The 112,843-nt window shown below is 66.5% G+C and carries 106 protein-coding genes and 1 tRNA gene (2 of these 107 running past the window's edge); 55 read left to right on the top strand and 52 right to left on the bottom strand.

The features are described from left to right. The 4 genes in view from ACT2B0_RS10685 to hemP are tightly spaced (at most 27 nt apart) and all read right to left on the bottom strand, a layout consistent with a single transcriptional unit that may run on beyond the window. On the bottom strand, positions 1–921 hold the 5' portion of the coding sequence (locus ACT2B0_RS10685) for a FecCD family ABC transporter permease (RefSeq protein WP_473464508.1). Its footprint begins 183 nt before the window's first position; the window shows 921 of its 1,104 coding nt (coding positions 1–921); the start codon lies at positions 919–921; its stop codon lies off the left edge, out of view. Between the two features lie 10 nt (positions 922–931). Continuing rightward, positions 932–1,855: a heme/hemin ABC transporter substrate-binding protein gene (locus ACT2B0_RS10690; protein ID WP_473464510.1), complete on the bottom strand. Its 924-nt coding sequence runs from the start codon at positions 1,853–1,855 to the stop codon at positions 932–934. A gap of 10 nt (positions 1,856–1,865) precedes the next feature. Further along, on the bottom strand, positions 1,866–2,927 hold the full coding sequence (locus tag ACT2B0_RS10695) for a hemin-degrading factor (protein ID WP_473465912.1): 1,062 nt from the start codon (positions 2,925–2,927) through the stop codon (positions 1,866–1,868). Positions 2,928–2,954: 27 nt separating this feature from the next. Beyond that, complete coding sequence (hemP, locus tag ACT2B0_RS10700) at positions 2,955–3,167, bottom strand: hemin uptake protein HemP (protein WP_473464513.1); 213 nt, start codon at positions 3,165–3,167, stop codon at positions 2,955–2,957. 208 nt (positions 3,168–3,375) lie between these two features. On the opposite strand from hemP, the gene ACT2B0_RS10705 reads away from it, so the two are divergent. From ACT2B0_RS10705 to ACT2B0_RS10745, 9 genes are read left to right on the top strand one after another with little or no spacing between them, the layout of a single operon-like run. Next, a complete protein-coding gene (locus tag ACT2B0_RS10705; protein ID WP_473464515.1) occupies positions 3,376–5,532 on the top strand; it encodes a TonB-dependent receptor domain-containing protein in 2,157 nt (718 codons plus the stop codon). A 2-nt stretch (positions 5,533–5,534) separates the two neighbouring features. Then, positions 5,535–5,984, top strand: coding sequence for a hypothetical protein (locus tag ACT2B0_RS10710; protein WP_473464518.1), 450 nt, complete (start codon positions 5,535–5,537; stop codon positions 5,982–5,984). Between the two features lie 4 nt (positions 5,985–5,988). Beyond that, complete coding sequence (locus ACT2B0_RS10715; protein WP_473464520.1) at positions 5,989–6,702, top strand: MotA/TolQ/ExbB proton channel family protein; 714 nt, start codon at positions 5,989–5,991, stop codon at positions 6,700–6,702. Beyond that, positions 6,692–7,075, top strand: a complete 384-nt coding sequence (locus tag ACT2B0_RS10720) for a biopolymer transporter ExbD (RefSeq protein ID WP_473464523.1) — start codon at positions 6,692–6,694, stop codon at positions 7,073–7,075. The genes ACT2B0_RS10715 and ACT2B0_RS10720 overlap by 11 nt, the downstream gene beginning before the upstream one ends. Positions 7,076–7,080: 5 nt before the next feature. Beyond that, the gene (locus tag ACT2B0_RS10725) at positions 7,081–7,488 is read left to right on the top strand and encodes an ExbD/TolR family protein (protein ID WP_473464525.1); all 408 of its coding nucleotides are present in this window, start codon (positions 7,081–7,083) and stop codon (positions 7,486–7,488) included. Next, the gene (locus tag ACT2B0_RS10730) at positions 7,485–8,627 is read left to right on the top strand and encodes an energy transducer TonB family protein (RefSeq protein WP_473464527.1); all 1,143 of its coding nucleotides are present in this window, start codon (positions 7,485–7,487) and stop codon (positions 8,625–8,627) included. The genes ACT2B0_RS10725 and ACT2B0_RS10730 overlap by 4 nt, the downstream gene beginning before the upstream one ends. A gap of 23 nt (positions 8,628–8,650) precedes the next feature. Beyond that, positions 8,651–8,920, top strand: coding sequence for a hypothetical protein (locus ACT2B0_RS10735; RefSeq protein ID WP_473464529.1), 270 nt, complete (start codon positions 8,651–8,653; stop codon positions 8,918–8,920). Positions 8,921–8,932: 12 nt separating this feature from the next. Beyond that, positions 8,933–9,247 (top strand): heme-degrading protein HmuQ, encoded by a 315-nt coding sequence (hmuQ, locus tag ACT2B0_RS10740; RefSeq protein ID WP_473464531.1) that lies wholly within the window; start codon positions 8,933–8,935, stop codon positions 9,245–9,247. Positions 9,248–9,250: 3 nt separating this feature from the next. Then, on the top strand, positions 9,251–9,625 hold the full coding sequence (locus ACT2B0_RS10745; protein ID WP_473465914.1) for a VOC family protein: 375 nt from the start codon (positions 9,251–9,253) through the stop codon (positions 9,623–9,625). Between the two features lie 126 nt (positions 9,626–9,751). On the opposite strand, the gene putA is transcribed toward ACT2B0_RS10745, so the two are convergent. After that, positions 9,752–13,363: a bifunctional proline dehydrogenase/L-glutamate gamma-semialdehyde dehydrogenase PutA gene (gene putA, locus ACT2B0_RS10750; RefSeq protein WP_473464533.1), complete on the bottom strand. Its 3,612-nt coding sequence runs from the start codon at positions 13,361–13,363 to the stop codon at positions 9,752–9,754. Between the two features lie 177 nt (positions 13,364–13,540). Here putA and ACT2B0_RS10755 point away from each other — a divergent pair, with 177 nt between their 5' ends. Then, positions 13,541–13,990, top strand: coding sequence for an Lrp/AsnC ligand binding domain-containing protein (locus ACT2B0_RS10755; protein WP_473464536.1), 450 nt, complete (start codon positions 13,541–13,543; stop codon positions 13,988–13,990). A 22-nt stretch (positions 13,991–14,012) separates the two neighbouring features. Here ACT2B0_RS10755 and ACT2B0_RS10760 read toward each other — a convergent pair whose 3' ends face one another. Together ACT2B0_RS10760 and ACT2B0_RS10765 are read right to left on the bottom strand one after the other, a co-directional pair. Beyond that, complete coding sequence (locus tag ACT2B0_RS10760) at positions 14,013–15,218, bottom strand: cytochrome-c peroxidase (protein WP_473464538.1); 1,206 nt, start codon at positions 15,216–15,218, stop codon at positions 14,013–14,015. Between the two features lie 10 nt (positions 15,219–15,228). Further along, positions 15,229–15,609, bottom strand: coding sequence for a FixH family protein (locus ACT2B0_RS10765; protein ID WP_481658479.1), 381 nt, complete (start codon positions 15,607–15,609; stop codon positions 15,229–15,231). A 207-nt stretch (positions 15,610–15,816) separates the two neighbouring features. Here ACT2B0_RS10765 and ACT2B0_RS10770 point away from each other — a divergent pair, with 207 nt between their 5' ends. Continuing rightward, complete coding sequence (locus ACT2B0_RS10770) at positions 15,817–16,746, top strand: sugar kinase (protein ID WP_473464543.1); 930 nt, start codon at positions 15,817–15,819, stop codon at positions 16,744–16,746. Here the strand turns inward: ACT2B0_RS10770 and ACT2B0_RS10775 are convergent. The 6 genes from ACT2B0_RS10775 to ACT2B0_RS10800 all read right to left on the bottom strand — a co-directional run bounded on the left by ACT2B0_RS10775 (position 16,739) and on the right by ACT2B0_RS10800 (position 22,974). Further along, complete coding sequence (locus ACT2B0_RS10775; protein WP_473464546.1) at positions 16,739–17,755, bottom strand: aldose epimerase family protein; 1,017 nt, start codon at positions 17,753–17,755, stop codon at positions 16,739–16,741. The genes ACT2B0_RS10770 and ACT2B0_RS10775 overlap by 8 nt on opposite strands. A gap of 68 nt (positions 17,756–17,823) precedes the next feature. After that, positions 17,824–19,281, bottom strand: a complete 1,458-nt coding sequence (locus ACT2B0_RS10780) for an NAD-dependent succinate-semialdehyde dehydrogenase (RefSeq protein WP_473464548.1) — start codon at positions 19,279–19,281, stop codon at positions 17,824–17,826. Between the two features lie 19 nt (positions 19,282–19,300). After that, the gene (locus ACT2B0_RS10785; protein ID WP_473464549.1) at positions 19,301–20,308 is read right to left on the bottom strand and encodes an Ldh family oxidoreductase; all 1,008 of its coding nucleotides are present in this window, start codon (positions 20,306–20,308) and stop codon (positions 19,301–19,303) included. Then, entirely contained in the window at positions 20,308–21,237 is a 930-nt protein-coding gene (locus ACT2B0_RS10790) for an NAD(P)-dependent oxidoreductase (protein ID WP_481658480.1), read from the bottom strand. The genes ACT2B0_RS10785 and ACT2B0_RS10790 overlap by 1 nt, the downstream gene beginning before the upstream one ends. Before the next feature lie 208 nt (positions 21,238–21,445). After that, on the bottom strand, positions 21,446–22,627 hold the full coding sequence (locus ACT2B0_RS10795; RefSeq protein WP_473464551.1) for a UxaA family hydrolase: 1,182 nt from the start codon (positions 22,625–22,627) through the stop codon (positions 21,446–21,448). Positions 22,628–22,686: 59 nt separating this feature from the next. Further along, the gene (locus ACT2B0_RS10800; protein ID WP_473464554.1) at positions 22,687–22,974 is read right to left on the bottom strand and encodes a UxaA family hydrolase; all 288 of its coding nucleotides are present in this window, start codon (positions 22,972–22,974) and stop codon (positions 22,687–22,689) included. A 119-nt stretch (positions 22,975–23,093) separates the two neighbouring features. On the opposite strand from ACT2B0_RS10800, the gene ACT2B0_RS10805 reads away from it, so the two are divergent. Then, positions 23,094–23,828, top strand: coding sequence for a GntR family transcriptional regulator (locus tag ACT2B0_RS10805; protein ID WP_473464556.1), 735 nt, complete (start codon positions 23,094–23,096; stop codon positions 23,826–23,828). A 12-nt stretch (positions 23,829–23,840) separates the two neighbouring features. On the opposite strand, the gene ACT2B0_RS10810 is transcribed toward ACT2B0_RS10805, so the two are convergent. From ACT2B0_RS10810 to ACT2B0_RS10820, 3 genes are read right to left on the bottom strand one after another with little or no spacing between them, the layout of a single operon-like run. After that, the gene (locus tag ACT2B0_RS10810) at positions 23,841–24,791 is read right to left on the bottom strand and encodes an AEC family transporter (RefSeq protein ID WP_473464559.1); all 951 of its coding nucleotides are present in this window, start codon (positions 24,789–24,791) and stop codon (positions 23,841–23,843) included. A 58-nt stretch (positions 24,792–24,849) separates the two neighbouring features. Further along, the gene (locus ACT2B0_RS10815) at positions 24,850–25,995 is read right to left on the bottom strand and encodes a Gfo/Idh/MocA family protein (protein ID WP_473464562.1); all 1,146 of its coding nucleotides are present in this window, start codon (positions 25,993–25,995) and stop codon (positions 24,850–24,852) included. Further along, complete coding sequence (locus ACT2B0_RS10820) at positions 25,943–27,358, bottom strand: L-fucose/L-arabinose isomerase family protein (protein ID WP_473464564.1); 1,416 nt, start codon at positions 27,356–27,358, stop codon at positions 25,943–25,945. The genes ACT2B0_RS10815 and ACT2B0_RS10820 overlap by 53 nt, the downstream gene beginning before the upstream one ends. Before the next feature lie 45 nt (positions 27,359–27,403). Between ACT2B0_RS10820 and ACT2B0_RS10825 the strand changes: the two genes are divergently transcribed. Beyond that, positions 27,404–27,958, top strand: coding sequence for a histidine phosphatase family protein (locus ACT2B0_RS10825; protein ID WP_473464567.1), 555 nt, complete (start codon positions 27,404–27,406; stop codon positions 27,956–27,958). Positions 27,959–27,972: 14 nt separating this feature from the next. On the opposite strand, the gene ACT2B0_RS10830 is transcribed toward ACT2B0_RS10825, so the two are convergent. After that, positions 27,973–29,019 carry a tagatose 1,6-diphosphate aldolase gene (locus tag ACT2B0_RS10830; protein ID WP_473464570.1) on the bottom strand — a complete coding sequence of 349 codons (1,047 nt, stop codon included), beginning with the start codon at positions 29,017–29,019 and terminating at the stop codon, positions 27,973–27,975. Beyond that, on the bottom strand, positions 29,016–29,912 hold the full coding sequence (locus ACT2B0_RS10835; RefSeq protein ID WP_473464573.1) for a PfkB family carbohydrate kinase: 897 nt from the start codon (positions 29,910–29,912) through the stop codon (positions 29,016–29,018). Before ACT2B0_RS10835 ends, ACT2B0_RS10830 begins: the two co-directional genes overlap by 4 nt. Before the next feature lie 275 nt (positions 29,913–30,187). Between ACT2B0_RS10835 and ACT2B0_RS10840 the strand changes: the two genes are divergently transcribed. From ACT2B0_RS10840 to ACT2B0_RS10860, 5 genes are read left to right on the top strand one after another with little or no spacing between them, the layout of a single operon-like run. Then, positions 30,188–30,466, top strand: a complete 279-nt coding sequence (locus ACT2B0_RS10840) for an acyl carrier protein (RefSeq protein ID WP_343040466.1) — start codon at positions 30,188–30,190, stop codon at positions 30,464–30,466. 36 nt (positions 30,467–30,502) lie between these two features. Further along, positions 30,503–31,684 (top strand): beta-ketoacyl-ACP synthase, encoded by a 1,182-nt coding sequence (locus tag ACT2B0_RS10845; protein ID WP_473464577.1) that lies wholly within the window; start codon positions 30,503–30,505, stop codon positions 31,682–31,684. A gap of 34 nt (positions 31,685–31,718) precedes the next feature. Then, complete coding sequence (locus ACT2B0_RS10850) at positions 31,719–32,987, top strand: beta-ketoacyl-ACP synthase (RefSeq protein ID WP_473464579.1); 1,269 nt, start codon at positions 31,719–31,721, stop codon at positions 32,985–32,987. A 31-nt stretch (positions 32,988–33,018) separates the two neighbouring features. Continuing rightward, positions 33,019–34,047: a zinc-binding dehydrogenase gene (locus ACT2B0_RS10855; RefSeq protein WP_473464581.1), complete on the top strand. Its 1,029-nt coding sequence runs from the start codon at positions 33,019–33,021 to the stop codon at positions 34,045–34,047. Positions 34,048–34,085: 38 nt separating this feature from the next. Next, the gene (locus ACT2B0_RS10860) at positions 34,086–35,054 is read left to right on the top strand and encodes a lipid A biosynthesis lauroyl acyltransferase (protein ID WP_473464584.1); all 969 of its coding nucleotides are present in this window, start codon (positions 34,086–34,088) and stop codon (positions 35,052–35,054) included. A gap of 149 nt (positions 35,055–35,203) precedes the next feature. Here ACT2B0_RS10860 and ACT2B0_RS10865 read toward each other — a convergent pair whose 3' ends face one another. Both ACT2B0_RS10865 and ACT2B0_RS10870 read right to left on the bottom strand, forming a co-directional pair. Next, the gene (locus ACT2B0_RS10865; RefSeq protein WP_473464585.1) at positions 35,204–36,043 is read right to left on the bottom strand and encodes a universal stress protein; all 840 of its coding nucleotides are present in this window, start codon (positions 36,041–36,043) and stop codon (positions 35,204–35,206) included. Positions 36,044–36,143: 100 nt separating this feature from the next. Next, a complete protein-coding gene (locus tag ACT2B0_RS10870) occupies positions 36,144–36,893 on the bottom strand; it encodes a competence/damage-inducible protein A (RefSeq protein WP_473464588.1) in 750 nt (249 codons plus the stop codon). 188 nt (positions 36,894–37,081) lie between these two features. Between ACT2B0_RS10870 and wrbA the strand changes: the two genes are divergently transcribed. The 3 genes from wrbA to ACT2B0_RS10885 all read left to right on the top strand — a co-directional run bounded on the left by wrbA (position 37,082) and on the right by ACT2B0_RS10885 (position 39,248). Continuing rightward, positions 37,082–37,681, top strand: a complete 600-nt coding sequence (wrbA, locus tag ACT2B0_RS10875) for an NAD(P)H:quinone oxidoreductase (protein ID WP_156712292.1) — start codon at positions 37,082–37,084, stop codon at positions 37,679–37,681. Between the two features lie 117 nt (positions 37,682–37,798). Next, positions 37,799–38,164, top strand: a complete 366-nt coding sequence (locus tag ACT2B0_RS10880) for a TraR/DksA family transcriptional regulator (protein WP_473464590.1) — start codon at positions 37,799–37,801, stop codon at positions 38,162–38,164. A 121-nt stretch (positions 38,165–38,285) separates the two neighbouring features. Further along, positions 38,286–39,248: an alpha/beta fold hydrolase gene (locus ACT2B0_RS10885; RefSeq protein ID WP_473464592.1), complete on the top strand. Its 963-nt coding sequence runs from the start codon at positions 38,286–38,288 to the stop codon at positions 39,246–39,248. An 88-nt stretch (positions 39,249–39,336) separates the two neighbouring features. On the opposite strand, the gene ACT2B0_RS10890 is transcribed toward ACT2B0_RS10885, so the two are convergent. Further along, positions 39,337–39,412, bottom strand: a tRNA-Thr gene (locus tag ACT2B0_RS10890). Positions 39,413–39,566: 154 nt separating this feature from the next. Between ACT2B0_RS10890 and ACT2B0_RS10895 the strand changes: the two genes are divergently transcribed. Together ACT2B0_RS10895 and ACT2B0_RS10900 are read left to right on the top strand one after the other, a co-directional pair. Then, a complete protein-coding gene (locus tag ACT2B0_RS10895) occupies positions 39,567–40,340 on the top strand; it encodes an NAD kinase (protein WP_473464595.1) in 774 nt (257 codons plus the stop codon). A gap of 205 nt (positions 40,341–40,545) precedes the next feature. Further along, positions 40,546–42,060 (top strand): DEAD/DEAH box helicase, encoded by a 1,515-nt coding sequence (locus ACT2B0_RS10900; RefSeq protein WP_473465917.1) that lies wholly within the window; start codon positions 40,546–40,548, stop codon positions 42,058–42,060. 295 nt (positions 42,061–42,355) lie between these two features. On the opposite strand, the gene sufA is transcribed toward ACT2B0_RS10900, so the two are convergent. The 7 genes from sufA to ACT2B0_RS10935 all read right to left on the bottom strand — a co-directional run bounded on the left by sufA (position 42,356) and on the right by ACT2B0_RS10935 (position 49,517). Further along, the gene (gene sufA / locus ACT2B0_RS10905) at positions 42,356–42,742 is read right to left on the bottom strand and encodes a Fe-S cluster assembly scaffold SufA (RefSeq protein ID WP_348117631.1); all 387 of its coding nucleotides are present in this window, start codon (positions 42,740–42,742) and stop codon (positions 42,356–42,358) included. 93 nt (positions 42,743–42,835) lie between these two features. Further along, the gene (locus tag ACT2B0_RS10910) at positions 42,836–43,222 is read right to left on the bottom strand and encodes an SUF system Fe-S cluster assembly protein (protein ID WP_348117628.1); all 387 of its coding nucleotides are present in this window, start codon (positions 43,220–43,222) and stop codon (positions 42,836–42,838) included. Further along, the gene (locus tag ACT2B0_RS10915) at positions 43,219–44,460 is read right to left on the bottom strand and encodes a cysteine desulfurase (RefSeq protein WP_481658391.1); all 1,242 of its coding nucleotides are present in this window, start codon (positions 44,458–44,460) and stop codon (positions 43,219–43,221) included. Before ACT2B0_RS10915 ends, ACT2B0_RS10910 begins: the two co-directional genes overlap by 4 nt. Before the next feature lie 101 nt (positions 44,461–44,561). Then, the gene (gene sufD / locus ACT2B0_RS10920) at positions 44,562–45,827 is read right to left on the bottom strand and encodes a Fe-S cluster assembly protein SufD (protein ID WP_473464601.1); all 1,266 of its coding nucleotides are present in this window, start codon (positions 45,825–45,827) and stop codon (positions 44,562–44,564) included. Positions 45,828–45,836: 9 nt separating this feature from the next. Beyond that, a complete protein-coding gene (gene sufC / locus ACT2B0_RS10925) occupies positions 45,837–46,592 on the bottom strand; it encodes a Fe-S cluster assembly ATPase SufC (protein WP_348117622.1) in 756 nt (251 codons plus the stop codon). Positions 46,593–46,664: 72 nt separating this feature from the next. After that, entirely contained in the window at positions 46,665–48,179 is a 1,515-nt protein-coding gene (gene sufB, locus ACT2B0_RS10930; RefSeq protein ID WP_348117619.1) for a Fe-S cluster assembly protein SufB, read from the bottom strand. 174 nt (positions 48,180–48,353) lie between these two features. Then, positions 48,354–49,517, bottom strand: a complete 1,164-nt coding sequence (locus ACT2B0_RS10935) for a cysteine desulfurase family protein (protein ID WP_473464604.1) — start codon at positions 49,515–49,517, stop codon at positions 48,354–48,356. A gap of 215 nt (positions 49,518–49,732) precedes the next feature. Between ACT2B0_RS10935 and ACT2B0_RS10940 the strand changes: the two genes are divergently transcribed. After that, positions 49,733–50,407, top strand: a complete 675-nt coding sequence (locus tag ACT2B0_RS10940) for an alpha/beta hydrolase (protein WP_106571696.1) — start codon at positions 49,733–49,735, stop codon at positions 50,405–50,407. A 113-nt stretch (positions 50,408–50,520) separates the two neighbouring features. On the opposite strand, the gene ACT2B0_RS10945 is transcribed toward ACT2B0_RS10940, so the two are convergent. Continuing rightward, complete coding sequence (locus ACT2B0_RS10945; RefSeq protein ID WP_473464607.1) at positions 50,521–51,648, bottom strand: anhydro-N-acetylmuramic acid kinase; 1,128 nt, start codon at positions 51,646–51,648, stop codon at positions 50,521–50,523. A 127-nt stretch (positions 51,649–51,775) separates the two neighbouring features. On the opposite strand from ACT2B0_RS10945, the gene tyrS reads away from it, so the two are divergent. After that, a complete protein-coding gene (tyrS, locus tag ACT2B0_RS10950) occupies positions 51,776–53,026 on the top strand; it encodes a tyrosine--tRNA ligase (RefSeq protein ID WP_473464610.1) in 1,251 nt (416 codons plus the stop codon). A gap of 27 nt (positions 53,027–53,053) precedes the next feature. Here the strand turns inward: tyrS and ACT2B0_RS10955 are convergent, their stop codons facing one another. After that, on the bottom strand, positions 53,054–56,326 hold the full coding sequence (locus ACT2B0_RS10955; RefSeq protein ID WP_473464613.1) for a YhdP family protein: 3,273 nt from the start codon (positions 56,324–56,326) through the stop codon (positions 53,054–53,056). Positions 56,327–56,540: 214 nt separating this feature from the next. On the opposite strand from ACT2B0_RS10955, the gene ACT2B0_RS10960 reads away from it, so the two are divergent. The 3 genes from ACT2B0_RS10960 (at position 56,541) to ACT2B0_RS10970 (ending at position 59,256) form a co-directional block, all read left to right on the top strand. Continuing rightward, a complete protein-coding gene (locus tag ACT2B0_RS10960) occupies positions 56,541–57,008 on the top strand; it encodes a peroxiredoxin (protein WP_473464616.1) in 468 nt (155 codons plus the stop codon). Next, on the top strand, positions 57,005–57,859 hold the full coding sequence (locus tag ACT2B0_RS10965; protein ID WP_473464618.1) for a ferritin-like domain-containing protein: 855 nt from the start codon (positions 57,005–57,007) through the stop codon (positions 57,857–57,859). The genes ACT2B0_RS10960 and ACT2B0_RS10965 overlap by 4 nt, the downstream gene beginning before the upstream one ends. A 131-nt stretch (positions 57,860–57,990) precedes the next feature. Continuing rightward, positions 57,991–59,256 (top strand): M23 family metallopeptidase, encoded by a 1,266-nt coding sequence (locus ACT2B0_RS10970; RefSeq protein ID WP_473464621.1) that lies wholly within the window; start codon positions 57,991–57,993, stop codon positions 59,254–59,256. A 20-nt stretch (positions 59,257–59,276) separates the two neighbouring features. Here ACT2B0_RS10970 and ACT2B0_RS10975 read toward each other — a convergent pair whose 3' ends face one another. From ACT2B0_RS10975 to ACT2B0_RS10990, 4 genes are all read right to left on the bottom strand, one after another. Next, positions 59,277–60,203, bottom strand: coding sequence for a dimethyl sulfoxide reductase anchor subunit family protein (locus ACT2B0_RS10975; RefSeq protein ID WP_473464623.1), 927 nt, complete (start codon positions 60,201–60,203; stop codon positions 59,277–59,279). Continuing rightward, positions 60,204–60,974, bottom strand: coding sequence for a 4Fe-4S dicluster domain-containing protein (locus ACT2B0_RS10980; RefSeq protein ID WP_473464626.1), 771 nt, complete (start codon positions 60,972–60,974; stop codon positions 60,204–60,206). Beyond that, entirely contained in the window at positions 60,971–63,811 is a 2,841-nt protein-coding gene (locus ACT2B0_RS10985; RefSeq protein ID WP_473464628.1) for a molybdopterin oxidoreductase family protein, read from the bottom strand. The genes ACT2B0_RS10980 and ACT2B0_RS10985 overlap by 4 nt, the downstream gene beginning before the upstream one ends. Before the next feature lie 171 nt (positions 63,812–63,982). Beyond that, positions 63,983–64,414, bottom strand: coding sequence for a L,D-transpeptidase (locus tag ACT2B0_RS10990; RefSeq protein WP_473464631.1), 432 nt, complete (start codon positions 64,412–64,414; stop codon positions 63,983–63,985). Between the two features lie 257 nt (positions 64,415–64,671). Between ACT2B0_RS10990 and ACT2B0_RS10995 the strand changes: the two genes are divergently transcribed. From ACT2B0_RS10995 to mmsB, 5 genes are all read left to right on the top strand, one after another. After that, entirely contained in the window at positions 64,672–65,103 is a 432-nt protein-coding gene (locus ACT2B0_RS10995; protein ID WP_348117592.1) for a L,D-transpeptidase, read from the top strand. Positions 65,104–65,235: 132 nt separating this feature from the next. Next, on the top strand, positions 65,236–65,664 hold the full coding sequence (locus ACT2B0_RS11000; protein ID WP_348117590.1) for a VOC family protein: 429 nt from the start codon (positions 65,236–65,238) through the stop codon (positions 65,662–65,664). Positions 65,665–65,668: 4 nt separating this feature from the next. Beyond that, a complete protein-coding gene (locus ACT2B0_RS11005; RefSeq protein WP_473464634.1) occupies positions 65,669–66,085 on the top strand; it encodes a cupin domain-containing protein in 417 nt (138 codons plus the stop codon). Positions 66,086–66,264: 179 nt separating this feature from the next. Then, entirely contained in the window at positions 66,265–67,440 is a 1,176-nt protein-coding gene (locus ACT2B0_RS11010; RefSeq protein WP_473464637.1) for an isobutyryl-CoA dehydrogenase, read from the top strand. Positions 67,441–67,571: 131 nt separating this feature from the next. After that, the gene (mmsB, locus tag ACT2B0_RS11015; protein ID WP_473464639.1) at positions 67,572–68,456 is read left to right on the top strand and encodes a 3-hydroxyisobutyrate dehydrogenase; all 885 of its coding nucleotides are present in this window, start codon (positions 67,572–67,574) and stop codon (positions 68,454–68,456) included. Positions 68,457–68,795: 339 nt separating this feature from the next. Here mmsB and ACT2B0_RS11020 read toward each other — a convergent pair whose 3' ends face one another. Next, positions 68,796–69,209, bottom strand: a complete 414-nt coding sequence (locus ACT2B0_RS11020) for a carboxymuconolactone decarboxylase family protein (protein WP_473464642.1) — start codon at positions 69,207–69,209, stop codon at positions 68,796–68,798. Between the two features lie 96 nt (positions 69,210–69,305). Beyond that, complete coding sequence (locus ACT2B0_RS11025) at positions 69,306–70,685, bottom strand: aspartate aminotransferase family protein (RefSeq protein ID WP_473464644.1); 1,380 nt, start codon at positions 70,683–70,685, stop codon at positions 69,306–69,308. Between the two features lie 380 nt (positions 70,686–71,065). Between ACT2B0_RS11025 and ACT2B0_RS11030 the strand changes: the two genes are divergently transcribed. The 4 genes from ACT2B0_RS11030 (at position 71,066) to ACT2B0_RS11045 (ending at position 77,699) form a co-directional block, all read left to right on the top strand. Further along, positions 71,066–72,646, top strand: a complete 1,581-nt coding sequence (locus ACT2B0_RS11030) for a trimethylamine methyltransferase family protein (protein WP_473464646.1) — start codon at positions 71,066–71,068, stop codon at positions 72,644–72,646. Positions 72,647–72,787: 141 nt separating this feature from the next. After that, the gene (locus ACT2B0_RS11035) at positions 72,788–75,364 is read left to right on the top strand and encodes a GcvT family protein (protein ID WP_473464650.1); all 2,577 of its coding nucleotides are present in this window, start codon (positions 72,788–72,790) and stop codon (positions 75,362–75,364) included. Positions 75,365–75,427: 63 nt separating this feature from the next. Next, complete coding sequence (locus ACT2B0_RS11040; RefSeq protein WP_348117568.1) at positions 75,428–76,186, top strand: NYN domain-containing protein; 759 nt, start codon at positions 75,428–75,430, stop codon at positions 76,184–76,186. A gap of 133 nt (positions 76,187–76,319) precedes the next feature. Beyond that, positions 76,320–77,699 (top strand): M24 family metallopeptidase, encoded by a 1,380-nt coding sequence (locus ACT2B0_RS11045; RefSeq protein WP_473464653.1) that lies wholly within the window; start codon positions 76,320–76,322, stop codon positions 77,697–77,699. Here ACT2B0_RS11045 and ACT2B0_RS11050 read toward each other — a convergent pair. Both ACT2B0_RS11050 and ACT2B0_RS11055 read right to left on the bottom strand, forming a co-directional pair. After that, on the bottom strand, positions 77,669–78,502 hold the full coding sequence (locus ACT2B0_RS11050; protein WP_473464655.1) for a phosphate/phosphite/phosphonate ABC transporter substrate-binding protein: 834 nt from the start codon (positions 78,500–78,502) through the stop codon (positions 77,669–77,671). The genes ACT2B0_RS11045 and ACT2B0_RS11050 overlap by 31 nt on opposite strands. Positions 78,503–78,551: 49 nt before the next feature. After that, on the bottom strand, positions 78,552–79,562 hold the full coding sequence (locus ACT2B0_RS11055; RefSeq protein ID WP_473464658.1) for a fatty acid desaturase: 1,011 nt from the start codon (positions 79,560–79,562) through the stop codon (positions 78,552–78,554). A 186-nt stretch (positions 79,563–79,748) separates the two neighbouring features. Here ACT2B0_RS11055 and ACT2B0_RS11060 point away from each other — a divergent pair, with 186 nt between their 5' ends. Then, complete coding sequence (locus ACT2B0_RS11060) at positions 79,749–80,609, top strand: helix-turn-helix domain-containing protein (RefSeq protein ID WP_473464660.1); 861 nt, start codon at positions 79,749–79,751, stop codon at positions 80,607–80,609. 49 nt (positions 80,610–80,658) lie between these two features. After that, positions 80,659–81,678: a betaine--homocysteine S-methyltransferase gene (bmt, locus tag ACT2B0_RS11065; protein ID WP_473464661.1), complete on the top strand. Its 1,020-nt coding sequence runs from the start codon at positions 80,659–80,661 to the stop codon at positions 81,676–81,678. 148 nt (positions 81,679–81,826) lie between these two features. Here the strand turns inward: bmt and ACT2B0_RS11070 are convergent, their stop codons facing one another. The 4 genes from ACT2B0_RS11070 to ACT2B0_RS11085 all read right to left on the bottom strand — a co-directional run bounded on the left by ACT2B0_RS11070 (position 81,827) and on the right by ACT2B0_RS11085 (position 86,148). After that, positions 81,827–83,662 carry a vWA domain-containing protein gene (locus ACT2B0_RS11070; RefSeq protein WP_481658392.1) on the bottom strand — a complete coding sequence of 612 codons (1,836 nt, stop codon included), beginning with the start codon at positions 83,660–83,662 and terminating at the stop codon, positions 81,827–81,829. Between the two features lie 185 nt (positions 83,663–83,847). Continuing rightward, on the bottom strand, positions 83,848–84,411 hold the full coding sequence (locus ACT2B0_RS11075; RefSeq protein ID WP_473464666.1) for an RNA polymerase sigma factor: 564 nt from the start codon (positions 84,409–84,411) through the stop codon (positions 83,848–83,850). A gap of 447 nt (positions 84,412–84,858) precedes the next feature. Further along, entirely contained in the window at positions 84,859–85,287 is a 429-nt protein-coding gene (locus ACT2B0_RS11080; protein ID WP_473464669.1) for a hypothetical protein, read from the bottom strand. Positions 85,288–85,530: 243 nt separating this feature from the next. Beyond that, the gene (locus ACT2B0_RS11085) at positions 85,531–86,148 is read right to left on the bottom strand and encodes a TetR/AcrR family transcriptional regulator (RefSeq protein ID WP_473464671.1); all 618 of its coding nucleotides are present in this window, start codon (positions 86,146–86,148) and stop codon (positions 85,531–85,533) included. A gap of 100 nt (positions 86,149–86,248) precedes the next feature. On the opposite strand from ACT2B0_RS11085, the gene ACT2B0_RS11090 reads away from it, so the two are divergent. Both ACT2B0_RS11090 and ACT2B0_RS11095 read left to right on the top strand, forming a co-directional pair. Next, entirely contained in the window at positions 86,249–86,635 is a 387-nt protein-coding gene (locus ACT2B0_RS11090) for a hypothetical protein (protein ID WP_473464673.1), read from the top strand. Beyond that, the gene (locus ACT2B0_RS11095; RefSeq protein WP_473464676.1) at positions 86,632–87,165 is read left to right on the top strand and encodes an anthrone oxygenase family protein; all 534 of its coding nucleotides are present in this window, start codon (positions 86,632–86,634) and stop codon (positions 87,163–87,165) included. The genes ACT2B0_RS11090 and ACT2B0_RS11095 overlap by 4 nt, the downstream gene beginning before the upstream one ends. Positions 87,166–87,184: 19 nt before the next feature. On the opposite strand, the gene ACT2B0_RS11100 is transcribed toward ACT2B0_RS11095, so the two are convergent. After that, positions 87,185–87,733: a sugar O-acetyltransferase gene (locus ACT2B0_RS11100; RefSeq protein ID WP_348117549.1), complete on the bottom strand. Its 549-nt coding sequence runs from the start codon at positions 87,731–87,733 to the stop codon at positions 87,185–87,187. Positions 87,734–87,920: 187 nt separating this feature from the next. Between ACT2B0_RS11100 and ACT2B0_RS11105 the strand changes: the two genes are divergently transcribed. Beyond that, positions 87,921–89,696 carry an adenylate/guanylate cyclase domain-containing protein gene (locus tag ACT2B0_RS11105; protein ID WP_473464679.1) on the top strand — a complete coding sequence of 592 codons (1,776 nt, stop codon included), beginning with the start codon at positions 87,921–87,923 and terminating at the stop codon, positions 89,694–89,696. Between the two features lie 12 nt (positions 89,697–89,708). Here ACT2B0_RS11105 and ACT2B0_RS11110 read toward each other — a convergent pair whose 3' ends face one another. From ACT2B0_RS11110 to ACT2B0_RS11120, 3 genes are all read right to left on the bottom strand, one after another. Then, positions 89,709–91,121, bottom strand: a complete 1,413-nt coding sequence (locus ACT2B0_RS11110) for an APC family permease (RefSeq protein ID WP_473464682.1) — start codon at positions 91,119–91,121, stop codon at positions 89,709–89,711. A gap of 57 nt (positions 91,122–91,178) precedes the next feature. Next, a complete protein-coding gene (locus ACT2B0_RS11115) occupies positions 91,179–91,877 on the bottom strand; it encodes a hypothetical protein (protein WP_473464684.1) in 699 nt (232 codons plus the stop codon). A 151-nt stretch (positions 91,878–92,028) separates the two neighbouring features. Continuing rightward, positions 92,029–93,603, bottom strand: coding sequence for a trimethylamine methyltransferase family protein (locus tag ACT2B0_RS11120; protein ID WP_473464687.1), 1,575 nt, complete (start codon positions 93,601–93,603; stop codon positions 92,029–92,031). A 272-nt stretch (positions 93,604–93,875) separates the two neighbouring features. Between ACT2B0_RS11120 and ACT2B0_RS11125 the strand changes: the two genes are divergently transcribed. Next, positions 93,876–94,574, top strand: coding sequence for a corrinoid protein (locus ACT2B0_RS11125; protein WP_473464689.1), 699 nt, complete (start codon positions 93,876–93,878; stop codon positions 94,572–94,574). Positions 94,575–94,758: 184 nt separating this feature from the next. Then, the gene (locus ACT2B0_RS11130) at positions 94,759–95,409 is read left to right on the top strand and encodes a DUF1638 domain-containing protein (RefSeq protein WP_473464691.1); all 651 of its coding nucleotides are present in this window, start codon (positions 94,759–94,761) and stop codon (positions 95,407–95,409) included. 63 nt (positions 95,410–95,472) lie between these two features. On the opposite strand, the gene ACT2B0_RS11135 is transcribed toward ACT2B0_RS11130, so the two are convergent. After that, positions 95,473–96,084, bottom strand: coding sequence for a class I SAM-dependent DNA methyltransferase (locus ACT2B0_RS11135; RefSeq protein WP_473464693.1), 612 nt, complete (start codon positions 96,082–96,084; stop codon positions 95,473–95,475). Between the two features lie 514 nt (positions 96,085–96,598). On the opposite strand from ACT2B0_RS11135, the gene ACT2B0_RS11140 reads away from it, so the two are divergent. The 7 genes from ACT2B0_RS11140 (at position 96,599) to ACT2B0_RS11170 (ending at position 103,732) form a co-directional block, all read left to right on the top strand. Next, positions 96,599–97,264: an exopolysaccharide biosynthesis protein gene (locus ACT2B0_RS11140; protein ID WP_473464695.1), complete on the top strand. Its 666-nt coding sequence runs from the start codon at positions 96,599–96,601 to the stop codon at positions 97,262–97,264. Positions 97,265–97,450: 186 nt separating this feature from the next. Continuing rightward, on the top strand, positions 97,451–97,753 hold the full coding sequence (locus tag ACT2B0_RS11145) for a virulence factor (protein ID WP_348117527.1): 303 nt from the start codon (positions 97,451–97,453) through the stop codon (positions 97,751–97,753). Continuing rightward, complete coding sequence (locus ACT2B0_RS11150) at positions 97,746–98,333, top strand: methylenetetrahydrofolate reductase C-terminal domain-containing protein (protein ID WP_473464698.1); 588 nt, start codon at positions 97,746–97,748, stop codon at positions 98,331–98,333. The genes ACT2B0_RS11145 and ACT2B0_RS11150 overlap by 8 nt, the downstream gene beginning before the upstream one ends. Next, positions 98,330–99,433, top strand: coding sequence for a methylenetetrahydrofolate reductase (locus tag ACT2B0_RS11155; protein ID WP_473464700.1), 1,104 nt, complete (start codon positions 98,330–98,332; stop codon positions 99,431–99,433). The genes ACT2B0_RS11150 and ACT2B0_RS11155 overlap by 4 nt, the downstream gene beginning before the upstream one ends. Before the next feature lie 61 nt (positions 99,434–99,494). Beyond that, a complete protein-coding gene (locus ACT2B0_RS11160) occupies positions 99,495–100,466 on the top strand; it encodes a methyltetrahydrofolate cobalamin methyltransferase (RefSeq protein ID WP_473464703.1) in 972 nt (323 codons plus the stop codon). Between the two features lie 169 nt (positions 100,467–100,635). Continuing rightward, positions 100,636–102,705 (top strand): ASKHA domain-containing protein, encoded by a 2,070-nt coding sequence (locus ACT2B0_RS11165; protein WP_473464705.1) that lies wholly within the window; start codon positions 100,636–100,638, stop codon positions 102,703–102,705. A gap of 82 nt (positions 102,706–102,787) precedes the next feature. Next, positions 102,788–103,732 carry an alpha/beta hydrolase gene (locus ACT2B0_RS11170; RefSeq protein WP_473464708.1) on the top strand — a complete coding sequence of 315 codons (945 nt, stop codon included), beginning with the start codon at positions 102,788–102,790 and terminating at the stop codon, positions 103,730–103,732. On the opposite strand, the gene ACT2B0_RS11175 is transcribed toward ACT2B0_RS11170, so the two are convergent. Then, positions 103,710–104,609, bottom strand: a complete 900-nt coding sequence (locus tag ACT2B0_RS11175) for a LysR substrate-binding domain-containing protein (protein ID WP_473464710.1) — start codon at positions 104,607–104,609, stop codon at positions 103,710–103,712. The two genes, ACT2B0_RS11170 and ACT2B0_RS11175, sit on opposite strands and share 23 nt — an antisense overlap. 119 nt (positions 104,610–104,728) lie before the next feature. On the opposite strand from ACT2B0_RS11175, the gene ACT2B0_RS11180 reads away from it, so the two are divergent. The 4 genes from ACT2B0_RS11180 (at position 104,729) to ACT2B0_RS11195 (ending at position 106,952) form a co-directional block, all read left to right on the top strand. Then, positions 104,729–104,908, top strand: coding sequence for a hypothetical protein (locus ACT2B0_RS11180; RefSeq protein WP_473464712.1), 180 nt, complete (start codon positions 104,729–104,731; stop codon positions 104,906–104,908). Between the two features lie 40 nt (positions 104,909–104,948). Further along, positions 104,949–105,137: a hypothetical protein gene (locus tag ACT2B0_RS11185; protein ID WP_473464715.1), complete on the top strand. Its 189-nt coding sequence runs from the start codon at positions 104,949–104,951 to the stop codon at positions 105,135–105,137. Positions 105,138–105,569: 432 nt separating this feature from the next. Beyond that, a complete protein-coding gene (locus ACT2B0_RS11190; protein ID WP_348117507.1) occupies positions 105,570–105,710 on the top strand; it encodes a hypothetical protein in 141 nt (46 codons plus the stop codon). 231 nt (positions 105,711–105,941) lie between these two features. Further along, positions 105,942–106,952: a GlxA family transcriptional regulator gene (locus tag ACT2B0_RS11195; RefSeq protein ID WP_473465919.1), complete on the top strand. Its 1,011-nt coding sequence runs from the start codon at positions 105,942–105,944 to the stop codon at positions 106,950–106,952. 97 nt (positions 106,953–107,049) lie between these two features. Here ACT2B0_RS11195 and ACT2B0_RS11200 read toward each other — a convergent pair whose 3' ends face one another. From ACT2B0_RS11200 to ACT2B0_RS11215, 4 genes are all read right to left on the bottom strand, one after another. After that, positions 107,050–107,871, bottom strand: a complete 822-nt coding sequence (locus ACT2B0_RS11200) for a DUF1194 domain-containing protein (protein WP_473465922.1) — start codon at positions 107,869–107,871, stop codon at positions 107,050–107,052. Between the two features lie 86 nt (positions 107,872–107,957). Continuing rightward, the gene (locus ACT2B0_RS11205; protein WP_473464718.1) at positions 107,958–108,779 is read right to left on the bottom strand and encodes a DUF1194 domain-containing protein; all 822 of its coding nucleotides are present in this window, start codon (positions 108,777–108,779) and stop codon (positions 107,958–107,960) included. Between the two features lie 129 nt (positions 108,780–108,908). Next, entirely contained in the window at positions 108,909–111,470 is a 2,562-nt protein-coding gene (locus ACT2B0_RS11210; protein ID WP_473464720.1) for a GcvT family protein, read from the bottom strand. A 376-nt stretch (positions 111,471–111,846) separates the two neighbouring features. Continuing rightward, positions 111,847–112,843: the 3' portion of a hypothetical protein gene (locus ACT2B0_RS11215; RefSeq protein WP_473464723.1), read on the bottom strand. 200 nt of this gene lie beyond the right edge of the window; the window shows 997 of its 1,197 coding nt (coding positions 201–1,197); its start codon lies off the right edge, out of view — the gene reads right to left on this strand; its stop codon occupies positions 111,847–111,849.

The raw sequence follows: 112,843 nt of genomic DNA on the forward strand, positions 1-112,843 counted from the left end.
CGGTCCGATCAGGAGCCTGAGCAGATGCGGCACCACGATGCCGACGAAGCCGATCCCGCCGGAAACGGCAACCGACGCGCCCACCGCCGCAGCCACACCGACAATCGAAACGTTCTTCAGCCGTTGCACAGGCACGCCGAGATGGTGCGCGGTCGCCTCGCCGAGCGCCAACGCGTTGAGCCCGCGCGCGACAAAGGGCGTGGCCGCCAGCGCCAGCACGATCACCGGGCCGGCGGCGGCGATCTTGGCCCAGGTCGCCCCGGCCAGCGATCCCAGGGTCCAGAAGGTGAGGTCGCGCAACTGCCGGTCGTCGGCCATGAAGATCAGCACGTCGGTAAACGCCATCGCCAGGGCGCCGAGCGCGATGCCGGCCAACAGCATGGTCGCGACCGAAGTCCGGCCGCTGCGCGTCGAGATGCGGTAGAGCGACAACGTCACCACCAGCCCGCCGGCGAAAGCGGCCGCCGGCAGCGCGTAGAGGCCGAACACCGCGACCAGCGGCGCCAGCGTCGAGCCGCCCAAAACGATGACAGATACCGCTCCCAGGCTCGCACCGGCGGACACGCCCACCAGGCCCGGATCGGCCAGCGGGTTGCGGAACAGCCCTTGCATCACCGCGCCCGAGACGGCGAGCGCGGCCCCGATCAGAAGCCCCAGGATCGTGCGCGGCAGGCGAATGTCGTAAACGATCACCTGGTCGCGCAACGACATCGCGGCCTCGTCGCCGCGCGCACGGGCGGCGAGATCGGCAACCACACTCCAGATCGAGGCATCCGAGGCGCCATAACCCAGGCTGGCGACCACGGTCGCGGCCAGGAGAACGCTCAGCACGCCAAGCGCAAGCCGCGCACGGGACGACCGGTCGCCCGCGCCGTCTTGTTCGTGCACGCCTACGGGCATCGCAGCGGTCGACTGAGACATCGCCACGCCGTCAGTTGGAGACACGATCGCCGTAAAGGCGGAGCGCCAGATCGCGCGCGGCCGCAGCGGTACGCGGTCCGAAGCCGAGCAGATAAAGCCCGTCCATGCGCACAAGCTGCCGGTTCGTCCCCGCCGGCGTCTGGGCGATCGCCGGATGCGCGAACAGCTCCTGTTGCGAAATCTCGAGATCGTCGCCGCGCGCCATCATCAGGACGACATCGGGTTGCGCCTCGATCACCGCCTCGTCGGTCAGTTGCTTATAACCCTCGAAGCCCGAGACCGCGTTTTCGGCGCCGGCGAGCGCGACGATGCCGCTTGCGGCCGTGTCGGCGCCGGCGGCGAGGATCTTGCCGCCCTGCAGGCTGAGCACGAACAGAACCCGCCTGCGCGGCGCGATGTCGGCGGTCAATTGCCGCGCGGCTTCCAGTTCGCCGCCCACCTTGTCGGCCAAGGCCGCGGCCTTGTCCTCGACGCCGAGCGCCGCGCCGATGCTGCGGATCTTGGCCAAAATCCCCTCACCGTCGAACCGCTCGGGCACCATCACCATCGGCACGCGCGCCTTTTCGAGCACGTCGATCGTCTCGGGCGGGCCGCTGCCCTCGAGGGCCAGGATCGCGTCGGGATCGACCGACAGCACCCCTTCTGGCGACAGGCGCCGCATATAACCGACATCGGGAAGGCTGGTGGCCGCCGGCGGATATTGCCCGGTCGAATCGCGCGCCACCAGCCGGCCCTGCTCGCCGAGCTCGTAGATGATTTCCGTGACCGAACCGCCGATCGACACCAGCCGTTCGGCCCCGGCCAGCGCGGCGGTTTCGGAAGCCTGCGCCTGCCCGCCGGGCGGCGGCGCGACCAGCGGGGCCAGGGTCAGCGCGGCGGTCAAAAGGCAGGCCCCGGCACGCAACAGGCTGCGGCGCGAAATTCGGATTGTCATGAGCTTCTCCTCACGCGGCGGTGGACTGGGCATGGACGAGAAGCCCAGCGACCAGCGAGCGCCATTCGCCGCGCTCCTCGGTCCCTTCCTCGCGCTGGCCGAAAAACTGGATGATCAGGCTTCCCGCGGCGTCATAGGCCTCGATCGAGGTGACGTGACCGTCCCTGGTCGGCTTTTTCACCGCCCACACATCGCAGATGCGGTCGGTGCGCAAATGCAGATGAAAGCCCGGATCCATGACGTTGAGCCACGGTCCCATCGGCTTCAGCGTCCGGATCGGCCCGGAATGGATCTGGATGCAGCCGCGGCTGCCGACGAAACACATGATCGGCAGCGCGCTGCGCGCCGCCTCGTGCATCATTGCCGCGACGGCCTCATTGCCGAGCCGATAGGCGAAGTCCCGGCCGACCAGTTCGACCGCGCGCCGGCGGGTCAGCTTCATGTCGCGCAGAATGCCGACGAATTGATGCACGTCGCGCATGTCCGCCCAGCGCGTGCGCAGCGCATCCGTGTCGACCGGAGCGGCAGCCGGCTCGGTCGCACCGGCGGCGGGCTGCGGCTCGACCGCGACCGTGTCGCTCTGATCGGCGGACAAGAGGGTCGCGACCAGCGCCTCATAGGCGTTGACGTCGGAGACCGGACGCAGATGGATCTTGTGCACGGCGTCGCCGTGAGCGTCGAAAAACTGCAGGCTGCGCCGCACCGCGGATCCGTCGCGCTTTTCGACCGCGAAACCGTGCACGAAATGGCGCGGAAACAGCCGCAGATCGATCTCCTTCCCCAAAAACATCGCCGCATGCTTGCCGGGCACCGGTTTGTCGTAGAGGCCGATCTTTTCGTGGACCGCGCTTTGATTACGCGTCAGCGCCATCACCTCGCCGAGCGCGCCGAGCCCGGCCAGGAGCCTGTCGAGATCGGTGGCGATGCGCCGCACGCCCTGGCCGCAATGGGCCGCCACCAGTTCGGCTTCGGTAATCGCCAACTGATCGGCCAGGTCGCGCTCGCGCAGCTTGGGATTGTCGATCCGCGCCCGGCGGATATCCGCCGGCGCCGTCTTCGTGCTGTCGTTTATGGTCGTGCTGAGGTTCATGGCCCGCCCCTATTTGTTGAGAATGAGTTTGCCCTGGCGGGTGATCTTCAACCGGTAGAGCGCGTCGCCGTGCTCGATGACGATCTCCTGGGCCCCGCCAAACAGCGCGTCGCTGGTGACGATGCGCGGGTGCGGGTTTTGCCCGGGTGCAGCGGAGCTTGTTCGGGGGGCGGCGCGGGGCCCGCATGCGGGCGATCTTATGTCTGCGCGATCGGTGTTCACGGCACAAAGCCTCCATTCGCGCCGGGCTTGCCGAAGAGCTGGCTGGGCGTCGTGAAACGTCGATTGATTTCTTGACACCATTAGTCAGGTTAATTACGAAGCGCAATACCGGAGTTTGAAATTCAAGTTTAAAACCCGGCAAGAACAATCACATGCGAGCAAGCCCCGGCCAGCCAGCATCTCAGCCTTTGGAATCAGGAGTTGGGTGATGGGGCTCGTGTCTCGTAACGTAGTTTGCCTTTTGGGGAGTGCCGCCATCGTCGCGATCGCGACGGCCGGCGCCACGCACGCGCAGGACGGCGCGCGAACCAACGACACCGACAAGAAAGGCCGCGTGACGCTGCTGCAGCGTCTCGTCCTCGGCGCCGGCGTCGAAAAAGTCGCCATCGACACGCCGCAATCCGTCAGTGTCGTCGAACAGGAAGACATCGACCAGGAGCAGGCGGCGACCGTCGGCGATGTCCTGAAGCGCATCCCCGGCGTCAACACGTCCGGCTCCGATCGCGCGTTCGGCCAGACCTTCAACATTCGCGGGATCGGCGCGCCCGAATCGGCCGGCGAGGAGGGCCGCATCATCGTCACTGTCGATGGCGCGACCAAATTCTACGAACAGTATCGCATGGGCGGATTCTTCTCGGATCCCGAACTTTACAAGAAGGTCGAGGTGCTGCGCGGACCTGCCTCCTCGACGCTTTACGGCTCGGGAGCGCTTGGCGGCGTCATCAATTTCGTTACCAAGGACGCCTCCGACTTCATCGCCGACGGCGATACCGGCGCGCTGCGCCTGAAGGGCGGTATCAATTCCAACCGCAATGGCTGGCTCGGCTCGGCGGTGTTTGCCCAGCGCATGAGCCCCGATGCCGAATTCCTGCTGTCGGGCAATTTCCGCCGCGCCGATCCCTATGTCACCGGAAACGGCACCGAAATCCGCAGCTCCGACTTTTCCGCCTGGTCGGGTCTTGCCAAGGGCACGTTTAATGTCGGCGAGGAAGGCCGGCTCAGGCTCTCCTACCAGCAGTGGGATTCCGATGCCGACGATCAGGATTATGCCCAGGTCGGCACCGAATCGCTGTTCGGCACGGTCGACCGCCACGTCGTCGACCGCACCGGCGTCGTGTCCTACGAAAACCCGTTCAGCGACAATGACTGGCTCGATGTGAAGGTTTCGGCCTCCTATTCCGACACCAGGGTCGACCAGACCGACGCAACCGGCAACCCGAGATTCGGGCTGACCTGCGCGACCAGCCTCTTGTTCTGCGACACCGAATACGGCTACCGCACCTGGCAGTTCAATGTGCAAAATACCAGCGCGTGGCGCGGCGAGAACTGGGAAAACTTTTTGACCTATGGCTGGCAGACCGCCTACCAGGTCCGCACCGCCGAGCCGATGACGCTGGCCGGCACGCCGGGCGGCATCAACTTCCATCCCGAGGGCACCGATCTGAAGACGGGCGTGTTCGTGCAGAACGAATTCGTCTGGGACGAGCGGCTGACGATCATTCCCGGCCTGCGTCTGGACTGGCACCGTCTGTCGCCGGGTACGAGCACCGGGCTGACCGCCTCCGACACCGACACCGCCGTCTCGCCCAAGATCGCCGCCCATTACCGCTTCAACGACCATGTCGCCCTGTTCGGCTCGATCGCCCATACCGAACGTTTCGCCACGCTCGACGAGGTGTTTTCCACCGGCGGCTCGCGCAATTCCTTCCTGCCCAGCTTGGACCTGAACAAGGAAGCCTCGAACAATTACGAGATCGGCTTTGCCCTGTCGGGCTACGACATCTTCCAGCAGGGCGATGGCGTGCAGTTGAAGACGACCGGCTTCTACAACGACATCTCCGATCTGATCAGCCTCAACCCGGCGCTGCGGCCGGGGCCGAACGCCCTGCCCGGCTACGTCAATATCGACAAGGCGCGCATCTACGGCTTCGAGGTCGAGCTCGCCTACGAATCGGACTTCGTGTTCGCCAATGCCGGCTATTCGCATGTCGTCGGCAAAGACCGCACGACCGGCGCCTATCTGACCACGGTCGCCCCGCACGAGCTGGCCTTCACGCTCGGCGGCAAGCTGCCGCAGCACGATCTCAGGTTCGGCTGGAAGGCGCGCGTGGTCGCGGCGCCGCAGGACCCCGCCCTGCGCGCCTCGCAGGCGACCTGGACCGGCACCTCGACACGCTTTGCCGACAGCTTCGACGTGCACGACGTCTTCGTGAGCTGGACGCCCCAGGACGGCCGGTTCGCCGGCTGGGAAGCCCAGTTCGGTGTCGACAATCTTTTCGACACCGAGTTTAAGGAGTTCCTGCACAACGACGCAGCCAAGGGCCGCACGTTCAAGCTTTCCCTCAGCAAGCAGTTCGGATGGTAACGATGAAAGAATGGGTGACGACCGCAAGCCGTATTCTGACCGCGATCCTTGCGCTGTCGCCCGTCGCGGGCGGCCCGGCCCTCGCTCAAACGAGCGAGCCGGGCCCCTCGCTGGCGCTCGAGCTCAACGCGATCGAGCCCGGCGACGGCGGCTGCCGTTTCACCTTCGTGATCGCCAACCGGCTCGGTGCGCCCCTCGACAAGGCGGCGTTCGAGATCGTGCTGTTCGACAAGGCCGGGCTGGTCGACCGGCTGGTGACGCTCGATTTCAAGGCCCTGCCGCAAGGCAAGACCAAGGTCAGGCAGTTCGACCTGCCAGGCGTCGACTGCGAAGGCATCGGCCGCGTGCTCGTTAACGACGCCACCCAGTGTGACGGCGCCGGGCTCGACGCGACCGCCTGCCTTCGGACCCTCGAACCGGCGACCAGAACCGCGGTCGAATTCGGAGTGTGATGCGATGAGACCCGACATTTTCAATGACGTGCGCGCCTTTCTCGAGCTCGGCGGCCCGGTTGTCGCCATCCTGCTCGTCCTGTCGGTGTTTGCGCTGGCGCTGATCCTGATCAAGCTTGCCCAGTTCTGGCGCGAGCGGGTCGGTTCCGGCGCAAAGGCCGACCGCGCCCTGCATCTGTGGGTTCACGGCAGCGTCGGCGACGCCCGCCAGATGGCCGAGGCGGATCCCTCGCCGGTTGGCGGCGCCCTGGCGACCGCGATGCGGCTTTCGGCCAACCGCGCCGCCTCCAAGGCGGTGATCGAGGACGAGATCGGCCGCGTGGCGGTGACGCGGCTGCACGCGTTGCAGCGTGGATTGCGCGCGCTCGACGCCATCGCCCAGATCGCGCCGCTGCTCGGCCTGTTCGGCACGGTGCTGGGCATGATCGAGGCGTTCCGGCAGTTGCAGGGCGCCGGCAGCGCCGTCGACCCGTCCCTCCTGGCCGGCGGCATCTGGGTCGCGCTCTTGACCACGGCCGCCGGGCTTGCCGTGGCGATGCCGGTCTCGCTGGTGCTGACCTGGTTCGAGACCCGGATCGAAAACGAGCGCGTGGCGATCGAGACCGTCACCACCGCCTTCCTGTCGCAGCAGGCGCTCGGCGCGACCGGCGCGCGACTAGACCACGACACGCCCGAAGCCGCCCAGCCGGCCGCAATGGGACAAAGCCATGCGCATTGAGATCGCCCGCCGTTCCCGGCGTCCGGTCTCCGTGACGTCGCTGATCGACGTCATCTTCCTGCTGCTGCTGTTTTTCATGCTGACCTCCACCTTCGCCAAATTCTCCGAGGTCGAGATCACCGGCGGCCGCGCCGGCGAGGCTGTCGCCGGCAAGCCCCCCGATATCATCGTTCGGCTGTCGGAGACGGACTGGCGCGTGAACGGGCGGCCTCTCACCGAAGCCGACGCGCTTGTGGAAATCGGCCGCCTGGAGCAGGCCGGCGCCGAAACCGCCGTGATTCTGGTACGTGGCGATATGACCTCCCAGGCCATGGTCGGCGCCATCGAGGCGATCCGCCGCGGCACCGGCCTGTCGCTTTCCGTCGCGCGGTAGACGCCATGAAGCTGCCACGCCCACGCCCCCGTCCAAGGCACGAATCGACGATCACCCTGATCAACATCGTCTTTTTGATGCTGATCTTCTTCCTGATCGCCGGCACGCTGACCCCGCCGATGGAGCGGGACGTCGCGCTGATCACCACGTCGCAGTCGGACCGCGCCGAACCGCCGCGCGCGCTGTTCGTGACCGGCGACGGCGCGCTGCTGGCCGCCGGCGCGCCCGTCACCGCAGCCGGCTATGTCGAGCGGTTGCGCGCCGCTTCCGACGCGGACGGAGCCATGCCCCTCGTCAAGGTCGCGGCCGACCGCGCCCTGCCGGCACGGGAGCTGATCGACATCGTCGCGGCGCTGCGCGACGCCGGCGCGGGCCGGATCGTCCTCGTCACCGAGCGGGGGGAGACGCCGTGAGACCCGCCCTAAAATGGTCGATCGCCGTCCTTGCCTCCGGCCTGGTGCATGCCGGCGCTGCCGCCTATCTGCTCGCCGAACGGCCCGAGGCGGTCGACATCGCCGGCTCGGCGGCGATGGAGGTCGCGCTTTTGGGTTCGTTCGAGGACGTCTTCGCCGCCGGCGAGCCGGCGCCCGACAGCGAAATCGTCGAGCCCGTCGACACGCCGGCCGAAACGGCGGCCGCCAGGGAGGCGCCGGCTGGCGAAACCGTCGAACCGGACGAAGCCGTCCAGCCCCGCCCGATACCCGAAACGGAAAGCCGCGAAATCGCCGCCCGGGCGGCCGACGCAGCCGAGACGACCAAAGCCGAGCCTCGGGTGGCCGATGTCACGGAAGCCGTGGCACCGCAGGCGCCGCAACCGGCGCAGGTGCTGGTGCCGGCCGACGCGGTCGCACCGGTCGAGCGGCCCGCCGAGGCAGAGCCCGTCGAAGCGACCGCGACCGCGCCCGAGCCGGCGGCGGAGACCGAGCCGGTCGAGACCGCGCGCGCCCAGATTACCCCGGTTGAGACGGCCGAGGCGCTGGCGCCGGTCGAGGAGATCGTCATTCCAGACGACGTGCCCCTGCCGACCGCGCGCCCGCAACCGCCAAAAATCCGGCAGGCCATGGTGCGGCCGGAAAAGCCGCGCGCCAGGGAGGCCCCGCGCAAAAAGTCCGAAACCCCGCCCAAACAGCGCCGGAAAACCCAGGCCGCCGGCCAGGGCGGCCGGGCCGAGCAGAGCACGCGGCGCGGCGAGGCCACCGGCAACGAGCGCGGCCGCGCGGCCGCGCAGGGCACCGGCAGCCGCAAGCAGGGCGCGGCCGGCAACGCCGCCGTCTCCAACTATCCCGGCAAGGTGGCGCGCAAGCTGCGCCGGGCGCTGCGCGGCGTGTCGCGCGCTGCCCGGCGCGACGCGCGGCGCGACGTCCATGTCCATTTCGTCGTCACCCGCAACGGCGGTCTCGGCTCGGTGCGCATCACCCAGAGCTCCGGCTCGGCCACGCTCGACAAGGCCGCCCTCGCCTCGGTGCGGCGCGCGGCCCCGTTCCCGCCAATACCGGACGCCGCCGGCCGCTCGAGCTGGAAATTTTCCGTCCCGCTCGGCCTGGCACGCTGACGCCCAACCGCGAAAGGACCGTCATGACCGGCATGCTCGCCTTCGACCGCCTCGCGGCCCAGCGCAATGGCGACGGGCTGGACCCGCGCCTGCGCGCCTTGCTTGAGGACCAGTTCGAACGCCGGCGGGCCGGCATCGTCGATCTCAACAAAACGCGCTCCGTCGATCTTTGCCAGGCCGGTCCGAACCCGTCCCGCAACCGGCCGGCCCGGCTGCCGCCCGGCGTGGTATCCTTTCCCGAACCGGACACCGGCCGCTGCGAGCGCACGCCAACACCCCTCTCCAAAGCCTGAAAGGACAGCGCCATGTATATCGCCATGAACCGTTTCAAGGTCAAAACCGGATCCGAAGCCGATTTCGAACAAGTCTGGAAAGGGCGCGAGTCCAGCCTGTCGGAGATGGACGGCTTCAAATCCTTCCACCTTCTGCGCGGACCGCGCAATGAGGACGAAGGCTATACGCTGTTTGCCTCCCACACGGTCTGGGCCAGCCACGACGACTTCCTCGCCTGGACCAGATCGCAGCAGTTCCGCGACGCGCACAAGAACGCCGGTTCCAACACGCCGCTTTATCTCGGCCATCCCCGGTTCGAGGGGTTTTCGGTGGTCGAGGGCGCATAGATGATGCCGGACCATCCCGACCGGCTCGAGGCGCTTCCGGTCCTGCCTTCGCTCGACCTCGACGAGACGCAGCGTTTCTATGGCGACGAACTCGGCTTCACCGCGACCCTCTACCGGGAACACGACTATCTCATCCTGCGCCGCGACGAAATCGAGCTGCATTTCTGGCTGACCGACGACCGCAGCCTGTGTGAGCGAAGCTCGGTCTATATTCGCGGCGGCGGCATCGGGCGCTGGCATGCCGACTTTCGCCGCCGCGGCGTCAAGAACCTGTCGGACCTCACCGTGCGGGCGTGGAACATGGAAGAGTTCTACATCCACGATCCGCACGGCAATCTGCTGCGTTTCGGCCGCGTTGCCCAGGCTGCGGCCGACTGAAGCGTTTCCAGGCGAAGTGGATACCGGTTCGCCGTTCAAAAACGCTTCAAAAACAATAATTTGGAGCCGATCTGCGATTCCGTGAAAAGCAGACCGGCTCAAAAGCGGACCCGGCCCGATCCGGGCTCACACGGCGGCGAGCAGGCTCGCATTGCCGCCGGCCGCCGTGGTGTCGACGCACACCGCCCGCTCGTGCGCATAGGCCGTCGGATCGATCACCTCCACCAGCACCGGCACGATCGGCCCGGTGCGCTGCGCAAGCTCTGTCCTGACAGCCCGCAGCGCCTCGTCCGCGGCCGCGAAGGCGACCAGGTCGACGGCGATCTCGGAAAGCACCGCCGGCGCCACCACGCCGTCGAGCGCGTTGACCGGCAGCCCTTTTGACAGAAGCGGCTGCAAGGCCTGCGTGGCCCCCGGCGCGACCGCCACGACCGCGTTGCCGGCGGCCAGCGCCTGCACGGTCTGGGCCAGGAGCATGTCGGGCTCCGGCCCCAGGCACAGCACCCGCCCGCGCGGCGGCAGCATCAAGGTGTTCGCCTCGCCGGTCGGCCCCGGCAGGTCGTAGGGTCCGAGATCGAGGCTGGCGGCGGCCGCCACCGCTTCGGCGCCCTTGCCGCGCAGGTGCTTTCTCAGGATGGCGATGCGGTCGCCGCGTCCGGCCCAGCCGTGCTTCACCGGATCGACGAAATGCTCCGCGATCATGGTGGCGTTGACCGGCTCGCCCGCCGCCGGCGCCGGGCGGTCTGCGCCGGACTTGCGGAAACGGCGCAGATAATGCGGCCCGCCCGCCTTCGGCCCGGTGCCCGACAGTCCCTCGCCGCCGAACGGCTGCGCGCCGACGACGGCGCCGATCTGGTTGCGGTTGACGTAGAGATTGCCGGCATGCACGCCGTCGACGAAACGCTGCACGCGCTCCTCGATGCGCGTGTGCAGGCCGAAGGTCAGCCCGTAGCCCTTCAGGTTGACCGCCGCGATCACCCGGTCGATCTCGTCGGCTCCAAAAGTCGCCACGTGCAGCACGGGTCCGAAAATCTCGCGCTCCAGTTCGCCGATCCCCGACACGCGCACGATGTGCGGGGCCACGAACTGGCCCCAGGCCGGCACCGGCAGCTTGAGCGCGACCTTGCCCTTGGCCTCCATCTCGGCGCAATAGGCGTTGATCGTCGTCTGCGCCTCGTCGTCGATCACCGGACCGACATCGCAGGCGATGTCGCGCGGATCGCCGACCACCAGCGCCTCCGCCGCCCCGCGCAGCATCTCCATCATCTTCTTTTCGACGTCCTTTTGCACGTAAAGTACGCGCAGCGCCGAGCAGCGCTGGCCGGCGCTCTGGAACGACGAGGCGAGAATGTCGCGCACAGCCTGTTCGGGCAGAGCGGTCGAGTCCACCACCATGGCGTTGAGCCCGCCGGTTTCGGCGATCAGCATCGCGTCCGGCGGCGCCGTCTCGGCGAGCTGGCGCTCAATCAGCCGTGCGACCTCGGTCGAGCCGGTAAAACAGACCCCCGCGATCTCGGGCCGCGCCACCAGCGGCGCGCCCACCGACGGACCGTCCCCCGGCAAAAGCTGCAGGATTGCGGCGGGAATGCCGGCCTCGTGCAGGAGCGCCACCGCCCTGGCGGCGATCAGCGGCGTCTGCTCGGCCGGCTTGGCGATCACCGCATTGCCGGTGACGAGCGCGGCCGCGATCTGGCCGGTGAAGATGGCGAGCGGAAAATTCCACGGCGAGATGCAGGCAATCACCCCGCGCGCCTGGCTGTTGGCCTCCGCCTTCGCCGCCTCAGCGGCGTAGTAGCGCAAGAAATCGACCGCCTCGCGAAGTTCCGCCACGCCGTCGGCCAGCGTCTTGCCGGCCTCGCGGGTGCACAGCGCGAAAAACTCGGCCGCATTGTCCTCGTAGAGATCGGCGGCTTTGGCAAGCATGGCCGCGCGCGTTGCGACCGGTAGCATGGCCCAGTCCGGCTGCGCGACGGCCGCGACCCGGACCGCGTCCTTGACGATATCCGCCGTCGCCTCCTCCACCGTGCCGACCGTGTCGTCGGGCCGGGCCGGATTGACGATCGCCCGTTTCGCGCCCGCGCCGGCGGCCGGCGTGATCGGTTTTGCCGTCCAGGTAAAGCCGGCATCGAACGGCTTCCGCGCCGCCTCGATTTCGGCGAAGGTGACGGGGTCGGTCAGATCCCATCCCCTGGCGTTGCGCCGTCCGCCGCCATAAATCCCGGCCGGCATCGGGATTGCCGGATTGTGGGCGCGGCCCTGGCCGGCGATCACGGCGAACGGATCGCGCGCGATCTCCTCCGCGCTCACCTCCTCGTCAACGATCTGGTGCACGAACGAGGAATTGGCCCCGTTTTCGAGCAACCGGCGCACGAGATAGGCCAGAAGGTCGGAATGCGCGCCGACCGGCGCATAGATGCGGCAGCGCGTGCCTTCGCGCTTGCGCACCGCCTCGTGCAGCGCCTCGCCCATGCCGTGCAGGCGCTGGAACTCAAAGCTGCTTCTGTCGTCGGCGATCGCCAGGATCGCGGCCACGGTGTGGGCGTTGTGGGTGGCGAATTGCGGATAGATGCGGTCGGTCATGGCGAGCAGCTTGCGCACGCAGGCGATGTAGGACACGTCGGTGTTGACCTTGCGGGTGAACACCGGATAGCCGGCAAGCCCAAGCACCTGGGCGCGCTTGATCTCGGTATCCCAATAGGCGCCCTTGACGAGCCGCACCATGATCCTGCGGTCGAGCTTTTCGGCGAGCGCGTGCAGCCAGTCGATGGTGAAGGCCGCGCGCGGCCCGTAGGCCTGCACGACCACGCCGAACCCGTCCCAGCCGGCGAGCTCCGGGTCGGCCAGCACCTGTTCGATCACGTCGAGCGACAGGTCGAGCCGGTCGGCCTCCTCGGCATCGATATTGAGCCCCATGCGGGCATCGCGCGCGGCATAGGCAAGCGCGCTGAGACGCTCGACCATCACCGGCAGCATGCGTTCGCGCTGCGCGAATTCGTAACGCGGATGCAGTGCCGAGAGCTTGACCGAAATGCCGGGATTGCGGCGAATGTCGTCGCCCGAAGCATGCGCGGCCAGAGCCGCGATCGCATCGGCATAGGCGCGATGATAGCGCTTGGCATCGGTCTCCGTACGCGCCGCCTCGCCGAGCATGTCGTAGGAATAGAGATAGGCTTTCTGCGTATAGGCGCGGCCGCGCTTGACCGCCTCGGCGATGGTGCGGCCGAGCACGAACTGCTCGCCCATCTCGCGCATCGCCGCCGACACAGCGGTGCGGATCACCGGTTCGCCGAGCCGGCGCACCATGCCGCGCAGGGTGCGTTCGATGCCGCCCTCGCCTTCCTCCAGAACCCGTCCGGTCAGCATCAGCGCCCAGGTCGAGGCGTTGACGAAGATCGAGCTCGATTCGCCCGAATGCGCCGACCAGTCGTGCGGCGCGATCTTGTCGCGGATCAGATCGTCGACGGTCTCGGCGTCTGGCACCCTGAGCAGCGCCTCCGCCAGGCACATCAGCGCCACGCCCTCCTTGGTCGAAAGCCCGTATTCGGACAAGAACACTTCCATCATCTGCGGATCGGACGAACCGCGCACGGCCCGCACCAGATCGGCCGCCCGCGCCGAGATCGCCATACGCTCGTCGTCCGACAATCCGGCCAGTGCGACCAGGCGTTCGAGCGCGGCATCCTCGTCGGGCAGATAATTGGCGCGGATCAGCGCCCGATGCTTGGAAAGTGCGGACATCGTCATGGACCTCCTCTCGTCACAATAGGCTTGCCTGCCGTAGAGCGGTCAAGCCGGGCCGTCGGTAACGGTGATACCATTTCGCCAGCCATGACAACGCCCAAAACACTGGCATTTTCGACGCAAACGACCTAAAGATAAGAAGCATCTCAGATCAATAGATTTACCAAATAAGCAATGACAGATCGTTTGGACCGTATAGACCGCAACATCGTCGCGGCGCTGGCGCGCCAGGGCCGGCTGTCCATGGCCGAACTCGCCGCCAAGGTCGGCCTGTCCAAGACGCCGGTGCAGGCGCGGGTCCGGCGGCTGGAGGCCGACGGCTATATTCGCGGCTACGCGGCGATCGTCGATCGCGAACGCATGGGCGAAGGCCATATCGCCTTCGTCCAGGTCAAGCTCTCCGACACCCGTTCGGCCGCGCTCGACGCCTTCAACCGCGCCGTGCTCGGCGTGGCCGAGATCGAGCAGTGCCACATGATCGCGGCGAGCTTCGACTATCTGTTGAAGGTGCGCACCAGGGACATCGCCGCCTATCGCCGCGTGCTGGGCGAAAAGATCTCCGCCCTGCCCCATGTGGCGCAGACCTCGACCTATGTGGCGATGGAAACCGTCAAGGACCGCTGAGGGGTTCTTCGCAACCGAAGGCCTAGTTCAGCGTCTTCAGAAACGCCACCAGCGCCGCCTTGCCGCGCTCGGTCAGCCGCACCGGCCGCAGCTCGCTTGCGCCGGCCGGCGATGTCGGCGCGTTCGCATAGTGCTCGACCACCGCCTCCAGCGTTGCGATCTGCCCGGCATGCATATAGGGCGCGCGCTGCGCCACGCCGCGCAGCGACGGCGTCTTGAACGCCCGTTCCAGCTCGGGACCGTCGCGCAGCATGAAACGCAGCTCCGCGCAGTCGCCTTCGGCTGCGTCGCTGAAATCGCCCTGGCAGTTGAATGGGTCGGCCAGAAGCCGCGCAATCGCGCCGGCCCGCTCGCGGCCTGCCGGCGCCTGCGGATCGTCGGCAACACCGGTATTGTGGAAATGGTCGTCGGTGAAGCGCGGTCCGTTGTGGCATTCCAGGCAGTTGGCGCTGCCGACGAACAGCCTCAGCCCTTCCCGTTCGAGATCGCTGAAGGCGGCATCGCCTTCGGGCGGCTCGCCGCGCGCGAGCGCGGCCGCATAACGGTCGAAGCGCGTCTTGACCGGCGGGATCGTGCGTTCGAAGGCCGCGATCGCCTTGCCGACATTGGCGAAAGCGCCGTTGACGGCCCGTCGCGCCGTCTCGTCCAGCCCAGCCCAGGCCGCCCGCTCGGAACCAGTGCCGAACGGGCCGGCCGCCGTCGGCAGAACCGCAGGCGCCGGCAGCGGCCCGAACACCGCCTCGTAGCCGGCGCGATGATGGCGCGCGACCAGCCGGACGACACCGCTGCGCGTCAGCCCGTGCTCGAGCGGGTTTTCCAGCGGCTCGAGCGCCTGGCTCCACAGCGAATCCTTGCGCCCGTCCCAGAAGAAGAACAGGTTCCACGCCGCGCCGGCGAGCGGCATGGTGCGGCGCGGGCCGGTGCCGAGCGCCTGGGCGCGCGGCAGGTCGTCCTGAAATTGGCGTTGCGGATCGTGGCAGGTGGCGCAGGCGACGGCGCCGTTGGCGCTCAGCCGCGTGTCGAAAAACAGCGCCTTCCCGAGGGCGGCCGCGCCCGGATCGTCGGCCAATTTGTTGGAAACGGATGCCGGCGTCGCGCCGAGGGCGGCCAGCGACAGCGAGGCGACGGCCTGGCGCTCGGCCAGGCTCAGCCCGTCCTCGCCGCAGCCGCCAAGCAGCGCCGGCGCGGCGGCGACAAGGACGCAGGCGAGAGTATTCAGGCTGGCCATGGTCTCGCGGTCACAGTCTGATGTTGAAACGGACCGTATCCTCGCCGGGTCCGGCCCGCACGGTGAAGTCCAGCACCCACCAGCCGCCCATGTTGAACCGCACCCCCTCGATCCGGTAGCGCCCCTCGCCGAGATAGGTCGTCATCTCAGGGCTGGTCGGCAGGCCGTGGCCGTGATCGGGCATGCCGCCGCCGACCTCGATCTGCGCATCTTCGACCGGCGTTCCGTCCGGCACGGTCAGCGTCAACACCCAGCCATGCAGCTCGCCGGTCTCGACGGGTTCCGCCTCGGGCGCGATCGCGACGACGTAAAGGCCGTTCACGGTCGGTTTGGAACGCGCCAGATCGAGCGTCTCCGAGCCCGTCCCGCCGGGATCGTAGAAATAGATCACGCCGAGGGCCAGAACGGCTGCGGCAACCAGGGCGACAAGGAATTCTGCTCATGCCTCCTTTTCGAACCAAATCGCCCCGAAGACAACCGCTTCGCGACCTCGGGACGGCAGAACGCACCACAGCACTCTCGCAACGACCCAATCCGACAATCGACAGCAGAGCATCGACCCGTGTAGGAGCAAGGTCCAGAATCGGAGAAAGACGGAATGCGGGCAGGACATATCGCGGCGGTCGGAGAATGCATGCTGGAACTCGCCGGCGCCGAGGACGGATTGTGGCGCATGGGCCATGCCGGCGACACGTTCAACACGCTGTGGGCGCTCCGCGCGCTGACCGACACCGCGCAGGCATGTGACTATGTGTCGGCCTTCGGCGACGATCCGTTCTCGGCCGCGCAGATCGGCTTCATGCAGGAAAGCGGCATCGGCGTCGCGGCAAGTCCGATGATCGCCGGTGCCCGCCCCGGCCTTTACGCCATCACGCTCGACGGCGCGGAACGCTCCTTTACCTACTGGCGCTCCGAGGCCGCCGCCCGCCGGCTCGCTGACGACGCAGGCCCGTTGGCGAAAAGCCTTCAAAACCGAGCGCTTATCTATTTTTCCGGAATCACTTTGGCAATTCTCGACGCGCCCGCCCGGCGGCGACTGTTCGACGCGCTCGCCACAGCGCGCGCCGCCGGCGCGACGGTCGCCTTCGATCCCAATTACCGGCCGCGCCTGTGGCCGTCGGCCGCCGCCGCCAAGGCCGCGATTGGCGAGGCGCTGGCGCTCACCGACATCGCCCTGCCGACCTTTCCCGACGAAAACGCGCTGTTCGCCGACCCAAAGCCGGCCGCGACCGCCGACCGGCTGGCCAAGGCCGGCATCGGCGAAATCGTCGTCAAGGACGGCGCCGATCCCGCGCTGGTTGTCTGCAACGGCCGCGCCGAACCGATTGCCGCCGTCGCGGTGGAAAACCCGGTCGACACCACCGGCGCCGGCGATTCCTTCAATGGCGGCTATCTGGCCGCGCGCCTTTCCGGCCATCCGCCGCACGCGGCGGCGCGGCGCGCCCACCAGGTCGCGGCGGCCGTGGTCCAGGTCCATGGCGCGCTGGCGCCGTTTTCGATCCTGCGGGCGGCGTTCGAGCCTATCTGAAACGGTATTCCGTCACCTGGCGGTAGCGGTCGCCGGGCCACAGCACGGCCTGCGGGAAATAGGGCCGGTTCGGCGCGTCCGGCCAGACCTGCGGTTCGAGGCAGAAACCGGCATGCGCGAGGTAGCGGCGCCCGCCGAGCCCTTCGGCCTGCGGCGCGAGCTTGTGGCCGGCGTAAAACTGGATGCCGGGCTCGGTGGTCCACACCTCCATCTCCACCCCCGAATGCGCGCTCTGCACCCAGGCCGCCTGGCGCAGGGGGCCGCGCGCGGCCGCCAGGCAGAAATTGTGGTCGTAGGCGAGTTGAGCGTTGTGTTCGTCGGCATGGCGGATCGGCCGCGGCAGCAGAAAATCAAACGCCGTGCCTTCCACCGGCGCCACCACCCCGGTCGGGATCATCTCCGCGTCGACCGGCAGATAGGCTAAGGCCGCGATCATCGCCCGGTGGTCCAGAATGTCGCCGCTGCCGCCATCGTCGAGGTTGAAATAGGAGTGGTGGGCGAGATTGCACAGCGTCGGCGCGCCGGCGGTGGCGCTCAGTTCCACCGACAGCGTGCCGGGAAGCTTCAGCCGGTAGGTGCACGACAATTCGAGATCGCCCGGAAACCCCATCGTGCCGGCGGCGTCCTTGAGCGACAGCGCGACGAAATCCGCGCCGTGGGCCTCCAACCGCCAGACCCGCTTGCCGGTCCCCGCCGAGCCGCCATGCAGCGTGTGCTTGCCCAGAAAATTGCGGTCGGCCTCGAAGCGCTGGCCCTCGATGGTGAAATGGCCGTCGCGGATGCGGTTGGCGTAACGACCGGCTATCGCCCCGAAATAGGGCGAATGCGCCGGATAATCGGCAAAACGCTCAAAACCCAGCACCAGCGGCGCGTCATGGCCCGACAAACGCAGATCCTGGACGACGGCGCCCCAGGTCAGGATGTTGGCCCGCAGCCCGCCGCCGGCAATGGCGAGGCGGTGCACCGCCTCGCCCGCCTCGGTCGTGCCGAACAATTCGGGGCCTGCCATGTCCCGCTCCGTCGATGGCTACAATCGGTGGATCGCCGGCCCTGCGCGGGGCCGGCGGCTGCGTCGCATCAGAGGCCGAGGCCGCCGATGCAGACATATTTGGTGTCGAGATAATCGTCGATGCCCTGATGGCCGCCCTCGCGCCCGAGGCCGGACTCCTTGACCCCGCCGAACGGCACCTCGACCGTGGTGATCAGGCCCTCATTGACGCCGACCATGCCGTATTTCAGCGCCTCGCTGACCCGGAAGGCGCGGCCGAGATCGCCGGAATAGAAATAGCAGGCCAGGCCGAATTCGGTGTCGTTGGCCATGGCGACCGCCTCGTCCTCGGTCTCGAAGCGGAACACCGGCGCGACCGGACCGAAAATCTCCTCCTTCATCACCCGCATGGCCGCGGTGGCGCCGGAGATCACCGTCGGCTCGAAGAACGAGCCGCCGAGGTCGTGGCGCTTGCCGCCGGTGACGACCGTGCCGCCCTTCGCGGTCGCGTCGGCGATCAGCTCCTCGACCTTCTCGACCGCCTTGGCGTCGATCAGCGGCCCCTGCTGGGTGCCGTCGTCGAGCCCCGCGCCGACCTTCAGCTTGCGCGAGGCGGCGGCGAGCTTTTCAACGAAGGCGTCGTAGACGCCGGCCTGGACGAAAAACCGGTTGGTGCACACGCAGGTCTGACCGGAATTGCGGTATTTGGCCACCATCGCGCCTTCGACGGCGCGGTCGATGTCAGCATCGTCGAAAACCACGAACGGCGCATTGCCGCCGAGTTCCATCGACACCTTCTTCACCGTCGAGGCCGATTTCTCGATCAGCATCTTGCCGATCTCGGTCGAGCCGGTGAAGGTGATCTTGCGCACCAGCGGATTGGAGCACAATTCGTCGCCGATCTCGCTCGCCGAACCGGTGACGATGTTGACCACCCCCTTCGGGAAACCGGCTTCCTCGCACAACGCGCCCCAGGCAAGCCCCGAATAGGGCGTCTGCGAGGCGGGCTTGACCACCGCCGTGCAGCCGGCGGCAAGCGCCGGGCCGATCTTGCGCGCCAGCATCGAGGAGGGAAAATTCCACGGCGTGATCGCCGCGATCACGCCCACCGGCTCCTTGGTGACCAGCAGGCGGCGGTCGGCCCACGGGCTCGGCACCACGTCGCCATAGGTGCGCCGGCCTTCCTCCGCGAACCACAGAACATAGGCGGCCGAAATCGCGATCTCGCCCTTGGCCTCGATAAGCGATTTGCCCTGCTCCATCGTCAAGAGCTCGGCCAGCGGGTCCTGGTTTTTCAGAATGAGATCGTGCAGCCGGCGCAGCAATTTGGACCGTTCGTTGGCCGACGTCTTCCTCCACGACTGGAAGGCCTTTTCGGCCGCCTCGATGGCGCGCCTGGTCTCCGCCTTGCCAGATTTCGGTACCGTGCCGATCGTTTGCCCGTTGGCCGGGTTGGTCACGTCCAGCGTCGCGCCGGAATCGGCATCGACCCACTCGCCGCCGATCAGGTTGGCCTGACGCATGTAATGGCTGGTCTTCTGCAACATAAATCGCCTCCGTGCCGCGCTACCCGGCGGCAATGGTTTCTATCTCGTGAACAAGCGCCGAATCGAGCGGAATGCCGTCGCGCTGCAAACGGTGTCGGATTTCGTGCCGTCTTTGCCCCGGCACGCGCGCTCCATCCGTTTCGCCGACAATTTGCGACATTTCGGCAAACCGGGCAACCGCACCGACGGCGCCGAAGGCGGCTGGATCGATTGCAATCACAAGCTGACCGGTCCCGGGCGGCGCGCCCTCGGCATCGAAGAACGAGGTTTGCTCGTAGGCATAGTTGGCGCCGGTCAGCCCGGCCGCCAGCAGCTCGACCATCAACGCCAGCGCGGTGCCCTTGGCATCGCCAAGCGGCACCATCGTGCCGGCAAGCGCGGCCTTGGCGTCGGTGGTCGGGTTGCCGGCGCTGTCGAGCGCCCAGCCCTCGGCAATCGGTTCGCCCTTCTGCCGGGCGGCCATGATCTTGCCGCGCGCGACTTTCGACAGCGACACGTCGATCACCACCGGCGCGCCGCCCTCGACCGGACAGGCAAAGGCGACCGGATCGGTGCCGTAAAGCGGCCGCCGGCCGCCCCAGGGCGCCATCGCCGCCGGCGCGTTGGCAAAAAGCAGCGCCACCAACCCCTTCTCGGCCAGCGCCTCCACCGTCAGCCCGGCCACCCCGGCATGGTGCGAACGCCTGATGCCGGCCAGCGCCACGCCCTGGGCCGGCGCGATCTGGGCGAGCCGGGCGACGGCGAGTTCGAGCGCGGGATAGGCAAAACCGTGCGCGGCGTCGATCTGGACGGCGCCCGGCCGGGTCAGGGTCGCGCTCGCGGTGGCGAAGCCGTCGACCTTGCCGGCCCGCGCCTGGGCGGCATAGGCCGGCACCCGGCGCAGGCCGTGACCGCCCTGCCCGGCCAGTTCGGCGCCGACCAGGGCGCGCGCCACCGCCTCGGCATTGTTGGCCGCCGTGCGCGAAGCCGTCAGCGCCGCCACACACAGGCGATGCGCTTCCTCGGCCGACAAAAGACGTTCACCCATCACCGCGCCTCCAGATGCGCCAGCACCGCGTCGGCGATCACCGCCGAGACGCGGATATTCGATTCCACCGTCACCCCGGCAATATGCGGCGTCAGGATCAGATTGGGCAGGCCGACGAATTTCTTCCCGGCCTCGGCCGTCAGCGGCTCGACCTCGAACACGTCGAGCGCGGCCCCGCCGATCCTTCCCGCACGCAACGCGGCGGCAAGGGCGGCTTCGTCGATCACCCCGCCGCGCGCCGCGTTGACGAGGATCGCATCGTCCTTCATGCGCGCGAGCTCGGCCGCGCCGATCATGTGCCTGGTCGTCGCCGTCAAAGGCACGTGCAGGCTCACGACATCGGCCGTCGCGAGCAGCGCGTCGAGCATCATCGGCCGCGTGGTTCCCCAGGCCGGATCGCCCGCGTCGAGCAGCGGGTCGTGCGCAACGACCGCCATGCCGAGCGCGCGCGCGCGCGCCGCGACCTCGCGCGCGATCGCGCCGTAGCCGATCAACCCGATCGTCCTGCCCGACAATTCGCGGCCGATCAGCGTCTGGCGCGGCCAGGCGCCGGCGGCTACGTCACCGCTTGCCGCATAGGCGCCGCGCAACAGCGTCATCGCCGTCGTGATCACATATTCGGCCACCGACAAATCGTTGGCGCCGGTCGCCGGAACCACGGCGATGGCGCGCGCCGCGCAGGCGGCCAGGTCGATATTGTCGAGGCCGACGCCGAGACGGCCGACCATCTCCAGACGCGGCGCAGCCGCCAGCAGCGCGCCGCGCACCTGGGTGCGATTGCGCACCACGAGCACGCGCGCTTCGGCAAGGGCGGCGGCCAGGGCGTCCGGCCGGTCGACGAGCGTGGCGTCGTAGAGCGTGTCGTGACGCCGACGCATGCGTTCGACGGCAGCCTCATCCATGAATTCGGCGATCACGATCTCTGGCATGGGCAATGCGGTTTCCCGTTTGAGAGCCGCCCGGCATCACGCGGGCGGCCGATAATATCAAGTCGCCGCCGCCGGCCCATAACCGGCACAAGCGGCGACGAAAGGAGGAGCCGCGACGAGATCGTCGCGAAATTGCGGGCGATGGAAGCGACAATGCACCGCCTATGCCGGCGAGCGGACCGGACACCCGATCTCGCTACCGGGGCGCTCAGGCGCTCCGGTAGAGCTTGGTCATGACGAATTCGCGATGGCCGAGCGCCTCGGCGGCGGTGCTGCGGCCGCTCGCCGTGCGCATGATCATGTCGATCAGCGCGTCGCCGGCATCGTCGATCGTCATCTCCCGGCGCAGGATGCCGGACACGTCGAGGTCGACATGCTCGCCCATGGTACGCACCGTGCGCGGATTGGCGGTGATCTTGATCACCGGTACGATCGGGTTGCCGATCACGTTGCCCTGGCCGGTCGGAAACGTGTGCACGACATAACCGCCGGCCGCCATCAGCGTCACGCATTCGGCCGCCGCCGACGAACTGTCCATGAAATAGAGCCCCTTGCCCGCGTTGGGCGCCTCGACCGGCTCCAATATGTCGATGAATTTCGACGTGCGGCCGATCTTTTCCAGATTGCCGAGCGCCTTTTCCTCGATCGTCGTCAGCCCGCCCTCGATATTGCCCTTGGTGGGCTGGCTCTCCGACAGATCGTCGGTCTGATGCGCGAAGATGACGTCGTCCTGATAGGCCTTCCACATCGCATACCAGCGCTCGCCGACCTCCGGGCTGACCGCGCGCTGCTTGCAGATATGCTCGGCGCCCGTGATCTCGGAGGTCTCGCCGAAACAGCCGTAAATGCCTTCCGGCAGCAGCTTGTCGTACATGTTGCCGACCGTCGGGCACGACCCGAGCCCGGTTGTCGTGTCGCTCTCGCCGCATTTGGTGGACACCCACAGCTCGCCAACCGCGCAGTCCTCGCGCTGCAGCTCGGTGGCGTAATGGACGAATTCCTTCGCCTTGCGCGAGGCGTCCATGATCGTCTTCAGGTCGCCGTTCTGCTCGATCGAGAACCCGGCCACCGGCTTGCCGGTTTCAGCGATTCCGTCGACGATCTTCTGTGTCCAGCCCGGCTCGATGCCGATCACGATGCAGGCCGCCACGTTGGGATTGGCGCCGGTGCCGATCATGGTGCGGAAATGCAGGTCGAGGTCGGCGCCGAACTGCAGCCTGCCATAGGCGTGCGGCAGCGCCAGCGTGCCCTTGATATTGTTGGCCACCGCCTCGCAGGCGGCATTGGAGATGTCGTCCACCGGCAGGATGACGACGTGGTTCCTGACGCCCACCCGGCCATTGTCGCGCCGGTAGCCCTTGAATGTCAGATTGGAATAGTTCGCGGCCATCTTCGCTTTTCCCGTGCCAATTTCGTGCGATGCGGAAAACCCGTTCCCGCGTCCGGCGCCTACCAGCGCTTGGTCTTCAGATTGTGGACGTGCACGTGTTCGCCGCGCGCCACATCGGCCACGAAGCGCCCGATATCCTCGCCATATTTGATCGCGGTGTCGCCGTCGGCGATGTCGCGAAGCGCCACTTTGTGGCCGATCGGGACGTCGTTTCCGGCTTCGATCTCGAAACTGGAATCGTCCTCGGTGACGACGGCCAGCATGCGGGTTCCCGCCGTCAGCCCCTCGACCACGACAACACCGACATTGTCCTTCCGATCATGCACGAGCAGGTGTGGAATGGTCATGAAATCCCGTCAGCTCCCATTTGGAATGCTCAAGTCTTATATAAGACATAAGATATAAAATTCTGGCAATGTCAATTCCGACCGGCTAGAAAATCAGGGTCCGATACGGGGATTCGGTCATGAACGAGAACGCGCCAGCCACCACATTCGCCTACAAGCCGCTCTACATGCAGGTGAAGGATCAGCTCGTCCGGCGCCTGATCGACGGCGAGTGGCAGCCGGGCCAGTTAATCCCCTCAGAGATGGAGCTGGCGCGCCAGGTCGGGGTCAGCCAGGGCACGATCCGCAAGGCGCTCGACGCGATGACGGCGGAGAACCTTTTGATCCGGCGCCAGGGTCGCGGCACCTTCGTCGCCAGCCCTGAGGAAAGCCGCATCCTGTTCCAGTTCTTCCGGATGGTGCCGGACGACGGCGAGACCTCGTTTCCGCAATCGCGCATCCTCAAGCGCGAACGGGCCCGCGCGACCCGCCGCGACGCCCAGGCGCTGGACCTGCAGGCCGGCGAGGCCGTGTGGCTGACCGAGCGGCTGCGCTCGATCCGCGACAGGCCGCTGCTGGTGGAAACGATCCGCCTGCCCGCGGCCCGGTTTGCGGGCTTTGGCGACGTCGCCGACCTGCCCAACAACGTTTACGGGCTTTATTCGCAGCGTTGGGGTGTCACCATCGCAAGGGCCAGCGAGCGGTTGAAAGCGGTCGCGGCGTCAGAGGCGGACGCGGCCTACCTCGGCTGCAAAACCCACACGCCGCTGCTGGAGATCACGCGCGTGGCCTATGATCTGGAAAACAAACCGGTCGAACTGCGCGTCTCACGCTGCCTGACCGACATGGCCCATTACGCCGCCGAACTGCGCTGAGCCTCCCCCGCCTCAGCCGAACACGGCCTGCAGCACCAACAGCCACAGCGAAATGGTGACCACCGCGCAGCTCGTGGCGATCATCATCGCATTTGTCGAGATCGCCTGGCCGGTGCCGAACTGGACGGCGATCAGATAGGCATTGACGCCGGTCGGCAGCGACGCGGTGATGACGGCGACCTGGGCTGCCAGCGGCGGCAGGCCAAACGCCAGCGCCAGGACCAGGGTCAGCGCCGGCATCAAGATCAGCTTGAGCCCGGCAAGGGCGACGCCGGCGCGCAGATTGCCGGCAATGCCGTAGCGACGCAGGCCGAGACCGATCGAAAACAGCGCCAGCGGCCCGGCAATGCCGGCCAGCGCGTCGACGAAGCGCAAACCGAGGCCGGGCAGTTGCAAACCGGTAAAGCGGAAGGCGAGCCCTGCCAGAATGCCCGCGATGATCGGATTGCGCAAAAGCTTGCCGAAAAAATCGGAAACCATGGCGGACAGGCGCGGCGCGCCGTCGCGGCTGCCGTCGAGAATCGCGAAAACGACGATCGAGGCGGCCATCATCACCACCAGATGCACCGACACGATCAGCGCCAGGATTTCGAATCCGGCCTGACCGAACACGCCGAGCACCAGCGGAATGCCGAGCAGAACCGTGTTGGAGAATGAGGCCGATACGCCGCCGACCACCCCGGCGCGCGCATCGCGACCGAAGACCCGCGTGGTGACGAACTGGCCGAGCGCCCAGGCGATCGCCACCGAAGTGAAATAGGTAATCCACAAGGACCAGGGCGCCGCGCCGTGGAAATCGGCGCTTTGCATGGTCTTGAACAACAACAGCGGCACCGCGACCGCGACCGCGAATTCGGCCAGCGCATCGCCGGCTTCCGCCTTCAGATAGCCGGTCACGCCGGCGAGGTAGCCGAGCGCGATCAGACCGAAAATGAACAACACAGCTTCGACTTCGGCGGACATGCCTGCCTGATAGGCAAGTCGGCGGCCGCCGGCAAGGCAGGCCGCCGGTCGGCCGGCTTCAAAGCGCGATCGCCGAGCCCGTCCTGGCGCTTTCCTCCGCCGCCTGGCCGATCATCACCGCGCGCATGCCGTCCTCGAGCGTGACTTCGGGCGTTCCGCCGTGGCGCACCATGTCGAGAAATTTCCGGTGCTGGAAAAAGGTCGAGCCGTGATGGTCGCCCGCCGCCAGGATGACGGGATCGACATGGATTTCCTCGCGCACGGGCTGTTTGGTGGCGCGCGGCGAAACGACCAGCTCCGACATCCGCTCGCGCCCGTCGGGCGAAAACCGGGCCGGCCCGGGCACGAACGCCTCGATCGAGGCCAGATCCCCGGTCGCGGCGATCTGCTCCTGCCAGGAGGCCCCTTCGGCAAACATGCACAGATCGAGCATGGCGCGTACGCCGTTGTCGAAATCGACGACGACGAAGGCGTTGTCGAGAATGTCGGCCGGCCGGCCGTGATAGGTTTCGCCGACGAAATTGACGTCCATGGCGCCCGAGGCGTAGACGCGCCTGGCCTCCGCGCCGGCCATAAACCGCATAAGATCGAAGAAATGACAGCATTTTTCGACCAAAGTGCCGCCGGTACGCACGGAAAACCGGTTCCAATCGTCGATTTTCTGCAAAAACGGAAAGCGATGCTCGCGAATCGCGATCATTTTGAGCCGCCCCGCCTCGCCGGCCCGCACTTTGTCGATCAGCCGCTCGACCGGCGGCATATAGCGATATTCCATCGCCACCCAGGCCGGAGCGGCCGCCTTTTCGGCAAGCCGCAATATCGCCCGGCAATCGTCGAGCGTGGCGCAAAGCGGCTTTTCCACCAGCACCGGCTTTTGCGCCGCCAGCACGTCGGCGAGCACGGCGGCATGGGTGTCGTTGGGGCTGGCGATCACCACGCAGTCGAAGCCGCCGGCCGACAGCAGGTCGCGATGATCCCGGTACTGCGCCAGCCCGGCGCGGCCGCCCGCCGCCGCCTGGGCCAGGCTGTCGGCATTCGGATCGGCGAGCGCGGTGATCTCCGCGCCCTCGAGCAAAGCGATGTTGCGCATATGCTCGCGGCCCATCATGCCCGTGCCGATCACGGCGTAGCGTATCGCGCCGGCGCGCATGTCAGAGGTCGAGGACGGGGATGCCGAGGGTTTCGGCGGCGGCTCCGAGAGCATCGCGATGGTCTCCATAAGCGAGCGCGAGGTGATGCTCGAGCGCCGCGCCCATGACGCGATCGAGCAGTTCTGCCGCCGGCGTGTCGAAGCGCACCACGCCCGACGTACCGGTAAACGCCATCGGCCGCTTGAGCATCTCGCCGCCACCGATTACGGCCGTCGTGCGGCCGCGCGCCTGGCTGATGCGAAAAAAGGTGACCCGACCCGGCTTGAGCGGGAACTGGTAAAGCAGCGGCATCTTGCGGTTGGTATGGATGGTCGCCTGCGGCGCGAAATCCGGATCGGCCATCGACAGCGGCGCCTGGCCGCAATGCCACACCACGCCGCTATTATCGGCGGCGTCGAGATCGACGAGATCGGTCAAAAAGGCCGGCGCGCCGGCGACACGCTGCAGAAGCAGGCTCGACAAAGCGCCATAGACGTCGGCCTCGCAGGCGCACGGAACGCGCGCCTCGCCCAGCATCGCCACCGGCCCGCACACCGCCCCGCCATATTCGGTAAAGGTTTCCGGCCAGCAGCGGATCGCAAACGCATCGTAGCCATTGTCGACGCGCAAGCCGTCGAGCGCGACCTTGAGACGGTAGGACCGGTCGAGCTGGCCCTGATCGACGCGGTCCAGTCCGCCAAGCGTCGTTTGCGCATGCGCCGCGACCGTTTCGACGGCTTTGTCCTCCGCCGCGCCTGCGCGTTGGAACAAGGTGTCGAGTTCGAGCTCTTCGACATGCACACCCGCCAGCGCGGCGATCCGCTCCTCGTCGTAGGCGCAGGTATCGAAGCCGTCCGGATGCTGGCCGATGCGGCCGATACGCGCACCGCGCAGGCTGAGCGCGGCCTGTCGCCCGCGCGGATCGCCGCCTGTCGCCGGCCGTGCCGGTTCCGGCCGCGCGATGCGCTCGCCCGCAAGCAATGCGGCCAGATCGCGATCGGTCTCCGCCGCCTGCGGGTCGGCATAGAGATAGCCGAAGGGGCGCTGGGCAAGGCCGAGCGCGTGCGCGGCCAGGTTGAGCCCGCAAAACGCGTTCAGCCTCAACCGTTCGCCGAGACGCGGTTCCGGCACCGCCCAGATCGACAACGGGCCGGAAAACGCCCGCGCCGCCTCGGCCACCATGCCGGCATCGGTGAAGGTGACCTGCAGCACGAGCACCTGGTCGGGGACGCTCGCCGATAAGTCGGCGACCGCGGCGCGCGCGGCACCGGGGTCGAGCAGCAGCAACCGGGGGCCCGTCAGCTCGGCGCCGGCGCGCTCGAGCGCGGCCAGCATCGCCGCCAGCCTCTCCTCGGCGAACGCAACGTCGAAGGTCGGCCGCGCGAAGGGCAGGATCGCGATCTTGCCTTTGCCGGGCGCTTTGGCTTTGCTTCCCATCCCGTATCCCTATATCCAGAGTTCAGCGGTCCGACAGGAAGGCGCATGATCCGGATATTCACCACCCTCGCACTGATTTTTTTCGCCCTGCCGGTCCAGGCCACCGAGGCCGGATGGGCGCTGCTGCGCGGCGGCGGCCAGGTCGTGCTGATGCGCCATGCCTATGCGCTCGGCACCGTCGAACCGCCCAATTTCGACATCGAGAAATGCAAGACGCAGCGCAGCCTGTCCGACCGCGGCAGGCACCAGGCCCGGCGCATCGGCTCGCTGATCGCCGCGCGCGGCGCGCCGGTGGAGCGCGTCCTGTCGAGCCGGCTCTGCCGGGCCCTGGAAACGGCGCGTCTGGCCTTCGGCGCCGACGCGGTGGAAACCTTCGCCCCGCTCGACCCGCCCGGCGAGGACGAGACGGCCAACGCCGAAGCCCTGGCCGCAACCGTCGAGGCGGTGCATGGCTATTCCGGCTCCGGCAACATGATCATGGTCGCCGATCTGACCATCATCAAGGCGCTGACCGGTCGCGCGACGCGCGAGGGCGAAGCGCTGATCGTCGCGCCCGACGAGACCGGCCTGGTCGTGCTCGGCCGCATCGTCTTCAACTGACCCGGCAAGATGTCTCACGCCAGCTCTCCGTAGCTGTGGCGGAAACCCGCATCGGCGGGGCAAAACCGCGCGCCGCTCGCGCCATAGGCCGGATGGACGTCCCAGGGCATCGCCTCGGCATCGGTCAGGCTGTTTAGGGTGCGCATATAGGCCGCCGCGTCGGTTTCCAGCGCGGCGCGCATGCGCGGCCAGTCGGGGAAATGCGAAAAGGCCTCCAGCCAGATCGCCCGGCCGGCGAGATATCCCGACGCGCCGGCGCGAAAGGCATGGGTGAGTATCCTGTGAAACGCCTCCTTGCCCGCGCCCGCCGACAGCATCACCCAGGGCCGCCCCGCAAGCCGGCCCATCTCGTCGAACAGCGCCTGGACGGCGGCCGCCCCGTCGCCATCGGCGCCCGGCACGTCGTCGGCATTGACCGGGCTTTCGAGCTTGAACAGATCGACCCCGTAGTCGGACGCGGCGAACGTCTCGACCGATTTCAGCACATCGTCCGCCTTCTTGCCCTTCAGTTCGACATAGTCGCGCGTCTGGTGCGCATCGTCCGCCAACGGATAGACCAAAAGCTCGAAAACGAACGGGATATCAAAGCGCTGGCAGGCTTCCCCGATTCGTTTCGTGAAGTCGCGCTGCTGCGCGCACACGGCAGCGCCGGCGTCCGGCCGATACCAGGCCAGAACCTTGACCGCATCGGCGCCCATGCGCTTGATCTTGCCGACGGACCAGTTGTCAATCTCCTGCGACACCCGCCCCTGCCCGGTCTCGCAAAACACGGAATCCTCGAGCGTGACCACCAGCCCCTTTTGCGGCGACAGAAACCGGAGGCCCCGCGGAATGGCAAAATGCGGGTCGAGCAGCATCGCCGAGGATTCGGTCTGCAGGGTTTCGATCAGCAGCGCCTTGAACCCGGCGACGTCGTCGTAGGGCGCCTCGTCGAGGCCGTAATGCGCTGCGATCGGCGCCTTGATCGGCGGGCGCTGGTCGACCGCCGTCATCTTGAAGCGACCGCCGGCATCGGCCAGCCTGCGTATGCCCCACAATTTTCCCGGCGTAAGCGCGATCATGCCGCTGCCCTCAAAAACCTGTCCGTCTCGATCCGGTCCGGCGTTCCTTCGCGGCCGCCGAAGCCGGTGCATTTGATCGCCGCCACCGCATTGGCAAAGCGGATCGCCTCCGTTTCCGCCTGGCCCTCGCCCAGCGCCAGCGCGAAAGCGCCGTGCCAGACATCGCCGGCGCCGAGCGTATCCACGATGTCGACGCCAAAGGCGGGCACGCGCCCGCCCGTCGCACCGTCGAGAAAGACCGCCCCCTTTTCGCCATTGGTGTAGCAGACCCAGGCGCCGGTCTCCGCACGCGCCGCCGCCAGCGCCCGGTCGAGATCGTCCATGCCGGCGAAATCGCGCAGCCCTTGCGCCGAAAAGGCGATGTGGGAGGCATGCGCGAGCGCCTCTTCGGCCTCACGCACCGGCGCCTCGGCATCAAGGATGCCGGGCACGCCAAGGCGACGCGCCGCCTTCATGGCAACTGCGGCTCCCTGCGGCCAGCGCGTGTCGGCCAGGATCGCGTCGACGTCCTGCGGCATGTCCGCCTCGAGCCACCCGGCATCGAAGCTGAGCTCCATATCGCGGAAATTGACGATCTGGCGCTCGCCGGCGGCATCGACGAACACCGAGGAAAACGACGAGCGGCCCTTTTCCAGCCGGCGCACCCGCGCGCAATCGACCCCCTCCGCCTCCAGATCCTCGACGATCATGGCGCCGATCGGGTCGCGCCCGACACGCGCGCACAGCAACGCCTCGCCGCCCAGCCGCGCCACGGCAACCGCCGCGTTGGCCGCGCAGCCGCCGCCAATGATCGCCGCATCGCGGGCGCGGTATTTTTCGGCCTTTCGCGGCATCTGGTCGACCGACATCACGATGTCGATCACGGCGACCCCGGCAAGCAGGATTTTTGTCATGGCGACCGGTTCTCTGAAGGCACGCGGAGGTTACACTGGCCAGACTATCAAGTCTTATATAAGATACAAGAATAACCTTGCGAAAATCCGAGCCGTGCCCGCCGGGCGTCGTCCGTTCCGAGCCGCGCCGGCCGTTGTTTGATGTTACGCCACACCGCAAGCGCTTGCCGACGGCGTCCTTCCCGCGTCACGGCGGGCAATTCGCCCTTCCCCTGAGGGCAAAAACGGACTAGACACCGCGACCGACCATTTAGAGAATTCCCAAGGATAAAACCGTGCCCTCCACGTTCGACAGAGTTGCCGACATCATCGCGGAGACCAGCGAGATCGACCGCGATACCATCACCGCCGAGAGCCACACGATCGACGATCTCGGCATCGACAGCCTGGACTTCCTCGACATCGTGTTTGCGATCGACAAGGAATTCGGCATCAAGATTCCGCTTGAGAAGTGGACGCAGGAGGTCAATGACGGCAAGGTTCCGACAGAGGATTATTTCGTCATGAAGAACCTGTGCGCCAAGATCGACGCGCTGGTTGCGGCAAAGGCCTGACGGGCCGTCATTCACTCGCAAAGACGTGACAGGGGCATGAGCGACCAGGACGTCGTCATCACCGGCATCGGCATCGTCTCCTGCCTGGGCGTGGGCAGGCAGGCGCACTGGGATGCGCTGACCGCCGACAGTCCGGCGCCGGTCGTCGACGCCGAGCGCTTCAGCCCCTACAGCGTCCACCCGCTGCCCGAAATCGACTGGAGCGCGCAGATCCCGCGGCGCGGCGACCAGCGCCAGATGGAGACCTGGCAGCGGCTCGGCACCTATGCGGCCGGGCTCGCGCTCGACGACGCCGCCATCAAGGGCGACGAGGCCCTGTGCGCAACGATGGACATGATCGTGGCCGCCGGCGGCGGCGAGCGCGACCTGGCCGTCGACACCGCGATCCTGGACGCGTCGCTGACGCGCAACGACCAGGACCTGCTGTTGAACGAAAAGCTGACGACGGAGCTCCGTCCGACGCTGTTTCTGGCCCAGCTTTCCAACCTCCTGGCCGGCAACATCTCGATCGTGCACAAGGTCACCGGCTCCTCGCGCACCTTCATGGGCGAGGAAGGCGCCGGCATTTCGGCGCTGGAGACCGCCGTCGCCCGCATCCGCTCCGGCCAGTCGAGCCATCTCCTGGTCGGCGGCGCCTTTCAGAGCGAGCATCCCGACTATTTGTTGAGCTACGAGCTGGACGGCCTTCTGCATCGTGGCGACTGGGCGCCGGTATGGGCGCGCGGCGAGCAGGGCGGCATCATCACCGGTTCGGGCGCGGCCTTTCTGGTTCTGGAGATGCGCGCGCATGCGCAAGAGCGCGCCCGCAAGCCCTATGCCAGCATCGGCCGGATCGTCTCGGAAGGAAGCCGCCGCGCAGCCGACAGTTTTTCCGACAGGATCGACGCGCTCGTGGAAACGGCGTCGAACGGCGTCAGCCCGGCCTTCGCGATCTCGGGCGCATCCGGGGCCGAGCCGGCGACCACGGCCGAAAAGACCGCTCTCGACAAACGCGGACTGGCCGCGCGCGGCTTTTCCTCCCTGACCGGTCATTTGAAGGAAGCCCAGTTCCCGTTCGCCGTGGCGCTCGCCGCTCTGGCGGTTGAGAAAAACCATGCGCTTGCCCCCTTCGATACCGGTTGCGAAACGGCCGCCGCCGCCGCCGCCGCCGGCGCCGTGGTCGCGACGACGATCGGGTATCGCCGGGGCGAAGGCGCGGCCTTGATCGAACCGGCCTGACTGACCCGCCCGCCGGCGTGTTTGGGAGCGTGAGATGAGCAAGAGCGATCGTTTTGGCAGACGCACCGTCGCGGTGACCGGGATCGGCGTCGTGACAGCGCTGGGCGTGGGCAAGCGCGAGAACTGGCAGGCGCTGACGGCCGGCAGGTCCGGCATTCACGCCATCACCCGCTTTCCCGTCGATCTGCTCTCCACGCGCATTTCCGGCATGGTCGATTTCCTGCCGTCCAGCACCAGGGGCGCCTCCGCGCTGACCGACGAACTGGCCGAAACGGCCGGCCGCGAAGCGCTCGCCGAAGCCGGGCTCGACGCCGATCTTGGCGGGCCGCTCTTTCTCGCCGCCCCGCCGGTCGAACTCGACTGGCACGAACGCTTCGCGCTTTACCGCAAAGGACCCGAACAGGAAGAAGGCTATCGCCGGCTGCTCGCGGTTGCCCGCGACGGGCGTCGCCCCGACGCTTACGGCCAGACCCAGTTCGGCATGATCGCCGAACGACTGGCCGAACTGTTCGGCGCGCGCGGCCTGCCTGTCACGCTGTCGACGGCCTGCGCCTCCGGCGCCACGGCGATCCAGCTCGGCGTGGAAGCCATCCGGCGCGGCGAGTGCGACCGGGCGCTGGCGATCGGCGCCGACGGCTCGGCGACCGCCGAGGCGCTGATCCGCTTTTCGCTGCTGTCGGCCCTGTCGACGCAGAACGATCCGCCGGAGAAGGCCTCCAGGCCGTTCTCCAAGGACCGCGACGGGTTCGTGATTTCCGAGGGCTCGGCGGCCCTGGTGCTGGAATCGCTCGAAAGCGCGCAGGCGCGCGGCGCCGAGGTTTTGGGCGTGATCCGCGGCTGTGGCGAAAAGGCCGACGATTTTCACCGCACCCGCTCCAAGCCGGACGGCTCGCCGGCGATCGCGGCCGTGCGCGCCGCGCTGGCCGACGCCGGCATGGCGGCCGACGAAGTCGGCTACATCAACGCTCACGGCACCTCCACGCCCGAAAACGACAAGATGGAACACCTGTCGCTGTCGACGGTTTTCGGCGAGCGCATGCGCGAAATCCCGATCTCGTCCAACAAGTCGATGATCGGCCACACATTGTCGGCCGCCGGCGCGATCGAGGCCGCCTTTTCGCTGCTGACCATGCGCGAGGGCGTGATCCCGCCGACGATCAACTACGACACGCCCGACCCCGCGATCGAGCTCGACGTGGTGCCAAACATCAAGCGTCACGCCGACGTGGCGAGCACGCTGTCGAACTCGTTCGGCTTCGGCGGCCAGAACGCGTGCCTTGTCATGGGCCGCGAACCGGTCTAAGCGGACGCCCTTTACCAAGGACCCGCCGCCCATGCGCGCATTGCAACTCGTCGAGGACCGCAGGCTCGAACAGGTGGACCTGCCGCCGCCGCCGCCGCCCGGCCCGGGCGAGGTCACGGTGGCGATCCGCGTCGTCGCGCTCAACCATATCGACGTGTGGGGCTGGCGCGGCATGGCCTTCGCCAAGCGCAAGCTGCCGCTGGTGATCGGCGCGGAAGCCTCCGGCGTGGTCGAAACGCTCGGCGCCGGCGTCGGCAATCTGGCTGCCGGTCAACTCGTGTCGATCTACGGCGCGCGCACTTGCGGGCTCTGCCGCCCCTGCCGCGAGGGCCGCGACAATCTGTGCGAGCACGTTTCGGGCGTGCACGGTTTCCACCTCGACGGCTTCGCCCAGGAGCGCATCAACCTGCCGGCGCGGCTTCTTGTGCCGGCGCCGCCCGGCGTCGACGATGTCGGCGCGGCGGTCGCCCCGGTCACCTTCGGTACGGTCGAGCACATGCTGTTCGACAATGCCCGGCTCGAGCCGGGCGAAACGATCCTGGTCCATGCCGGCGGTTCGGGCATCGGCTCGGCTGCGATCCAGCTCGCCAGGAAGATGGGCTGCACCGTCATCACCACCGTCGGATCCGACGACAAGGCCGAAAAGGCGCGGGCGCTCGGCGCCGATCACGTCATCAACTACCGCGAGGACCGCTTCGAGGGCGTGGTGCGCAAATTGACCCGCAAGAAAGGCGTCGACGTCGTCTTCGAGCATGTCGGCGCCGACACCTGGGCCGGCTCGATGCTGTGTCTGAAGCGCGGCGGCCGGCTCGTCACCTGCGGCTCGACCTCGGGCGTGTCGACCAGCATGAATTTGATGCAGCTCTTTCAGCAGCAATTGAAGATATTCGGCTCGTTCGGCTGCCGCATGGAAAACATGGCCGACGCCATGCAGAAAATGGCCGCCGGCCATGTCGCGCCGGTGATTGACACCGAGGTCGGCTTCGACGGCATCGCCACCGCGCTGGCGCGCATGGAAGGCCGCGACGTCTTCGGCAAGATCATCCTGCGCGTGGCCTAGAGCGCCATGCCAGGCAGCGAGCCCTCCGGGACGGCACGATGGCTTCAACGGCACCAGACCTGACCCGCCGGGCGGCGATCCGGGCCACGCGCGCGCTACAGAAGGTCAATTACTGGCTGATCGCCAAAGTCACGCTTGGCCTGCTCGCTCTTTTGCGCCGGCTGCCGGCCGACTCCGCCCTCGCCTTCCTTGACCGCGCCGCGCGCCGCATCGGTCCGCTTGCCGGGCGCCATCGCACCGCGCTCACCAATCTGCGCGCCGCCTACCCCGACAAGACCGAGGACGAATTGCGGGCGATCGCCTCCGACATGTGGGGCAACATGGCCCGGCTCGCCGGCGAATATGTCTTTCTGGAAAAGCTGCTCGTTGACGAGGACGAACGCGGCCTGCCCGCCCGCGTCGAGGTGGTCGGCGCCGACATCTTCCTCGCCTTGCGCGACAATCCGGCGCCGCGCATCCTGTTCACCGCCCATCTCGGCAATTTCGAGCTGCTGCCGATCATCGCGGCCAAATACGGCCTGCCCGTCAGCGCGCTCTATCGCGCCCCCAACAACCCCTATCTGGCGGCGGCGCTGATGGAAAAGCGCGAGGCGACGATGGGCGACCTGATCGCCTCGCGCCCCGGCTCGGTGTTCGCGCTGGCCCGCGTGCTGGAGGATGGCGGCCATGTCGGCATGCTCGTCGACCAGAAATTCATCGACGGCGTGCCGACCACGTTTTTCGGCCGGCCCTGCCAGTCGAGCCCCGTGCTGGCCAGGCTGACCAGGCAGTTCGACTGCGAGGTCCATCCCACCCGCTGCACCCGCCTGCCCGGCAACCGCTTCCGCATCGAGATCGGCGAGAAAATCGCCCTTCCGCGCACCGACAAGGGCCGCATCGACATCCAGGCCGCCACCCAGGCCGTCAACGACGTGGTGGAAGCCTGGGTGCGCGAGGATCCCGGCCAATGGATGTGGTTTCACCGCCGCTGGCAGATCAAGACGCACGGCAGGAAGCGCGGACGCTAGCTCATCGTCCAAACGCGTGTCCGAACGGCGAACCGGCGTCCACCTCGCCTCGTAACGCTTTGGCGCGTCGCCTCGAACCGGGCGCCGTGTCCGTCAGCCATTTGCCGATAGCGCCGGTGTCGCACTCGGCCCGCTCCGGCCGGCCCGCCTCAGCGCGCCAAAAGGGTCAGGCAGGGCGGGTTTTCGATCGTCGAACGCGTGGTGCCGCCGAAAAACATCTCCTTCAGCCGCGAGTGGCTGAATGCGCCGAGCACCAGCAGGTCCGCCCCCTTGTCGCTCACGGTCTGCGCGATGATCTCGGCAACGGAGCGGTCGCCGGAACTACGGTTTTCGACCGTCACGCGTGCGCCGTGGCGTGCCAGCGCGGCGGCGATTTCGGTGCCCGGAAGCGCGCCCTGCTCGCCCGGACTGGCGACCGGATCGACGCTCAGGATCGTGGTTTCGTCGGCCTGGACGATCAGCGCCAGCGCGTCGAACGCCGCGCGCGCCGCCTGGCGCGAGCCGTTCCAGGCCAGCACGATCCGTTTGGCGTTTGTGGTCGCCGTGCCGCGCCACGGCACGACCAGCACCGGGCGCCCGGCCCCCTGGATCAGGGTTTCGATATCGGGTGATCCGGCTGCGCCCTTTTCGGGATCGACCTGCCCGGCGACCACAAGATCGCCGCAGCGCGCGCTTTCAAGCGCCGACAGGGCGCTGTCGCCGGAAAAACTGTACATGGAGCGCCACTCCCACGACACGCGCTCGCGCTTCATGCGTTGCGAGAACAGCGTTTCAAGCCTGGCCGCGCGTTCGCGGCTCATATCCTCTTCCGCCCCCATCAGGGCGGCGTCGGGAAAGCCCATCGGCGAGGCGATCGGCACCGGCAGCGCTTCGGCGTGGACGCCGATCAGATGCGCGTCCGATTTCTGGGCGTAGGCGACGGCGACATCAAGCGCGCGTGCGGCATCGTCCTCGTCCTGCAGCACGGCGACGATCGTCTTGTAGACCATGGCAACCTCCGTTCGCGCCGGCGCACCGGCTGTCCTCGGAAAACCCTAACCTACATCGTTGCGTTCCGCAGGTAATCAAAATCGGCAGCAGCAGGAAAATTCAGGTCCCGGCAGCCGGGCCGGTGAGCCGGGCCACCATCTGGCGCACCGCCGCCTCGGCCGGCGCCAGCGCCTCGGGCGTGCGGGCCCGCACCACCAGCTCGGTCCAGAACTGGCCGTCGAGATATTTCGGGTAGGAGCCGATGATCGTGTCGGGGTGCTGCTTCTGGATCTCGCCCAACGGCCCGCCGATCGTGCCCTCGCCGGCCGGACAGTGGATCGAGACCGAAATCAGCCTGGCTCCGGTCTTCAGGCCCGGCACGACAGTGTCGAGCATGGCCTGGAAAATCGACGGCACGCCGGCCATGACGTGCACGTTTTCGATCCTGAATCCCGGCGCGATCGACACCGGATTGTCGATATGCACCGCACCGCGCGGCATCCGCGCCATCCGCTTGCGCGCCTCGGTGAAATCCAGGCCCCGCTCGGCGTAGTTCTGGGCAAGCATGGCATAGGCGCGCTCGTCATGCTCGCATGGCAGCCCGAACGCCTTGGCGACCGCGTCGGCGGTGATGTCGTCATGCGTCGGCCCGATGCCGCCGGTGGTGAACACATAGGTGTAGCGCGCCCTGATCGCGTTGAGCGCCTCGACGATGGCGTCCTCGTCGTCGGCGACGATGCGCACTTCCTTCAGGTCTATGCCGATCGCCGTCATCATCTCGGCCAGATGGCCGATATTGCGGTCCTTGGTCCGCCCCGACAGGATCTCGTCGCCGATGACGAGCATGGCCGCTGTCACGATGTCGCTCATCTGGTTCCTTTCACGCACTGCTACCGCCCCATAGCGCCCTCCGCCGACGCGGGCAATCGCGGGGAGCCAGTGAACGAACCGTCACCAATCGCGCACTTTTATCGAACGACAGCGCCTCGCACATAGGAACCATGGCCCGGCAGAAGAGTTGTCGGGCCTTGAAATACGGATAGTCAGGAGACGATTTGATGACCAAGATATTGGTGCTTTACTACTCGAGCTGGGGCCACATGGAGGCGATGGCCAAGGCCGCCGCCGAGGGCGCGCGCGACGCCGGCGTCGACGTGACGGTCAAACGGGTGCCCGAACTCGTTCCAGAAGACGTGGCCAAGGCGGCACATTACAAGCTCGACCAGGACGCGCCGATCGCCGAGCCTTCCGAACTCGCCGACTATGACGGCATCATCTTCGGCATCTCGACGCGCTATGGCGCCATGGCCGCCCAGATGAAGAACTTTCTTGACCAGACAGGCTCGCTGTGGGCCAAGGGCGCGTTGATCGACAAGGTCGCCTCGGTGATGTCGTCGACGGCGACCCAGCATGGCGGGGCCGAATTCGCCCTGATCAGCGCCCAGGTGTCGCTGCAGCACCACGGCATGATCATCGTGCCGCTGTCCTACGCCTATGAGGGGCAAAGCGGCAACGATGTCGTGCGTGGCGGCGCGCCCTACGGCATGACCACGACCAGCAACACGGACGGCTCGCGCATGCCCTCCGAGCAGGAACTGGAGGGCGCGCGCTTCCAGGGCAAGCGCGTGGCCGAACTCACCGCGCGCCTGCACGGCTGACAGCACACTGGCCATGACGCCGGCGGGCGGCTTTCGGGCCGCCCGCGAGCGCGCAGCCGGCGTGCGCCGCGATTTCCTTTGCCGAACCGGCGCATTCGCGCCATTGTCGCGCGCAGCATGATCACAAACGAGCCCGACGATGCCGCACTCGCCGCCCGCTACCGCTGCCTGATCGAGGCGGAGCTGGCGCAGCTTGAGGCGCAATCGCGCGAGACCGCCGCCGACCGCGCCCCGGTCGAACTCGACCAGCAAAGCGTCGGCCGGCTGTCGCGCATGGACGCCATGCAGCAACAGGCGATGGCGCAGGCGGTCGAACAGCGCCGCCAGACCCGCCAGGCCCGGCTGGGCGCGGCGCTGAAGCGCATCCAGACGGGCGATTTCGGCTATTGCGTCGACTGCGGCGCCTTCATCGGCTGGAAGCGCCTCGATGTCGACCCGACCGTGCCGCTGTGCGTGGCCTGCGCCGGCAGGTCGGGCCGGTGAACAGCTCTCGAACGGCCGCACAGCCAGGGTCCGCGTCAAAAATCCGGGTTCGTGTGCCGGCCGGTTCCCATTCCGGCTTGCCCTGTTATAGGCTCGCAATCGTGTTACCGGAGCCTTGCCCTTGCTGACCTTCTTGTTGTGGTTCGTCCTGGTCGCGGTCGTCCTCGTCGCCGCCGTCGTGGCCTATTTTGCCTGGAGGACCGAAAAACTCGCAGCCGATGCCGAACGGGCCGTCCCGCAAACCGGCAAGACCGTCGAGATCGACGGCGATACGATCCACTATGTCGAGCAAGGCCGGGGCCGGCCGATCCTGTTCGTTCACGGGCTCGGCGGCCAGCTGCATCATTTCCGCCAGCCGCTTTTTCCGCTCCTGGCCGACGATTTTCGCCTGATCGCGATCGACCGGCCCGGCTCGGGCTATTCGACAAGAAGCGGCAGCGCGGCCGACATCGGCGACCAGGCCCGGGTGATCGCCGCCTTTATCGACCGGCTCGGGCTGCAAAAGCCGCTGCTGGTCGGGCATTCGCTGGGCGGCGCGATCGCCCTGCGCGTCGCGCTCGATTTTCCCGACAAGGTCGCCGGCCTGGCGCTGCTTGCCCCGCTCACCCATCACCAGGGTGAAAAGCCGAGCGGCTTCAAGGGGCTCGACATCCCCTCGCCCGTCCTGCGCGCCGTTCTTGCCCATACGGTTGCGATCCCGATGGCGCTCAGGCAGGCCGAGGCCACGCTCGATTTCGTCTTCGGCCCGCAGGCCGTTCCGGCCGACTACGCCATCGGCGGCGGCGGCTATCTCGGCCTCAGGCCGAGCCATTTTGCCGCCACGGCGGCCGATTTCGTCGCCACGCAGACCGCCATGCCGGGCCAGCAAACCCGCTACGGCGCGCTCGCCATGCCGGTCGGCATCCTGTTCGGCGACGCAGACCGTGTGCTCGACCACGCCGTGCACGGGCTCGCGATGCGCGACGCGGTCGAAGGACTCGACCTGGATATCCTGGAAGGCGTCGGCCACATGCCGCAATTCGCCGAGCCGGCGCGCACCGCCGGTTTCATCCGCCGCATGGCGCAAAAGGCTTTCGCCGGCTGAACGGAACGGCGGTCTCGGGCGGCAAGCCGTCCCACGTGTCTCCGCTGTCGGAGATAAGCCATGTGACCGGAATGGACTTTTCGGAAGATGGTGCCCCCGGCAGGAATCGAACCCGCGACCTTCGGTTTACAAAACCGCTGCTCTACCAGCTGAGCTACAAGGGCACGCCCGTCCGTTATCATATTTTCCGCACCAGTAAAGGGGTGCCTCCGGCGTTTGCCCGACACGCCACGGCTTTGCCTGATGCCCGGCGCGTGCTAACCGGCAGCGTGCGCGCCATCGCCCGATCGCGATCGCGCCTATGGAGGAGAGACCAAGGTGAGTGGAAACCCGCCGAGCCTGGCCTTTATTTCGGCCGACACGCCGGACGCGCGCGAGGCCGCCAGCCGTCTCTCCACCCTTTACGGGCAGGAGCGGATCGAGGAGGCCGACGTCATTGTCGCGCTCGGCGGCGACGGCTTCATGCTCCAGACGTTGCACCAGATGATGAGTTCGGGCCGCAGCATCTACGGGATGAACCGCGGCACGATCGGTTTCTTGATGAACGAATACCGCGAGACCGACCTGCGCGAGCGGATCGAGGACGCGGTCGCCGAAACCATCCGGCCGCTGCACATGCGCACTGTCGACACGGACGGCAACACGACCGACGCGCTTGCCATCAACGAGGTGTCGCTGCTGCGCCAGTCCTATCAGGCGGCCAAGATCCGCATCACGATCGACGGCAAGGTGCGCCTGGACGAGTTGATCTGCGACGGCGTCATGGTCGCCACGCCGGCCGGATCGACGGCCTATAATCTGTCCGCGCAGGGCCCGATCCTGCCGCTCGAGGCCCCGCTTCTCGCGCTGACCCCGGTCAGCGCCTTCCGGCCGCGGCGCTGGCGCGGCGCCCTGATTCCCAATCGCTCGACCGTGCGCTTCGACGTGCTGGAACCGCAAAAACGTCCCGTCAACGCCGTCGCCGACCACACCGAGATCAAGTCGGTCGCTTCCGTGACCGTGCGCGAAGCGCACGACACGACCGTCACCATCCTGTTCGACGCCAGCCACAGCTGGGACGAGCGCATCCTGTCGGAGCAGTTCCGCTACTGACACGGTTCCCGGCCGATCAGCGGCAAATCGACAACAGAGCGCCTGATTCGCGCCCCGAAGGCGCTGGCGGCGCCAATATTGGGGGTAAACGGTTGACTTTCCGGCCCGTGCAACGTAACGCCAGCCTCAGGAAGCGGGCTTGAGTGCCCTGCCTGCCGCGTGCGACGTGCCCGGCAACACTAGCAAAAAAAGACATTTCAACATCGTGCCATCAAACGAGCAGACTGCCGAACAGGCGAAAACTTTTGCGGATCTGGGCCTGTCGCCCAAGGTCCTTTCCGCAGTCACCGACGCAGGCTACACCACGCCGACCCCGATCCAGGCCGGCGCCATTCCCTATGCGCTGGAAGGCAAGGACATTCTCGGCATCGCCCAGACGGGGACCGGCAAGACAGCCTCCTTCGTCCTGCCGATGCTCACCCGGCTCGAAAAGGGCCGTGCCCGGGCGCGCATGCCGCGCACGCTGATCCTCGAACCGACGCGCGAACTCGCCGCGCAGGTCGAGGAGAACTTCATCAAATACGGCAAGAACCACCGGCTCAACATCGCGCTTCTGATCGGCGGCGTGTCGTTCGACGAGCAGGAAAAGAAGCTGGAACGCGGCGCCGATGTGCTGATCGCCACGCCCGGCCGGCTGCTCGACCATCGCGAGCGTGGCAAACTGCTTCTGACCGGGGTCGACATTCTCGTCATCGACGAGGCCGACCGGATGCTCGACATGGGCTTTATCCCCGATATCGAACGCATCTGCGAGATGATACCCTTTACCCGTCAGACCTTGTTCTTCTCGGCCACCATGCCGCCCGAGATCACCAAGCTGACCGAAAAGTTCCTGCAGGCGCCGGTGCGCGTCGAGGTCGCGCGCGCGGCAAGCACGGCCACCACGGTCACCCAGCGCCTGGTGAAGTCGCCGGGCAAGGCCTGGGACAAGCGCGACACGCTGCGCCGGCTGATCCGCGAGCAGGAAGACGAGCTCACCAACGCGATCATCTTCTGCAACCGCAAGGTGGACGTGTCGGAACTGTTCCGTTCCCTGACCCGGCATGAATTCGACGCCGGCGCGCTGCATGGCGACATGGACCAGCGCGCCCGCATGGCGATGCTGGCCAATTTCCGCGACGGCAATCTGAAGCTGCTGGTCGCCTCCGACGTGGCCGCGCGCGGGCTCGATATCCCCGCCGTCAGCCATGTGTTCAATTTCGACGTGCCGATCCACGCCGAGGACTATGTCCACCGCATCGGTCGCACCGGCCGGGCCGGTCGCGCCGGCAAGGCGTTCACCATCGCCACGCGCTCGGACAAGAAATATCTCGACGCGATCGAAAAGCTGATCGGCCAGACGATCGAGTGGCATGACGGCGACCTGTCGAGCCTGTCGGACGACGACGCGGACGAGGCGCCGCGTCGCGGTCGCGGCAGCCGCGCCGCCAAGACCGACAAGCCGCGCGGCAGGCCGCGCAAGACGGCCGAGACGTCCGAGGAACAGGCACCTGCCGCCGCGGCGGTTGCCGAACCGGTGCAGGCTGAGGACAAGCCCGCCAAGACGACCCGCAAGAGCGCGATCAAGGCCGATAACGCCAATCGCCTCGAAACGACGCGCGGCCGCGACGGCGGGGCCCGCGACAAGCGGAGCCGCGCGCGCAAGGACGATCTCGGCGACGCGCCGGTCGGCTTCGGCGACGACATGCCCGATTTCATGAAGGTCGTGGTCAAGGTCTAGAACGTTTCCAGGCGAAGTGGAAGCCAGTTCGCCGTTCGGAAACGCGTCAAAGCAATAGATTGGCGCCGGTCTGCGATACCGCGAAAAGCAGAACGGCTCCAGGCCGCGCAAGCCGGTTTATCGTCCCGCCCCCGCCTCGAACGTCGGTCCAGCCAGACACGCCACCGCTGCTTTGCCAGCATCGAAGATTTTTCCCCGCGCCCGTGCACCTGCCGCGCAGTTCTCGTCCATGTCAGATGAAGGTAGGCCCGGCCGGTAGGCGCCAAGCGCCAGGCGAAGGTCCCGTAGGCGTCGCTCAGGCGGCGCCGGCGCCGCGCGCCTCGGCGAGCGCCTTGAGATCGGCCGGCTTCAGCTCCACCGATTCGCCGCAGCCGCAGGCCGAGGACTGGTTCGGATTGGAAAAGGTGAAGCCGGAGCGCAGCGTGGTCACCTCGTAGCCCATTTCCGTTCCCAGCAGAAACAGGCTCGCCTCGGGCGCGACGTAAACATGCGCGCCGTCATGCTCGACATGGTCGTCCTTGGGATCGGGCTCGGTCACCAGATCGACCGTATATTCCATGCCGGCGCAGCCGCCCTTCTTGACGCCGACGCGCACGCCCTGCGCGCCGTCGCGGCTTTCGACGATCTCGCGCACCCGCGCGGCCGCCGCCTCCGTTATCGAAATGACCTGAAACCGGCCCATGCTCGTTTCTCCATTGCGCGCGGGTTCAAGGCCCGCCCAATGATGATGCTGACCTCAAGATGGTGAAGATTAGCCTCTTGCGCAACCCGCCGGTCAATACCAGCCGACCGCGACCTGGGCTTCTTCCGACATCCGGTCGGGCGTCCAGGGCGGGTCGAACACCATGCTGACCTCGACGCCGGACACGCCTTCAACGGTGCCGACCGCGTTTTCCACCCAGCCCGGCATCTCGCCGGCGACAGGACAGCCCGGCGCCGTCAGGGTCATCTCGATCTTGACCGAGCGGTCGTCCTCGATGTCGATCTTGTAGATCAGGCCGAGTTCGTAGATGTCGGCCGGAATCTCGGGATCGTAGACGGTCTTGATCGCGGCGATGATGTCGTCGGTCAGCCGCGCCAGCTCGTCCTGGGGAAGAGCCGAGGCCTGCGCCGGCATCGGTTCGGCATGCGGTGTGGTGGTGTCGTCGCTCATCTCGTTCATCCGAAAAATGTCCGCGCCTTCTCCAGCGCCTCGACCAGGGCGTCAACCTCGGCCCGGGTGTTGTAAAGGCCGAAGGAGGCCCTGCAGGTGGACGTCACGCCGAACCGCTTCAACAGCGGCTGGGCGCAATGGGTGCCGGCCCTGACCGCCACCCCGGCGCGGTCGATCACCATCGACACGTCATGGGCGTGAATGCCTGCCAGCTCGAAGGAGATGATCGCCCCCTTGTCCGGCGCATTACCCAGAATGCGCAGCGCGTTCACGCCGCGCAGGCGCTCCTGGGCGTAGTCGCGCAGCTCCGCCTCGTAGGCGGCAATGCGCGCCCGGCCGATCGATTCGACATAATCGATAGCCGCGCCAAGCCCGATCGCCTGGGCGATCGGCGGCGTTCCGGCCTCGAAGCGATGCGGCGGGTGGTTGTAGGTCACGCCCTCCATCGCCACGTCCTCGATCATCTCGCCGCCGCCCTGGAACGGGATCGTCGCTTCCAGCGCTTCCATGCGGCCGTAGAGCACGCCGATGCCGGAGGGGCCGTAGAGTTTGTGGCCGGTAAACACATAGAAGTCGCAGCCCAGCTCCTGCACGTCGACCGGCATGTGCACGGCCGCCTGGCTGCCGTCGACCAGAACCTTGATGCCGCGCTCATGCGCGATGCGGCAAATCTCGCGGATCGGCACCACCGTGCCGAGCACGTTCGACATATGGGTGATCGCGATCAGCTTCGTGCGCTCGGTCAGGCATTTCTCGAACGCGTCGAGATGAAACACCCCCTCCTCGTCGACCGGCGCCCATACCAGTTTCGCACCCTGGCGCTCGCGGATGAAATGCCACGGCACGATGTTGGAGTGGTGCTCCATGATCGACAGCACGATCTCGTCGCCCTCGCCGATATGCGGCATGCCCCAGCCATAGGCGATGGTGTTGATCGCCTCGGTCGCGTTCTTGGTGAAGACGATCTCGTCGACGCTCGCCGCGTTGACGAACCCGCGCACGGTCTCGCGCGCCTTCTCATAGGCGTCGGTCGCCGCGTTGGACAAGAAATGCAGGCCGCGATGCACATTGGCGTATTCGGCGCCATAGGTGTGGGCGATCGCGTCGAGCACGGCCTGCGGCTTTTGCGCCGAGGCGCCGTTGTCGAGATAGACCAGCGGCTTGCCGTAGACCTCGCGCGCGAGGATGGGAAAGTCGCGGCGGATCGCCTCGACGTCGTAGGGAGCGGAATCGACTTTCTGGTCCATGGTCCTGCTACTCCCGATTGGTTGGCCGGCGTACCGGCCGCGGACTGCTCGTCCCGGCAAGGCCGGCGCAGGCCGCCGGGGACATCCCGCGTCGCCCGGCCTCAGCCATGCGTGGCAAACCACGCCGTCAGTTTTTCTTCCAGCGCCTCGACCAGCGCCTCGTTTTCCAGGTCCTCGATCACCTCGGCCAGAAAGGCGCGCACCAGCAATCCGCGCGCGGTCTTTTCGTCGATGCCGCGCGCCATCAGATAAAACAGATGGCCGTGATCGATCTCCGTCACGGTCGCGCCGTGGCCGCAGGCCACGTCGTCGGCGAAGATCTCCAGTTCCGGCTTGGCCGAAAACTCGCCTTCGTCCGTCAGAAGCAGGGTGTTGCAGGCCATCTTGGCGTCGGTCTTCTGCGCCTCGCGCGCAACGCGGATCTGCCCCTGGAAAACGCCTTTGGCCTTGTCGGTCACGATATTGCGGATCACTTCCGTCGAGACCGTGTTGGCCGCCTGATGGTCGAGCACCATGGTTACGTCGCAATGGGTCTCGCCCGCCAGAAGGTTGACCCCGCGCAGGACGAATTCGGACCCCTCGCCCGCGACATTGACCTTCACTTCCTGACGCACCAGCTTGCCGCCGGCATTCATGAAGAAAAGCGTGAGCTTCGCGTCCGCGCCGATTTCGATATTGGTCTGGCCGAGAAACGTCGCGTCGTCCGGCTGTTCCTGGAGAATGATCCAGGTCAGGTCGGCGCCGTCCTCGACCGTAATGTGGCTAACCGCCGAAACCAGCGCCGCGCCGACGCCGGTCTGGCGTTCCACGATCGTGGCGCGGGAGTTGCGGCCGGCGCGCGCGGCAAAGCGCACATGCGCCTGACCGCCCTCGTGCAGGTTCTGCAATTCGATCGGCTTGGCGATCTCCGCGTCCTCGGCGATATCGAGCGCATAGCCGTCGGCGACGAAGGCCGTATTGATCGCGCCGATCGCGTCGGCTGCGTCCCCGTCGAAAAGCTGCGCCGCGACACTGCCCTCGCTCAGCCGGTCGAACATGCGCTGGAGCGCGACACCGTCGACGCGGGGCAGCGACGAGACCCTGCCGGACAGAACCGGCAGCACGGTCGCCCCGCTCAACAGCGCCGGTTGCTCCTTGGCCTGAAGGGCGGGATCGAAGGCGGGCACCGCGCTCAGAAGCCGGCGCAGATCGGTGTAGTGCCAGGCCTCTACGCGACGCGTCGGCAGGCCCGATTTCAGCGCTTCCACAGCCTCGTCGCGTCTGACGACGACGGCGGTGTCGCCCGGCAGGTCGGAAAAGCGCTGGCCATAGGCATCGATCAGCGCCTGTTCGGCAGCCGTCATTTGCGGGGTGGCATGAACATTCATTGCAGACACCTACGCGGCCTCGCCGACGACGCCGGCGTACCCGTTCTTCTCGAGTTCCAGCGCCAGCCCCTTGTCGCCCGACTTCACCACCCGGCCGCGCGACAGCACATGCACTGTATCGGGCACGATATAGTCCAGAAGACGCTGATAGTGGGTGATGACGACCATGGCGCGCTCGGGCGAGCGCAGCGCGTTGACACCATCGGCGACGATCTTCAGCGCGTCGATGTCGAGACCGGAATCGGTCTCGTCCAGCACGCACAGCTTCGGCTCCAGAAGCATCATCTGCAGGATCTCGGCGCGCTTCTTCTCGCCGCCGGAAAACCCGACATTGAGCGGCCGCTTGAGCATCGCCATGTCCATCTCGAGCGTGCCGGCGGCCTCCTTGACCTTCTTCAGAAGGTCGGGAATCTTCAGCTCCGCATCGCCGCGGGCGCGGCGCTGCGAATTGATCGCAACCTTCAGAAACTCCATCGTCGCGACCCCGGGTATCTCCATCGGATACTGGAAGGCGAGGAAGACGCCGGCGGCCGCGCGTTCAGCCGGGTCCATCTCCAGGATCGAGCGGCCGTCATAGAGGATGTCGCCCTCGGTGACCTCGTAGTCCGGGCGGCCGGCCAGAATGTAGGACAGCGTCGACTTGCCCGACCCGTTCGGACCCATGATGGCGGCGATCTCGCCGGCCTGCACGGTCAGGTCGAGCCCGCGGATGATCTCCGTGCCGGTTTCGGCGACGCGGGCGTGAAGGTTCTTGATCTCAAGCATTCTTTTCTCGTTCCGAATTTTTCCAACCGCACCCGCGGCGCGTGTTCACCTTGCGCGGACCAAGGACCGCGATCACCCCACACTGCCTTCCAGCGAGATGCCGATCAGCTTCTGCGCCTCGACGGCGAATTCCATCGGCAGTTCCTGGATCACTTCCTTGACGAAGCCGTTGACGATCAGCGCGATCGCCTCTTCCTCCGGAATGCCGCGCTGCATGACGTAAAACAGCTGGTCTTCCGAGATCTTTGACGTCGTCGCTTCGTGCTCGAGCTTGGCGGTGGCGTTCTTGGCTTCGATGTAGGGCACCGTGTGCGCGCCGCAATCATTACCGATCAGCAGCGAATCGCAATTGGTGAAGTTGCGCGCGTTGGTCGCCTTGCGGTGCACCGATACCTGGCCGCGATAGGTGTTGTTGGACTTGCCGGCCGAGATGCCCTTGGAGATGATGCGCGACACCGTGTTCTTGCCCAGATGCAGCATCTTGGTGCCCGAATCGATCTGCTGGTGGCCATTGGAGACCGCGATCGAATAGAACTCACCCTGCGAGTTGTCGCCGCGCAGGATGCAGGAGGGATACTTCCAGGTGATCGCCGAGCCGGTTTCGACCTGGGTCCAGGAAATTTTGGAATTCCTGCCGCGGCAGTCGCCCCGCTTGGTGACGAAATTGTAGATGCCGCCCTTGCCGTCCTTGTCGCCGGGATACCAGTTCTGCACCGTCGAATATTTGATCTCCGCGTCGTCGAGCGCAATCAGTTCGACCACCGCCGCATGGAGCTGGTTCTCGTCGCGCTGCGGCGCCGTGCAGCCTTCCAGGTAGGACACATAGGCGCCCTCCTCGGCAATGATCAGCGTGCGTTCGAACTGGCCGGTGTTCTTTTCGTTGATGCGGAAATAGGTCGACAGCTCCATCGGGCAGCGCACGCCCTTGGGCACGTAGACGAACGACCCGTCGGTGAAGACGGCCGTATTGAGGGTGGCGTAATAATTGTCGCTGGTCGGCACCACCGTGCCGAGATATTTGCGCACCAGGTCGGGATGCTCGCGGATCGCCTCGGAAATCGAGCAGAAGATCACGCCGGCCGCCGCCAGTTCCTTCTTGAAGGTCGTCACCACCGAAACCGAATCGAACACCGCGTCGACGGCCACCCGTCGTCCGCCATTGCCCTCGATCGCGTCAAGATCGGACGGCTCGCCCTGCTTGCGCACGCCGGCCAGGATTTCCTGCTCCTTGAGCGGAATGCCGAGCTTTTCATAGGTGCGCAGCAATTCCGGGTCGACCTCCTCAAGCGAGGTCGGACCCGAGGTGCTCTTCGGCGCGGCGTAATAGTGAATGTCCTGGAAATCGATCTCGGGATAGGAAACCCGCGCCCAGGTGGGCTCGCTCATGGTCTGCCAGCGTCGAAACGCCTCCAGGCGCCACTCCAGCATCCATTCCGGCTCATCCTTCTTGGCCGAGATCAGCCGGATGATGTCTTCGTTGAGACCCTTGGGCGCCTTGTCGGTCTCAATAAGCGTCTCGAAACCGTATTTGTACTGGTCCACATCGATATTGCGGACCTGCTCGATCGTTTCCTGCACGGCAGGCATCGGCGTTCTCCATCCTCGCCGGGTTCAAGGCCCGGCAGTCTTCAAACTATGGCACCGCGCACGGCGTATGCCTCATGTAGTGCCTATGGCCGGGAAAATCACCCCGGTAAAAGGCCGTTTCCGGCCATAGCGACACTTTTTCCTGACAATTTCGGACAGGTTTGCCCGAAAATGTCAGGCAGCTCTAATGTCTTGCCCTGCCCCGCGCGCGACGATGCCGCGCAAGGCGGTGGCGAACCGGTCGATATCGCCGGCCTCGGTCGCCAGGCCGAGCGACAGCCTGAGGGCCGACGCCTCCTCGCCATACCCCATCGCCGCCAGCACGTGGCTCGGACCGACCTTGCCCGACGAACAGGCCGACCCCGCCGACAGCGCGATACCGGCAAGGTCGAAGCCGATCTGCGCGGTTTCGGCCTTCAGCCCCGGCACGGAAAAGAAGCTCGTATTCGGCAGCCGCGGCGCCGCGGCGCCGAATATCGTTGCCCGTGGCGCGATCTCGCGGATTGCCCGTTCGGCCTCGTCGCGCAAGGCGCGCACACCGTCCATCAGCTCCACGGCCCGCGCGGCCTCGCGCGCGGCGGCGCCGAAGCCGGCAATCGCGGCCACGTTCTCGGTTCCGCCGCGATGGCCCTTTTCCTGGCCGCCGCCGCGCACCAGCGGCTCGGGCATGACCAGCCCGGAAGCGGCCACCAGGGCGCCGGCGCCCTTGGGCCCGCCGATCTTGTGCGCCGACAGGATCAGGAAATCGGCCCCGAGATCGGCGATGTCGAGCGGAATGCGCCCCGCGGCCTGCACCGCGTCGAGCGCGAACAGGGCCCCCGCCTCCTTCGCGGCGCGGGTGATCTCGGCGACCGGCTGGATGACGCCGGTCTCGTTGTTGGCCATATGGATCGCGACCAGGCTCTTGCCGGCAATCGCTCTGTCCGCAAGGATCGCCTTCACCGCGTCCGGGTCGATCAGCCCGTCGCGGTCGACCGGCAGACGATGGACGTTTTCGGGCGCGAAGCGCCCGCCGCCGAGCAGGCAGGGATGGTCGCTCGCCGCCACGAAAAGCCGCTCAAGGCGTAGCGGCGCACGACCCATGCGCCACTCGGGCGTGGTCAGCATGGAGGCTGCCTCGCTCGCTCCGGAGGTGAAAACGACGTGCTCGGCCGCCCCGCCGACCAGCGCGGCGACCGCGCCACGGGCCTCCTCGATCAGGCGGCGCGCAGCGCGGCCCTCGGCGTGCACCGAAGAGGCGTTGCCGCCCGTATCCAGCGCGACCAGCATCGCCGCGCGCGCCGGCTCCAGCAGCGGCGCGCTGGCGTTGTAGTCGAGATAGGCGCGCTGTGCGTGCATGCCTGCCTGTGTGACCTCGCGTCCCGATTTCGGTGTCCGCGCGCAATTTCCTTGAAATTGCGCCACGACCCGTCCTATCTACCCGCCTTGCCAGATTGACGGTATTTCGCCAAGTTTGGAACGGTTCTAAACTAGCTTCTATGGAGGCGTCGGCCCCGCGTCAAGGTCGCACCGGCGCCGAATAACGTCCCGATCGGACGGTTTGTGGAGTATTCATGCCCGAAGTGATTTTTGCCGGACCGGATGGCCGCCTGGAAGGCCGCTACCAGCCGTCAAAGGAAAAGAACGCCCCGATTGCCCTGGTGCTGCATCCGCACCCGCAATTCGGCGGCACGATGAACAACAAGATCGTCTACGATCTGTTTTACATGTTCCAGAAGCGCGACTTCACCACCTTGCGTTTCAATTTCCGCGGCATCGGCCGCAGCCAGGGTCAGTTCGACCACGGCACGGGGGAATTGTCAGACGCGGCGGCCGCGCTCGACTGGGTGCAGTCCTTGCATCCCGATTCGAAGAATTGCTGGGTGGCCGGCTATTCCTTCGGCGCCTGGATCGGCATGCAATTGCTGATGCGCCGCCCCGAGATCGAGGGTTTCATCTCGATCGCGCCGCAGCCCAACATCTACGATTTCTCCTTCCTGGCGCCGTGCCCGTCATCGGGGCTCATCATCCACGGCGATGCCGACAAGGTCGCGCCACCCAAGGACGTGCAGACTTTGGTCGACAAGCTGCACACCCAAAAGGGCATCACCATCACCCAAAAGACGCTGGAAGGCGCCAACCATTTCTTCACCAGCCATGCCGACGAACTGATCGCCGACTGCTCGGACTATCTCGACCGGCGCCTCGCCGGCGAACTGGCCGAACCGCGCCCGAAGCGGCTGAGATAGGCGCGTGCGGGACGCATCGGCCGCCGCATTTTCGCGAAAACCGGCCTGACGTCCTGCACGGGTTGATCCCTGCCTATACGCGCCGCGAAGGCTGGCGCGCCCGCTAGGGCCGTTCAGGGGCGGGCAAGAACCCCGCCCGTCGCCGGTTCGCGGCAACCCGTGGTCGTCGGCCAGGTGATGGGCAGACCGGCGCGCGAGCGCGCGGCGAGATAGGCCCAGGCCTCCGCCTCCATCGCGTCGCCGTCGAGCCCCGCGTCCTCGGCCAGGATCACGCGACCCGCGCCGCGCCGTTGCGCCTCCTCGCGCAGATCGGCCACGATATGGGGGTTTTTGCGCCCCCCGCCGCACAGGATCCACAGGCGCGGCGCCTCGGGCAGGACGTCGACCGCCTTCATGATCGCCGCCGCCGACACCGCCGCCAGCGTGCGCGCGCCGTCGGCGAGTTCGAGCCCGTGCGCCGGTTCGAGCGTGAAATCGGCCCGGTCGAGCGATTTCGCCCCGGCGCGATCGAACCACGGATTGGCGAGATAGGCCGCCACCACCGACGCCCGCACCCGGCCCTCTGAGGCGATCATGCCGTCGGCGTCGAACGGCACCCCGCCCTCGCCCGCCACCCACTGGTCGATCAGGGCGTTTCCGGGTCCGGTGTCGAAGGCGATGGGGTCGCCGCGTTCCGGCACGACGCTGATATTTGAAATGCCGCCAATATTGACGAACGCCACCGGCAGCCGACCGGCGAACTCGGCCGGAAGCGTTCTGGCGAGCGCGGCGTGATAGGCCGGCACCAGCGGCGCGCCCTGGCCGCCCTGCGCCATGTCGTTGGCGCGCATGTCGAACACCACCGGCAGGCCGGTTTCGCGCGCCAGCAGCGCGCCGTCGCCCAGTTGCACCGTCAGTGCCCGTTCGGGCCGGTGCAGCACCGTCTGGCCGTGAAAGCCGATCAGCGTCGGTTTCGGCCCCGATGTCGGCAGCGCGTCGACGAACGCCCTGACGGCGACGGCATGGCGCATCGTGATCTCGCTCTCGAGCGCGGCGAGATCGCCCGGCCGCTCGTCCCGTGCCGCGATCGAGCGCGCCGTTTCCAGCGCCGCCTCGAGCCGGCGTCGGAATCCGGCCTCGTAGGCGACGAAATGCGCGGCGCCACGCCGCACCGTCATGGCCCCGTCGGTCTCGACCAGCGCCAGGTCGATCCCGTCCATCGACGTGCCGCTCATCAGGCCGAGCACGCAAATCTCCGTCATGGCGCGCCGCCTTTCCTCGCGATTCCAACTTTCTTGTGATTCTGCCGCAAGCGATGCTAAAGCCGCACCGTCCCGATTGCCACGGCCGCGCGCCAGGCATTTTTCACGCCCACCGGAAGTGAACACGATGTCCGCCTTCAAATCCGATTTCCTGCGCACCCTGTCCGAGCGCGGTTTCATCCATCAACTGTCCGATGAGACCGGCCTCGACGAGCTGTTCGCAAGCGAAACCGTGACGGCCTATATCGGCTTCGATCCGACGGCGCCCAGCCTGCATGCCGGCGGCCTGATCCAGATCATGATGCTGCACTGGATGCAGAAGACCGGCCACCGTCCGATCGCCCTGATGGGCGGCGGCACCGGCATGATCGGCGACCCCTCGTTCAAGGACGAGGCGCGCAAGCTGATGACGCCGGAGACGATCGCTGACAACATCGCCGGCATCAAGAAGGTGTTCGCCAACTACCTGACCTTCGGCGAGGGCCCACGCGACGCCATGATGGTCGACAATGCCGACTGGCTGCTCGACATCAACTATGTCGAATTCCTGCGCGATGTCGGCCGGCATTTCTCCGTCAACCGCATGCTGGCGTTCGATTCGGTCAAGACCCGCCTCGACCGCGAGCAGTCGCTGTCCTTCCTGGAATTCAACTACATGATCCTCCAGGCCTATGACTACGTGGAACTGAACCGGCGCTTCGGCTGTCGCCTGCAGATGGGCGGCTCCGACCAGTGGGGCAACATCATCAACGGCATCGATCTCGGCCACCGCATGGGCACCCCGCAGCTCTACGCGCTGACCTCCCCGCTTTTGACCACCGCGTCCGGCGCCAAGATGGGCAAGAGCGCCGACGGCGCGGTGTGGCTCAATCCCGACATGCTGGGCGCCTACGAGTTCTGGCAATACTGGCGCAATACCGAGGACGCCGATGTCGGCCGTTTCCTAAAACTCTACACGACGCAGCCGCTCGACGAGATCGCACGGCTGGAGGCCCTTGGCGGCGCGGAGATCAACGAGGCCAAGAAAATCCTGGCGACCGAGGTCACCGCGATGCTGCATGGCCGCGACGCCGCCGGGACGGCGGCCGAGACCGCGCGCAAGACCTTCGAGGAAGGCGCGCTGGCCGCAACCCTGCCGACGATCGAGATCGCGGCCGCCGCGCTCGGCGAAGGCTGCGGACTTCTCAGCCTGCTGGTTCAGGCCGGACTGGCGGGCTCGAACGGCGAGGCCAGGCGTCACGTCAAGGGCGGGGCGGTCAAGGTCAACGACGACCCCGTAGCCGACGAGCGCCGCGTCGTCGGCGAGACCGATCTGCGCGACGGGGTCGTCAAATTGTCGGTCGGCCGCAAGAAACACGTGCTCGTGCGTCCGCTTTAAGCGGACGCGCCGGCGCGGCCGGACGTCTTACCGGAACTCGAAGATCGAGCGGAAAATCCCGGGCGCGATCACCGAGATCGGATTGACCTGAAGCTGGGGCGACTTGGCGTTGCCCGACAGTTTGAAGGTGATGCCGATCAGGCCGCGGTCGCGGCCATTGCCGAGGATCTGTCCCAGGAGCGGGATCTCGGCAAACAGCCGGTTGAAGCCGTAGGCCGGCATGAACGTGCCGGCGATGCCGATATTGCCCTTGGTGTCGTAGAGCGCGCCGCGGAAGGTTGCGCCGATCACCGGGCCGCGCAGGATGCCGCGGGCGATCGACAGATAGCCGTCGCCCTTTTCCACCGTCGCATAGCCGCGATCGAAACGCGCCTTCGACACGTCGATGTCGCCGCGCACGGCCTCGTTGAGGGTGCGGCCGTCGCCCTCCGGCGGCGCGGTCGCCACCAGCGAGCGCAGCTTGGGCTCGTTGACGATCCAGAACTCGCGCGCGTCGACCTGACCCTTGAGCGGTCCCTTGCCCTGCGCGGCCAGCGCCAGGTCGATCGTCCCGCCCTGCATGTACTCGTAGATATTCAAGAACCGCAGCACCGCGCCGGCATCGCCCGATTCCATCGTCACGGTGCGGCCTCCGGCATCGGTGCCGTTGACGATTGCGATCTTGCCGCCATTCGACGACCGCGCCTCCATCCTTAACATGCCGACATCGGTGCCGGTGCCGGCGAGGTCGATCGACACCGCCGACAGCACCTCCTCGCCGAAGCCGCTCACCCGCTCCACCGACGCCTTGAGCGAAACCGGAATCTGCTCCACGCTCTCCTCGGCCTGCTCGGTGTCGGAGAGATAGAGCTTGATGACGGAGCGCGCGTCGAAGGCCTTGCCGTTGATCGCGATGTCGTAGCGGCCCGCCTTGCGCGCGATCGTCAGCGCCACCTGGTCGCCGCGATTAAGCGCGACCTTGCCGAACTCGGCCCGCGCCAGACTGCCGTTTTCGAGCGCGACCTCGCCCTCGACGGTGAAACTCTTGCCGGTAAGGTGGAAATCCGACAGCCGCGTCGAGGCGCCGTCGGTCTCCAGCACGAAACGCGCCGTCGCCGGCACGCCGGCGCCCTTGCTCCAGCCCACCCAGGGGAAGTCCAGCCGCGCCTTCGTCAGGTCGGCCACGATCCGCTGCGCCCCGCCCTCTTCCACCGAGACGTCGAGGCTCACCGGGCCCGAAAGCATCGTGTTGAGTTCCGGCGCGATTGTCTCGCGACCGGCATCGTCGAGAACAAGCGTGATGTCGCGCACCCGGCCCGGGGCGCTGCTGTCGAGCGGCTCGGTCATGCTGATTGTAGCGGCAAGCCCGTTGAGACGCGCCCTGGCGTCGATGACCGCGTTGTGCGGATCGACCACGATCGAGCCCTGCGCCTCGCTCACCCGCTGGCCGTCGAGCGGCTCCGCGAGGGCCAGGTCCTGATAGTCGAGCGACACTTTCCAATCGAGACTCTCGATCGGGATGTCCTCCTGCAGCGGGATTTCCGCCCAGACCTGGCCGCTGACGTCGCCGGAAAAATCCGTCGGCTCGAAGCGCAAATGGCGCATCGCGTCGATCGGCTTGTAGGAGGCGAACTCCACGATCGACGGGGCGTTCCCGGCAACGTCGATCTGCATCGTGCCGATCAGCGGGCGGACACCGGCGTCTTCGATCACAAACGTCCCCTTGCTGGCTGCCACGGTGCGCCCGCTCGGCATGAACACCGTTCCCGACTGGAGCGCGATGTCGACCGCGTTGCCGCGGAAATCGACCGTGCCAAACGCATCGCGCACCGGCGGCAGCTCGCCGGTAATGTCGAAACGCGTATCCTCGATGCGGAAACGTCCGTTCACTTCCTCGCCGGACAGCGCAATCCCGTTGCCCAGACGGCCCGCCTCCACTTTCAGCCGCACGTGACTGTCGACGATCGTTCCGCCGAAGACGTTGGCGATCACCCAGGCGCGCGCGCCCGGCGCCGTTTCCGTCGGCCACAATTGCTTGGCATGGGCGACCGGCATCGACGGCACGTCCATGGCAAACACGATCGATGGCGCCTTGTCGGCGAAAAACCGCATCGAGGCGCGCGCGAACAACTCGCCTCGCCCGGTCCGGACCCCGATCTCGGACGCCGTCAGCAGGCCGGTCTTGGGGCGATAGCGCCCGGCAAGCCGGGCAAGAAAGGTCAGGCTCGGCTCCGGCACGTCGGCAACGGCCGCGCGCGACTGGTCGCTGACGAACTCGTAACGATAGGCCGGCTCGCTGCCCGGCTTCGGGTCCGGCACCGGCCCGGCCGCGCCGTTGAACAAAAACCGCGAGCGGCCGGTCCGCACGTCGATCCGGCCGAATTCGACCTTGCCGGTCCCCGCGACCATGGCTGCGTCGACGTCCAGCTTGCCGGCGACCGGGGCGCTGTCGGGCACCGAGACGACCAGATCCTCCGTCTTCAGGCCGATCTCCAGACGGTCGGGACCGCCGAGCGCCGGGCGCGTGCCCTTGAAGGTTACGACGCCGCTGCCGGCCAGCAATGGCGGTGTCGTCTGAGCCGCCGCTTGCCCCGCCGCGGGCGCGACGTCCGCGCGCAGCCGAAAGTCGAGCCCGGGACGCTCGCCGGCGGCCCGCGTCGCTTCGGCAGACACCGCGAGCGGCCGTCCCGCCACGACGAGTTCGCCCGAAATCCTGACCGTTTCCGGCTTCTCGCCGGTCAGCTCGGCGCTGTGGACGATAACGGCGTGGCTGTCATCCAGCGCGATCTCGACATCCCGCAGCGCGATCAGACGTGTCGAACGGGCCCCCAGCACGTCCAGCGCCCGCTCCACCGATGAAAAGACGAGCGCCAGCACCCGATCGGGATCGATCAGCCCGTGCGCGTTCATCACCTGGCTTGAGAGGTCGGCGTCGCCGCCGCCGGGCATGGCGCCCGGCGCGATCCTGGCATGGTCGACCTCGATCCGGTCGATGGCCACGCGCCCGCCAAGCAGCGCGCCGAGATCGAGCCCCAAACGCAGAGCGCCGATATCGGCGAAACTGGCCTGCTTTTCCGCAGCCGTCAGGCTGACCTCGGGCACCTCCAGCGCGATGAAGCGGCCGCCGCTCAGCGAAAACCGCGCCGGCCCCGACGACAGCACGACCGGCACGCCCAGCGCCGACGACAACGCCCGTTGCGCCTCGTCGCGCAACCGCTCCGAGCCCAATCCCATCGTGCCGGCGAGCTGAAGTCCGCCGAGTGCGGCCACGACGAGCACGCACAGCCCGATCACCCCTGCGATCGCCCAGCGGGGCACCACGCGGCGCCTCCGACGCGGCGTCTTTGTGTGCGCGGCGGCCGACGGCAGGGAATCCAGCGCACGGATATCCTCGCGCCGAAACCGGACCCAGTGGTGTTTTTCGGTGCCCTTGCTCACCTCGACGACCGTACTCGCCCTGTTGGCATGGACGAATCCATGAATTGCATTATATGGCCTTCGCGAACCCGGTCACCGAGAAAGAAAGGACAAGCCCATGGCTCAGCCAGAAATAGGCCAGCAGGCGCCCGACTTCGACTTGCCGCGCGACGGCGGCGGCTCGCTCAAGCTTTCGGACCTGCGGGGAAAGCCTGTCATTGTCTATTTCTACCCGAAGGACGACACGAGCGGCTGCACAACGGAAGGAAAGGATTTTTCCGCCCTCCTGCCCGAATTCCAGAAGGCCGGAGCCACCGTCATCGGGATATCGCCGGATAGCGCAAAAAGTCATGACAAATTCAAGGCAAAGCACGGACTTTCGGTCGTTCTCGTCGCCGACGAGGACAAGCGCGCGATCCAGGACTACGGCGTGTGGGTCGAAAAGAGCATGTATGGGCGCAAGTTCATGGGCGTGGAACGCACGACCATCCTGATCGACAGGGACGGGCGCGTCGCGCGGGTCTGGAACAAGGTCAAGGTCGCCAATCACGCCGCCGAGGTGCTCGAGGCCACGAAAGCGCTGTGAGCGCGTCGACCTCTGCGGCGAAAACCTCGGTCGAAACCCGTCCCGACAGTCTCCGCGCCGGTTGCGTGGCGGCCGTGGCCGCGGCCGATCTCGACCGCAAGGTGGCGATCGTGCGCGCCGTGCACGCGCGCTGGAAGGACCGCACCATTTCCCTCATGCGGCCGGGCGACCCGCCTATTCCTGATCGCCCGGGTCGGCCGGCCAGACCCGAGCTGGTCGATCCGCGCAAGGTCGCCAGGCGTTCGCTGCACAGCCTGCGCGGCCGCATCGCCCTGCTCCACGCGCTTGCCCATATCGAGCTCAACGCCATCGACCTGGCGCTCGACATCGTCGCCCGCTTCGCGCCCGAGCGCCCGCCGGCGAGCTTTTTCGACGGCTGGATGCAGGTCGCCTTCGAGGAGGCCAAGCATTTCTCGCTGTTGCGCGCGCGGCTGCGCGCCCTGGGCGCCGACTATGGCGACCTGCCCGCGCATGGCGGACTTTGGGAAGCGGCCCACCAGACCCGCAACGATCTTTATGCAAGGCTGGCGGTGGTGCCGCTGATCCTGGAGGCGCGCGGCCTCGACGTCACCCCGTCGCTGATCGACAAGATGACGGAGACCGGCGACCGCGAGACGGCCGCGATCCTGGAGGTGATCTACACCGACGAAAAGAAGCACGTGGCGATCGGGGCCAAATGGTTCCGGTTTTATTGCGCGCGCGAGCGCACCGACCCCGCCCGGCGTTTCCGCGAGCTTGTGCGGGCCAATTTTCGCGGCGACCTCAAGCCCCCCTTCAACGACCGTGCCCGGGCCGAAGCCGGCCTGACGCCGCTGTTTTACCGCTCGCTGACGGCGACATCCAGCGCCTGAACCGCCCTCGGCGGGTTCAGCAAGCGCAGCCACCGGATTTCGCCGCCGCGTCAGACCGGCGGGCAAACCTTTGTTAACCCTAATAATGTGTACTTGCGCGTGGAGTTGGAGCGCAGGCTGGATTTGTATCAGTGACGGAAGCACGCACGCCCCCGGTGTTCGGCAAACGGACCGAACCGCATACGGTCATCATCGCCCGAGGCGACCAGATACGCCACTTCACCGTCCGGCCGTGGGTGGCCGCGCTTGCCGGCTCGGTCATCGCCGCCTTTGCCATCGGCTATCTGCTCGCCACCTCCTATCTGGTCCTGCGCGACGACCTGATCGGCGCCACGGTCGCCCGCCAGGCACGGCTTCAGCAGGCCTATGAGGACCGCATCTCGGCGCTGCGCGCACAGGTCGACCGGATCACCAGCCGCCAATTGCTCGATCAGCAATTGATGGAAAACAAGGTCGCGGAGCTTCTGGGACGCCAGGCCGAACTCTCCGCCCGCGACGGGAGGCTGCGCCCCCTGCTCGAGCGCGCCAGTGGTGAACGCCTTCCCAGGAGCGCGCCATTGCCGTCGCAGAAACCGGATCTGCGCGCCGATCTGTCCGCCATGACCGGATTTGCCGCTGCCGCCCCCAAAACCGCGGCCGCAGCCATTCTCGACGGCTTCGCCGCCGCGTCCGCCCCGCTGACGACCGGCTCGGTGGCCGACGAAGCGGACCGGATTTTCGTTCAGATCAACCAGTCGCTGCGCCGGATCGAAACCGAGCAGATCACCCGCCTGCGCGACTTGACCGAAAATGCCTACCAGACAGCCGATTCGATTTCAGAGGCGCTCAAATCCGCCGGCCTTTCGCTCGACACGGGCTACGGCGAAAAGGATGTCGGCGGGCCTCTGGTCGCGCTCGAGGCGCCGGCGGCCTTCGAGGCCGAAGTGACCGAGCTCGACGAGGCGCTCAACACGCTTGATGCCATCAAGGCCGCGGCCAGACGGTTTCCGATCGCCAACCCGGTCCCGGGTCAGCCCGTCTCCAGCAGCTTCGGCGTGCGCAAGGACCCGCTCCTGGGCAGGCCCGCCCATCACAGCGGCATCGATTTCCGCGCCCGCACCGGCCATCCCGTGCGCGCCGCCGGCGCCGGCGTGGTGGTGAAGGCTGGGTGGAACGGCGGCTATGGCCGCATGGTCGAGATCGATCATGGCGACGGCCTGACCACGCGCTACGCCCATATGAGCAAGGTACTGGTCCGCAAGGGCCAAAAGATCGAAAACGGCGCCGTCGTCGGCAAGGTCGGCAGTTCCGGACGCTCGACCGGCCCGCATCTGCATTACGAGATCAGACGCAAGGGCAGCGCCATCAATCCGCTGCGTATGCTCAAGGTCGGCAGGAAGATTCGCCAGTTTCTTTAGAAGATGGCCCCCGGCCCGGTTCACCCGCCGTAATAGTTCATCACGCTGTGCCGTGCCTCGGCGAAGAACAGCCAGCGCTCCACCAGCAGCCCGGCCGCGTAGGCCCAAAGCGCCAGGAAGGCGAAGACCGGCCAGCCGATGCCGCCCTCGGCCGCAAACAGGGCCGCGCTTGCGAGCAAGACGATCGGCACCGCCCCGCCGAGGCCGAAGGCGATGGCGGCCAGCTTGCGGGCATGCTTGCGCGCGATGCGAAAGCCCATCTCGCGGGTGAGGTAGTTTTCGTTGCCGTGCGGCCGTTCGAGCAGCCGCACCCGTCCGAGCGCGCCGAGCCCGGTCGCGGTCTCCGGCGTCGAGCCCGATGAAAGCGCGCCCAGGCGCCGGCGCCAGGCGAGTTTCGTTCCCCAGGCAAGGACAAGCAGAACCAGCGCGAGCACGGCCGTCAGACCGGCATTTCCGCCGCCGAGCGCGGCGAAAAACGTCGCCAGCACCGCGCCGCCGGCAGCCGCAAAGGCCAGGAACGCGGCCGGCGTGAGCGGCGTGTGCCAGGCCTCCACGGTCCGCAGGGAGGCATAGATCATCGCCGTGCAATAGACCGTCGCCGCGCAGCCGAGCGAACCGGCCAGTCCGGCGGGCCAGGAATGGCGGCTCTCGAAGAGCGTGACCCAGGCCGACAGGCACAGCGGCGCGAAGGTCGCGATCGCCAGCACGCCCTCGCGCGACAGCCAGCTCGAGCGCCATTGCGACAGGGCGCGCCACGCCCGTTGCGGGTTGCCCAGATGCAGCGTCGAGGCCGACAGCCCGACCGAGATCAGGCCGAGGGCAATCACATGCGCTGCCTTGGTCGCCAGCGCGGCGGGATCGAGCAGGCCGAAACCGAGAAAAAACGCCAGCCCGTAGCCAAGGCCCGAACTGGTGGTGAAAACGATGATCGACAATGCGGGATGCATTCAGATCTTCTCCAGCATGGTGTCGATCCAGGCAAGAAAGCCGGTCGCGCCGCCGGTGTCCTCGCCGGCAGCCGGTCCGGCCGGCGCATGGGCGGCGAGCGTGGTGCGCGGCCGCGGCGGCAGATATTTGTTGACCGGCCGCGTGCCCTGCTCCGGCATCAGATCGATGCCGCCGCGCGCGGCGACCATTTTGGAGACCTGCGAGCCGGGATCGCCGAGATCGCCGAAATGGCGCGCATTGGCCGGGCATGTGCGCACGCAGGCCGGCACGCGGTCTTCCTCGCGGAAGGTCTCGTTGTAGATGCGGTCGACGCACAGCGTGCATTTCTTCATCACGCCGGCGGCCAGGTCCATTTCGCGCGCGCCATAGGGGCACGCCCAGGCGCACAGCCCGCAGCCGATGCATTTGTCCTCGGCGACCAGCACGATACCGTCCTCGGCCCGTTTATAGGAGGCGCCGGTCGGACACACCGTCACGCATGGCGCCTCCTCGCAATGCAGGCAGGATTTCGGAAAATGCACGATGCGCGCCTCGCCCGCCTCGCCGACCAGTTCTCCGCCTTCCGGCACGATCTCGAACGTGTGGATGCGGTTGAGCCAGGCGCCCGAGACATGTTCGCCATAAGGGTCCTGGTCCGACAATGCCGCGCCGTAGCCGCCGGTGTTCCACTCCTTGCAACTGACCACGCAGGCATGACAGCCGACGCAGATGTCGAGATCGATCACCAGACCGAGTTTGGTGGCGGAAGGCTGCGAAGGCAGCGCCGTCATGAGCTCCACTCCTGACCGTATCGTAATTCGTCCGGCGCCTCGCCGAACCGTTCGACGGCGCGAAATTGCGGCTCGGAATGCGCGCCCGGCTCCGCCTTTTCGATCCTGACGCGCAGATCGTACCAGGCGGCCTGGCCGGTGACCGGATCGGAATTCGACCATCGCAGCCCGTCGCCCTTCGGCGGCAGCAATTCGTGGATCAGGTGGTTGAGCAAGAACCCCTTCTTTGCTTCGGGCGCGTTCTCATCCAGCCCCCAGGCGCCCTTGCGCTTGCCGATCGCGTTCCAGGTCCATACCGTCGCGCCGTTGACGGCTTCCATCCGCGCCACCTCGACCTTGATGCGCCCGTGCGGCGAGATCACCCAGGCCCAGTCGCCATCGGCCAGCCCGGCCGCGTCGCAAACCGCGCCCGGCACGTAGAGCGGGTTGGCGGTATGGATCTGCCGCAGCCAGGCATTCATCGAGCCCCAGGAATGATACATCGCCGCCGGGCGCTGGGTGATGGCGTGCAGCGGATAGCGCTCGCGGTCGATCGCCGCCTCCTCCAACGGCCGGTACCAGCCCGGCAGCGGGTCGAAACTGGCCAGGATGCGGGCGCGGTGCGTTTCCGGCGCGACCGGTTCGCGCAGACCCTGCGCCGAAAGGCGGAATTTTTGCAGGTTTTCCTGGTAAAGTTGGAAGATGACCGGCTGCGGCTGGTCGAAAAACCCCATTTTGACAGCGAAATCCTGATAGGCCCGGTTGGCGTGCTTGAAATAAAGCGCTTCGGCCGGGACTGGATGGGCGAAGAACGAGCCGTTTTCGATATAACGCTCGAGCTGTTCCGGATTGATCGCGCCGCGCCCTGCCCGGTCGCCCTGCGTGCCGCGAAATCCGGCCAGCGGGCCGATGCCCGGCCGGCGCTCGTGGCGCACGATATAGTCGGCGTAGTCGCGGTAAAGCGGCGTGCCGCGCGCGTCGACGAAACCCGGCAGTTTCAACCGCGCGCCCAGATCGAGCAGCACCGACTGGAAACCGCGTACGTCCCGGTCGGGCTCGACCACCGGCCAGCGGATCGCGTCCTGGACGGCGTCCGGTTCCGAGATCGGCCTGTCGAGCATCGAAATGCAGTCATGCCGTTCCAGATAGGTCGTGTCGGGCAGGACCAGGTCGGCATAGGCCGTCATCTCGGAGGCATAGGCATCGGCGACGATGATGCGCGGAATGCGGTATTCGCCCGTCTCCGCGTCCTTGTCCTCCAGCATTTTTATCACGCCGGCGGTGTTCATCGACGAGTTCCAGGCCATGTTGGCCATGTAGAGAAACAGCGTGTCGATCGGATAGGGATCGCCGGCATGGGCATTGGCGATCACCATATGCATCAGACCATGCGCTGAAATCGGCGCGTCCCAGGAAAACGCTTTGTCGATGCGCGTCGGCTGCCCGTTCTCGTCGATCAGAAGGTCCTCGGGCCCGCGCGGAAAGCCGAGATGCGGCCCGGCCAGCGGCTGCTCGGAGCCGAAATGCTCGGCCCGCCCGTGCGGGCGCGGATGCGCCTCGACCGGTTTGGGATAAGGCGGCTCGTAACGGAACCCGCCCGGACAGTCGATCGCCCCGATCAGCACCTGCAAGAGATGCAGCGCGCGCGCGGTCTGAAACCCGTTCGAATGGGCCGAAATGCCGCGCATGGCATGAAAGGAGACCGGCCGCCCGACGAAACCGTCATGGCGCTCGCCATGCATGTCGGTCCAGGGCTGGTCGACGAAGATTTCCTCCTCGAAGGCGACCCGCGCGATCTCGCCGGCAAGCCCGCGGATCGTCTCCGCCGCAACCCCGGTTTCGGCGGCGACCGCATCGGGTGCGTAAGCCGCGTCGAGATATTTTTCGGCCAGAAGCTGAAAGGACGGCCGCGCGAACCGCCCGTCGGCAAGCTCGTAGCGGCCGGAAAGCGCCGGCCGCGCGCCCTTGAGATCGTGATGAACCGCCTGCTCGGTCACGGTTTCCCAGATCAGCGCCCGGCCCTCGCGGTCGCGCGCGAAAAGCCCGTGCTCGGCCTTGCCCGGCGCATCGACGACCAGCCACGGCGCGTTGGTGTAGCGCACCAGATAGTCGATATCGATCTTGCGCGTGCGCAATAATTCGTGGACCAGCGCCAGGATCAGAAGCCCGTCCGTGCCGGGACGAATGCCGATCCAGTTGTCGGCGATGGCCGAATAGCCGGTGCGCACCGGATTGACCGACACGAAGCGCGCGCCACGGCTCTTAAGCTTGGAAATGCCGAGCTTGAGCGGGTTGGAATCGTGGTCTTCCGCGACCCCGAACAGGACGAAGAGCTTGGTACGTTCCCAGTCCGGCGCGCCGAATTCCCAGAACGCGCCGCCAATGGTCATGATGCCGGCCGCGGCCATGTTGACCGAGCAGAACCCGCCATGGGCGGCATAGTTGGGCGTGCCGAACTGCTGCGCCCAGAAACTGGTTAGCGCCTGGCTCTGGTCGCGGCCGGTGAAGAAGGCGAGTTTTTTCGGGTCCGTGCGACGCACCGACCCCATCCACTCGGTGGCGAGCCCGAGCGCCTCCTCCCAGGAGATGCGCCGGAACTGGCCGGAGCCGCGCGGCCCGCTCCGCAACAACGGCCCGTCGAGCCGCGCCGGCGCGTAATGCTGCATGATGCCCGCCGACCCCTTGGCGCACAGCACGCCGCGATTGACCGGGTGATCGCGATTGCCCTCGATATAGCGGATCCTGCCATCCTTGAGATGGACGTCGATGCCGCACCGGCAGGCGCACATATAGCAGGTGGTTTTGCGCGTTTCGTCGCCGACCGGATCGGACAGCGCAAGGCGTGGTTGCGGACTCATGGACACTCCCTTTCGCGGAAGTCTTATACAAGACTCAGGCACAAGGGAATGGACGACACCGGCACTTTTCACGACAAAACCGACGATCCTGCGCGCGCCGCCAAAATCCTGACGAAAAGACGCCGCGCCGCCTGGCAGGCGACGCGGCGCGCGATCGGGGAGGATTGATCGTCAGTTGACCACGACGATGCGTGTGTTGCCGGGCCCGACCTGTTTGACCAGCGCGTAGAGCTTGGCCGCATTGTCGGTGCGCAGGCGCACGCAACCATGCGAGGCCGGCTGGCCGAGACGTTTCACGGCATTGGTGCCGTGAATGGCGTAGCCGCCACGAAAGAAGATCGAGTAGGGCATCGGCGACATATCGTATTTGCGCGAATACCACATCCTGTGCATGCGGATCGGCCGATACTGGCCGCGCGGCGTGACGTAGCCCCTGCGCGCCGTCGATACCTTCCAGCGATAAATCACCCGGCCGTGCTTCTTGATCGTCATGGTCTGCGCCGAGACGTCGACTGTCGCCACCAGGCCTGCAGCCATGCCGCTCCCGCTCGCCGCCAGCACCAGCGCCACGGCCGAAAAGACAGTGAGTACCAGCTTCTTCATGCGCTCAACCCCAAGCCACTTTACCCGATTCCAGCGTAAATCGGGCTTCGTGAACGGTAAGTGAACAGTTTTACAGAGGCCGCCGGCCTGAGACCCCAGGATAGGCTCGACACCTTGACGTTACGGCAACCCTGTGGACAAGCTGTGGACAGGCCGGCGGCGAGGTCTAACGAAAAATTGAAGGGTCGATAACGGGAAGAAAACGTCAACGCGTTATAGGCTGTTGAAATTGTTTCAGTATGGGCGGGGTCAAGTTCATGTTGCGCTATCTGCTTTCCTTGGTTTTTGTCGGTTTCCTCGTGCTTGCCACGCCGGCGGACGCACACGCGGTTCGGCTGGAGGCGCGGGTCGACCTGTCTTCACAGACCATGACCGTCGTGCACCGTGGTGTGGTCAAATATCGCTGGAAGGTCTCCACCGCGCGGCGCGGCAAGGTCACGCCGGTCGGCACCTGGCGGGCGAAATGGCTTTCGCGCCATCACCGCTCGAGCCGCTACAACAATGCGCCGATGCCCTATTCGATCTTCTATAACGGCAATTACGCCATTCACGGCACCAATGCGGTCAAACGCCTTGGCCGTCCGGCCTCGGCCGGCTGCATCCGGTTGCATCCCTCCAACGCCGCGATCCTGTTCCGGCTGACCCAGCGCGAGGGGCTGAAGAACATGCGCGTGGTGGTGCGCCGCTGACCACGGCCGGCGCAAGGCTTTGAACGCGCCGCCGGTTCCCTGCGGCCCCGGCGGGCGAAGGTAACATTTGTTCAAGACCGGCAGCCCGGCGTCTGCGATGGATGATCCCGTCGCAACGCCAGGAGGACGGCCATGCAACCCCCTACCGCCATCGAAGCCCCGCGCATCTTTCCCGCCATGCGCTTTCGCAACGCCGCCAAGATGATCGATTGGCTGTGCGAGGCCTTCGGTTTCAGCCTACACGCCAAATATATGGACGGCGACACGGTCGCCCACGCCCAGCTCGCCTTCGGCTCGTCGATGATCATGTGCGGCGACATGCGCGACAACGCCTATGGCGATCTGGTCGGCGTGCCCGACAGCGCCGGCGGCAAATCGCTCTACATCGCCGTCGACGACGTCGATGCGCTGTGCGAACGGGCCGCCAGGGCCGGCGCCGAGATCGTGGAGGGGCCGGTCGAGCGCGATTATGGCAGCCGCGAGATCATCTGCCGCGACCCGGAGGGCAATATCTGGTCCTTCGGCACCTACTGGCCGAAAGCCCACGAACCGGCGGAGTGAGGCGATGGAGGACACCACTGCCCTGCCGGCCGGCGCGGTCGTACTTGGCCCTGGCGAGGGCCGCGGCTACGACATGCCGACAATGCGCGCCGTCTTCAAGGCCGACGGCGTGGAGAGCGGCGGTCGCTTCAGCGCGTCGGAATGGTGGCTCGCTCCCGACAGCGCCGGCCCGGGCCCGCACAGCCATGCCGACAATGACGAGGTTTTCTACGTCACGGAAGGAACCGTTTCGATCCGGGTCGGGGACATCTGGGTCGAGGGCGAACAAGGCGCGTTCGTCCTGGTCCCGGCCGGCGTCACGCACGATTTCAAGAACCGGAGCGATCGGCGCGCGGGGCTGTTCAACGTGTTTTTGGCCGGCACGTTCGAGCGCGACATGCCGGCCATTGTCGAATGGTACGCCCGCGCAAAAAGAGCATAGCGCCGCGCACCGGACGCATGAGCGACGCGACGCGGGCCGCCCCCCCCGGCTTTGCCAATATCCGCAACCCGGATGCGCGCAGGCGCACATCGGATTGTCACGCGTTTTGTTGCGCGGTCTCCGCATTGGTCTAGATTGGCTCTTGCACAACGGATCAACGCCGTTTCCGGGAGGACGAGATGGACGCGATCGTGGAGGCCGCCGCAGGCCAGTTCGAACTCAACGAGGACCAGCGCGCGATCCAGGAGATGGCGCAGAGCTTCGCCGCCGACAAGGTCGCCCCGCACGCGCTCGACTGGGACCGCGACGCGCATTTTCCCGCCGACGTGATCCGCGAGACCGGCCCGCTCGGCTTCGGCGGCATCTACGTCAGCGACGATGTCGGCGGCTCCGCGCTCGGCCGCCTCGACGCGGTGCTGATCTTCGAGGCGCTGGCCCATGCCTGTCCGGGCTTTTCCTCCTTCATTTCCATCCACAACATGGCCGCGTGGATGATCGACATGTTCGGCGATGACGCCCAGCGGCAAAAATTCCTGCCCCGCCTGTGCTCGATGGAGCTGCTGGCGAGCTATTGCCTGACCGAGCCGGGCTCGGGCTCCGACGCGGCCGCGCTCAAGACCCGGGCCGTGCGCGCCGGCGGCAATGGCAGCGATTATGTGCTCAACGGCACCAAGCAGTTCATCTCCGGCGCCGGCGGCAACGATCTTTACGTGGTGATGGCGCGCACCGGCGAGGACGGGCCGAAAGGCGTGTCGACCTTCGTGGTCGAAAAGGACACGCCGGGGCTTTCCTTCGGCAATGACGAGCGCAAGATGGGCTGGCACATGCAGGAGACGCGCCAGGTCGTGTTCGAGGACTGCAAGGTGCCGGCCGAAAACCTGCTCTCCGGCGAAGGCGCCGGCTTCAAGATCGCCATGGCCGGGCTCGACGGCGGCCGCCTTAACATTGCCGCCTGCTCGCTCGGCGGCGCGCAGGCCGCGCACGAAAAGGCGCTTGCCTATGCCGGCGAGCGCAAGGCGTTCGGCAAGACGCTCGACCAGTTCCAGGCGCTGCAGTTCAAGCTCGCCGACATGGAGACCGAGTTGAGCGCGGCCCGGCTCATGCTTTACGCCGCCGCCTCGCGGCTCGACCGCAAGACCCACGACGCCTCCAAATGGTCGGCGATGGCCAAGCGTTTCGTCACCGATGCCGGCTTCGAGGTCGCCAACGAGGCGCTGCAGATCCATGGCGGCTACGGCTATCTGCACGAATACGGCGTCGAGAAGCTGGTGCGCGACCTGCGGGTTCACCAGATCCTCGAAGGCACCAACGAGATCATGCGCGTCATCATCGCCCGGCACCTGGTCGGACGATAGCCGGGCCGCGTCTGCCGGGCCGGGGCCGCGCCGGGTATGTCGGTGAGGTTTCCCGCCGACGCCGCCGCCCTTGCGCGCCGTTCGCCATCGACCGACTATCCGTATTTCGCATTTCCGGAGGAGACCCCGACATGACCACCATCGCCTTCATCGGCCTCGGCAATATGGGCAACCCGATGGCCGCCAATCTCGTCAAGGCCGGTCATCAGGTCCGCGGCTACGACCTCGTGACCGACAATCTGGCGGTGGCCAAGGAAAACGGCGTCACCATCATGGCCAACGCGGCGGCCGCGGTGAAGGACGCGGACGTGGTCGTCACCATGCTGCCGGCGGGCAAACACGTGATCGCGGTCTACCAGGACGTGGTGCCAGGCGCGCGCGCCGGCACGCTGTTCATCGATTCCTCGACCATCGACGTGGAGTCCGCCCGCAAGGCGCACGCGATCGCCGAGGAACACGGCATGCTGTCGGTCGACGCGCCGGTCTCCGGCGGCACGGCGGGCGCGGCCGCCGGCACGCTGACCTTCATGGCCGGCGGCGCCGACGCCGCCTTTGCCAGCGCCGAGCCGATCCTGGACCCGATGGCCGGCCGCGTCGTGCATTGCGGCGGGCCCGGCGCCGGCCAGGCGGCCAAGATCTGCAACAACATGATCCTCGGCATTTCGATGATCGGCGTGTCGGAGGCTTTCGTGCTCGCCGAAAAGCTCGGCCTGTCGCACCAGGCCCTGTTCGACGTTGCCTCGACCTCGTCGGGACAATGCTGGTCGATCACCTCCTATTGTCCCGTGCCCGGCCCCGTGCCGGCCTCGCCGGCCAACAAGGACTACAAGCCCGGTTTCGCCGCCGCGCTGATGCTGAAGGATCTGCGGCTGGCCCAGGAGGCCGCCGCGGCCGCCGGCGCCGTCACGCCGATGGGCGCGGAAGCCGCCCAGCTTTATGCGCTGTTCAACGCCCGGGGCCATGGCGACGACGATTTCTCCGGCATCATCAATTTTCTGCGCGGCGACACCGATTGAGCCGCGCAAGCAGCGGCGATCGCCCCGCCAAACCGTCCCGTCGTGCGATGCAATCCCGCGGCGGAAAATTTCCCAGACGCCTTAACCGGAAAAAATGCCGAATTTAGACTTGCTTAAGTGCTTGCTAACCGCGCGGTAACGATGTCGGGCTAGAACGGTTCACGAGGCGGTTGCGCAAGGCCGCCCCCAGCTCCGGATCAGGTCTCGCGTACCGGAGCCGTACGTTTCGCAAGCGTATCAGTTATCGCGAAATGCCTGCGTATCCTGCAAAACCGCGTTCCTCCCGCCCGGAAGAACGCGGTTTTCGCATGCCTCGTCCGTGCTTTGCCGGCCCGGCCCTTATCGGCCCTCTGGCAAGAAGGCCGGGTCGACCGGCGGGCGCAAACCGTTGGCGAGCCGGTTGGTCTCGTTGGCCATGCCGACCACCGCGAGCAGTTCCATCAGCATCGCCTCGTTCATGCCCTTGGCGCGCGCGGCGGCAGTGTGCGAATAGCTGCAATATTCGCAGCCATTGGTCGCCGACACCGCGACATAGATCAGTTCCTTGGTCAGCGGGTCGAGAGCGCCGGGCGCCATCACCGCCTTTAGCCCCTCCCACACACGCTTCAGCTGTGCCGGATCGTGCGCCAGCACCTTCCAGAAATTGTTGATCCAGTCGGTCTTGCGGGTCGCCATGATGTCGTCATAGACGGTGCGAACCTCCGGCGAGGCGTCCGCGTAGTCGATGGGTTTGACGATCGGCGGATTGGCCATGAACATGCTCCCTTCCATGCAAGGCTCGTTTTCCCGCGCGCCCCGCGCCTGCCCCTTGGTTGCCGGGGAAAGGACGGGGCGCACGGGCACCTTTTCCTAGGTTCCGCGCAGGTCGCGCGCGGCCAGGTCGAGCGCCCTTGCGATCCGCTCGCAGGCCATGTCGATCGTCTCCCTGGTCCAGATCAGCGGCGGCGACAGGATCATCGTGTCGTTGACGGCCCGCATCATCAGCCCGTTGGCGATCGCGTGGTCGCGCACCAGGGAGGCGGCGCGCCCGACCGGGTCGAACCGCGTCTTGGTCTCTTTGTCCTTGACGATCTCGATCGCCGCCAGCAGGCCGAAACTGCGAACCTCGCCGACGAGCGCATGATCGCCGAGCTTTTGCCTCAAAGCCTCGCCCAGATACGGTCCGGTATCCTCGGCCACCCGCGCGATCAGCCCCTCGCGTTCGATGATTTCGAGGTTCTTCAACGCCACCGCGCAGGCGACCGGATGGCCGGAATAGGTGTAACCGTGAAAGAACTCGCCGCCCTTTTCGACCAGGGTGGTGGCGATGCGGTCGCCGACCAGGAGCGCCGACAGCGGCTGGTAGCCGGAGGTGAGCGCCTTGGCGGTGGTGATCGTGTCGGGCTCGATGCCCATCGACTGGGCCGCGAACCAGGCGCCGGTGCGTCCGTAACCGGTGATCACCTCGTCGAGCATCAGCAAGACATCGTATTTGCGGCAGATGCGCTGGATCTCGGGCCAGTAGCTCGCCGGCGGGATCTTGACCCCGCCCGCCCCCATCACCGGCTCGCCGATGAAGGCGGCGACTGTGTCCGGCCCCGCCTCCAGGATCGCGTCCTCGAGCGCCCGCGCCGCCCGCAGGCCGAATTCGTCGTCGCTTTCGCCCGGCGCGGCCAGTTCGTAGGCATAAGGCGGCATGACATGGACGATGTGGGGCACCGCGCCGTGCAACTGGTCGTGCATGGCCGCCATCCCGCCCAGCGACGCGCCGGCGATCGTCGAGCCGTGATAGGCCCAGTCGCGCGAGATCACCCGGTTCTTCTCCGGCCTGCCTTCCAGCGCCCAGTAGTGGCGCACCAGCCGCAGCGCGGTGTCGTTGGCTTCCGAGCCCGACGAGCCGTAAAACACCTGGCTGATGCCGTCGGGAGCGAGTTCGGCCAGCTTCTTGGCCAGCAGCACCGGCGTCGGCGTGGAACAGCGGAAGAAGGCGTTGTAGTAAGGCAGCTCCTTCATCTGCTCATAAGCCACCTCGGCGAGTTCATCCCGGCCGTAACCGACATTCACACACCAAAGCCCGGCCATGCCGTCCAGGATCTCGTTGCCGTCCATGTCGTAAACGAACGGCCCGTCGGCGCGGCTGATGATGCGGCTGCCGGCGGCGCGCAGGTCCTTGTGATCGGTGAACGGATGCAGATGATGCGCGGCGTCGGCCTGGCGAAGCTGCGCAAGCGAATAATTCTGATAGGTCATGGCTTTGTCATCCTTGCTTGAATCGATCCGGCAGCAAGCCGGTGGCGAATTCAGGCAAGGCCGGGCGGCGAATAGCCGATACGCGCGCACAGCCGCAAAAGCTCGGCATGGCGCGTTCGGGGCGACGGCGTGATCGCCGCGCACGCGGTCTGCGATTTCAAAGGCGAAGCCTGCATGATCGCAAAAGGATGCCCGAGATCGCGCGCGCCTTCAAGCGCCGCTACGGCTGCTTGGGCGACCGGAAGGGCAATGTCGCATTTGTCTTGGCGACAACCCGCCGCGATGTCGCATTGCTTGCCCTTCTGGTCGCCGCCTCCCCATTCGATCCGGCCGGGATGAGCGACAATGCCCTCTACCGTGAAACAATGCCGGAGCGTCGCATGAGCCTTGAAACCCCGCCGCCTTCTCCCGCAGCATCCGGCGAGCGCGGACGGCGCGGCGGACGCGCGGGCAAGCGCGCGGGACATGCGGCGGCGGGCATCGATCAGCCGCCCTTCCGTCAACGCACCCTGCCGTTCCAGCCGACGGCGCTGCTGTCGGACGACGAACTGGAATCGATCCATCTCGCCTCGCTGCGGGTTCTCAAGGAAATCGGCCTCGACGTGCTGCACGACGAGGCGCGCGCGCTGATGAAGAAGGCCGGCGCCGATGTCGCCCCGGGATCGGCGCGGGTGCGCTTCGACGCCGACATGATCATGGAGCATATGGCGCATTGTCCGCCGGAATTCACGCTGCACGCCCGCAATCCCGAACACAATGTCCGCTTCGGCGGCAACAACGTCATCTTTTCGCTGATGGCCTCGGCGCCCAATTGCTGCGACACCGATTCCGGTCGCAGGCCCGGCAACCAGGTCGATTATCGCAACCTGATCAAGCTCGGGCAGCAGCACAACATCATCCAGTGCACGGGCGGCTATCCGGTCGAGCCGATCGACATTCACCCGTCGGTGCGGCACCTGGAATGCATCCGCGATCTCGCGCTTCTGACCGACAAGGCGTTCCACATCTATTCGCTCGGCAAGGAGCGCAATCTCGACGGTATCGAGATCGCCCGCATCGCGCGCGGCGTCTCCCGCGACCAGCTTCTGGACGAGCCCTCTACCTTCACGATCATCAACACCAATTCGCCGCTCAAGCTCGACATCCCGATGATGGAAGGCATCATCCAGATGGCGGGCGCCGGCCAGGCCGTCATCGTCACGCCGTTCACGCTCGCCGGCGCGATGGCCCCGGTCACGGTCGCCGGCGCGCTGGTTGAACAGAACGCCGAGGCGCTGGCCGGTCTCACCTTCGCGCAGATGGTGAGGAAGGGAACGCCGGTCGGTTATGGCGGTTTCACCTCCAATGTCGACATGAAGTCGGGCGCGCCCGCCTTCGGCACGCCGGAATATATGAAAGCCCAGCTCGTCGGCGGCCAGCTCGCGCGGCGCTACAAGGTCCCCTACCGCACCTCCAATGTATGCGCGGCCAACACGGTCGACGCCCAGGCCGCCTATGAAAGTGTGTTCTCACTGTGGGGTGCGATCCAGGGCGGCGGCAATCTTCTCATGCATGGCGCCGGCTGGCTCGAGGGCGGGCTGCAATGTTCCTACGAAAAGCTGATGCTCGACATCGAGCTCTTGCAGATGGTGGCCGAATTCATGACCCCGCTCGACCTGTCTGAGGACGCGCTCGGCATCGAGGCCATGCGCCAGGTCGGTCCGGGCGGGCATTTCTTCGGCACCCCGCACACCCAGTCGCGCTACAAGACCGCCTTCTACGCGCCGATCATCTCCGACTGGCGCAATTACGAGAACTGGCAGCTCGCCGGCAGCCCGACCGCGATCGAGCGCGCCAACACGCTGTGGAAGGAACGGCTCGCGGCTTACGAAAAACCGCCGATAGACCCGGCGATCGAGGAGGAACTCAACGAGTTCGTCGGCCGCCGCATCGCCGAGGGTGGCGCCCCGACGGATTTTTGAGGCGCGTATCGCCATGCCGAACCTCGCTGAAGCCCGCTTGGAGCGGGTGTCACTTCGAAAACGCGCCTCCCACCATCGCGGCGTGCGCCAGCATCATCCTTCCCGCCTGAATCATCCTGCGAGAAACACAGGACCAAGATCATGAAATCACACGTCAAAGCGGTTGTGATCGGCGGCGGCGTCGTCGGCTGCTCGGTGCTCTACCACCTGGCACGGGCCGGCTGGACCGACGTGATGCTGATCGAGCGCTCGGAGCTCACCTCCGGCTCGTCCTGGCATGCCGCCGGCGGCTTCCACACGCTCAACGGCGATCCCAACGTGGCCCGGCTCCAGGCCTATACGGTCCAGCTCTACAAGGAGCTGGAAGAGCTGTCCGGCCAGTCCTGTTCGCTGCATCTGACCGGCGGCGTGATGATGGCCGACACGCCCGAGCGCATGGATTTTCTGCGGCTCGCCCACGCCAAGGGCCGCTATCTCGGCATGGACACCGAACTGATCACCCCGTCGGAAGCCAAGGCGATGTTCCCGCTGATGGACGAGACGAATTTCGTCGGCGCGATGTGGGATCCGGTCGAGGGCCATCTCGACCCCTCCGGCACCACCCACGCCTACGCCAAGGCGGCCAAGAAGCTCGGCGCGGAGATCGTGCTCAGGAACCGCGTCACCGAGCTGGCCCAGGAAGCGGACGGCACCTGGAACGTGATCACCGAGCAGGGCACGGTGAAGGCCGAGCACGTGGTCAATTGCGGCGGGCTGTGGGCGCGCGAGGTCGGCCGCATGGTCGGGCTCGAACTGCCGCTGCTGGCCATGGAACATATGTATCTGCTGACCGAGCCGATGCCGGAGGTGGAGGCGTTCAACCGCGCGACCGGGCGCGAAATGGTCGGCGTGCTCGACTTCAAGGGCGAGATCTACACCCGCCAGGAACGCAACGGCATCCTGCTCGGCACCTACGAAAAGGCCTGCAAGCCCTGGTCGCCGCAATCCACGCCGTGGGAGTTCGGTCACGAGCTCCTGCAGCCCGACCTCGACCGCATCGCGCCGTCGCTGGAAATCGGCTTCAGGCATTTCCCCGGCATCGAAAAGGCCGGCATCAAGCAGGTCATCAACGGGCCCTTCACCTTCGCCCCCGACGGCAACCCGCTGGTCGGCCCAGTTCAGGGGCTGACCAATTATTGGGTGGCGTGCGCGGTCATGGCCGGGTTTTCGCAGGGCGGCGGCGTCGGTCTGGCGCTGTCGAACTGGATGGTCGACGGCGATCCGGGCTTCGACGTGTGGGGCATGGACGTCGCCCGCTTCGGCGAGTGGGCGAGCCTGCGCTACACCAACGCCAAGGTGCGCGAAAACTATTCCAGGCGCTTTTCGATCCGTTTTCCCAACGAGGAGCTGCCGGCCGCCCGGCCCGCCCAGACGACGCCGCTCTACGACGTGATGGTGCGCGACAACAACGCCGTCATGGGCGATTCCTGGGGGCTGGAGACACCGCTCTGGTTCGCGCCTAAGGGCACGGAAGCAAAAGATATCGTCTCCTTCCACCGCTCAAACGATTTCGAGCATGTCGGTCGCGAAGTGCGTGCCGTGCGCGAGCGCGTCGGCGTGACAGAGATCGCCAATTTCGCCAAATACGAGGTCACCGGCCCCGGCGCGGAAGACTTTCTCAACCGGCTGATGACCAATCGCATGCCGAAGGCGGGACGCCTGGTGCTGACCCCGATGCTCAACGAGTTCGGCAGGCTGATCGGCGATTTCACCATCGCCAAGGCCGGCGACGAGCGCTTTATGATCTGGGGATCCTCGGCCGCCGCCATCTATCATATGCGCTGGTTCGAAAAGCACCTGCCCGAGAACGGGTCGGTGCGTATCCACCGCTTCGACCAGACCCTGGTCGGGCTGTCGATCGCCGGGCCGCGCGCGCGCGACGTGCTGCAAAAACTGGTCGACGAGGATGTCTCCAACGCCGCCTTCCGGTTCATGGCTTTCCGCGAGATGGCGGTCGCCGGCGCGCCCTGCATGGTCAACCGCGTCACCTATACCGGCGACCTCGGTTACGAGATCTGGATGCCGCCGGCCTATGAACGGCTGGTCTATCAGGCGATCAAGGACGCCGGCGCACAGCACGGCATCGCCGATTTCGGCATGCGCGCCCTGCTGTCGATGCGGCTTGAAAAGAACTTTCCGACCTGGTTCCGCGAGCTCCGGCCGATCTACGGACCATTCGAGGGCGCGATGGAGCGTTTCGTCAAGCTGGAAAAGAACGACTTCATCGGCCGCGACGCGGCCGCGAAGGAGGCGAAGGGCGGCCCCGCGCTGCGGCGGGTCTCGATGATCGTCGATGCGCTCGACGCCGACGTGATGGGCGACGAGCCGGTCTGGGCGCGCGTCAAAGGAAAGGATTTCGGCACGGTCGAGCCGCCACACGGCTACGGCGCGCCGCGTTTCGACGCCAGCGGGACGGAGACCCGGCTCTCCAAGGCCGATCACGGCGCCTCGTCGGTGCGCGGCATCCACGACGGCGACTGGAGCGTGGTCGGCTGGGTGACGTCGGGCGGGTATGCCCATCATGTCGGGCTGTCGATGGCCCAGGCCTACATACCGGCGGCACTCGCCGACCAGGAAAGCGAAAACCTGTTCGAGATCGAGATCCTCGGTCACCGGCGGCCGGCGCGCATCACGGTCGAGGCGCCGTTCGATCCCGGCGGCGACAAGATGAGGGGGTAGCGACGCGGGCGCAACTGGTGTCTGTTGCGCCTTCAAACCGGACCCGACTCGATGGACGCCAGCATGACCAAAGACACACGCTCGCCCCGCCTCGCCGTACTGATCGACGCCGACAACGCCTCGGCACGGATCGCCGACGGCCTGTTCGAGGAGATCGCCAATATCGGCGAGGCCAGCGTGCGGCGCATCTATGGCGATTTTTCCGGCACACGCTCCAAGGGATGGGCCGACGTGTTGGCCCGTCACGCCATCATTCCGCAGCAGCAATTCGCCTACACGACCGGCAAGAACGCCTCCGACATCACGCTGGTGATCGACGCCATGGATTTGTTGCACAGCGGCCGGTTCGACGGTTTCTGCCTGGTGTCGTCAGACAGCGACTTCACCCGGCTCGCCGCCCGCATCCGCGAACAGGGCGTGGACGTCTACGGTTTCGGCGAACGCAAGACGCCGGAGAGTTTCCGCCAGGCCTGCCGCCGTTTCATCTACACCGAGAACCTTTTGCCGGGCGCCGCCGCCAATCAGGAGCCTGACGCCGAAAAGGCCAAACCGCTGCAGCCGCCGAGCGCCGCGACCCCGATCATCACCAAGGTGATCGAGCAGATGGACAGCGACGATGGCTGGGTGCCGCTGGGCGCGGTGGGCACGCATCTGGCCAATCTGGCGTCCGATTTCGATCCGCGCACCTACGGATTTCGCAAACTGTCCGACCTGGTGCGCAAGACCAACGCCTTCGACATCGACCATCCCGAAGGCGGCGCGCTGCGCATCCGCATCAAGCCGGAAGGCAAGGCCGCCGGCGGGCGGGCGAAACGGGCCTGAACCCACGGCACGCGGCAGACGCCCGCGCCATCGCGTGCCGGCGTGTAAAAAGGTCCGAATCCGGGTAGTTCATGTCGGCTTTGCGCATTGCCGCGTGCCGAAAGTGCCGCCAGTCTCCTTGTCAGGAGGAGACATGGAAACTTCTGATCCCAAAGGTCTTTTCGGCCGGCATCGCAAGATCATGCCGTTTTCGCCGGACGATTCGGCGATCGCCGGCCAGCCCGATGCGGCTTTGGTGCGCGCCGCCCGCGACAAGGCTGCCGCGCTTAACCAACATGTGCTCGGCTACGGCGCGCTCGCCGAAGCCGAATGGGCGGCCGTCGGCATTCCGGCACCCGACCTGGCGGCCATGCGCACCTACCGGCTCGAGCGCATCCGTGCCGAGCTCGCACGCCGCGACTATGCCGGACTGCTCGTCTACGATCCTGTCAACATCCGCTACGCCACCGATTCCACCAATATGCAGCTTTGGGTGACGCACAACGCCACCCGCTTCTGCTTCGTGGCGACCGACGGTCCGGTGATCCTCTACGATTATCACCACAGCGAACATCTGTCGGACCATGCCGGCGTGGTCGACGAGGTCCGGCACTGCCTGTCGACGATCTTCATGTATGGCGGCGATTTGATCGACGAGCGCATCGGGCGCTGGGCCGACGAGGTCGCCGCCCTCGTCGCCGAGACCTGCGGCGGCAATCGCCGCATCGCCATCGACTGCCTGCAGCCCGGCGCCCATGCAGCACTGATCGCGCGCGGCATCAAGGTGCATGACGGCCAGCAGGTGATCGAGCGCGCCCGCGCGGTCAAGTCCGTCGACGAGATCGTGTGCATGCGCCGCGCGGTCGTGGCCTGCGAGCGCGCCATGGCCGAGATGGAGGCCGGCCTGCGCCCGGGCATGAGCGAAAACGACCTGTGGGCGCTGCTCCACCACGGCAACATCGTGCGCGGCGGCGAATGGATCGAGAGCCGGCTGCTGGCCTCGGGCCCGCGCACCAATCCCTGGTTCCAGGAATCCTCCGCGCGTATCATCGAAGCCGGCGACCTCGTCGCCTTCGACACCGACCTGATCGGCCCGTACGGTTTTTGCGCCGACCTGTCGCGCACCTGGCTCGCCGGCGACGGCGCCCCCACCGACGAGCAGCGCGCGCTCTACCGGATCGCCGCCGACCAGGTCGCCTACAATATGGACTTGTTGCGGCCCGGCCTGTCGTTCCGCGACTTGTGGGAGACGGCGAAATCCCTGCCGGCCGACTGCCTGCCCAACCGCTATGGCTGCCTCTATCACGGCGTCGGACTGTGCGACGAATACCCGACCATTCCCTATCGCGACGACGTCGAGCCCGACATTCCCGCCAACGAGACATTGGTGCCGGGCATGGTGTTGTGCGTTGAAAGCTATACCGGCCGGCTCGGCGGCCACGAGGGCGTGAAGCTGGAAGAGCAGGTACTGATCACCGAGACCGGGTTCGAAACACTCTCCGCCTACCCGCTCGACGCGCGGCTGAACGGCTGATCCGGCCCGCCGGCGGCGAGCGCGCCGGCTATGCGCGCGTGCAGGGGCGCCAGCGCGGCGGCGGAAATATAGGGCAGGCCCGGGCGCCGACCGGTCCAGCCGACCGGGACGAGGCCGGCGGCGGCCGGCTCGAACCGTTTCGCCAAATGCCAGCTCCGGCAGTCGACGGCGCAAAAATCCGCCCGGCCCGCGGCGACGGCCTCGATCGAGGCGCGGTGGCCGCCGGTCTCGATACGGTCGCCAAGGATGTCGAGGCTTTCGCCGGCGGCAGCAAGGTCGCGGGCAAGCGCGATCAGGCCGGACATCGACGCGGTTTCGTTGAAGGCCAGCCGCCGGCCCCGCAGCCGCTCGAGCGGCAGCACGGCACCGCCCTCGGTCGGCGCGGCGACGGGATCGGCCTCGCCCCGGCGCATCAGGATCGCACTCGAATAGAATGGGCCGGCCCCGCCCTCGAAGGCGGAATAGTCCGGCTGGCCGACGACGCCGACATGGGCGGCGAGCCCGGTCGCCTCCATCGGGCCCCAGCAGGTCTGGGCAACAAGCAGGCGCGGGTGGCGCCACAGCGTGGCGAAATCGAGCCCGTCCGGCGGCAGGGAGGCCGGATCGGGCGCGATCGGCGCCCCGGCCGCGTCGCGGATGCCGCCCGGCACGGCCGACATGTCGGCATTGCGCCGCACGAGCTGCGCCGGCGCATCCACGCCGGCCGCGCGCAGCCGCCCGGCCAGCGCCGCCCATTGGGCGTCTGTCTCGGAGCGGACCTCGGGCCAGTCATACATCGGCAGGGCGGCGATAAAGGCGCTCATCGTCTCTTATGCGCAAGGCGAAGGTCGGCGCGCAAGTGCCGGAAAGGATTCACTCCTTCGGCGGCCTGGCGGGCACCAGCGATGTTCCGGCGATACCGCCGACACCGCGACTGCGCTGACGCGGGCGAAAGGCGCGACCCGGCTCGGGCGCCCGGCGCAGCGCCGGGTGGACAACCGGTTCCTTCGCCCGGAAGGCGAAGCTGCGGAACAGTGCGAAATAGTTGGGAAAGACGTAGCCCTCGTTGAGGTCGATCCATTCCCGGCGCCGTTCGGCAAACAGTTTCGGCAGCCGGTACCACGGCGCCTGCGGCAGCGTGTGGTGGACGAGATGCAGGTTGTTGTTGAGAAAAAGCAGCGCCAGCGGCGAGCGCTCGACAATGATGGTGCGCCCGTCGGGCCGCTCCGACCATTGGTGCTCGGCATAGGTTCTAACCGAAATCAGCGCCTGGCCGATCCACACCGGGCCGACGACATAAAGCCAGAGCGGCATGTCGAAAAGGAAGACGATCACCGGCGCCACGGCCACCAGCCCCGCCGCATGCAACAGCCAGGCCCGGCGCACCGCGCGTGCCCCGCGCAGCATCAGCCCGGCTTCGGTGACGAAAAAGCCGATGCTGCCGAGCCAGGGGTTGAGCAGCAGGCGCCCGACCATGGTGTTGTTGACGCGCAGCAACAACTTCATCGCCGCCGGCATCGCCTCATAACGCCACAGGGCCTGATAGTAGCTTTCGGGATCGTCGAACGGGTCGGTCAGCCGCGCGTCGGCGTGATGGCGCAAATGGATCGAGCGAAAGCGCCGATAGGGCCACACCAGCCCGAGCGGCAGGAAGACCAGCGCCTCGTTGATGCGCGCATTGCGGGTTGGATGACCGTGACAGACCTCGTGCATCAGCGACGCCTGCAGCGCCAGAACGATACCGAGCAGGACGATGGCGATCGCCGGCCAGGCCGGCCACACGAGCAGGCCGATGCCGAGCCAGGCGCCGTAGCAGATCACGATCAGGGCCAGGGTCGGCCATTCGACGGCGCCCAGGCCACCGCGAGCGTCTTGCGTTTTCATTCCTGTCAATTGCCTTTGCTGCGGAATTGATCGATTCCTGACATCAAACTGTCAGCAGCGATTGTTGCCGGCAATGCGATAATGCGCACGAACTGTTTATATTGCGCACCTTGTCTATCTGATGTTTACTATTGTAAACAGCACTGGACCACGAAGACCGACAACAGCCGGGCGAGGCGAACGGCCATGGACAAGCGCGATCTTTCCGGACAGTTCCGCGAGCGGCTGAAAGCACTGGTCCAGCGCTCCGGCGCCAACCAGTCCGCCTTCGCCGCCAGTGTCGGCATCGACAGATCCGCCCTGTCGCAGCTTCTTTCCGGTGCCACCACCCGGCTGCCGCGCGCGGAAACCCTGATGAACATCGCCGAGCGCCACCGGGTGTCGCTCGACTGGCTTTTGGGGCTGAGCCAGGACGAAGGCCTGACCGGAGAAATCCGCGAGACGTTCGAGATCGAGGAAAGCGGCGGCGGCTTCGACCGCACGCTTTTGGCGAGATGGCACGCCGAGGCGGCGGGCACCAAAATCCGCTACGTGCCGGCCGGCCTGCCCGACCTTTTGCGCACCGACGCGCTGATCGAGTACGAGGCCAACATCACCAGCCGCAGCCGCGAAAGCCAGTACGACGAAACCCAGTACCGGATCGACTATACGCGCCGCCCGGAGACCGACATGGAAGTGTGCATGCCGCGCCACATGCTCGACATCTTCGCCGCCGGCATGGGGGTGTGGAACGAATTTCCCGAGCGCCTGCGTCGCGCCCAGCTCGAACACATGGCCCGCCTGCTCGACGAGCTTTATCCCGCCTTCCGGCTGTTTTTATATGACGGGCTGGCGCGTTATTCGATCCCCTATACCATCTTTGGCCCCTACCGCGCCGCGATCTTCGCCGGCGACATGTACCTGGTCCTGAACGCCACCTCCGCGATCCAGACGCTGACACGCCATTTCGACAACCTGATCCGCGCCGCAATCATCAACCCGCACGAGGCCGCCGCCTACGCGGCCGCGCTGGCTGGCCCGCGATCCGGCCCGATTGACGCAATATAAGGAATTCTTTATATCGTTATATAGGTTCCTTCATCCCGAAAGTCGACCGATGCTCAACCCGATCGAGGCCCTTCTCGCCGAAAAGGGCGTGCTTCTCGCCGACGGCGCCACCGGCACCAACCTGTTCGCCATGGGGCTTCTGTCGGGCGAGGCGCCGGAGCTATGGAACGAAACCGAGCCCGACAAAATCACCGCCCTGCACCGGGGTTTCGTCGAGGCCGGTTCCGACATCATCCTGACCAACTCCTTCGGCGGCACCCGCCATCGGCTGAAACTGCACCGGGCCGAGGACCGCGTCTTCGAGCTGAACCGGCGCGCGGCCGAGATCGCCCGCGCCGTCGCCGACAGTACCGAGCGGCGGGTGATCGTGGCCGGCTCGGTCGGGCCGACCGGCGAGCTTTTGCAGCCGCTCGGCGCGATGAGCTATGCAGAAGCCGTCGAGGCCTTCGCCGAGCAGATCGAGGGGCTGAAGGCGGGCGGCGCCGAGGTCGCCTGGATCGAGACGATGTCCTCACCCGACGAAATCCGCGCCGCCGCCGAGGCCGCGATCCGCGTCGGCCTGCCCTATAGTTTCACCGCCTCCTTCGACACCGCCGGCCGCACCATGATGGGGCTTGCGCCCTGCGACATTCACGGCGTCGCCTCGGGCCTCGCCGAAGCCCCGCTCGGGGTCGGCGCCAATTGCGGCGTCGGCGCCTCCGACATCCTGGCCTCGCTGTTCGACATCACCGAAGCCGATCCGGCCGCGACCGTGATCGTCAAGGGCAATTGCGGCATCCCCGAATTCCGCGGCTCCGAAATCCACTACTCCGGAACGCCGGAGTTGATGGCCGATTATGTGCGGCTTGCCGTCGACGGCGGCGCGAAGATCATTGGCGGCTGCTGCGGCACCTCGTTCGAACACCTGGCCGCCATGCGCAGCGCGCTGGACGCGCATCAGCGCGCCGAGCGCCCGAGCGTGGATCAAGTGGTGGCGCGCATCGGCCCACTGCGCAACAAGACCGCCGACCAGAGCGGCCAGGCGGCAGGCGGCGAAGGCCGCCGGGAACGCCGCCGCGTGCGCGGCTGATAAACCGGCCTGCAGGCCAAAGACGACCCTCTTGCCAGCGAAAAAGGCCGGCGGGAGCAAAATCCCGCCGGCCTGCCTCACCCGCCCAAAGGGACGCCGGGTTGCTGCCCCAAGCCACTGCAGCATGCAAGCGGCGTCCCGATCGCCCTCACCGCTTGGAGGCATCGAGCGCCGAGGCCAGGCGCACGAGCTGGAGGAACTCCGCGCGGTAGCCGAACGGGTCGGCGCCGCGCGCGGCGGCGGCGATTTCAAGAATGCGGTCGTAGCCGAAATCGGCGGTCTGGTCCGCATCGCGCAGTTTCTGGCCGAAGGCGGCGACGGCGACCGAAAACCGCTGGTCGTCGCTGGCCGCGCCGAACCGGGCAACCTCGTTGGCCGCCGTCACCGGCGTCTCGATCAGCTTGGACACATCCTCGTCCGGCAGCTTGTAGCGGATCTTGACGAAGGCATATTCGTCCGCATTGGCGATGCCGGCATCGTTGTCGGCCTTGGCCTCGCCATAACGCAGATCGTCGATCATCTGCGCCGGGCTGCCCTTCGGGGTGATTTCGTAGATCGCGGTCACGGCGTGGCCGGAGCCGATATCGCCGGCGTCGACCCGGTCATTGTTGAAGTCCTCGCGCTTCAGCGCCCGGGTCTCGTAGCCGATCAGCCGGTATTCGGCGACCGCCTCGGGGTTGAACTCGACCTGGATCTTGACATCCTTAGCGATCGAAAACAGCGTCGAGCTCGCCTCCTGCACCAGCGTCTTTTCCGCCTCCGCCAGCGTATCGATATAGGCGGCGGTGCCGTTGCCGTTCTGGGCGATGGTCTGCATCATCTGGTCGTTGTAATTGCCGCGCCCGAAACCGAACACCGACAGGAACACGCCCGACCGGCGCTTGGCCTCGATCAGCCGCTTGAGATCCTCGTCCGAGCTCTGGCCGACATTGAAATCGCCGTCGGTCGCCAGCATCACCCGGTTGACGCCACCTTCGACGAAACTCTCCTGGGCCAGGCGATAGGCCTCGCGCAGCCCCGCCTCCCCGGCCGTCGAGCCACCGGCGCCCAGCCGATCGAGCGCGCCCAGGATCTTGGCCTTCTCCGATCCCTTGGTCGGTTCGAGCACGGTTCCCGCACTGCCGGCATAGGTCACGATCGAGATCGTGTCGTCGCCATCCATGCGCTCGACCAGAAGCCGGAAGGCCGATTTCAGAAGCGGCAGCTTGTCCGGCGCGTTCATCGAGCCCGAGGTGTCGATCAGAAACACCAGGTTCGATTTCGGCTCCGCCGCCGGCGCCACGTCGTAGCCCTTGATCGCCACATGCATCAGCTTGGTGTGATCGTTCCAGGGCGTCGGCATCACTGTGACGGTCGAATTGAACGGCGTTTCCGCGTTCTGCGGCCCCGTCCAGTCATAGTTGAAATAGTTGATCATCTCCTCGACCCGAACCGTGTCGGCCTGCGGCAGCGCGCCGTTTTTCAAGGTCGCGCGGGTAAAGGCGTAGGACGCGGTGTCGACATCGATCGAAAATGTCGAGACCGGATTTTCCAACGCCGACCTGACCGGGTTGGTGTCGAACGCTTCGAGCCGGTCACGGTCTTCTGCCGGAACCGGCATGGCGTCGGGCGGCGCCACCACCGAAGGCGACGGCGGCGCGGCATAACGTTTCTTGGCCAGCGCGTTCGCACCGCCGCGCAGGTCGCGCGTTCCGCCGCCAAGCGTCTGCAACGTGCCGACCGGCGGCGCGGACAGGGTCGAATCGAGCGCGATTTCGGCCTCCTCGCGCGGGCTGGCCGGCGCCGGCTCGAAAGCAAGCGAACGATTGTCCTCGCCGGCCTTTTCATCGTTAAGACCGAGCAGGCCGCCGCCCGTTTCCTGCACGGCCGTGTCCTGGCGCAACGCGAACGGACCGTCATTCATCAGATAATAGGTGGCATAGCCGGCGACCGGCAGCGCCAACAGGCTGGCGATCACGGGCGTGGAAAGGAATTTGCGGTCCATGAGGCGGCTCCAGATTTTTTGTGTTCCAGAGCTTTGACGCCGCCTATCGGCCGATCCTTGGGGTGCGGTCGCAAAATTTTCGTCGAACGACGTCAACGCCGCCGAAAGCGCCCTGTCGCGCGCCGCCGCATCGGGTTTAGGAGTGCGCGCTGTGCGCAGGATGTCCAGTTTGTCCTTGGCCATGATCAGCCTTCCCCGGCCCGGTCCGCCATCAGGACCTTGAGCCGCTTTTTCGCTTCGTGGATGTGCCAGGAGACCGTCGCCTCCGCACATCCCATCACATCCGAGGCCCGCTCGTGCGACAGGCCCTCGCCGTAGACCAGAAGCACCGCCTCGCACTGCTTGGCCGGCAGGCGCCGCACCGCCTCCCACATCGCCTCGGCCGCGTCGTCGGGGCTGTCGGCGACCGCCGCCTCGCTCAGGGCGTGAACGGCATAGGCGGCCGCCTTGACATGCTCGCGCGCGGCCTTGCGGGCATGGTCGCGCGCTGCATTCAGGGTAAGCGTGTAGAGCCAGGTGGTGAGCCGGCCCTCGCCGCGAAATCCGGCAATCGCCTTGCCGAGCCGCACGCACACGTCCTGGGCGATGTCCTCGGCGTCCGCCTGCCGCCCGATGCGACGGTAGGCGACCCGGAAGATGAAATCGTAATGCCGCTCGACAAGCCGCGCGAACGCGGCCCGGTCGCCGCCGCGCGCGCGCGCGACCAGTTTGTCGTCGTCACTATCGTTGCCGGCAAGCATCAGCGCCATCATTTGTCCGTTAGACGATGCAATCCAGCCATTCCTTGGGTGGTGCTGCGAAAAATCCGGGCAAAGAACCGCTCGACGTGATTTCGGCGGCGATGGAGGTACGGGCCAAAGCGGACCGGATCACGATACTTCCGGCGGGCGGAATGTTTGCCCAGCCTCGTCCCGATGCGAGATTGCGGCAAGGATTCGATTCCAGCTCCCAGCATGACGCCGTTTGGAACGCGCCTGTCATCCCGACACGAAACTGCTCGCGGCCCGCAAGGACGGATCGGCAAATCGGCCGCCATTCGGCGCCGGAGAGCCTGTGTCTCATGTTCAAAGCTCTTTCTAGGAGCTTGAATCACACCGGCATGTCAAACTTCACTGTCTGCCTTGCCTCCCGAGACGGCGATCTGGCCCGCGGGGCTGCCCGGCCGCTCAGAGACCGTCCAAGACGTCCGCTACAGCCTATTTTTTGCTCGTATGCAAAGCATTCCCAAAATGATGGCGCATCGCCGTGGACCGAAGCAAATAAGTCGAAAGTCCGACATATGTGGCATATTCCAAGAGCATTGTCAGAACACCGGTTGCTCCGCCTCCAAATGCGCCAAAATCCATTACTTCAACAAAACAGAGCGTCGCCAATACGGCATACATGGTGATCGTTACGTAGGGTGTATGCGGCCATTTCCCAAGATAGCCAAAAATAAAAACCGCCCCTGTGAGCATGATTGCAAAGAAATGGGCGAACTGTAAACCACCTGGAAAACTGCTGTTTTGCAAACCAAGGCTGAGGCTCTGGAAAAAATATTCCAACAATCCCAGCAGACCCCATAACAGCAGGAAAGCCGAGAATGCGAGCAAAAATTTGGGAAGTAAGCGGTCGAGCGCAGACACGGCTATATCTCCAAGACCGGCGTTTCATCATCACGACCAAAAACGGTCGTTTGGCCTCCAGAATGCCATGTCATAGCCATTCCGGAGCACGGGGTATACCATTTCAAAATGCAGTCTGCTGCCTATATCTGTTTGTCCGAAATGTCCGCATTGCTGACCCACGCGGTCGATTGATTGGTGTCAGGGGTCTGCTGAAGCCGGGCACGGCACTCGGCCATTCATAAGTACGCGCCCCAGCCTGCTTCAGGGCGATCGCGGTCGGCCAAAAAGCCTCACAAACAAGCGCAGGGCAGCTTCGGCGCGGTCCTGCGCCTCCTTGGCCGACGGCGCCGGCAGCACCCCGATCGCACGGCGGATCTGAAGGTCGCCGATCAGCAGACGGATATAGGTTTCGGCCGCCTCGGCCGCGTCCGTCTCCACGAGTTGGTGCGCATCGATCGCCTTTTGCATCAGTTTTTGGAGCAGCGGCACCACCGCCGCGCGGCCGCTTTCCGCGATCGTGGCCCCGAGCGTGGCGGTCTCGTCGACATCGCCAACAGCGGCGCGGTTGAGCGCCACCGCCCTGTCGCCGGCGACCAGTTGGACAAGCAGCGGCCCGATCTGCCCGAGCGCGCCAAGCGCGTCGCCGTCGCGCTCGAGGCTGCGGTCGAGTTGCTCGCGCACGGCGTGCGCATTCGCCTTCACGAGAGCGGCAAACAGCGCCTGCTTGCTGCCGTACCAGCGGTAGAGCGTCTCGTTCGAGGCCGCCGCCCGTTTGGCCACCGCAAGCATCGAGGTCGCCTTGTAGCCCTTCTCGGCCAGCACCGCGTAGGCGGCCGCCTCGATCTCGCGCTGCCGCGCCCGCTGTCGTTCCGCCCGCACGCGCCACTCCCCATGCCGATACGTTGCTTGACAATACCCGTACATGCGAATACGTATTTGTCAAATCGTACATGTGTATACGGATAAAAGGAGCTTCCCCATGCCGATTGCCGCCTCCGCCACGCCGACACGCGCCGCGCTCGCGGTGCTGATCGTCCTGCAGGCGGTGATGCTGTGGGCCTTGTTCACCCGCACGCCGCCGCACCCGCCGGCCGAAATCGTTCCGTTCGGCATGGCGCCGTTTCTCGCCGTGGCGATTTCTGCGGCGCTGACCGCGCTGCTGCTTGACGACGAACAAAGCCGGGCCGGCTCGGCCTTCGCTCTCCTGGCGACCCTGCTGGCGCTGGTTTCCTTCGGTCCGCAAAAATGGTTCGATCCGGCGATCGCCAAGATCTGGCCCGCCGTCATCGCCGCCGAGATCGCCGTCGCCGTCATCGCTGTCCGGCTGGGCAAGGCCCTTAGCGGCAAGCGGAGCGAACCGCGATGATCGACAAAAGCGCAAGCATCGCCCTCCTGCTCGCCGCCTTGATGCTGGGCACGATGGCCGGCTTTTTCTACGCCTTTTCCGTCTGTGTGATGCCGGGGCTCGACGCCGCGCGTCCCGCCGCCGCGATCGAGGCGATGCAGGAGATCAACCGCGTCGTCCGCAATCCGGTGTTTTTCACCAGCTTCTTTGTAACGCCCGCCGTGGCCGCCGGCGCCGCCCTCCTGTGCTGGCAGGCCGGCAGAAGGCGGGCAGCCTATGCCGCCGGCCTCGCGACGCTAACCTATCTGGCCGGCGCGATGGCGCCGACCATTGTCGTCAACGTGCCGCTCAACCAGGCGCTCGCCGCCTATGGCGACGGTGGCAACGGCCTGCCGGCAGCCGACATGTGGCGCGCCTATTCCCCCGCCTGGACCGGCTGGAACACGGCCCGCGCCGGTTTTTGCCTCGCCGCCACGGCCTTTGCACTGCTCGCCCTTGCCACCCCTGCCGCGCACACGCGCGACGCGGGCACGCAAGAACTCCGTCCGTGACGGCGTGCGTCGACCGGGCTCAACGCGGCCGCGCCGGATTGCCGGCAACCGTGGCGCCGGTCGCGACATCGCGCGTCACCACCGCGCCCGCGCCGACGATCGCGCCGTCGCCGATCGTCACGCCGGGCAGGATGATCGCCCCGCCACCGACCCACACGTCGCTGCCGATCCGGACCGGCAGCGCCCGTTCCAGGCCCTGCCCGCGCAGAACCGGGTCGCGGTGGTGGTCGGCGCAATAAATATGGACCGACGGGCCGAACATCGTACCGGCGCCGATCGTGACCGGGGCGGTGTCGAGGATCACGCAGCCGGTGTTGAAATAGACGCGGTCGCCGACAAACAGGTTGAACCCATAGGCGCAGTGGAACGGCGCCTCGATCAAAACATCGTCCCCGAGACGGCCGAAAAGCGCGCCGAGCGCCGGCGCCAGCGCGCCGCGGACGGCGGGATGGGCGGTGTTGTGCGCATGCACGGCTGCCCGCGCCGCCGCGCGCAGGTCGTCCAGTTCCGGATCGACGCAACGATACCAGTCGCCCGAGCCCATGCGCTCGCGTTCGCTTGATGTCACCTGCTGCCTCCTCCGCTCTTGTGAAACCCGTCCGCCGCGACCACATAGGCGACAACGCCGCGACCACGCCATCGCGGCCCGCGATCGGTCTGGCATCATGGCCCCGCCCGCCCGTTCGGCCAATGGACTTTGCCTGGAGCGACCGATAATTTTGAACAGACTCGACAGCCATGGAAAGGCCCGCCCCGTGAGCCAGCACCGCGTGCAGCGTCGGCTAGCCGCCATTCTGGTTGCCGACATCGTCGGCTACAGCCGGATGATACGCGCCGACGAGGCGGCAACGCTGGCGCGGCTGAAGCAGTTGCGCGGTGAATTGCTCGACCCCAAAATCGACGAATATGGCGGTCGGCTGGTCAAGTCGACCGGAGACGGGTTGCTGGCCGAATTTCCGAGCGCCGTCGACGCGGTCCAATACGCCGTCGACGTCCAGGATGCGATTGCGGCTCAAACCCCGGAGACCGACGACGAACCGATGTGCCTGCGCATCGGCATCAATCTCGGCGACGTGGTGGTCGACGGCGGCGACCTGCTGGGCGACGGCGTCAATGTCGCGGCCCGGATCGAGGGCATCGCCCAGCCCGGCGGCATCTGCATCTCCGCCTCGGTCTACGACCAGGTCCGCCACAAGCTCGACCTCGATTTCGAGGATCGCGGCCTGCGCGCGGTCAAGAACATCGCCGAACCGGTGCGCACCTACGCCGTCCATCCCAAGAGCGTCGCCCACGGCACCGTTCCTGACGCTGACGCTGACGGCAACGAGCGCCTCGTGATCGCCGACGCGCCGTCGATTGCCGTGTTGCCGTTCGACAATATGAGCGGCGATGCCGAGCAGGATTATTTTTCCGACGGCATCACCGAGGACATCATCACCGATCTGTCCAAAATTTCCCGGCTGATGGTGATCGCCCGCAACTCGTCCTTCACCTACAAGGGCCGCGCCGTCGACGTGAAGCAGGTGGCGCGCGAACTCGGCGTGCGCCACGTTCTGGAAGGTTCGGTGCGCAAGGCCGGCAACCGCGTCCGGGTGACGGCGCAGCTGATCGACGGCGCGACCGGCGGCCATATCTGGGCCGAACGCTACGACCGCGTTCTGGAGGACATTTTCGCCATTCAGGACGAGATCACCCTGGCGATCGTCGACGAATTGAAGATAAGGCTCGACCTCGGCGAAAAGAACCGGCTCAGCTCGACGCCGTCGGCCAATATCGAGGCCTACGACCTGGCCCTGCACGGCCGCGAGAAGCTCATGGCCAGCGTCAGCCCGGCCAGCATGGAGGAAGCGACTGCCATGTTCGAACGCGCCCGCGCGCTCGACCCCAGCTTCGTCGCGCCCCATGTCGGCCTCGCCTTCGCCCATATCATGGCCTACACCAACGCCTGGTCGCCCGATCCGCAAGCCTCGCTCGACTACGCCCTGGATCTCGCGCAAAAGGCGGTCGAACTCGACGAGAACGACGCCCTGGCCAGCCGTGCCTATGCGGTCGCGCTGTTGTGGAAGCGCCGGCTCGACGAGGCCTGCGCGGAACTGGGCCGCGCAACGGCGCTGGCGCCCAACGACGCGGAACTGCTGGCCACGCGCGGCAACATGCTCGTTTACATGCACGACGCCGACGCCGCGGTCGAGAATCTGGAAAAGGCGATCCGCCTCGATCCGCTCTATCCCGACATGTGGCTGCATTTCCTCGGTCACGCCTATTTCATGAAGGGCGACTACGAGACGGCGGCGCGCTATCTGCGCGAGCGCATTCTCAGGCAGCCCGACACCGACCTCTCCCGCACCATGCTTGCCGCCGCCTACGGCCATCTCGGCCGTGTCGAGGAGGCGCGCCGGCTGTGGAAGGAAGTGTTCGAGGTCAACCCGCACTATTCTCTGGAGCAGAAGGAACGGGTCCTGCCCTACAAGGACCCCTCCGACTGGTCCCGCTTCGTCGACGGTTTGAAAAAGGCCGGGCTGCCGCGCTGAGGCCGGCGCCGCTCAGGCGCCGCCGCCGCCATCGGCCGACGCGCCGGCCCGTCTCCGAACCCGGGCCGTCCGGCGCTCGAAGAGCACCGTCATCAGCCACAGTCCGATCCCGATCGCGATCAGCACCGCCGCGATCTCGTATTGCACCGGGTCGCGCCCGGTCCACGGCCCGGCAAGGAACGCGCAGGAGGCCGCGCCCAGGACCGGCAGCGCCGTCGGCGCCTTGAAATGGCGGTGCGCGACCGGGTCGCGCCGCAGCACCAGCACCGCGACGTTGACCACCGTGAATACGCCCAGAAGCAGGAGCGCGGTGGTTCCCCCGAGCGCAGGCACGCCACCGCCGAAGCCGATCAACCCGAACGCCAACAGCGTGGTGAAGCCGATTGCCACATGCGGCGTGCGGCGGCCGGCATGCACCCGTCCGAGCAGCGCCGGCAGCACCCGTTCGCGGCTCATGCCATAAAGCAGCCGGCTCGCCATCAGCATGTTGATCAACGCCGAATTGGCGACCGCGAACATGGTGATGAATCCGAACAGGCCGACGGGAAACGACGGCGCGCCCGCCTGCACCACTTTCAGCAACGGCGCTTCGCCCTCGCCCAGTTCGTCCGGCGCCACCAGCGCGATGGCCGAGATCGACACCAGCACGTAAACCAGCCCGGTGATCAGCAGGCCGGCCAAAAGCACCTTGGGAAAGATGCGGCTCGGATCGCGGCATTCCTCGGCCATGTTGACCGAATCCTCGAAACCGACCATGGCGAAGAAGGCGAGCGTGGTCGCCCCGACCACCGACCAGATGACGCCCTGCCCGGGCGTTGCCTTGAATTCCAGGACACGGCCGAGATCGCCCTGCCCGGCGCCGATCGCCCAAAACCCGATCACGATGATGATCAGGAGCCCGCTGAGCTCGACCATGGTCAACACGACATTGGCCTTCACGCTTTCGCTCACCCCGCGAAAATTGACCAGTGCGATAACGGCCATGAAGACGAGCCCGGCGAGCGTGAGGCCGGCGCCGTCGCGCAGTCCGAGGCCAAACGCCTCCGACAGGTTGGCCGCGAAGGCGCGCGAGGCGGTCGAGGCCGACGTGATGCCGGAACTCATCACCGCGAAGGCGACGATGAAGGTCAGGAAATGGATGCCGAACGCCTTGTGCGTGTAGAGCGCGGCACCGGCGGCCCGCGGATATTTCGTAACCAGTTCCAGATAGGAGAACGCCGTCACCAGCGCGACCGCGAACGCCACCAGGAAGGGCAGCCACACGGCGCCGCCGACCTGACTCGCCACCTTGCCGGTCAAGGCGTAGATGCCGGTGCCGAGAATGTCGCCGACGATGAACAGCAACAAGAGCCACGGTCCCATCACGCGGCGCAGGGCCGGTCCCTGCGCGTCATCGCCTGTCGAAGGGGCTGTGTCTGGTTGCATGCTCGATCTCCCGATACCGGGTATTCCGCGCGGCCGGCGCGCGGCGCCCGGCCGGTCTTACCGATCGCGCGGCGCGCCGGCAAATGCGCGCATGTGGAAAGCCTGCTGGGCGTCGTCATACCGCCAGCCGGCCCCGACCGGACAGGCAAGCCGCGCCAGGCAGCCGCCGCCCATGCAGGCGCCGCCCCGGCCGCCGCGCAGATGGGCCAGACAGGCGTCGGGGTTGTGGCTGGTCGCCGAAACCGCATCGGCCGGACAAGCAAAAAGACAGGGTTTTTCGGCACATGCGTCACAGGCGTGACTCAACGCATGAGGACGAGCCTCCGCCACCTGCGTCTCGAACAGCAGCGCCCCGCGATAGGCGTGCCACTGCCCGTATTCGGGATGGATCAGGATGCCGAGCGGCGACGGCTTCAGCCCCTCGACGCGCATCGCCCAGCGTTGGAACGGCAGAAACGGTTTTTCGAACGGAAACACCGCCCGCGCCGAAAACCTGCCGGCGATGGCGCCGATCGTTTCGCGCGACCAGCAGTCGAGCGGATCGGCCAGATTTGCCGGCTGGTCGGCGAGCCAGCGCGAAAAATGCGGCCAGATGGTCGAACCGGCATGGCCGACCAGCACCACCGCCCTGGCGTCCGCCCCCGAAGGGCCGGCCGGCGCCGCCTCGCCATCCCCAAAAGCAAAACCGCCGCGCGCCATCAGCCCGTGCGCGGCGAGTGCGTCCGCCAGGCTTTCGGGCCCTGCCGCGGCAGCCATCACCGCACGCGCACGGCAATGCCCGGCAACAGCCCCCGCACCGGCCGCTTCGCGCGCATGCCTACCCTCCGTCCGGCCCCTTGATGGCGGAGCGCCAGACTTCCTTGTGGATGATGTCGGCCACTTTAGCCCGGCCGTCTTCGGGCTTCTTTCACGTGAAGGCGTCGGGCATCGACTCCTTCTTCCTGGCCACGAAATCGTTCAACCCGTCGGCGATGCCCTTGTCCAGAGCCGGCGCCTCGTAGCCCTCCAGCCAGCGCCGGGCAAGCCCGTTGGCACGCTGCGGCGCGGTCTTCTCGCCTTCGGCCTGCCATTGCTCGAAGGAATTGTTGTCCGCCACCGAGGAGCGGTAGAAGGCGGTCTGGAAATTGGCCTGGGTGTGGGCGCAGCCGAGATAATGGCTGCCCGGTCCGACCTCGCGGATGGCGTCCATGGCCTGGCCGTTCTCCGACAGGTCGACCCCGGCCGCGAACTTCTGCGCCATGCCGAGCTGGTCGACGTCCATGACGAATTTTTCGTAGCACGAGGCAAGCCCCCCTTCCAGCCAGCCGGCCGAATGCAGCACGAAATTGGTGCCGGCAAGCAGCGTCGCGTTGAGCGTGTTGGCGCTTTCATAGGCCGCCTGCGCGTCCGGTACCTTGGAAGCGCACAACGAGCCGCCGGTGCGGAAGGGAAGCCCGAGACGCCTGGCGAGCTGCGCCGCGCCGTAGGACACCAGCGCCGGCTCCGGCGTGCCGAAGGTCGGCGCGCCCGACTGCATCGAGATCGAGGAGGCGAACGTGCCGAACAGGACCGGCGCTCCGGGCCGCACCAGCTGGGTGAAGGCCGCGCCCGCCAGCACTTCGGCCAGCACCTGGGTCAGCGTGCCGGCGACCGTCACCGGGCTCATCGCCCCGGCCAGGATGAAGGGCGTGACGATCGTTGCCTGGTTGTTGCGGGCGTAGACCTTGGCCGCGCCGAGCATGGTCTCGTCGAACACCATCGGCGAATTGGCGTTGATCAGGTTGATGACGACCGTGTTGTTGTCGACGAACTCCGCCCCGAACAGGATCTTGCACATCTCGACCGTGTCCTGCGCCCGCTCCGGCGCCGTCACCGAGCCCATGAACGGCTTGTCGGACAGGGTCATGTGCGCCAGCAGCATGTCGAGATGGCGCTTGTTGACCGGCACGTCGACCGGCTCGCACACCGTGCCGCCGGAATGGTGGATCGAAGGCGCGAGATAGGCGAGCTTCACGAAATTGCGAAAATCCTCGATCGTGGCGTAGCGGCGCTTGCCGTCGAGGTCGCGCACGAAGGGCGGGCCGTAGACGGGCGCGAACACGGTCGCGTCCCCGCCGATCTCGACCGAGCGCGCCGGATTGCGGGCATGCTGGGTGAACACGGACGGCGCGCTCTTCAGCAGTGCCCGGCACAGCCCCTTTGGAAAATGCACGCGCTCGCCCTTCACGTCCGCGCCGGCCTCGCGCCAAAGCTGCAACGCCTCCGCGTCTTCGCGGAACTCGATGCCGATCTCTTCCAGCACCCGGTCGGCATTGGCCTCGATCAGCGCCAGGCCCTCCTCGTCCAACACCTCGTAGGGCCGGATCCTGCGATGGATGAAGGCCTGCTGGGCACCGGGTCCGCCGCCTGAACGCGCCGCCCGCCGCGCCGCCGCCCCGCCACGGTCGCCGCGCGCGCGCCGTGATGCGCCGGCCTCCTGCTCGACTGCCAGATTCTCGACCATCGACTGTCTTCCCGAAAGTGGTTGCGGGCCGGCCGACGCGGATTTGTGCGACGGATCCGGCCTCTTGAGCGGATCGTATTCATCGGTCTTGGCCAAACCGTCTCGCAAACGCCAAGTGCTGTCGCAAAATCGACAGGAAAGCAGTAAAAAATTCAGTCGCTTTCGTATTGGCGAACGTCGCAATTCGGCTATGCGTCGGCACGCCATGGCGAATACACATGTTGGGTGTGCCGGGGCCTGTCATGGCCGGTCTGCATCTTTGGGAGGCGCCGATGTCCGATGATGAAATCATCCTCTCCGAACTCGACAACGAGGACCTCGTGCAACAGATGCACGACGATCTTTATGACGGGCTGAAGGAGGAAATCGAGGAAGGAACCCGTATCCTGCTCGATCGCGGCTGGATGCCCTACAAGGTGCTCACCGAGGCACTGGTTGAAGGCATGCGCATCGTCGGCGAGGATTTCCGCGACGGCATTCTGTTCGTGCCCGAAGTCCTGCTGTCGGCCAACGCGATGAAGGCGGGCATGGCGATCCTGCGCCCGCTATTGGCCGCCACCGGCGCGCCCAAACAGGGCAAGATGGTGATCGGCACCGTCAAGGGCGACATTCACGACATCGGCAAAAACCTCGTCGGCATGATGATGGAAGGCGCCGGGTTCGACGTGGTCGATCTCGGCATCAACAACCCGGTGGAAAAATATCTCGAGGCGCTGGAAACCGAAAAGCCGGACATTCTCGGCATGTCGGCGCTGTTGACCACCACCATGCCCTATATGAAGGTCGTCATCGATGCGATGAAGGAAAAAGGCATCCGCGACGATTTCATCGTCCTGGTGGGCGGCGCGCCGCTCAACGAGGATTTCGGCAAGGCGGTCGGCGCCGACGCCTATTGCCGCGACGCCGCGGTGACGGTCGAAATGGCCAAGGACATGATCAAGCGCAAGCACAATATCCGCGCTTCGGCGTGAGCCCGGGCCATGGCGCGCCCGCCCGGGGCTCAGTCGCCGCCGCCGTCGACATACTGGTCGGGCGAGGCGCAGCCCGAAACCGCCAGGCCGCCGGCAAGCGCCAGCACAACGGTCAGCGAGGCGAGCAACTTGGCCATGACATTGCCTTTCGCAAAAGTGGAACGAACCGCAACGGGATCGTAGCATGACGCACCCGCATCCCCATTCCCCGCAGGCGCCCGGCATGCTGGTGATCGGGTGCGGCATGATCGCCCGCGAAATCCTCGCGGTCAAACAGCAACTCGGCCTGGATCATCTCGACCTCACCTGTCTGCCGGCTGAACTCCATTATTATCCCGACCGCATTCCCGCGGCGATGGACCGGGCGATCGAGAAAGCCAGGGCCGACGGCTACCGTCACATCTTCGTCGGTTATGCCGATTGCGGCACGGGCGGGCTGCTGGACAAAGTGTGCGCCAAACACGGCGTCGAGCGGCTGGCCGGACCGCACTGCTTCGCCCTTTATCAGGGGTTGGCCGCCTTCGAGACGATCGCCGACGGCGACATGACGGCCTTTTACATGACCGATTTTCTGTGCCGTCATTTCGAGGCCTTCTTCCTTAAACCGCTCGGCCTCGACCGTCACCCCGAACTGATCAAGGACTTTTTCGGCAATTACGAAAAGGTGGTCTATCTCGCCCAGACCGACGATCCCGCCCTCGACCGGGTAGCCGAACGGGCCGCGCAGATGCTCGGTCTGGCCTATGAACGGCGCGCGACCGGCTATGGCGAACTTCCCGAGGCGCTTGGGGCGGCTTACGCCCCGGCCGGTCCGGTAGGCTTGAACGACGGATAGCCGATGAGGGGGACGTCCGGTTCCGCGCGCCGCCGGACCGTGACATCCCGGCAATCAAACGATTCAGTCCAAAGACGAACGGCTCCGGGTCGTTCCAACGCCAATCAGAACGGGCAGATCCGTACCGTTCGCCGCCATGGAGAACGCCCGTCCGGCTTGTACGGACTGCAATCCGGCCTTGCCGAGCGCGCGCTCAATCCGACCCATCGTCAGCCCCGTGCCGTCATCGCCCGATGCCAGCCAATCCCATTGGACAAACCGCCCCCCGGGCTTAAGCAGTCGAGCGAGCGAAACGACCGTCTTTTCGTAATCGGGCAAAAAACCGCATACGGAGGACGCATAAATCAGATCGAAACCCGAAGGCCCGATGCGCGCGCGCAACGCGTCGTCGAAAATGTCGCCGCAAAGAGCACTCACACGGTCGAGTTTCTTCCTCTCCAGCACCGCGATCATTTTGTCCGAATTATCCACGGCGATCAGGTCGCCAACATAAGGCGCGACTTTTTCGGCCAGCAAACCGGTCCCGCATCCAAAATCGAGGACCCGTTTCGATTTCCAGACCGGAGCGCGTATATCCACGGTCGAGACCAAAGAGGCAAAGGCGCGGTCGGCATAGAGCCTGACATCGCTGTTGTCATCCCAGCCGTCCGCGTAATCGTTCCAGTCTTCAGCCATGACGCAACCGCTTCGTCCTCAACCTGTGCTGTCTTGTCGGGGAAGTCGCAAATCGTCAAATCCTCGTTGCCCGCGCCGCGGTAGCGCGACGAGCCTGCGCCGGCGCCCTTGCGCCAACGGCAACGGGCCGGCCGCGAGCAGTGCTGAAAGATCGCCCCGTCTCGAAAGCGCCGAATTCTGGGTCTATCCGATCGCTCCTCCGCAACCGACACCATGCATGCGATGCGTCTTCTTCCCTGTATTCACCCTGCCCGCGGCGGAGCGTTGACGCTGGCGCTCGTCCCGGCCCCCGTTAATGTCGGCATGGCGAGGCACAATGTATAAGAGTTTCGCGCGCCATGTCGTGACACAAGGCGCGACATGGTCGAACTAGGCCGTTAAGGACAGGCTGGTGAATGGCGTGCGCAGCCGTTATTGCAGCACCGTCACAATGGGTTAACCGCTCCCGGTCTATGCTGGGTGGTGGGGCGTAGGAAACAGCCGGCGGTGAAAGCGCCACGGACAAAGACGGAACATGGACACCTTGAGCGACATGGCGGTGGAACCGCGTCCCGTGCGCCGCAGACGCCCGCGTCGCCTGTCGGAAGTCTTTTCCCGACTTGCCGCGGAAGCGGACGGCCCGGTGACCATCGGCCAGATTCGCGACGCCCTCGGCGACCGCTCCTTCGCCGCCCTGCTGGTGTTTTTCGCCGCCTTCAATCTACTGCCGCTGCCGCCGGGCGCCTCCGTCATCCTGGGCGCGCCGCTGATCATCGTATCGGTGCAGATGGTGGCCGGCAGCAGGACCGCCTGGCTGCCGCGCTTCCTGATGCGCAAATCGCTGAGCCGGTCGCAGTTTCGCACCCTGTCCGAACGCCTGATTCCGCGCATGATGCGGCTCGAGACCCTGATCCGGCCGCGCTACTGGCCGTTCTGGCGACGCCGGGGCGACCGCGTGATCGGCGTGATCGCACTGATCCTGGCGATCGCCGTCGTCTTGCCGGTGCCGCTCGGCAACTGGCTACCCGCCTTTGCAAGCGCGCTTATCGGGTTGGCCATGTCGGAGCGCGACGGCATTCTGTTTGCGATCGGCGTCGTTGTCGGCATTGCCTCCCTGACCGTGATCGCGCTGGTCATCGCCTCGGCCGGCGCGGTATTGCACCTGGTCATCGCCCATGCCGGATCGGCGGGCTGGTGGTGAGCGCATCAGCCGAGGCCTGAGGCGGACCGCGCGGCCTGCGCGCTCCCGCCCCCCCCTTGCGTTTCAAACGACAAAGCCCGTGTCCGACAGCGACGTCGCATTTGAATGGCCAGGCGTCGTCTCATAACAAGCAGCGCCCGAAGCGTTGCGGCAATGCTCCGCCAGTACCATTGCGGAGTCGGGCCGATGGCTGACCTGATCGTCGTTTACTGGCGGGATATTCCGGCTCAGGTGATTGTCCGAAAGGGCCGGGCCAACGCCAAGCGCGAATTGCCGACCCGCTTTGTCGAAGCGATCGACATGGCCGCCATGCGCTCGGGCGCGGCCGACACCGACGCCTATCTCGCCGAATGGCGCAAGGCCGACCCCGTCAGCGTCGGCGACGATCTGGAGGCCGAGGCCGACAAGGCCGCCGCCGCGCTCGAGGCGGACTACGACAAGCCGCGCCTTGTCGCGCTCGCCAGGCAGGGAGGGCGCGCCGATGGCTGAACGCGCCGCGAATGTCACGCTCGCCAGCCGTATCCGCAAGGCCGCCGCCCGCAGGGACTATCGTCCCGCCGACGTGTCGCCTCAGCGCCGGGTGCAGCGCCGCTACTCCATGCGGCTGTGGTCGGTGCGCCATGCCCGGTTTCTCGAACGGTTCTACGGCGTCTTCGCCGACGCCTTCCTGCTCCTGCACCCGTTGTGGAAAACGGTCGGCTACGCCCGCGTGGAAGCGCCGGTGAAATTCGTCGAAAAGCGGGTCAAGGGCCTGTTGTTCGACTGCCGCATGTGCGGCCAGTGCGTCTTGTCGTCGACCGGCATGTCGTGCCCGATGAACTGTCCCAAGCAACTGCGCAACGGCCCCTGCGGCGGCGTGCGCGCCAACGGAAATTGCGAGGTCGAGCCCGACATGCCCTGTGTCTGGGTCAAGGCCTGGGAAGGCTCGCGCGCCATGACCGGCGGCGATGCCATCCTGACCGTGCAAAAACCCGTCGACCAGTCCCTGCGCGAAACGTCCGCCTGGCTGCGGGTGACCGCCGAGGCCGCCGCCGAGCGCGAGCGGGCACGCGCCGGAGAGCCAGCATGAGCACGCATCGCCCCGTCCAGCCCGACGAGAACCCGGCCGGCATCGATCTGCCGCTCGATCCGCTGCCCGGCCATTCCTCGCTCGGCCGGCTGGAGCGTGTTCTCAGGCGCGGCGAATTCGCCGTCACCGCCGAGCTCAACCCGCCCGACAGCGCCAACCCGCACGAGGTCTACGAGCGCGCGGCGATCTTCGACGGCTGGGTCGACGGCATCAACGCCGTCGACGCCTCGGGCGCCAACTGCCACATGTCCTCAGTCGGCATCTGCGCGCTTTTGACCCGCATGGGTTACGCGACCATCTTGCAGATTTCGTGCCGGGACCGGAACCGCATCGCCATCCAGGGCGACGTGCTGGGTGCCGCCGCGATGGGGGTCGGCAACGTTCTGTGCCTGACCGGCGACGGGGTGCAGGCCGGCGATCAGCCCGGCGCCAAGCCGGTCTTCGATCTCGACTGCATGTCGCTCTTGGAGACGGTGCGCATCATGCGCGACAAGGCGAAATTCCTCTCCGGCCGCAAGCTCACGGCGCCACCGGCGCTCTTTCTGGGGGCGGCGATCAATCCCTTCGCCCCGCCGCACGATTTTCGCCCGCACCGGCTCGCCAAGAAGGTCGCCGCCGGCGCGCAGTTCGTGCAGAGCCAATATTGCTACGACGTGCCGATGTTACGCGACTACATGCAAAAGGTCGGCGATCTCGGCCTTCTCGACGAGGTGTTCGTGCTGTGCGGCGTCGGCCCGCTGGCCTCCGCGCGCACCGCGCGCTGGATGCGCGCCAACGTGCCGGGCGTGCACATTCCCGACCATGTCATCGCGCGTCTGGAAGGCGCCGCCGACCAGAAGGCGGAGGGCAAGCGGCTGTGCATCGACATCATCAACGAGGTCAAGGAGATCAAGGGCGTGTCCGGCGTCCACGTCATGGCATACCGGCAGGAGGAGTTCGTGGCCGAGATCGTGCACGAATCGGGCGTTCTCAAGGGTCGCAAGCCGTGGAAGCGCGAAGCCCGCGCCGACGACGTGATGGTGGCCGAACGGCTTGAGCATCTCCTGCATGACGAAGGCGGCGAAACCCCGCAACAGATCGTGAAAGATGCCGCCAACTGATGGCGTCGACGCAACCAGCAACCCAATCGGCACGGCCCCTGCCCTGCCCCCGGAGACAAGCATGACCCGCACCATCGTTGCTTCGGCACGCAAGGAAATCGTCATCGGCTTCGACCAGCCCTTCTGCGTCATCGGCGAGCGCATCAATCCGACCGGGCGCAAGAAGCTGGCCGCCGAAATGGTCGACGGCAATTTCGACACGGTGCGCAGCGACGCCCGCGCCCAGGTCGCCGCCGGCGCGACCATGCTCGACGTCAATGCCGGCGTTACCGCCGTCGACCCCAACGCCACCGAACCGGCGCTGCTGGTTCAGACGCTGGAAATCGTCCAGGATCTCGTTGACGTGCCGCTGTCGATCGACAGTTCCGTGACCGCCGCCATCGAGGCCGCGCTCCAGGTCGCCAAAGGCCGGCCGCTGGTCAATTCCGTTACCGGCGAGGAGGAAAAGCTCGAGGCGATCCTGCCGCTGGTCAAAAAATACGACGTGCCGGTGGTGGCGATCTCCAATGACGAGACCGGCATCTCCATGGACCCCGACGTGCGTTTCGCCGTCGCCAAGAAAATCGTCGAGCGCGCCATGGATTACGGCATCAAACCCGAGGACGTCGTCGTCGACCCGCTGGTCATGCCGATCGGCGCGCTCGGCGACGCCGGCCGGCAGGTCTTCGCCTTGCTGCGCCGGCTGCGCGAGGAACTGAAGGTCAACACCACCTGCGGCCTGTCCAACATCTCCTTCGGCCTGCCCCACCGTCACGGCATCAACGCCGCCTTCATTCCCATGGTGATCGGCGCCGGCATGACCTCGGCGATCATGAACCCCTGCCGGCCGCAGGAGATGGAGGCCGTGCGCGGCGCCAACGTGCTGGCCGGCACCGACCGGGACTGCGCCACCTGGATCCGGACCTACAAGGACTACAAACCCGCCGAAGGCGGCAACGCGGTCGCCGCACCGGTGGCCGGCGGCGACGGCGCCGGCTCCGGCGGGGGGCGTCGCCGCGGCGGGCGCGAGGCGCGCATGGGAGCGCGGGGATAGGAAGGCGCGCTCACATGTCGGTACGCGCGACAGGACCAGATGCGCGAGATCGCGCAAGGCTCGCCTTTGGGCTGACGGAAACGAACGCGCGGTCGGCGCGCAACGGCGGCCAAGGAAATGCGGCGCGAACCGGTGACAGCGGCTGGCGCCTTGAACACGGATCGATGCCATGAACCCGCCGCCGAACCTCACCGACCCGCTGGTCCTGTTCATGCCCTCCGGCAAGCGCGGGCGGTTCGCCAAGGGCACGCCGATCCTCGACGCCGCGCGCGAGCTCGGCGTCTATGTGGAAAGCGTGTGCGGCGGGCGCGCGACCTGCGGCCGCTGCCAGATCGAGGTGCAGGAAGGCCAGTTCGCCAAGCACAAGATCGTCTCCTCGCTCGACAATATTTCCGCCATGGGCGGCAAGGAACGCCGCTACGCGGAAAAGCGTGGCCTGCCCGACGGCCGCCGGCTGTCATGCTCGGCCACGATCGAGGGCGACCTGGTCGTCGACGTCCCCCAGGATACCGTCATCAACGCCCAGGTGGTGCGCAAATCGCCGATCGAGCGCACCATCGAGCGCAACCCGGCGGTGCAGCTTTGTTACGTCGAGGTCGATGAGCCGGACATGCACAAGCCGCTCGGCGATCTCGACCGGTTGAAGGCGGTGCTGGAGCGCGACTGGGGCTGGGAGGACCTGCTTGTGTCCCAGCACATCATTCCGACCGTGCAGGCGACCCTGCGCAAGGGCAACTGGGGCGTGACCGCCGCCATCCACCAGGATCTGGACTCCTCGCGCCCCACCATCATCGCGCTGTGGCCGGGCCTTCACAACGAGGCCTACGGCATCGCCTGCGACATCGGCTCGACCACCATCGCCATGCATCTGGTCTCGCTCCTGTCGGGCCGCATCGCCGCCTCCTCGGGCACGTCGAACCCGCAGATCCGCTTCGGCGAGGACCTGATGAGCCGGGTCTCCTATGTGATGATGAACCCGGACGGACGCGTGGCCATGACCAAGGCGGTGCGCGGCGCCGTCAACGCGCTGATCGAGAAAGTCTGTCGGGAGGGCGGCGTCGAACAGGACGACATCCTCGATGCCGTGTTCGTCGGCAACCCGATCATGCACCATTTGTTTTTGGGCATAGATCCGACCGAACTCGGCCAGGCGCCGTTCGCGCTTGCAGTTTCGGGCGCAGTCCATAGCTGGGGCAGCGAACTCGGCCTGGCGATCAATTTCGGCGCGCGCGTCTACGTCCTGCCGTGTATCGCCGGCCATGTCGGCGCGGACGCGGCCGGCGCCGTGTTGTCCGAACAGCCCCATCATCAGGAGCGCATGATGCTGATGGTCGACGTCGGCACCAATGCCGAGATCGTGCTCGGCAACAGCCAGCGCATCGTCGCCGCCTCCTCCCCGACCGGCCCCGCCTTCGAAGGGGCCGAAATCAGCTCCGGGCAGCGCGCCGCCCCGGGCGCCATCGAGCGCGTGCGCATCGACAAGGACACGCTGGTGCCGCGTTTCACCATTATCGGCTCGGATCTGTGGTCCGACGACGCGGGTTTCGAGGCCGACGCCGCCCGGCTCGGCATCACCGGGATCTGCGGCTCCGCCATCATCGAGGTGGTGGCGGAAATGTATCTTGCCGGCATCATGTCCGAGGACGGCGTCATCAACGGCGCTCTGGCGGCAAACAGCCCGCGCATCGTCGCCGACGGGCGAACCTGGTCCTACGTGCTGCACGAGGGCAAGCAGCGCATCCTCATCACCCAGACCGACGTGCGCGCCGTCCAGCTCGCCAAGGCCGCGCTCTATGCCGGCATCCGCCTGCTGATGGAAAAGCTCGGCATCGACCATGTCGACACGATCCGCTTCGCCGGCGCCTTCGGCTCCTTTATCGACCCGAAATACGCCATGGTGCTCGGCCTGATCCCCGACTGCGAGCTCTCCGAGGTCAAGGCGGTCGGCAACGCCGCCGGCACCGGCGCGCTGATGGCCCTGCTCAACCGCGACTTTCGCCGGGAGATCGAGGAGGTGGTGCGCCGCATCGAGAAGATCGAGACCGCGCTCGAGCCGCGGTTCCAGAATCATTTCATCCACGCCATGGCCCTGCCCAACAAGGTCGATCCCTTCCCCAAGCTCGCCGCGCAGATCGCACTGCCGCCCAGGGCGGAACGCGCCCCCGACAGCGATCCCGGCCAGGCCGCGCCGCGCCGGCGTTCGCGCGAGGAGCGCGCCGCGCGCCGTGTGCGCGGCTGAGCGCCCTCTATGACGATCGCCGCCGCGCTTGACGGCAACGCCCGGGCGTAATTCACTTCCGCGCATATGAGCGGAGAAGAATATGCAGAGCCTGAAAAGCCGCCTCGTCGCGCTGGTCCTCAAGCACACCCGCAAGAAATCGTTCCGCTCGGCCGCGGCGTTGCACAAACGCATCGCCGCCGCGCGCAAGATGGAGGATCACCGCCCGCCGCAGGCGATCCGCCAAAAGCTCGCGATCGAAGAGCGCCAGGTCGACGGCTTTCCCGTCTACGAGATCACCCCGTCCGCGCCGCGCGGCGAAAGCCGGCTGATCTATTTCCACGGCGGCGCCTATTGTTTCGAGATCACGCCGTTTCACTGGAACCTGATCGCCGAACTGGCCGAGCGGCTCGCGATCAGAATCACCGTGCCGATCTATCCGCTCGCTCCCGAACACGACATTCACGCCATGTTCGGCATGGCGATGACGCTCTACCGCCAGGTTCTGGAACAGACTCCGTCACACGACATTCTGTTTGCCGGCGATTCGGCCGGCGGCAACATGGCGGTGGTGCTGACCATGATGGCGGCACGCGACGGACTGCCCCTGCCGGCCGCGCATCTTTTGATCTCGCCCGGCCTCGACATGACCATGACCAATCCGCAGGTCGAAGCCGCCGCGCGGCTCGATCCCTGGCTCGATATTCCCGGCGGGCTGGAAGCCGTGCGGCTTTATGCGGCCGGCATCGATGTCGCCGACTGGCGCATCAGCCCGCTTTACGGCGACTTGTCGATCCTGCCGCCAAGCCTCGTCTTTTCCGGTACGCGCGACCTGCTTTATCCAGACACGCTGATCTTCGTCGACAAGGCCCGCCGCGCCGGTGTCGACATCGAGCTCGTCAGCGGCGAAAAAATGTTCCACGTCTGGCCGCTGATCGACATGCCGGAGGCGCGCCGTGCCCGCGAACGCATGGTCGCCTTCCTGTCCGAACGGCTCGCTACGCGCCCGACGGAGCCCGTACCCGTCAGAACCGCCCGGTCGCCTTGAACGCCTCGAAGGTCGCGCGAATGTGGTCGGCCGCCGCGCGCACTGGCGCGCTCGCCTCCGGCGCAACCATCATGGCGAGATTGTAGTCGCTGAGTTCGGGCATGCCGTCCTTCGGGCCGAGCGCCACCAGGTCGCCCCCGATGAAGGAGCGGGGCAGAGGCGCGACCGCGAGGTCGGCGAGGATCGCCGCGCGCTGGCCGGCGGTGTGCGCGCTCATATAGGCAACCCGGTAGTTGCGGCCCTGCGCGCCGAGCGCGTCGAGCGCGTTGGCCCGCCAGATGCAACCTTCCTCCCACAGCGACACCGGCAGCGGCTCGCGCAGATGCGCCGAGCCGCCGCGCGCGCCGCCCCACACCACCGGCTCGGTCAAGAGGATTTCGGCCTCTTCCGGCGCCGTCTTGGCGCAACAGGTAATGATGACGATGTCGAGCTGGCGCTCGGTCATGCGCCGTTTCAGGTTCACGCTCTGGTCTATGGTCACGTCGACGGCGATCGCCGGGTGGGTTTCGGCAAAGCGGCGCAGCACCGCCGGCAGCACACGCTCGCCGTAATCGTCCGGTGAGCCGAGACGCACCACGCCGGTAATGTCGGGAACGATGAATTTCGACACCGCCTCGCGATTGATCGCCAGAAGCCGGCGCGCGTAACCAAGCAGCAACTCGCCATCATTGGTCAGGGTCACCGAGCGCGCATCGCGCGTGAAGACCGCGCGGCCGAGCGTCTCCTCGAGCTTCTTGATCTGCATGGATACGGCCGACGGCGTGCGGAACACCGCGCTCGCCGCCATCGTGAAACTGCCCGTCTCGGCGATCGCCACGAAGGTGCGCAGCACGTCGAGTTCGAGCAGCGGGAGGGGGTGATTGAGGGGAGCGGTCATCGAACTCTTTCAGTTTTATTGAACCGATGTGTCATTTCATTTCGTTTGATTGAAGCGAAAACCGCCCCCATAGTCAAGGTCGAAACAGGCGGGACCCGCCATGACAAAGGAGACGAACGATGTTGTCGCAAGCCGCTTTCGTGCATCTGGTCGAAGGTTTCGCCGTTGCTCGCGCCGACACCGACGCGGCCGAGCGGCCAACAGGCGAGGCATCGCCGCAGCCGATTCGCTGGCATCACCGGTTTACGCATCGCCTGGCGCGGCGGGTAAACCGAACCAGCGCCCCCTCCCGCCGGTAACCGGCCACACGACCTTCCCTGATCCAGAAAGGAACCCGACATGTCCATGTTCAGCACCGTAGGCCGTATGGTTCACGCCTTTGCCGAGATGCGCAGGTTGAGCCGCAACGAACGCATCATCGCCGCCCTGCCGCCCGAGATCCAGAAGGACATCGGCTGGCCCGACCCCGGCGCCCATCGCTCCCAGAACCGGCGGGATCCGCGTTTCCTGAACCTGCCGGGATCGTGACATCGCCGCCGCAGTGACGGCCGGCATCGCCGGCCGTCCCGCCCGATTTCGTTGAGGATGAGAAAATGCGCGCCCTGACCCTTCTCCGCCGTTTCATCGCCGAATTCGATGCGATCTGGGAGCATGCCCGCACCGGGCGGAACCCACGCAGCGCCCCCTTGCGCGACCGCCCGGCGACGGGCTCAAGCCACGCAAAACCGACATGGCGCGCATGACAAATGCGCATATCGGCGACCTATGCTTTTAACAGGCTGTTTTCATTATGTTTTTACAAACGGCTTTTACTTGCTCCGATGTCGCATTTCGCATGGTCCGCTTCGCATTTTCCGTAGCAGAGCCGACCGGCCATACCTATATGTCGGCCATAGCGAGGTGCCCCACTCCAATGCGCGAAGGCAAACCCGTACGACCCCTAATGTATGGAGAACCGTCATGAAGCTTTTCGCCCGCATATTCGCCGCTCACCGCAACGGCAACCTCACCACCGTTTTCGAACGCCAGCGTCTGAGCAGGACGATGCCCGGCCAGACCGGCGCCCTGGCCGCATCGCGCCTCGGCTACATCGTCAACTGAGGCCGATGCCGTTCCGGGCACGAAGGCCCGCATGATCGACAAGACGCCCGTCCCGGCAATCCCGGACGGGCGTTTTTGGTGACAACGCGGGCGGGATCCGTCGATCCTCACGTGGAAGCGGTCACGAAAATATTCACGGCTGATCCGTTCGAGGCCGTTGACAGTCCATGCGTTTCAAGACGACAGTTTGATGAAGGCGACGCAGCCGCGCCGATGGAACACAAGCTTGTCATGGGGGCCGATGTGAGCATCAGGGGCACCGTCAAAAGGTCCATCGTTTTCTTCCTCGTCCCCGACTTCACGATGCTCGCCTTCGCAACCGCGGTCGAACCGTTGCGCGCGGCCAACCGCATGCTCGGTTACGAAGCCTATCGCTGGCGCCTGGCCAGCGTCGACGGCAGGCCGGTGAGGGCCTCGTGCCAGGTCGAATGCACGGTCGACACCTCGCTCGACGACGAGCGGCGCAAGATGTCGGGCCAGGAACGCCCGTCGATGGTCGTGGTGTGCAGCGGCGTCAATGTCGAGACATACTCCAACAAATCGACCTTCGCCTGGTTGCGTGAGGAGGCCAATCGCGGCGTCGCGATCGGCGGTCTGTGCACCGGCGCCTATATCCTGGCCGCTGCGGGACTGCTGTCCAACCGCCGCTGCGCCATTCACTGGGAAAACCTGCCCGGCTTCTCCGAGCGCTTCCCCAAGGCGAACGTGATCGCGGATCTGTACGAAATCGACCACAACCTGCATACCTGCGCCGGCGGAACGGCCGCGCTCGACATGATGCTCAAGCTGGTCGGCGACGATTTCGACGACGGGCTCGTCAACCGCATCTGCGAGCAGGTGCTGACCGACCGGGTGCGCAGCCCGACCGACCGCCAGCGACTGCCGCTGCGCGCACGGCTCGGCGTCCAGAACGCCAAGGTTCTGTCGATCATCGAACTGATGGAGGCCAATCTCTCCGAACCGCTGTCGCTGGTCGAGATCGCCGACGGTGTCGGCCTGTCGCGACGCCAGATCGAGCGGCTGTTCCGGCAGGAAATGGGCCGTTCGCCGGCGCGCTATTATCTGGAGATCCGCCTCGACCGGGCCCGCCACCTGCTGATTCAGTCCTCCATGCCCGTGGTCGAGGTCGCCGTGGCATGCGGTTTCGTGTCGGCCTCGCATTTTTCAAAGTGCTACCGCGAGCTTTACGCCCGCTCCCCGCAGCAGGAGCGCAACGACCGCAAGAGCCTGCTCGCCGCCTGACGCGGTTCCTCCCGACGGAAACCGGTTTGGCCCGGGGCTGTCGTTCGCGTCTGTCCGCGAGCCCGGAAACGCGCCGCGAGGCCCCAGCTTCACGGCATCAATTGTCGTCCCAGAACCATTGCCTGTCCCGCCACATCTTCTCGCCGATCAGGCAATCATAGTCGTCGGCCAGCGCCTGCGCCGGGCTCGCCGCCACCGGAACCACCCGCGTGTCGCGACCCGAAGACGCCGTTTCGATCGTCGGCCGGCCGGCCAGTTCCAACACCAGCTTGCGCCGGATCGTTTCGGGAAAATGCGACCACTCCGTCACCGGAATGACAAACGAGCCCGGCCCACCGATGACGCAATGCGCGTAATAGCGATCGAGATCGGGCACGTCGAAACGGGTGGTCATGCCGCTATTGGTCATCAACGGCAGACCGTTGACGACGATGCCGCGCGCCACCAGCCCGTCGCGGGTCGCCTTGACCGGCGGGCCTTGATTGTTGGGGCCGTCGCCCGACACGTCGACGACCCGTTTCATCCCCCTGAACCCATTGTCTTCAAAAAGGCTTTCGGCAAAAAGCAGCCCGCTGGAGATCGAGGTGCGGCGCGCGCTCCTGGCCGGCGTGGCCGTCAACAACGCCACGAAGGCCTCGGCGTCCCTGCGTGAGGCGATGCGTGTCCACGGCACGACGAGGCGCTGGCTGGTTTCGCCCGCCCATTCGACATAGGTCACCGCGATCTTGCCGTGCAGACCGCCGCGAATCGCCGCGATCACCCGCTCGTGCACGAGCGCGGCCATATAACCTTCGCGCTGGATGTTGAGTTCGCTCGGCGACATTGACAGCGAGACGTCGACGGCCAGCACCAGTTCGACGTCGACCACCTCGTCGGCCTCGGCCGCGCTGCCGGCCAGTGCACGCACCGGAACGGCCATGGCGAGCGCGAGCACCACGATCAGCGCCAGCACCATGACCGGAACCGGCAATGCGAGCCGGTGCGATCCGCGCGTCCTTCTGGCCATCACTCCTGCTCCATGCCGCTCCAAATCTTTTCTCCGATCAGGCAATCCACGCCGCCCCCGCCATCCGCGCCGGCAAGCTGCGCGACCGTGTGGACCGGAACGGCGAGATGCGACAGTTCAAGTACCAGCTTCCGGCGCACCGCTTCGGCGAATTGATCCCAACCGCGCACCGGCAACAGGAAGGCGCGCGGTCCGCCGATCACGCAGTGCGAATAATAGTCCTCCAAAAGCGCGATCGTCTCATCGCCGAAGGCGCGGCCTTCCAGAATGATCGGCAGGCCGTTGATGGTGATCCCGTTTTCCACCGCGATGTCGCGCCACGCGGAAACCATGCCGCCCTGATTGTTGGGACCGTCGCCGGAAATGTCGATAATGCGCCGGACGCCGCGATATCCGCTCTCGGCGAACGCGCGCATAGAATGGCGAATCGCGCCCGAAATCGACGTCTGGAACAGGTTGCGCACCGGTGCCTGCTCCAGAAGCGTCGCGACACGCTCGGCCCGGGCCGGGCCGTCGATCAGGGTCCACGGCACCACGACACGGCGCGAATTCGACGCGCCCCATTCCACATAGGTGAGTGCAACCCGGCCATGTCGGCCGGTTCCGATCGCCCGCAGCACCTCCGGCGAGCGCAGCGCGGTGATATAGCCTTGCCGCTGCAACGCGAGTTCGTCGGCGGTCATCGAACTCGACACGTCGACGGCCAGCACCAGCTCGACGTCCACGACTGCGCCGTCCTCGGCGCCAAACACGCTACCCGGCGCGCCAAGCGCCAGCGCCGCCAGCACCAGTCCGGCAAACGGGCTCCAGACAACCGACATGGTCCCATGATAGGGCAATCGCGACGGCAGGAAAGCGAGCGGCCCGGCGATAGCGGGGCCACGCTTTCACTTTTGCGCGACCGTGAACGCCCGGCGCGGCGGCTGAACGGCCGAGCTCCCTGAAACGCGTCAGCTGCGCGGCTTGAGGTTCTCTGGGTCGTAGAGCGGCCTGTAACCGACGGCGGCGACCTCGACCGGGTAGGTTTCGCCAAAATACTCCACCGCCAGCCGTCGTCCTTCCTGGCAATAGGCCCACGGCAGATAGGCAAGCGCGATGTTCTTGCCGATCGTCGGGCCGTAGGCGACCGAGGTGGTGAAGGAACGCCGTCCGAGCGCGTCGACCAGCGTGGCGCCGGTGTCGGGATCGATCACCGGCATGATACCGACCGGATAGCGCGCCACGCCGGCCGGATCGACATTGTCGGTCATCACCAGCGTGCACAGCATTGCCGGCTGATGCTCGCGGGCGCGATAGTCGAGATGTTTCGCCTTGCCGCGAAAATCGGCGTCCTTGACCTTCGGGCGGGCAAGGTCGGCCTCGTAGAGATTATACTCGGTCAGGAGATCGGCATTCTGCAGCCGCAGGCTTTTTTCCATGCGCCGCGAATTGGCATAGGTTTCCACGCCGAACGCCATCACCCCGGTCGCCCTGAGCGCGTCCCAGACCGCGAGCCCGTCCTCATAGGCCATATGCAGTTCCCAGCCCTGCTCGCCGACATAGGAGAGCCGGAACGCGGTGACGTCCTTGCCGGCGATCCGCACCGGCCGAATGGCGGCGAAGGGAAAATTCTCCAGGCTGAGCGCACCCGGATCCTCGACCGCCTTTTGCAGCGTGACGCGCGCGTTCGGCCCCCAGATGCCGATCGTGACGTAGCGTTCCGTCACGTCGGTGATGGTGACGTCGAGCCCGCGCTCCTCGGCGGTCCGGCGCATATAATGGAAGTCGCGCGGCCCGGCATCGGCCCCGTCCACCACCCGGCACCGGTCGGCCATGCGGATCACGGTCAAATCGGCGCGCACCATGCCCTCGTCGTCGAGGAAATGGGTGTAGATGCCCTTGCCGATATTGGCGTCGCCGCCGATCCTGGCCGCGCACAGCCACTCCATCAGCGCGACATGGTCCGGCCCCTCGACATCGTAAATGGCAAAATGCGACAGGTTCACGATGCCGCAATTCTCGCTCATTTCCAGATGTTCGGCGTTGGAGACGCGCCAGAAATGGCGATTGTCCCATTCGTTTTCGCGCACCGGCACGCGCTCGGCGTATTTTTCCACAAGAGGCGCGTTGGCGGCGTAACCGTGCGCGCGTTCCCAGCCGCCCAATTCCATGAAATGGCCGCCGAGTTCGACCTCGCGCGCGTGAAACGGCGAGCGGCGTAGATTGCGCGCCTTGGAAAACGGCTCGCGCGGATGCACGGCCGGATTATAGACCTTCATCGCCGTCTCGGTGCAGCGCCCGGCAATAAAGCCTTCTTCCATCTGGTGCGGATAAAACCGCGCGTAGTCGATGGCGTGATGGTCGATATGGGTGCGCCCGTCCGTCATCCAGTCGGCAATCAGCTTGCCCATGCCCGGACCGTCCTTCACCCAGATGGCGACGGCGTACCACAGCCCCCGCGCCTTCTGGCTCTCGCCGATCGAGGGGCCGCCGTCGCTGGTCACCTGCAACAGGCCGTTGAAGGACCGCTTTTCCTCGTAGCCGAGTTCGCCCAGGATCGGCGTCAGTTCGATGGCGCGTTCCAGCGGCTCCATGATCTGCTCGATGTCGAGGTCGCGCTGCGAGGGCGACAGCCGCGCCTGCTCCTTCGACTGAAGCTCGCGCGGATGGCAGAGCCTCGGCGCCTTTTCCTCGTAATAGCCCCACTCGATCATGCCGCCTTCCGAGCTCGTCGGGTCGCCGGTATCGCGCATATAGGCCGAATTGCCCTGGTCGCGCATCAGCGGCCAGCCGATCTCCTTGCCGGTGCCGGCGAACTCCCGATACGGGCCGAAAAAGGTCAGCGGATGGTCGATCGGCATCACCGGCAGGTCCTCGCCCACCATCTCCGCCACCAGCCGCCCCCACAGCCCCGCGCACACCACCACATGGTCGGCCAGGATGGTGCCGCGCGCGGTTTCCACGCCCCGGATGCGGCCGTCCTCGACCACGAGCCCGGTTGCCGGTGTGTTGGCGAACGCCTTGAGCTTGCCGGCCGCGACCCCCTGGTCGACCAACTTGCCGGCCACCGTCTGCGAGCGCGGGATGACGAGACCGGCATCGGGGTCCCACAGGCCGCCCTGCACCATCTCCTCTTCGATCAGCGGGAATTTCCGCTTGATCTCGGCCGGATCGACGAGATGGGCACGCGTGCCGAACGCCTTGGCCGAGGCGACCTTGCGCCGGATCTCGTCCATGCGCGCGTCATCGCCGGTGCGCGCGACCTCGAGCCCGCCGACGCGGGCGTAATGGCCCATCTTCTCGTAGAAATCGATCGAGTAGAGCGTGGTCCAGCACGACAGGAAATCGTGGCTGGTCGCGTAGCAGAAATCCGACGCATGCGCCGTCGAGCCGATGTCGGTGGGGATGCCGGACATGTCGATGCCGACGATGTCGTCCCATCCGCGCTCGATCAGATGATGGGCGACCGAGGCGCCGACGATGCCGCCCAGCCCGACGATCACCACCTTGGCCCGTTGCGGAAATCCTGCCATCTGCCCACGCCTCCGGAAGCTTCGGAGGCGGACTATAAGTCGGCGCGCAGGCCCGATTGCAGCCTGTTTGCGACACAAGCCAAACGGCCCGCGACGCCGCCTTCCACGCGCGCGGCAGCGCCCGCGTCATGCGCGCGGCCGGCATCGCCTAGCCGGCCGGCAGTCCGGCGTCGGCGGCCCTCGGTCGGCGGATGATACGGCGCGGTCGGCGGCTGCCCCTCGTCCGCGCCGATCCGGACCAGGCGCACGACCCGCGCGGAGCGCACGGCCGACAGCGGCACAAGGTCTGGCGCGTCCCGCCCCCCGCCGCCAGAAAAAAGGCCGCGACGGGCGCGGCCTTTTACCGGATTTTGGGTGCGCCGGCCGGCCGGCGAAACTACCGGTCCGGCGACAGGTCGAAGCGCGGCCGCCAGCGCGCGGCCAGAAGCACGACCATGCCGCCGGTGAAGACGAAATAGAACCGGTCGTCGGGCAGCGGGAAACTGGCGAATTTGCCCAGCGTGCCGATCGCCAGCGCGAACACCAGCATGTTGGTGCGCGGCGTCATGCGCCCGGCGCGCGCCAGCAGCGCCCACGCCGCCACCAGCACCAGCAACAGGCCCGGCCAGTCATTGTGCATCAGCGCCACGAGCACGCCGCGCACATAGCCGCGCACGAAATCGACCATCGAGAAGTCGGGCGCGAAACCGGCCATCGAATTCTGGATCTGGACGCAGGAAAAATAGAAATGCGCCCACCAGCCCGGATGGCCGCCCTGTTTCTGGATCAGGATGACGGTCAAGAGCGAGACCGCGAACGTGGTCAGCATCGGCAGGGCGCGCCAGCGAAACAGCACCGACGCGATCAGCAGCGCGAACACCAGCACGATATTGTCCGGCCGGATCAGCACCGACGTAAACAGCAGCCCGTAGGCGGGCAGATCGCGCCCCGAGGCCAGAAGCAGGATCGCGGCCAGCGAGACCAGCGCCAGAAGCATGTCCGGCGTGACAGCCGTGGTCATATGGGTGTAGTCGGCCACCAGCAAAAACGGCATCGCAAACAGCGCCGCCTGCCAGGCGTCGTTGCGCCCCAGCCACCACAGGCACAATAAACCGACCCCGATCGAAGGCAGGATCGATAGAAGGATCGAGCCCGTCGCCAGCCCGGTCAGCGGTTCGAGCCAGCGCAGCAGCGCGATATAGGCGATTTTGACCCGGTACATCGACAGTTGCGACTGGAAATCCTCGGGATTTTCCCACTGGTTCAAATTGTACGGATTGCTGAATTTCAGGTGGTAGAGCTGCGATTCGCGCGCGCCGGGCTCGATCACGGCCCAGGTTTCGCGATGCAGGTCCGCCGCCTCCGTATGCCGGTTTTCGAGCGCGGAGGCGACA

It is taken from the genome of Nitratireductor sp. J20-h4, from assembly GCF_056780505.1.

Coding starts and splice junctions, on each gene's coding strand:
- ACT2B0_RS11180 (WP_473464712.1), top strand. CDS start 104,729: ATGTTGTCGCAAGCCGCTTTCGTGCATCTGGTCGAAGGTTTCGCCGTT.
- ACT2B0_RS10945 (WP_473464607.1), bottom strand. CDS start 51,648: ATGACGGAGATTTGCGTGCTCGGCCTGATGAGCGGCACGTCGATGGAC.
- ACT2B0_RS11110 (WP_473464682.1), bottom strand. CDS start 91,121: ATGCAACCAGACACAGCCCCTTCGACAGGCGATGACGCGCAGGGACCG.
- ACT2B0_RS11175 (WP_473464710.1), bottom strand. CDS start 104,609: ATGACCGCTCCCCTCAATCACCCCCTCCCGCTGCTCGAACTCGACGTG.
- ACT2B0_RS11005 (WP_473464634.1), top strand. CDS start 65,669: ATGGAGGACACCACTGCCCTGCCGGCCGGCGCGGTCGTACTTGGCCCT.
- ACT2B0_RS11190 (WP_348117507.1), top strand. CDS start 105,570: ATGAAGCTTTTCGCCCGCATATTCGCCGCTCACCGCAACGGCAACCTC.
- ACT2B0_RS10745 (WP_473465914.1), top strand. CDS start 9,251: ATGCCGGACCATCCCGACCGGCTCGAGGCGCTTCCGGTCCTGCCTTCG.
- ACT2B0_RS11045 (WP_473464653.1), top strand. CDS start 76,320: ATGGAAACTTCTGATCCCAAAGGTCTTTTCGGCCGGCATCGCAAGATC.
- ACT2B0_RS10735 (WP_473464529.1), top strand. CDS start 8,651: ATGACCGGCATGCTCGCCTTCGACCGCCTCGCGGCCCAGCGCAATGGC.
- ACT2B0_RS11060 (WP_473464660.1), top strand. CDS start 79,749: ATGGACAAGCGCGATCTTTCCGGACAGTTCCGCGAGCGGCTGAAAGCA.
- ACT2B0_RS10845 (WP_473464577.1), top strand. CDS start 30,503: ATGAGCGACCAGGACGTCGTCATCACCGGCATCGGCATCGTCTCCTGC.
- ACT2B0_RS10795 (WP_473464551.1), bottom strand. CDS start 22,627: ATGGCCGCGAACTATTCCAATCTGACATTCAAGGGCTACCGGCGCGAC.
- ACT2B0_RS10790 (WP_481658480.1), bottom strand. CDS start 21,237: ATGCCAGAGATCGTGATCGCCGAATTCATGGATGAGGCTGCCGTCGAA.
- ACT2B0_RS10855 (WP_473464581.1), top strand. CDS start 33,019: ATGCGCGCATTGCAACTCGTCGAGGACCGCAGGCTCGAACAGGTGGAC.
- hmuQ (WP_473464531.1), top strand. CDS start 8,933: ATGTATATCGCCATGAACCGTTTCAAGGTCAAAACCGGATCCGAAGCC.
- ACT2B0_RS10760 (WP_473464538.1), bottom strand. CDS start 15,218: ATGGCCAGCCTGAATACTCTCGCCTGCGTCCTTGTCGCCGCCGCGCCG.
- ACT2B0_RS10825 (WP_473464567.1), top strand. CDS start 27,404: ATGATCCGGATATTCACCACCCTCGCACTGATTTTTTTCGCCCTGCCG.
- ACT2B0_RS10975 (WP_473464623.1), bottom strand. CDS start 60,203: ATGCATCCCGCATTGTCGATCATCGTTTTCACCACCAGTTCGGGCCTT.
- ACT2B0_RS10850 (WP_473464579.1), top strand. CDS start 31,719: ATGAGCAAGAGCGATCGTTTTGGCAGACGCACCGTCGCGGTGACCGGG.
- ACT2B0_RS11010 (WP_473464637.1), top strand. CDS start 66,265: ATGGACGCGATCGTGGAGGCCGCCGCAGGCCAGTTCGAACTCAACGAG.
- ACT2B0_RS10870 (WP_473464588.1), bottom strand. CDS start 36,893: ATGAGCGACATCGTGACAGCGGCCATGCTCGTCATCGGCGACGAGATC.
- ACT2B0_RS11195 (WP_473465919.1), top strand. CDS start 105,942: ATGGGGGCCGATGTGAGCATCAGGGGCACCGTCAAAAGGTCCATCGTT.
- ACT2B0_RS10810 (WP_473464559.1), bottom strand. CDS start 24,791: ATGTCCGCCGAAGTCGAAGCTGTGTTGTTCATTTTCGGTCTGATCGCG.
- ACT2B0_RS11035 (WP_473464650.1), top strand. CDS start 72,788: ATGAAATCACACGTCAAAGCGGTTGTGATCGGCGGCGGCGTCGTCGGC.
- ACT2B0_RS10985 (WP_473464628.1), bottom strand. CDS start 63,811: ATGAGTCCGCAACCACGCCTTGCGCTGTCCGATCCGGTCGGCGACGAA.
- ACT2B0_RS10780 (WP_473464548.1), bottom strand. CDS start 19,281: ATGTTGCAGAAGACCAGCCATTACATGCGTCAGGCCAACCTGATCGGC.
- ACT2B0_RS10705 (WP_473464515.1), top strand. CDS start 3,376: ATGGGGCTCGTGTCTCGTAACGTAGTTTGCCTTTTGGGGAGTGCCGCC.
- ACT2B0_RS10910 (WP_348117628.1), bottom strand. CDS start 43,222: ATGAACGAGATGAGCGACGACACCACCACACCGCATGCCGAACCGATG.
- ACT2B0_RS10915 (WP_481658391.1), bottom strand. CDS start 44,460: ATGGACCAGAAAGTCGATTCCGCTCCCTACGACGTCGAGGCGATCCGC.
- ACT2B0_RS10800 (WP_473464554.1), bottom strand. CDS start 22,974: ATGACCATTCCACACCTGCTCGTGCATGATCGGAAGGACAATGTCGGT.
- ACT2B0_RS11075 (WP_473464666.1), bottom strand. CDS start 84,411: ATGGCGCTGATGCTTGCCGGCAACGATAGTGACGACGACAAACTGGTC.
- ACT2B0_RS11205 (WP_473464718.1), bottom strand. CDS start 108,779: ATGTCGGTTGTCTGGAGCCCGTTTGCCGGACTGGTGCTGGCGGCGCTG.
- ACT2B0_RS10715 (WP_473464520.1), top strand. CDS start 5,989: ATGAGACCCGACATTTTCAATGACGTGCGCGCCTTTCTCGAGCTCGGC.
- ACT2B0_RS11000 (WP_348117590.1), top strand. CDS start 65,236: ATGCAACCCCCTACCGCCATCGAAGCCCCGCGCATCTTTCCCGCCATG.
- ACT2B0_RS10820 (WP_473464564.1), bottom strand. CDS start 27,358: ATGGGAAGCAAAGCCAAAGCGCCCGGCAAAGGCAAGATCGCGATCCTG.
- ACT2B0_RS11160 (WP_473464703.1), top strand. CDS start 99,495: ATGACCCGCACCATCGTTGCTTCGGCACGCAAGGAAATCGTCATCGGC.
- ACT2B0_RS11055 (WP_473464658.1), bottom strand. CDS start 79,562: ATGAAAACGCAAGACGCTCGCGGTGGCCTGGGCGCCGTCGAATGGCCG.
- tyrS (WP_473464610.1), top strand. CDS start 51,776: ATGTCCGCCTTCAAATCCGATTTCCTGCGCACCCTGTCCGAGCGCGGT.
- ACT2B0_RS11200 (WP_473465922.1), bottom strand. CDS start 107,871: ATGGCCGTTCCGGTGCGTGCACTGGCCGGCAGCGCGGCCGAGGCCGAC.
- ACT2B0_RS10980 (WP_473464626.1), bottom strand. CDS start 60,974: ATGACGGCGCTGCCTTCGCAGCCTTCCGCCACCAAACTCGGTCTGGTG.
- ACT2B0_RS10940 (WP_106571696.1), top strand. CDS start 49,733: ATGCCCGAAGTGATTTTTGCCGGACCGGATGGCCGCCTGGAAGGCCGC.
- ACT2B0_RS11140 (WP_473464695.1), top strand. CDS start 96,599: ATGGACACCTTGAGCGACATGGCGGTGGAACCGCGTCCCGTGCGCCGC.
- sufA (WP_348117631.1), bottom strand. CDS start 42,742: ATGGGCCGGTTTCAGGTCATTTCGATAACGGAGGCGGCGGCCGCGCGG.
- ACT2B0_RS11155 (WP_473464700.1), top strand. CDS start 98,330: ATGAGCACGCATCGCCCCGTCCAGCCCGACGAGAACCCGGCCGGCATC.
- putA (WP_473464533.1), bottom strand. CDS start 13,363: ATGTCCGCACTTTCCAAGCATCGGGCGCTGATCCGCGCCAATTATCTG.
- ACT2B0_RS11025 (WP_473464644.1), bottom strand. CDS start 70,685: ATGACCTATCAGAATTATTCGCTTGCGCAGCTTCGCCAGGCCGACGCC.
- ACT2B0_RS11030 (WP_473464646.1), top strand. CDS start 71,066: ATGAGCCTTGAAACCCCGCCGCCTTCTCCCGCAGCATCCGGCGAGCGC.
- ACT2B0_RS10995 (WP_348117592.1), top strand. CDS start 64,672: ATGTTGCGCTATCTGCTTTCCTTGGTTTTTGTCGGTTTCCTCGTGCTT.
- ACT2B0_RS11040 (WP_348117568.1), top strand. CDS start 75,428: ATGACCAAAGACACACGCTCGCCCCGCCTCGCCGTACTGATCGACGCC.
- ACT2B0_RS11150 (WP_473464698.1), top strand. CDS start 97,746: ATGGCTGAACGCGCCGCGAATGTCACGCTCGCCAGCCGTATCCGCAAG.
- ACT2B0_RS10690 (WP_473464510.1), bottom strand. CDS start 1,855: ATGACAATCCGAATTTCGCGCCGCAGCCTGTTGCGTGCCGGGGCCTGC.
- sufC (WP_348117622.1), bottom strand. CDS start 46,592: ATGCTTGAGATCAAGAACCTTCACGCCCGCGTCGCCGAAACCGGCACG.
- ACT2B0_RS11070 (WP_481658392.1), bottom strand. CDS start 83,662: ATGGACCGCAAATTCCTTTCCACGCCCGTGATCGCCAGCCTGTTGGCG.
- mmsB (WP_473464639.1), top strand. CDS start 67,572: ATGACCACCATCGCCTTCATCGGCCTCGGCAATATGGGCAACCCGATG.
- ACT2B0_RS10785 (WP_473464549.1), bottom strand. CDS start 20,308: ATGGGTGAACGTCTTTTGTCGGCCGAGGAAGCGCATCGCCTGTGTGTG.
- ACT2B0_RS11095 (WP_473464676.1), top strand. CDS start 86,632: ATGATCGACAAAAGCGCAAGCATCGCCCTCCTGCTCGCCGCCTTGATG.
- wrbA (WP_156712292.1), top strand. CDS start 37,082: ATGACCAAGATATTGGTGCTTTACTACTCGAGCTGGGGCCACATGGAG.
- ACT2B0_RS11185 (WP_473464715.1), top strand. CDS start 104,949: ATGTCCATGTTCAGCACCGTAGGCCGTATGGTTCACGCCTTTGCCGAG.
- sufB (WP_348117619.1), bottom strand. CDS start 48,179: ATGCCTGCCGTGCAGGAAACGATCGAGCAGGTCCGCAATATCGATGTG.
- ACT2B0_RS10880 (WP_473464590.1), top strand. CDS start 37,799: ATGATCACAAACGAGCCCGACGATGCCGCACTCGCCGCCCGCTACCGC.
- ACT2B0_RS10815 (WP_473464562.1), bottom strand. CDS start 25,995: ATGCTCTCGGAGCCGCCGCCGAAACCCTCGGCATCCCCGTCCTCGACC.
- ACT2B0_RS10755 (WP_473464536.1), top strand. CDS start 13,541: ATGACAGATCGTTTGGACCGTATAGACCGCAACATCGTCGCGGCGCTG.
- ACT2B0_RS11120 (WP_473464687.1), bottom strand. CDS start 93,603: ATGGTCGAGAATCTGGCAGTCGAGCAGGAGGCCGGCGCATCACGGCGC.
- ACT2B0_RS11115 (WP_473464684.1), bottom strand. CDS start 91,877: ATGGCTGCCGCGGCAGGGCCCGAAAGCCTGGCGGACGCACTCGCCGCG.
- ACT2B0_RS11130 (WP_473464691.1), top strand. CDS start 94,759: ATGACGCACCCGCATCCCCATTCCCCGCAGGCGCCCGGCATGCTGGTG.
- ACT2B0_RS11125 (WP_473464689.1), top strand. CDS start 93,876: ATGTCCGATGATGAAATCATCCTCTCCGAACTCGACAACGAGGACCTC.
- ACT2B0_RS10835 (WP_473464573.1), bottom strand. CDS start 29,912: ATGACAAAAATCCTGCTTGCCGGGGTCGCCGTGATCGACATCGTGATG.
- ACT2B0_RS10960 (WP_473464616.1), top strand. CDS start 56,541: ATGGCTCAGCCAGAAATAGGCCAGCAGGCGCCCGACTTCGACTTGCCG.
- ACT2B0_RS10860 (WP_473464584.1), top strand. CDS start 34,086: ATGGCTTCAACGGCACCAGACCTGACCCGCCGGGCGGCGATCCGGGCC.
- ACT2B0_RS11050 (WP_473464655.1), bottom strand. CDS start 78,502: ATGAGCGCCTTTATCGCCGCCCTGCCGATGTATGACTGGCCCGAGGTC.
- ACT2B0_RS10720 (WP_473464523.1), top strand. CDS start 6,692: ATGCGCATTGAGATCGCCCGCCGTTCCCGGCGTCCGGTCTCCGTGACG.
- ACT2B0_RS10935 (WP_473464604.1), bottom strand. CDS start 49,517: ATGCACGCACAGCGCGCCTATCTCGACTACAACGCCAGCGCGCCGCTG.
- ACT2B0_RS11165 (WP_473464705.1), top strand. CDS start 100,636: ATGAACCCGCCGCCGAACCTCACCGACCCGCTGGTCCTGTTCATGCCC.
- sufD (WP_473464601.1), bottom strand. CDS start 45,827: ATGAATGTTCATGCCACCCCGCAAATGACGGCTGCCGAACAGGCGCTG.
- ACT2B0_RS11210 (WP_473464720.1), bottom strand. CDS start 111,470: ATGGCAGGATTTCCGCAACGGGCCAAGGTGGTGATCGTCGGGCTGGGC.
- ACT2B0_RS10770 (WP_473464543.1), top strand. CDS start 15,817: ATGCGGGCAGGACATATCGCGGCGGTCGGAGAATGCATGCTGGAACTC.
- ACT2B0_RS10865 (WP_473464585.1), bottom strand. CDS start 36,043: ATGGTCTACAAGACGATCGTCGCCGTGCTGCAGGACGAGGACGATGCC.
- bmt (WP_473464661.1), top strand. CDS start 80,659: ATGCTCAACCCGATCGAGGCCCTTCTCGCCGAAAAGGGCGTGCTTCTC.
- ACT2B0_RS11020 (WP_473464642.1), bottom strand. CDS start 69,209: ATGGCCAATCCGCCGATCGTCAAACCCATCGACTACGCGGACGCCTCG.
- ACT2B0_RS10830 (WP_473464570.1), bottom strand. CDS start 29,019: ATGATCGCGCTTACGCCGGGAAAATTGTGGGGCATACGCAGGCTGGCC.
- ACT2B0_RS10710 (WP_473464518.1), top strand. CDS start 5,535: ATGAAAGAATGGGTGACGACCGCAAGCCGTATTCTGACCGCGATCCTT.
- ACT2B0_RS11090 (WP_473464673.1), top strand. CDS start 86,249: ATGCCGATTGCCGCCTCCGCCACGCCGACACGCGCCGCGCTCGCGGTG.
- ACT2B0_RS11145 (WP_348117527.1), top strand. CDS start 97,451: ATGGCTGACCTGATCGTCGTTTACTGGCGGGATATTCCGGCTCAGGTG.
- ACT2B0_RS11170 (WP_473464708.1), top strand. CDS start 102,788: ATGCAGAGCCTGAAAAGCCGCCTCGTCGCGCTGGTCCTCAAGCACACC.
- ACT2B0_RS10725 (WP_473464525.1), top strand. CDS start 7,081: ATGAAGCTGCCACGCCCACGCCCCCGTCCAAGGCACGAATCGACGATC.
- ACT2B0_RS10775 (WP_473464546.1), bottom strand. CDS start 17,755: ATGGCAGGCCCCGAATTGTTCGGCACGACCGAGGCGGGCGAGGCGGTG.
- ACT2B0_RS11135 (WP_473464693.1), bottom strand. CDS start 96,084: ATGGCTGAAGACTGGAACGATTACGCGGACGGCTGGGATGACAACAGC.
- ACT2B0_RS10805 (WP_473464556.1), top strand. CDS start 23,094: ATGAACGAGAACGCGCCAGCCACCACATTCGCCTACAAGCCGCTCTAC.
- ACT2B0_RS10990 (WP_473464631.1), bottom strand. CDS start 64,414: ATGAAGAAGCTGGTACTCACTGTCTTTTCGGCCGTGGCGCTGGTGCTG.